Source organism: Brevibacillus centrosporus, from assembly GCF_003710815.1.
In the GTDB taxonomy this organism is placed as follows: Bacteria; Bacillota; Bacilli; order Brevibacillales; family Brevibacillaceae; genus Brevibacillus; species Brevibacillus centrosporus.
The window spans coordinates 57,672-145,608 of sequence record NZ_RHHP01000042.1; the positions used below are offsets into that span (position 1 = coordinate 57,672).

Here is an 87,937-nt window from a genome sequence, read left to right on the forward strand (position 1 = left end):
GAGTGTCATTGCCGTTCCGTCCCCTGCCTGGGCATCTGTCGTATTTCCAGACCTGCCAAAAGAAGAGCAGGAGCGCGCACTTTGGGAAGCCATTTTCCGTGCTACACGTGTCGATACGGAGGACCCTGTGAAAGCTTGGCACGACCATCATGCAAAGCTCAATGAAAAAGTCGACGAGCTCAACGCGAAGCAGTACCGCTTCTTGCATTACACAGCACCAGGGACGGACCTGACCATTGAGCTTCCCCCTCGCCACATCTGGATCGGCGGAGGCAGCGTCAATAAAGATGGCACCTCCTTCATGGCCAACATGCCAACCGAGGAAGTCTTTACAGCCCCTCTCAAACAAGGCGTAAACGGAACGGTCACCAGCACCAAACCATTGAGCTATCAAGGCAACCTGATCGAAAACTTCACGCTTACCTTTGAAAACGGACGGATCGTCTCCGCAAAGGCTGAAAAAGGGGAGGCTGCACTCACGAAGCTGATTGAAACGGACGAGGGCTCCCATTACCTGGGTGAAGTGGCTCTGGTCCCGCATTTCTCCCCCATTTCGGAGTCGAACATCATTTTTTATAACACGCTTTTCGATGAAAATGCTTCAAACCATTTGGCCATCGGGAATCCTTACCCCGTCAACATCGAAAATGGAGCCAATATGAGCAACGAAGAGCTGGAGGAATACGGTTTGAATAGCAGTATTACTCATGTCGACTTCATGATCGGTTCGGCCGAAATGAATATCGACGGGGAAACGGCGGATGGCAGCCGGGAACCTATTTTCCGAAACGGCAACTGGGCGTAATAAATAGGGGCAGGCGGAACGAGATGGGTGTTCTGCACTGCCTCTTTTCGTTTGGGGCACTCTCATGCAGCTAGTCCAATTCTCCCTAGCTTTTTCCGTTTTTCTATACCATCAGATCTACCTGCGAATAGTTCTTCCTAATCATTTATCAATCACAGGCCTAATTTACGAAAATTCCTCTTGCTCCGCTGTAAAAATTTTCATCTCCCTTACCGATATACCAATTAACCATACCTGAAATGAGTGGTTGATTTGGCCTATATCCTAGCTACTTCTTTATGGATTCTCTCCTTGGCATCACTGGAATTTATTTCCTATTTCTATCAAAGCGACCTTCTTGGAGTCGGTCCCCGCTTTGCCAATATGGCGTTGGCTGCTGTTTTTACCAGCGTGTATCTTTTTTTCATTTTTCTCGTTTGGCTGTTCCAGAGAAGGCTCAACTCCGCGGGATCTTGAATACGAAAAAGGCGTCGTCGTAGGTTCCCCCTTAGACGGCGCCTTTTTCTATTTCTTTGGATTAATGCGTGATAATCGGATACATGTGACCCTGCATGGCAAAGGATGCTTTTCCCGTTTCTTCGGAGACGACGATGATCAACGCATCGCATTGTTCGCTGAGTCCCAATGCCGCCCGATGTCTTGTACCCAGTTTTTGTTCTCCGACGGACACATGCGATAAGGGCAAGACATTTGCCGCTGAGAGGATGTGATTTTCCCGGATAACAACTGCCCCGTCATGCAAGGGACTGCCCGGAAAAAAGATCGATTCCAGCAGGGAATGGGTCATCCAGGCTCCAATCGGAATTCCGGCTTGCAGGTACGATTGGAGTGAATCTTCTCGCTCGACGACAATCAATGCCCCTTGTTTGCGCGAGGATAAATTTTGCACAGCCATGGAAAGATCGGTGTATTTGTCTGTATACGGACCCAGATAGCATTGCAAGTAAAAGGAAGCCGCCGTGGTCTCCAGCTGGCTAAACCGGCTGCGAATCTGATCGAAAGTTCCGAGCAGACATCCATTTTCATTCTCGAGTGCAAGAATGCTTTGTTCGATTGCACCGGCAATTGCCGTCAGTTGCTCTTTCATCTCTCCCTTTAGCGGAGATACGTCGCAGTTCACTCGTTCCATGAAAACCCCTCAGTTTCAATTTATCCCTTGTATGGATGATTGTTCCCCTCCCCGCGTAGAAACATTCTTTTTCTCGAATGGGAACCCATTTTCTAACAAACCCTAGAAGCAATATCGATCGAAAGGCTGATGCGGCGAAGAGGATTCAAGGAATACTGGACGGATTTTCTCGGCTGGATGTGAATCCGTTATTTGTTTGTTTTCATAAAGTACGAAGACGTAATTCATAAAAATACTGAACAATCGGATGCTTTCCCTTCATTTTCTCGGCCATGTTTAAAATTCGCTTTTTCCCTACTCGTCTGTCCACCAAAGCTAGGATATTCAATAAGATATCATTGCTCTCCATGCTTTCCTCGATAGAAATGGATAAAAATTTAGTAGCTACACCGCTGAAATTTGATTTACTTAATGCTGCTTGGGCTAACAAAAGCTCCTTTGCATATTCTGAAATTTTTCTATTTCTTGCAATTACTCTTAGACGATCTTCCGGAACTATTCCCTTGGTTTCTTTTCTGACAGCTTCGATTTCTTCATCGCTGATAGGAATTCGGATATCCGGATCACTCTTAATTTCCTGCTCCGTCTGATACCATTTGATTGAGGTCGTTTTATCACTCATATGGAGTACATTCTTTTTATCTACTGCAATATAGCACAATCCTGCTTTGTCTGGTAAATAACGATAGCCGGTCGCACGGTATTCAACTTTTCCTTGTAAGGCAGGACAGAGAAAACTCTCCAGCTGTTGTTTCAATTTGCTCCAGGACATTCCATCCTCCTATGTTGTATATCATCATTACCAAATGAGGCAGTTATTCTATTACCTATAATAAACTCTAACACATAGATCGTATTAATACATTGATCCGAAAATATTTAGCTTTTCCGCTTTTTAAACTGATAAAAAGTCAATGAACCCTTTTGATGCGTATCAGGGATGTGTTTGGCAAAATAAAAGTACACACTTTGGCAACCGAAAAGTGCAGACCATTTCCGAAAATGAAAAAAGCCTTGCCAGCTAACTAACAACCCCCTACTCTTCTATTTGGCTAACAGATAGGAGAGGGATGAAAGGAATGCTGGCAATGGCTCAACAATACGGTCAAGTCCGGATTTATGTGTAAATTCTTATTGGACTGGAGTTTCTCTCTTGCTTGGCTTTGCCCAAGATGGAGTGAACCGCACAAGGAGAGGTTCGTCAAGGAGTGCACTTGACCAACGTCTCCTTGTGCGGTCCTTTGCATCTAAGGGCAAAGCCGCATTCTGCATGAAATCATGCCTCGGTTCCTTCGGGATGTGACTCGGTCTGTCGGTTGTTTATCCACTCGTGGTATTCGTCTAACTCCAGGTACTTTCTGCCTGTACTCCACTTTTCATCTTGACTGAGGAGCATGGCACCAATGAGTCGAATGGCAGACTCACGGTTCGGGAAGATGCGAATCACCCTTTCCCGCCGGCGGATTTCTTCGTTCAGCCGCTCAACAGAATTGGTTGTACGCAAGCGTTTTCTGTACCGTTCAGGTAGCTCTAAGATGACTACAGCATCGTCAAATCCTACCTCCAAGATACCCATGGCCTTGGCAGCCTTTTCTCCAAATGCAGCAAGGGTTTCATCGAGGAGCGTACGTGCGACAGGATACTGGGAGCATCCAGAATGGCACGGACATGTTTATGGACGTCCTCTTGAAGCGTTTTCGGCGTTGCGTCCATGATATTTCGCAAAAAATGGGTTTGGCAACGTTGCCACGTACAGCCTTGAAACTGTGTATGAATCGCTTTGACAAGGCCACCATGTTGGTCGGAGACGACAAAATCAACGCCATAAAGGCCCCGTTCTTTCAGGCTGGCAAAAAAAGTGGACCAACTGTCGTAGGACTCACTGTCGCCAACCGTAAAGCCAAGGATTTCACGGCATCCGTCTTGATTGATGCCGGTCGCGAGCAGAAAGCTTCGGGAACGGATACGACCTTCTTCCCGGATTTTGACGTAGAGGGCATCAACAACGACAAAAGGGTAAGCTTGCTCGTTTAAAGGGCGTTCCTTCCACTGTTGGATCTCTTCGTCCAACCCTTTACAAAGCTCGGTAATGGTAGACTTTGAGAAAGAGGTTCCACAGAGTTCTTCCGTAATCTCTGTCACTTTACGGGTAGAGACACCTTGTACCACCATTTCCATGAGAGCCAGGACAAGAGCTTTTTCATGACGCTGATATCGTTCAAAAAGCTCGGTAGAGAACAAACCATTACGGAGGCGCGGAACACGCAACGTAATGCGTCCCACACGCGTTGTGAGCTGTCTCTCGTAGCTGCCATTACGGTAGGTGGTACGTTCATGGGATCGCTCGTAGGGTTCGGCTTGGATCTGCTCGGCAGCTTGTTTTTGCAAGAGTTGATTCAAAAACGATTGCATGATGGATGGGGCTAGCTTGCCATTTGTTGTGAAAAGCTGGTGTAATTCATCTGCGGAAAGGGTAAGATGGAAGTGAGTCATTTCATAGTTCCTCCTTGGATAATGTTGTCGGCAAACTCCATTATTTCCAAAAAGAGGACTGAAATGACTCTTCCTATTTCAAATCCTTTTTACACATAATACCGGACACTACTTGTGATCAACGCTAGTTGCACCAAATGTGTTGCTTCCAACTGCATGCTGATTAATGCTAAAAATGATTGTAGCTTCCCGTAGTAGTTGTATTTGAACGAAGGTGGTACCTGCGGTTGACTCCCATCCCACAATTCCTGTTAGCCAAACAACGTCTCCAGCAGTCACCCCAGTTATTGTGATTGTCTTTAGCGGGGTAGCTACGGTTGTGAGAAGGATTGCTGAACTCCCCGTTGTATTGGGCGAATTCTCGGAAACCTGAGATTGTTGAAATGCCCCTCTTGGACCGGTGGCTCCTGTAGGGCCTGTTGCTCCTGTTGCTCCCGGCGGATCTGGAGGTGGAGGTCCCGGATAGATTATGGGGCAACCAGGTGGCGGCCTTATTCTGAATGAATGAAACCAGTTTGATTTTAACTTTGTCCCCACCTTCCTTAAAATCTTGTTTGGAGTGATTATAGGTTAAAAAACAGACACTTTTTGAAATAATTTTGGGGGGCTAATGCGCATTATTATTATTCATGTCATCATCACAAGTTGATATTATTGCGGTATTTTCCTAAGAATAAATTATTTTACTTAGACAAGTTCGGCGCAACCTGGTGTCGCATCCATTACTCCCATTTCTCAAATTCATAAGCTAGCTGCAATGGCACTGGCTCACTGAATGCAGTGCCTGGAAACGTAAGACTTATCGGGCATTTCCTTGTACTTTCCAGCAGGTATCAGCAGCAGCGGATCATCTGCCCTTGCCGCAATTTCTGCTCACCAGTATCCAAATTGTACAAAAGCGTCTAATCTGTTCTCTTGTAAAGTGTGATCAATATCGTTTTTCCGTGTCCCTACCCAATCCCTTGTTCAATTGACGATATAGTCTCCTCCATTGGATCATCGGCACCTAACTCCGCCCACCTTCATATGCCTTGTCCACAATTCAAAGCAGTTTCCTTGTAGAGTAATGCGACGATTAACTGGAAGGCGATTCGCTTGACACGGGCCCGAATGAACTGTGCAAGATGCTGGAAACCTCGGGGATATTTTGCGCTACTCGCTGATTTCAGTAATTGACAATGGCCAGGGACTGCGTCCAAAAAAGCTGCTGGAGACGCTGCAGAAGCTCGAGAGCAGTCGGGATCAGACGCGGCATATCGGACTGGCTAACACGCATAAGCAACTGAAGCTAACGTACGGTGAGCCATATGGGATCATTTTGCGGAGCAAATTTGGTTGGGGAACCTCTGTTCATTTGACGATTCCTAAAGATTAGCCTTACGTGAGAGGAACCACCTGGTATGATAAGGGAGATACATCCATAATCACGAAAGATAATCGGAGGGGTACACGAGCATGCATGTCAAACCGCACCAGAATCACTTTCCACCCCATTTTGGCGAGTACATCGATTCTGTACCCGAAGGTGATCTCATCCTCCTCCTTCTGGAGCAAGAGCAGGAAGTCCTTGAATGGTTCAGCCCGCTTCAAGAGCAGGACAGCTTGTTCCGGTACAGCGAGGGAAAATGGAGTCTGAAAGAAGTGCTCGGACATATCGTAGATACCGAACGAATCATGAGCTATCGAATGTTAGTCGCCGGTAGAGGCGACAAGACCCCATTGCCCCGCCACCATGACATCTACGTGAGTAAAACGAGCTTTGATCGCCGACCGATTGCTGACCTGATAGCTGAGTTTCGGACTGTCCGCGCCTCTACTCTTTCCCTCGTACGCGGCTTAACAGATGAAGAACTGAAACAAAGTGGTTTGCTGAATGAGGTGGAGACAACAGCTACGGCATTTGCCTATTTCATCCTCGGGCATGCCCACCATCACCTGCGGATTGTCCGAGAAAGATACTTCCCACATTTGCCCCTGTAAAAGAGAAAGGCGCTCGACCGGTTCGTACCCACCGGTTGGAGCGCCTTTTTTTTTGCAAAAGGGTGCAATCGTTACGAAAATGGATAATGACGTGGCTCACGCTGCACAGAAATCCATTTGATCGTCGTAAATTCCTCTATGGACCATTTTCCATTGAACCTTCCGAGACCCGAACCTTTCTCCCCGCCAAATGCGATATGTGGCTCGTCATTGACGCTCTGATCGTTCACATGAATCATCCCGGTATGGATCTGTTGGGCGACTGCCTCCCCCCGTTCCAGTGAGCCAGAAAAGACTGCTCCACTCAACCCGTAGTCGGAAGCGTTGGCTACCTGGATCGCTTCTTCCTCACTGTCTACAGGGATGATCGCGGCGACTGGCCCAAACAACTCGCTTTGTGCGATCGGCATGTCATTTTTTACATCTACGACAATGGTCGGGGCCATCAGGTTGTCTTCTACACTCCCCGCAAGAACGATCCGTGCACCAAGAGCGACACTCTCGCCGATGACTCGCAATATCTTGTCTACTTGATTCCGGTTGATCAACGGCCCGATCACGGTATTCGGATCTTCCGGATTGCCGACTGCCAGCTGGCTCGCCTTATCTGTCAATCGTTCTACAAATGCACCATACACCTTTCTGTCCACCACAAATCGGTTGACGGCCATGCAGATCTGACCCTGATGCATGAACTTTCCAAACATGGCCGCTGCCACTGCCTGATCCAAATCGGCGTCTTCCAATACGATAAATGCGTTGTTTCCTCCTAGCTCCAGAGCAGTCTTTTTCAAATGCTTGCCCGTCACCGATGCGATATGTCGTCCCGCTGCTGTCGAGCCCGTGAAGGAAATCATCCGGGGGATGGGATGCTCGATAAAGTAGTCGCCGACCTCTGCCAGATCAGAAACAACCAGATTCAGGACACCGCTGGGCAAGCCTGCCTCTTCAAATACTTTGGCAATGACGCAGCCTCCGCTGATATACGTCTGCAAATCGGGTTTTAGCACGACGGCGTTGCCGGTTGCAATCGCAGCAACGACAGAGCGCATGGCCAAATGCAGGGGAAAGTTCCATGGCGCGATGACTCCCACTACGCCAACAGGCAGACAGTACAAATGATTTTCTTTCCCTGCTGTGATGGAAGAAAGCTCTTCATCATGGATACGACCCGGATAGGTCGCTGCTTCGCGCATGAAGCCAGTGGCGATTCCGATTTCCACATTTGCCTTTAGAACCGTGCAGCCTTGTTCTCGCACCATAAGAGGAACGAGCTCTTCTCTTTTCCCTTCCAAAATGGCGATGGCTCGCTCGATTACCGCTGTTTTTTCGGTTGCAGACACTTTCGCCCAAGCTCGTTGTGCATCACGTGCCGAAGCATAAGCATCATCCATATCTTGTTTGTTAGCCAGCCGAATTTCAGCCAACACTTCTTTGGAATAAGGGTTTTGGTTGACGTATTTGTTACTACTCTTGCCTTCCTTCCACTCTCCACGGATAAACAATTGATTCCACTCAGCATATTTCATTTACCCTTCCCTCCCTCTTTCATCGCATTTATACACCCAGATATTGATGCTGGATCTCCTCATTGGCTAGTAGCTCTGTCGGAGATCCCTGCCATACGATTTGTCCTTTGCTCATCACCAGGACGTGATCAGCAGCACCACATGCCAAATAAAAATTTTGCTCAACTAGTAGAATCGAAAGTCCTGTATCTTTCAACCTAGTAATGATTTCTCCTACCTGTTCGATAATGACGGGGGCTAACCCTTCTGATGGCTCATCCATTAAAATGCATTGGGGATTCGTCATCAGGGCGCGTCCGATCGCCAGCATCTGCTGCTGCCCACCTGAGAGCTGTGTCCCCATATTCTGTTCCCGCTCTTTTAAAACCGGAAACAGCTCAAAGACAGCTTCCAAGTCCCATTTCTTTTGACCTGCCTCTGTCTGTCGACTGTCTTTTGCCGGTACTATCAGATTCTCTCGAATGGTCAGTGAAGGAAAAATGCGTCTGCCCTGGGGCACCAAGCCAATCCCGTGACGAGCGATTTTGTAGGGAGGTAATCCTGAAATCGGTTTGTCCAAATAGGAAATCCTCCCTGTACGTGGAGGGGTCAGACCCGCAATCGAATGGATCGTCGTCGTCTTCCCCGCTCCGTTTCGCCCGAGAAGCGCCACGCATTTGCCTTTTGGTACCGAGAAGGAGAGCCCCTGTAAAATATGACTGTAGCCGTAGTACGTATGAACGTCTTCCAGTTTAAGCATGCTTGAGCGTCCCTCCCCCGAAGTAGATCTCTTTGACTCTCGCGTCGCCACTGATCTCGTCGGGTGAACCACTCAAAAAGACTTCTCCATGATGCAACACGGTAATGCGATCCGCGATCGAAAACACCACTTCCATGTCGTGCTCAATCACTAACAGGGTAATAGAGCGAGGCATGCTTTGGATGAGCATGGTTGTTTGGACCGTTTCTGCCGGAGACATCCCGGAGGTTGGCTCATCTAAAAGCAATATATTGGGCTTTGACGCGAGTGCGAGGATGACTTCCAGCAGTCGTTGCTCTCCGTAAGACAGCTCGCTGACGATCCGACTACGTCGTTCCCAAAGACCCCATTGTGCTAGTAGCTCCTGCGTTTCTGCAAGCATTTCTGCGTATTTGGACGCTGGCTTCAAGAAATGAAAGCGATAAGGCTTGCAGGCTGTTACGGCGAGGTGTATGTTCTCCTCTACACTCAATTCCCCGAACAAATTATTTTTTTGAAAGGTTCGAGACATTCCCATCCGCACTGCGGTGTAGGCAGGCAATCCACTGATTTGCTGACCATTTACGACGACCTTACCCTCGTTGATCGGCAAAGTACCCGTCATACAATTAAATAAAGTGGTTTTCCCAGCCCCGTTTGGTCCGATGATGACATGCCGTTCACCCTCGCGTACCTCGAGAGAAACATCCCTTAGTACTTGCAAGCCCTTGAATGATTTAGACAAATGTTCAACCTTTAACAGACTCAAAACCGTTTCCCTCCTTTGGCAGAATGGGTGTCTCCTCTTCCTTGTGTCGCTTTGGTCTGAGCTTGTTCCACAGCAGCATGGCGATCTGGAGGATTCCTCCACGTCCATACAGCACAATCGCGACGAATATCACGCCCATGATCATCGGCCATCTGTCTGTGTACGAGCTGATATAGCTTTGCAGGATGACGAAAAAGCCTGCGCCGATTGCGGGACCGACTAACGTACCCACTCCCCCTACAATGACCATGATCAACGCTTGCCCCGAGAACATCCAATGGAGAAGGTCAGGTGATACATACTGGTTGAAGTAAGCATAAAGAGCACCTGCAAAACCCGCGAGCATTCCAGACAGTGAGTACACGATCAGCTTGTAGTGACGGATATTGTAGCCCAATGCCGTCATCCTAGACTCGTTTTCCTTGATACCGCGCACACCTTTGCCCAGCGGGGATGAGATAAAGACGCGGAGCAAGTAATAGCTCACGAGAAACGCTATCGTGACCAAATAATAAAAGCCGACCCTGCTCTCTATAGCACCAAACCCGAGATTCAAGCTGGCCGATACAGCCATACCATCTGCTCCGCCTGTCACCGATTCCATTTTGTAAAAGATGGCGAAAAGCATTTGTCCAAATGCCAGTGTGATCATGAGGAAATAGGCACCAGAGGAACGGATGAACAAGAGCCCAGATACAAAGGCTACGATGCCCGATATCACGGCGGCAGCGATGATCAGAACGTACGTATTATCCAAATGGGTACCTAGCAGAGCTACTACATACGCTCCAAGTCCAAAGAAAGCAGCGTGACCCAGTGAGACTAATCCTGCAAATCCAATAATCAAGCCGAGACTCATGACGAAGATAGCCATGATCAGGACTTCACTGGTCAGCTTGACTCCATAGTTGGTCAGGATCAGGGGCAAGAGCAGCAGAATTGCGATAAATAGGGTGGGGGTCCTCCAGATGTTGGCTCTCACGCATGTGCCCCCCTTCCAAATAATCCGTTTGGTTTAATCAGCAGGACAATAATCATGATGACAAACACCATCGCCATGGTCAGAGATGGGAACCAGACGCGTCCTAACGTATCAACCAATCCGACCAGGATCGCTCCGATAAAGGCACCCTTCCACGTACCAAGACCGCCAACCACAACGATCACCAGCGACGAAACCAAGATCTCCGAGTCGATACCCACGTACATTCCCATAATGGGACCGCCTAGCACTCCGCTCAACCCTGCAAGTGCTGCTCCGACAGCGAAAATACTGGTGAATACCACTTTGATGTTGATTCCGAGCGCAGAGAGCATTTGCCGATCATCCACGCCTGCCCTGATAATCGCACCGATTCTCGTTTTGTTTTCCATGTACCACAACAAGACAGCGAGTAGACAACCAACGAGGATCACAAACAATCGATAAGCTGGAAACATTGTCCCTCCCATATCCAAAGAAACGTCCAAGGAGCTAGGAACGGGCAAAGCCAACGGGCTTGTTCCCCAGATCCACTTGACGAGGTCCGCAAAGATAAACGACAAGCCAAAGGTAAGCAGCACTTGCTCTAGTTCTTTGCCGTACACACGTTCCAGCAAAAACCGTTCCATGAGGACTCCCAGCCCTGCGACCAGCACTATCGAAGCGATCATCGCCAGCCAAAACCCGAGATTTTGCTGCACGAGCGAGTAAGCGATATACACCCCGCCCAGGTAAAAAGCACCGTGGGCGAGATTGACGATATTCATCAAACCAAAGATGATAGAAAGACCCGCTGCGATCATAAACAAGAGCATGCCATAAGCTAAGCCATTCAGGATGTGCATAAACAGGATGGACGTTGCCATAATTTCCTCCTCGTCCTCATTACTTGGATTTGGCTGGAGGTGTCTCCGGAATCTTCAGTCCTTTCATCGCATCGCCCATAATTTCCTGGACGATCTTGCCGTCTTTCCATACGTTCTTGGCCAAGTACATATCCAGTGTCAGGTTGTGAGTCATGGGATCCATCGCCAGTTCACCGCGTGGACTGCTGAACGCGATGTCCTTCAACACCTTCGTCAGGTCCTCTGACTTGACGCTTCCTGCTTTTTCGACTGCCTTGGCGATCACCTGCGCTGAGTCATACCCTTGCACGTTGAAGTAGTTTGGAGTTTTGCCGTATTTTTTGGTGAATGCCTCTACAAAGGCTTTGTTGGTTGCATTGTCCAGAGCCGCTGTGTACATGGTTGCACCAATGATCCCTTCGGCGGCCTGACCTGCGGGATCGGTCACGAGCGGGTCCAAAAATTCCTGGGTACCTGTAAGCGGGATTTTCCCTTTTAACCCAAATTGCTCATATTGCTGAACGAAACGGATCGCATCGGTACCAGCCAGGAATGGGAATACCAAGTCCGGTTTGGTCTGCTGGATATCCGTCAAATACGTAGCGTAGTCATTATTGCCGAGCTTGGGCCAAGCTTCTTTGACGATCTCTCCACCAGCTGCCACGAACGCTGCCTTAAACGCTTCGATGGTTTCATGGCCGGCTGGGTAGTCAGGAGCGAGTACGTACGCTTTTTTTCCGATATTGTTGGCAATATAAGCAGCACCAGGTGTACCGTCCTGCCAGTTGGAAATAGACACGCGATAGATGTAGTCACTTTTCTTATCCCAGGAAATGTCGTTTGCGGCAGCATTCGCTACGATCAGAACGATTTTGTCTTTTTCAATCACGTCACGCAAGGCATATACGACGGACGAAGAAATCGGTCCCACGAGCAAATCTACCTTTTCGCTGTCTACCAGCTGGCGGTATTTACGTAGAGCGACTTGCGGATTCGCCTCATCGTCTTCGTATTTTACCGTTACAGGTCGATTGCCGATCTTGTTGCCATTCTGCTCGAAATACAGCTCCATCCCGGCTTTGATGCTCTCCGACAACGGAGCAAAATTTCCCGAGAAGGACAGAATGGCACCGATCTTGATCGGCTCACCTTCGCCACTTGATGCGGTCTGATTACTGCACGCACCAAGCACGAGCAAGACCAAGGTTAACAGGGTACTGATCCATATGCGGCTCTTGCCCAATCTTTTTTTGCCCACCATGTAAGACGCCCCCTTATCATTCAATTGTTTCTCTCCTTGCCTTACAAGAACATGCTGAGGTTCATTACAGATAAAACAGTCTGATCTGGATAGATCGTGCGGGATGCGATCTTCCATGTGCCACCTGATTTTTGCAGCACATCCAGACGTTCACCAAACAGTTCTTCGGTTCCCACATCTTGCGCTCGGCTGCGTTTGAACAAAAAGTGACTTCTCACTGTCAGCTTGTCGTCCTCCGAAACCGTTTCCAATAAAATGTTTGTGATAAAATGACGAGTCCGAGGTGCAGGATCTTCTGCCCACGCACTTGAAGTTCCAAGCCTTTTGACACGGGTCGTCAGGGAGGTTTTGGTTTCCTCAAAAAATGTCATGGCCTCGACGATATTCGATCCGTCCTTCTTTTCCCGAGTTGCCCGAAGTGGCATGCGATAGCGAATGTCATCTGTCAAGATCTCGAGCCACTCTTCAAATTTTCTAGCGTCTAACAAGTAAGCTTCCCGATAGTAAAACTGGGTAATTTCATAATACAAACCGGTGTTCATCGCCATCTCCTCCTTTGTGCTCCCATCCTTTCTCGTGGAGTCAATCTCGTGAGATCAGTTCCAGCCAATGCTCGTGGGTCGCGCGATGAATCGCATCCAAATAGCAGGTGGGATAGGCGATTCCTGGACCGGGGAAGTTCTCATCCGGCAATACTCGCTCAAAGCCCATCAAGTAATTTAGCAGGTTGTTATAACTGAGCACCTTGTTGCGTGCCATGTAGCCTTTGCTCGTTTGTGCTACCCTCGTCCATATCTCCGTATCGTCCTGCTCCAATGTACCCGATGGACCGAACGAACTGATGTAGCCTTTGTAAGCATCTTCCTTGTAATCATCCGGTGCTGCCTTGTCGATCATAAACCACGACCAGATCTCGATTTTATCGGGACCCAGTGGCCTCCATACGCGGAAATTCAAGTAGTTATGTAAATGGCCCTCACTTCCGTGTACGGGGCTGTTAAACGATAACGTAGGATAAATCGAGCCCACAAAAACAGTCGTTTTCGCAAATACCCGCAGCTGTTCTTTGCTCAGATTGCTCTCGAACAAGGGCCACATCTCTTCAGGCAATCCTTGATATGGCGGCCTTTCTGGTCTCCCTTGTCCTTGGGCGGTAATTACGTTGATGCCGTGACCATTTTCCAAGACCACCTGATGCCCATACCCTGCGTACAGAGGATCTTTTGGACTGATTCCCAATTCTACCGTAGAACGATGAGTAGATTGCACATGGTATGGATCACCTGAGAAATTTTCGAGCACGAGCTTCCAGTTGGTGTTCACTACCCAGCGTTGAGGGAGTCCTCTCACTTCCATCCCTCCACTGCGCCCAAGCAAAATGTCCAGGTACCACTTCATCCCCCCTAGATACTCTTCTAGTGAGCTAGCATCAGGGTCAAGAGTGGCGAAGATCATCCCTTGGTAGGCGGCGACTTGTGCGATTGGTCGAAGCCCCCAGTCGTCTTTTTTCATCTCTTCTCCGTATACCTTGTCTCCCGCTACCACTCCGATCAGGTCTCCATTCAGATTGAAGCTCCACCCATGATACGGACATAAAAAACTTTTCTTCTTACCAAAATCAGCTGTACACAGCATGGTCCCTCTATGTGGACAAGAGTTTAAGAAAGCTTTGATTTCTCCATCGTTCGTCCTGACTACGAGAATAGGGTCATCTACGATCCATCTCGTCACATAGCTTCCGGGCTCTGGCAGCTCAGAATCGTGGGCTAAAAACTGCCAGGTACGAGCGAATATTTTTTCTTGTTCCCTTTCATAGATGCTCGGATCCGTCAATATCCACTGCGGCAGCAATCCCTGCTCCATTTTCTCTTTGATTTCCTGAATGGTTTGTTTTTCAATGGTTTGTCGATACATTGCGATGGAGTCCCCCCTTTCTGTGAAGGCGCTTACAGTTCTAGTTCCTGTTTGGCGATCTTTTGCGCAATTTTAAGATATATCCATATCTTAGCTTCGAAAACGCAACAAAAAAACAGCTCCGTTCCGTCATGGTGAACAATTCAGATTTTTTAATCTTTTTTACTTGCTATAATATAGAAGAGATCAGGGAGGAGGTATGTTCATGTCCGAAATCAGTGATAAACGTATGTTGTCATCCTTGAGCAATGCGCTACGCATCCTTCGCTCCTATTCGATGGATAAGCCAAGCCAGGGAATCACGGAGATGTCTTCCAGTCTACAGCTAGGGAAAAGTACGGTTCACCGGCTCGTCTCGACGCTATCGAATGAAGGGTTTCTCGTGAAAGATTCAGAGACACAAAAGTATCGTTTAGGGTATTCCGTTTTGGCCTTAAGCGGTGTGATAACATCGAGCCTGGACATTTACACCGAGTCATTACCTATCGTTCGTCGGTTAGTAGATTCTGTGGGGGAAACGGCGCATATTGCTATCCTCGATGGCGAGGAAGTCATTTATGTCATGAAGATCGAATGCAATCATCTCGTCCGTTTTCTAACCCACGTGGGCCGGAGAAATCCTTTATACTGCACGAGCTCAGGTAAAGTCTTGCTGGCCTATAAAGAAGCAGCATTTATCGAAAGGATTATTGATCAAGGTCTTATCAAGCATTCCTCGACAACCTTGACTGACCCAGATGTATTACGGCAACATTTGCACAAAATCAAACAGGATGGCTACGCGACCAGCTACGAGGAATTGTCGGAAGGCGTACATTCCGTCGCTGCCCCTATCCGTGACTATACAGGACAAGTGACTGCTGCGATTACCATCGTAGGTCCTAAGCAGCGCATGGTTCGCTCCAAGATCCCTTTCTTCGTGAAAAAGGTACGCGATGCGAGTCAGGAAATCTCGGAAAAGCTCGGTTATTATCGCCGCTAGATTACGGCATTGTACACACAAAGACCCGCTCACATGATTGGATGAGACGGGTCTTTTTATATGCGCTTTCCTATTCAAATGCCATCGGCAAACCGATGTAATTCTCGGCGAGGCTGAGCGACGCCGCACGCGATGAAGTCAAGTAATCCAGCTCCGCCATTTGGATCCGATGCTCGAATGAGGAATGCTCATGATTCCGATGGAGCATTGTCGTCATGAACCAGGAAAACCGCTCCGCTTTCCATACACGACGCAGGCAAATTTCAGAATAACGATCGAGATAGTCAGACTTTCCCGTTCGGTAGTACGTTTCCATTCCCCTTGCGAGCACTTGTACATCCGCAGCTGCCAGGTTCAAACCTTTTGCCCCTGTCGGCGGCACGATATGGGCGGCATCTCCTGCCAAGAACAAGCGACCATATTGCATCGGATCACAGACAAAGCTGCGCATGGAGACCACCCCCTTTTGAAAAATCGGACCTTCGATTAATTGAAACCCATCTGTCGTCTCCAGTCGGGTGTGCAGCTCTGACCATATGCGGTCATCCGACCAATTGGCGATAGCGTCCTTGGGATCGACTTGCAGGTAAAGACGTTGAACATCAGGTGATCTCGTGCTTAAAAGGGCAAAACCCCGTTCGTGATTGGCATAAATAAGTTCTGGCGCAGAAGCAGGTGCTTCTACCAAAATGCCGAGCCAGCCAAAGGGATATACCTTTTGATATTCATTTCGCTCAGCCTGTGGAATATTCGGACGGCTAGGACCGTGAAAACCGTCGCAACCAGCTATAAAATCGCAGTTGAGCTCGTGCGGTTCCCCCTGATTGTCACGGAAGAGGATCTTCGGTTGATCCGTGCCAATCCCCTGCAATTTCACATCGCTGACTTGAAAGAAGATTCGTCCCTCCGCTTGAGTTCTTGCATCCAGCAAATCCTTTAGGACCTCATGCTGCGCATAGACAGTCACATACTTCCCTTCCGTCAGCTCATGCACATTAATCCGGTGTCCTTTTTTGTTGAAGCGCAGCTCGAATCCTTCGTGAAAATGCCCTTCCTTCATCATTCGCGTGCCGACTCCCAGCTGATTCATCAAATCGACGGTTCCTTGTTCCAGCACGCCAGCGCGGATTGTTCCCTCAATGTCTTCCCTTGACCGGTTCTCGAGAATCACCGATTCAATTCCCTGTGCATGAAGAAGCTGTGAAAGCAACAAGCCCGCCGGTCCTGCTCCGATAATGCCAACCTGGGTTCGCATAGATCCTACCCCCACTTTTTCTCTTTCTTTATTTATTGATAAGCCGTTGAAATGCCTCCGTACCATCAATAGCAGGTGGCCACTCGCACAGATCAAAGGGAAAGTCCGTTCCGGGCACGACTCTATCTTCTCCTACCATTTCTATGAGATACGCCAATGCGCCTGGGTTCCACAGGATAGAATCATACCAGAAGCGTTTTACGGCCTCACGAGGAACATCCTGCAAGTTTCCCGAGACTGCCTTCCATTTCTCATAGCCGGTCTGTAAACGTCCCACCTGATAAGGGAAAAATCCTCCCCCGTGCGCAAGTAAGACTTTCGCATCCGGATACCGGTCCATGATGCCTGACAGCAACAAATCTGTCGCACACACCGTCGTTTCCCATGGTACACCGATCAAATTAGGCATCATACGTCGGTTTAAGCGTGGGTCCTCACTGAGGAGGGGATGGACAAAGACAATGGCGTTTTTCGCATGGGCGACCTCCCAAAACGGAGTGAACTTTTCATCACCCAGAAGGTTTCCTTCCCAGGAGGTCGCGATGATTGCCCCCAGGAGTCCCAGATCCATAGCTCGTTCCAGCTCCCGTGCAGCCATTTCTGGATCATTCATCGGCAAGCACGCTAATGCAGACAGCCTGTTTCCATGTTCACGGGTCCACTCGGCCAAGCTATCATTGTAGATGGTAGCCAATTCATGTGTGACCGATGAAGCCAGTTCATACAGAAAGAGCTGGGGAATCGGGGATACGAGAGAGTGATGTATCCCCGCCCTTTCCTGCTCTGCCAGGTAAAGCTCTGGATTGACAAAACTTTCCTTCAATTCAAACTCCCATTTGCCATTGACGGATAAGAAATCGGCTTTCGTTGGATCTTTTTTGACCCATTTTGCTTGTATCGTATACTGATTCTCTCGCAACCACTCGATGACTTCGGGTGGGACAAAATGGGTATGAACATCGTACATGACGACACCTCCGAGTTGATACGAGAAGCAAATTTCCGCTAGCGATCCTGACGATCCGAGGCAGGAACCCCACCAATCCCCCAATGCGTTTTGGGCACTTCCGTTACAAGCACGCGAATGCGTTCTTTTGGTGAATCCAGTTCCTCCGCGACGGTCTCGGTCACCCGCTGAATCAATGATTTGACCTTTTCCGGGGATCTTCCTTCCATAATCTGAATCTGAATGATTGGCATTCCTCTATCACCCATTATTCCGTATTCCGTCATTCTGTTACGCGAAAGTCAACCGTACCCAGACCGTCAAACTTGGCAGATACCGCGTCGCCTACATGTAGCATAACGGCACCGGTGATCCCGCCCGTGAGGATGGTTTGACCCGCTTTGAGCTTCAGACCTTTTCTGGCCAGCATATTCGCCAGCATCGCAACTGAATGAGCTGGATGACCGACGACTGCTGCTCCTGCTCCCAGGTCTTTGATTTTTCCGTTGATACTGAGCGTCACACCTACCAAATCCAACTCAAAATCATTCGGGCGACCAAGCTTCGTACCAAAAACAACCTTCGAGGAAGAAGCATTATCCGCGATCACGTCAGGCAACGTGAATTGAAAGTTTTCATAGCGACTATCGATGATTTCCAGAGCAGGCAGCACGTATTCGGTCGCTGCTAGTACTTGTGCGCCTGTAACACCTGGCCCCTCGATATCTTTTCCCAAAACAAAAGCAATCTCTGCCTCGACCTTGGGGTGAATGAAATCCCGCATCGAAATTTCCTGTCCGGTCGCTACCATGTAATTGAACACGTATCCGTATATCGGTTCATTCACATTCATTTGCTTCATTTTTGCCTGGCTGGTGAGTCCCATTTTGGGCCCGACAATCTCATAGCCTGCTTCCAGCTTGATCAAAACGAGCTCTTCCTGAATCTGATAGCCGTCTTCTACGGACAGCTCGGGATGCTCCAGTGTGATTCTACTAACTTCCTGACGATCTTCTTCAGCAGATACGAGATAACGGGCAATCTGCTTGGCTACTGTTCTGTCCATAGCTCTCCTCCGTCGTTTAGATTCTTGCAGCCGCTTGTACTTGTGCAAGCTCTGCTGCTACGTCGACAATCATGTCCTCCTGACCGCCTACTACTTTGTGCTTTCCGAGCTCGATCAAAATGTCTCGCGAGTCAACTCCAAATCGTTTGGAAGCTCGCTGGGCATGTAGCAGGAAGCTGGAATATACGCCCGCATAACCGAGTACCAGATTGTCGCGAGTGATCTCCTGAGGAACTTTTAAAAGCGGAGCGATAATATCCTCTGCCGTATCCATCATTTTGTAAAGATCTATGCCTGTCACGATGCCCATGTGTTCGAGCACCGCGACGAGCACCTCCGTCTGGGTGTTGCCTGCTCCTGCTCCCAGGCACCGAATACTGCCATCAATCCGCTGAGCTCCTTCCTGAATCGCAGCCAGCGTATTCGCCATGGCGAGCGACATATTGTTATGGGCGTGAAAGCCTACATTCACGGAGAGGGAATGGCGCAGGGCACGTACTCTCTCTGCTACTTGATGGGGAAGTAACGCCCCTGCTGAATCTACGATATAGACAGTATCTGCTCCATAGCTCTCCATCAGGGACGCTTGGTTGACGAGCGTATCTACGGGAGCCATATGCGACATCATCAAGAATCCGACTGTCTCCAATCCCAAGTTTTTCGCCACTGCCAGATGCTGGGCGGAGACGTCTGCTTCCGTCACATGAGTAGCGACCCGAGCCATTTTCACTCCGAGATTCGCTGCCTCTTTTATTTCCTTAATCGTACCAATTCCCGGAATGACCAGCACGGCAATTTTTGAATTTCCACTGACCGATACGGCTGCTTCGATTAATTCCATTTCATGGGTGTGGGACAGGCCGTACTGTAAAGATGACCCACCCAGTCCATCGCCATGGGATACTTCGATGTAAGGAACATTCGCTTCTCCCAACGCTTTAGCGACACGTAACACCTGGTCCACCGTATATTGGTGAGCAATAGCGTGACTGCCATCTCGCAACGCTACCTCTGTGATGACTACATCGCGTTTGACATTCATGACCAATCCTCCTTACCCAGCGCCATCTGATTCAGTCGGTGGCGAGCCACCTCTTCGGCTACCTTGACAGCAGCTGCGGTCATGATATCCAGGTTCCCGGAGTAATTAGGCAAATAATCTCCAGCCCCTTCTACTTCCAAAAACACGGTTATTTTATTGCCGTCAAAGATCGGCTCTGTGCGCAGGCGATAGCCCGGAACATAGGATTGAATCGATGCGACCATATCGATTACAGATTGGCGGATTGCCTCTTCGTCCATCTGCCCTTCACCGACGAGTGCATACACGGTATCCCGCATGAGGATTGGTGGCTCGGCTGGGTTTAATAGAATGATGGCCTTCCCTTTTTTCGCCCCTCCGATATTTTCGATCCCTCGTGCAGTTGTTTCCGTGAACTCATCAATGTTAGCACGTGTACCAGGTCCCGCACTTTTACTAGAGATCGTCGCCACAATTTCCGCGTATTCAACTGGAGCGATTCGGTGAATGGCATTCACGATCGGAATCGTCGCTTGACCTCCGCAGGTAACTAAATTGAGATTCCCTTTGTCCAGGTGCTCCTGCATATTAACCGTTGGTACGACGAGGTCTCCCACCGCTGCCGGTGTAAGGTCAATCGCTAGCTTGCCTGCTTCCTGCAGAGCTTTCGCATGCCGCACGTGTGCCTTTGCCGAGGTAGCATCAAAGACGATATCCGCCTGCTCTGGCTGTTGCAAAAATCCATTCAAGCCTGAATCAATGGTGACATAGCCCTGTTCGCGTGCCCGGTGCAGTCCATCTGAGTCCGGATCAATCCCGATCATCGTGGTCAGCTCCAACACGTCAGAGCGCTGCAATTTATACATCAAGTCGGTTCCGATATTGCCTGAACCGAGAATGGCGACCTTTACTTTGGACATCCACGTATGCACTCCTTTCGTTACTCCGCCACAAAATGAACCTGTACTTCGCCGAGATGAGCGAGCCTTGCATGAAAATGGTCTCCAGGCTGGGCGTTCACAGCCGCAGAAAGTGCACCGGACAAGATGACTTCTCCCGCTTTTAATGGAATGCCGAATTCAAACAGTTGATTCGCCAGCCAAGCCACGCATGCTGCAGGATCGCCGAGGGTTGCTGCTCCGACTCCTGTATTCATGATTTCACCGTTTTTGTAGAGCACCATCCCCACCTGAGGCAGATCGATTGCGTCAGGCTTGACCGGTTTTCCACCCAAGACAAACAGACCAGAGGAAGCGTTGTCAGCGACGGTATCCTGGAGCTTGATCTTCCAATCCGCGATCCGACTGTCTACGATTTCCAAGGCGGGGAGTACGTAGTCGGTAGCCAATAAGACGTCCAATGCCGTTACTCGTGGACCAATCAGATCACGCTTGAGGACAAAGGCGATCTCTGCTTCTACCCTCGGCTGCAACACGCGGGAAAAGGGGATACTCCCCCCATTTTCCACGATCATATCATCCAGCAAGTGACCGTAATCTGGCTGATCGACCTTTAGTAGCTGTTGCATCGCTTCTGAAGTCAATCCAATCTTTTTCCCCACGATCCGATGTCCAGCTTTTACCTTTTTATCGACGGTCAGCAGTTGCACCTGGTAGGCTTCCGCAATGGTTATAGCAGGGTCAAGCTTCGTGATCGGCTCCACTCCCCTGCGATTCTCCAGCGCTTGCTTCAAATGCAACGCGTACTTGTTTGCTTTATCAGTCACTGCCTTCTCCTCCTGTTCCTGTGGGCACTGTCACAGTTTGATACAAACGTTGGTCAGCTCGGAGTAGAACTCAAAGCTGTGCACCCCGCCTTCGCGCCCAATGCCGCTTTGTTTCATTCCGCCAAAAGGCGTGCGTAAATCACGCAAAAACCACGTGTTTACCCAGACAATCCCCGCTTCGATCTGACCTGCCACGCGATGAGCCCTGCGTAGATCATTCGTCCAGACCGAAGCACTCAATCCGTAGTGCGTATCGTTGACTTGATCCAGCACTTCCTCCTCTGTATCAAATGGGATGACCGTAACGACTGGCCCAAAGATTTCTTCATTGACGACACGGCATTTGCGGTCCAGCCCCGTTATAATTGTCGGCTCCAAATAGTACCCGGTTTCCAATCCTTCAGGGCGTTTGCCACCGTGAACGATGGTACCTCCTTCTTCAAGTGCGAGATGAATATAGCTGGTGACGCGCTCAAAATGCTCCTCACTGATCAATGCACCCACTTTGGTCTTGGGCTCAAATGGGTCTCCGACGACCAGTTCTTTTGTTTTCGCAATGAATTTCTCGAGAAAGGGCTCGTATGCGGAGCGTTCCACGTAAATCCTCGAGCCGCACAGGCAAACTTCTCCTTGGTTAATAAAACTTGACTTCATCGTGGTTTCGATGACTTCATCGAGGTTGGAATCCGCGAAAATGATATTCGGGTTCTTGCCACCCAGCTCATACGACAGACGCTTTAACGTCTTGGCTGCGGTCGCCATGATCACTTTGCCTGTCGTCGTTTCCCCTGTGAAGCTGATGGCATTGATATCTGGATGTTCAGACAAGGCGGCTCCGGCAGAATTTGGTCCAAACCCATGCACCAGGTTTATGACTCCATCCGGTACACCGGCATCGCGACATATTTCTGTCAGCACGGTAGCGGTCATCGGAGTCAGCTCCGCGGGTTTCATGACGATGGTATTTCCTGCAGCCAGTGCCGGCGCCAGTTTCCATGTCAACAAGAGCAGCGGCAGATTCCACGGATTGATTAAACCAACGACGCCTACTGGTCGACGTATGGCGTAATTGAGTGCGATGTCATCCATCTGTGTCGCTTCTGTCGTCATCGTCCGGATGTAATCGGAGAAAAAGTGGAAATTATAGGCTGCTCGCGGAATATCGATGCTTTCCGAGAGCCAGATTGGCTTACCTGTATCCAAGGATTCCAAAGCTGCGAGCTCTTCCTTTCGCTCCAGGATCAGATCCCCAACCTTGCGCAAGACGGCAATCCGGTCGTTTGCCGGCATTTTCTTCCAAGGACCGTCCAAAGCTCGTTTCGCTGCCTTTACAGCCAGATCGATTTCGTCTACGCCACCCTCTGCTACCGTCCCCAAGCGTTCTTCTGTAGCCGGATTGATATTGTCAAATGTTTTCCCATCGAGGGACGGCACGAACTTTCCGTCGATAAAGTGGAGGCAATCGATGGGACGAATGTCGGTTTTTTGCATGATTCATTCTCCTTTTTCAAGTTCTACGCTAGTCCCTTAGGAAATAAATGAAAGGATGGCATTGGCACTGCCGGATGACTGACCGTAGCCCCAAAACTCTGCCTTTTGCTCTGGCTGTAGGACACCCAGCAACGCTGCCAGATGGCGGCCCCCCGACTCTACTCCAGCAATTCGCGAGTATTGATTCAGCATTTCTCTTGCATCCTGTAATTCCGATTTCATCAAATATTCTATGAATTGATTGTCCATGGCTTGCTCAGAGCGACTGGGCATATGGTGACGCCCACGGACAAGATTGTGTGAGAGCGCGCCGCTGCTGATAAAGATTGTTCGCTTCCCACTCTCTCGCAATACCTTTCCGATCGCTCTTCCCCATTGATAGGTTTCTTCCAAGCTCGCTGCCCAACAAACGGATAAACTGATCACAGGGATGTCTGCTTCCGGATTCAAATAGCGCAGAGGCACCACCGTGCCATAATCCCAAATATAGGTGGGATCATTGAATCCGACGACTGGGATCCCCGCATCCACTCCTGCCTTGACCAACTCATTCCCCAAAGCTTGGTCACCCGGGTATTCGTAGTAGACGCCCGAGATCAGATCCGGTGCTTCCACCGAAGTCATTACCCCACGATGTTGTGGAGTCACATCTACATAATGATGAAACGTGCCGGGAAAGTGACAAGACATCAAAACGATGACATCCGTCTCCATTTCTCGGATACGTTCCTTCATGAGTTTTAGTCCTTTGACTAAATCCTGTTGAAAGTCCGGCACATTTGCCTCGTGGCACATGCTGGGAACGTGTGCCGCCAGTAAAGCCATATTCAGCGCCATGCTGATCCTCCTCTCCGACTGGTAATGATCGTGTTTACACTCATCATAAGTTAGGTGCGTTACTCATACAACATTCGCGTTTCTCTATGTGGAACGCACCTAACATTTTTAAGAGGAAAGAAAAAAATCCTGCGGAAAAGATCCGCAGGTATTCGCAGTTAATCCCTCGTTATCAAACGTTCTGACCCTACCGATCATTCTTTTCTACGATTTCTTCAATGAGCTCCTCTGTCGCCATTACTCTCCCAAATACCTTGCTGATAATGTTCAGCGTCGCTTGATGGGATTCGGAGTCGAGACCACCGTTGGCATCACTCACGAAAACCACCTTGAAGTCGCGCATAAACGCACTCCGGGCCGTACTCTCGCAGCAAATATTGGTAACCGTACCAATAATGATGACGGTATCGACCACGTGGGGACCACGAACATTTCGCAGGAGTGTCTCCAACTGAGTATTGTAAAAGGCGTCGTAGCGATGTTTGTGTATCACATGTTCATCTGGTTGTGGTTCCAGCTCCGAGACAATCTGAATACCATCCGTAGAAGCTCTCATCCCTTTTTGTTGGAGGACAGGATTGTAAGCGGTCTCCAATGGGGAAACATCGTAGTGGTCATAGAGCACATGGGAAGTGAAAAGAACCGGAATTTCATGTTTCCTGCACGTTTCTACCAGGCGTTTCATTTGTGGAAGGAATTCACGCGCCATCGGTACCTCCATAACGGCTCCTTCCCGCACAAAATCATTTTGCATATCAACAACAATCAAGACAGCGCTTTTCTTACTAAATATCCACGGAACAGACGCGGTCTTCACACGTCATCCCTCCTTCTCTCGAATGCGCTTCCTATGCCGGAGTCTGCGTAGAAGATTGCAGTCGGATCGGAGCGGTTTCTTTTAGGGCCAATGCGGTAACACCACTGACTAGTGCACCGCCAAAAGCAATCCACAAGGGGGCTTCCAATCCCCACGCATCTGCTGCAAACCCTGCCAACGAAGGCATAATCGCCCCGCCAAAAATTTCGCCAGCAAACTGGGTGACCGAAATGGCACTTGCAACAAGATGTATCGGTAGCGACTCTCCGGGAATAATCGCCATGAACAACGGGAAGCATCCTTGGCCTACTGCCGTCAAAAAGCCCAGCAGCATCATGACAGGCAGACCGCCATGAACGATCGCGAGCATTAGTGGGGACAAGCAAGAGATGATGCAAAAAATGATGAGAGTAGGCTTTCTGCCGAGTTTGTCAGAGATCGCAGGTGCGACAAAGCCCCATATAAACGATCCGAAACCGATGGCAGCCATGATCAGTCCCATATCTTGCGTGCTGTATTTTGCGACGGTCGTCAAGTAAATCGGAGCAAACGTCGTAAATACGAACAACCATGTCATAAAAAAGCATGAGATCAAGGTGCACAGCAGTACGTTGCGGTTTTTATAGACCTGCAAGAAGTCTTGCTTGGTGATCTTGGTATGTGATTTTGGGGCATTCGCCGCTTTGGCTGAAGCACCCTTTTCTGTTAGTTTTCGAGGCTCTCTCATATATTTGGCAAGGACGAAGAACATGATCAACCCGGGAATCCCGACCAGGTAAAATGCCCCTTCCCACGAATACTTCGTCGCGAAAAACGTCACGATGATGGGGGTAAACGTCGCTCCGATCAAGCCGAGGGAGCTCTGCATGAAACCGGAGTTAAATCCCCGACGCTTGGGGGTCGATTCCGCCAATACAGTCGATTGGGCGATTGGTAATACTGGTCCTTCTGCCAATCCCATCAAGCCACGGACGACGACGAGTGTCCAAAATTGGCTGACCATCCCTGAAGCAAAGGATAGGAGGGAGAACAAAAGGGTTGCTGGCAACAAAATTTTTCGCTTCGAACCGATATAATCCGAATAAGAACTGAATAAGAGTCCGGATACCGCCCAGCAAACGGCCAGAACCGATACGATCAAACCAATTTGCCCATTGGAAAGCTGCAAATCGGGGGCGATGAAAGGAAACAAGAATACGATACTAAGCCGCTCCATAAAGACAAATCCAAACGTAAAAAACATCATGAGGACGATTCCATTTTCATACCGGAAAAATGAGCGTTTTTCCTTTAACATTTCACGTATGACCTCCTTTGATTTGGTTTCCTACTGATGGTTTGCTGCGAAATCCTACTCCTTTTGAAAGGACACAGACGATCCATCTTAGAGGCATCTTAATTGAAAGCGCATACAACAAACAACATAAGCGTTCCTTTATAGGGAACGCTCTGATACTATTTTCTTTAAAACGGTCTCTTCTTTGGAAAAGCTCACAAAAAAAGCCTAGGCTGATTGAAGTAGATGATCTCTGTATTGAGCAGGGGTCATCTTTTTTAAATTCCATTGATATCTGTAGTGGTTGTAGTAGGTCATATAGTCGTCAATCTCCCGTATTACCTCTTCCAAAGTTGCACAAGGTTTAATGGAGGCCTGGTCTTTAAAATGGCCAAAAAAGGATTCCTAGGGTGCGTTATCCCAGCAGTTTCACCGCCTGGACATCGATTGTTTCAATCGCATTTTTTAACCAGTTTTTGAAAATCGGGGTGTGTGTAATGGGTTCCCTGATCAGAATGGATGAAGGCACCATCTGCTTTTTTGAACCTTCGGTTTTTCTTCAGCTTTTGGAGGGTGTCCGTTGCAAGGTCCATGGTGATGCGGTCTGACACATGATAAGCCAGGATTTTATTGGTTGAACTGTCCTTAAGCGTTGACAAATAGGCTTTCTTGCGTGTGCCGTAATATAAATACGTGATGTTCGTCAATAATACCTTTCCGGGGATATTTTATAGGGATTGGCCTTCCTGAAAGGACACACAATGCCGTATTTCTTAATGATTCTCCTGATCCGTTTCAGATTGTAGACAACCCTAAACTGCCCCTCCAGTGTCATCTTGATGGAACGGGCCCCTTTCTGCAAAACGGATCTTTTTTAACAGTTCGTTCTCCGCTTTCAGTAAGCGGTTTTGAGCTTCGAGCCTGGCATTCTTCACTTCCAGCGTCAGCTCTCCTTTAAGAGGCCTTCCTGATGATTGGCTTCTCGTATCCTGCAGACTCAGGACACCATTTTCCCGGTAACTTGCCCGAAGATCTAATTCTTTGGAGCCCAATGATGTTCACATCGAACCCGCATTCTTCAAATATTTCCCTTGGCAGCCTACCCTTCTTGTTTTCTGTGATAAAAAGCTGCTTGAATGCATCGGTATAAGTGATTCCTTTCGATGTAACGGACTTCACATAAAGTGTCTACTCTATAGGGTACAGTTTATTATCGGATGGCTTTCATAGTTTGTCATGTGGGTGCTTCAAGTATAGAACAGGGGAGGGGCACTTTGGGTAAAATGACGGAAGTGTAAACTTGAAACTTGTGTTAACGATTGTACACCTGGATATCAAAGAAGTACTCAAGCTCTCCTAGGATTCACAGTATCAAACTCGATTATATACTCTGCTTATTGGTGATCTATCATCTATCGGACAAAAAAGCAGAGCAGAAAACAAAAGAAGCCCGAGCTATGCTTCTGGCTTCTTCTTCTCTCTGTATCAAACATAATAAAAATCAGCTCTTGGCTGCAAACGCACGCAGCTGGATTCCTGCTCGAGCAAACGCCTCATGAATATTTTGGGCAAATTCCAAGGCATGCGCCCCATCTCCATGGATACAAATGGTATCTGCCTGAATCGATACGTCGACCCCCTGTCGCGAAAGAACGCGCCCTTCTGTTACCATGCGCACCACCTGCTGCAGAGATTGTTCCTGGTCGGTGATCATGGCATCCAGCTGACTGCGCGGAGTGAGTGTTCCATCCTGCTGATAGGTTCTGTCTGCAAATACTTCGTTCGCTGTTCGCAAGCCGATGCGTTCTGCGGCCCGTGTCAATTCACTGCCTGCCAATCCAAATAAAAGGAGGGCCGGATTCACTTTGTAGACCGCTTCTGCAATCGCTTCGGCGAGCGGTGCTTTTGTCGCTGCCATATTGTAGAGCGCACCATGCGGCTTCACATGCTGCATCGTGCCTCCCTCTGCCTGAATAAACGCCTGCAGAGCCCCGACCTGATACACGACCATGTCGTACGCTTCTTGGGGTGAAATATCCATATTGCGTCGGCCAAAGCCGACGAGATCGGGTAGACCCGGATGAGCGCCAATCGCAACTGCTTTGTCCAAAGCCATGCGCACGGTTTTTCTCATCGTTGCCGGATCTCCTGCATGAAAGCCGCAGGCAATATTGGCAGAGCTGATGTAGTCTAAAATCTCTCTATCATTTCCCAAACGGTAGGCACCAAAGCTCTCGCCCATGTCGCAGTTGATATCAACGTATTTCATCTTTTACCTCCATCCAGCAGCGAGTTGCATCGCTACCCTCAGTTGTTTTAGCTCGAGCTCTCTTTCGTACAGCCATTTTTGTGCATCGCGAACAGAAACAGGCTGAAAACGAACGGTATCACCTGGTTTGAGCTGTGCAAAAACCGGTAAATCCACCGTAGCTACATATCCGATTTTCGGGTATCCGCCGATGGTTTGACGATCCGCCAACAAAATAATCGGTTGTCCGCTAGGGGGCACCTGGATCGTTCCTGCGGTTACGGCTTCAGAAGTCAGCTCCAGCGGGGAGGAAAGGGATAATATGGGTCCCGACAGCCGATAGCCCATGCGATCGGACTGTGGAGTCACTTGGAACGACTGCGCCCAAAAATCCTTCTGGCTTTGATCGGTAAAATCAGGGTACTGCTCTCCCTGCATAACCCGGATCACCGATTTTCCCATGTAGGCAAGCATGGTTTTCGGGACAAACCAGTCTGTTTGGATAAAGGGATTCGTGCCTGCCTGCTTGGCCAACTCGCTCGCGAGATATCGGCTGTAATCACCCGGAGCGCCTGATTTTACTACGTCTTTCCCCTGCAGCATTCTCCCTTCATAGCCGCCAAATCCTGCTCGGAAGTTGGTACTGCGACTTCTCATCACGACAGGAACCTCCCATCCTCCCGCCACTGCCAAATAAGCTCGACAGCCTTGTCTGACATGGGAAAACTGCAGGATACTTCCACGCCTCACCCAAACGGGGCGGTTAGCTGGCATCCGTCTCCCATCGATAGAAGGGACAAAATTCCCACCGCAAACCGCAATCAACAGATCCTCGTGAAAGAGCAGGCTCGGACCCTTTAAGGTCAGTTCGAGAACAGCGTCTGTTGGCTGGTTCCCTACGAGCATATTGGCTATTCGTGCGGCGAATGTATCCATCGCCCCTCCAACAATGACTCCATGCTGCTGATAGCCTATTCTCCCCAGGTCCTGCACCGTGGTCAAAACGCCTGGCTGAATCACCTCTACACTCATGGAGTCACCTCCTGTTGTTCCTGAAAGGCTTCCCAAGAAATGGGGCGAAAGCGCACCAAGTCACCTGCGCGAAGCAGACTTGGCTCCTGATCCTCCGGGCGAAACAAAGGGTGGGCCGTTCGACCGATAATATTCCATCCTCCTGGGCTCACGATTGGGTAGATCCCTGTCTGAGAGCCTCCAATCCCAACGCTTCCCCTCGGAATGGCCGTACGTGGAGTGGACCGGCGCGGAGTCGCAATCCGCTCATCCAGTCCACCCAAATAAGGAAACCCAGGCGCAAAGCCGATCATGTACACCAAGTATTGCTGCTCCGAATGAATGCGAATGACTTCTTCCGGAGCCAGTCCGCTGTGCTTTGCCACTTCTTCCAGATCGGGTCCGCATTCCCCTCCATAGCAAACAGGTATCTCCACGAGCCTCGGCTCTCTGGGAATCTCGCTTTCGGCATGCGTAATGATCTCGCGAAGGTACGCAGTGACTCTCTCATAAGGCGTTTGATCGCTTCTTGGATCATACAAAGCAACTGGATCGTAATACACAGTGACCGTCGTATACCCTGGAACGATTTCGACCATTCCCTTCGGCCGTTCGTCCTGCAAACGATCTGACAGCGTTTTTATTTTTTGATGTGTGCTCTGGTCAATGGTGTTTCCCAGCTTGACCACAACTCCTGAATCCCCTAAAGGGAAGAACTCGTGGCTAATCACCTTTCCGCCCCTCTCATTCCGATTATCGGGATTATCATTCCGAATTATGGATAAAGGAAAAGAGGAGATTCCCTCCTCTTGATTAACTAATTTGCCCACCCATCATCGTGATATCTTCTTCATGGGCCAGTGTCGCTTCCATAGCAATGCGCAGCCCTTTTACAATGGTTTCGACGGCCATGCTCGGTTGACCTGCCAGCCTCGCTGCCTGCTCTGGCAAATACGGAATGTGGATGAATCCTCCTCGAATGGAAGGATTCGTAGTGGCGATCCTATGCATCAATCCGTAGAACAGGTGATTGCATACAAAGGTGCCTGCCGTTTGGGAGATCGAGGCGGGAACCCCGTTTTCCCGCAGCCTCTTCACGATCGCTTTAATGGGGAGGCTCGACCAATACGCCACCGGCCCCCCCTCTACCACAGCTGTGTCAATCGGCTGATTGCCTTCATTGTCGGGGATGCGTGCATCATTGACATTGATTGCGACCCTCTCAACGGTGAGGTCTGTTCTTCCCCCAGCCTGCCCGATACAGAAAACGATATCGGGACGTGTTTCCTCGATTGCTGCATACAAATGCTCCAGCGATTTATCAAAAACAGTGGGAATTTGCCGTACTTCTACTTTGTAGTCCGAGGATTGATGCTCCGTTAGGCGCTTGACTGATTCCCAGGCGGGATTAATCGATTCGCCTCCAAACGGATCAAATCCGGTGACAAGTATTGTTTTCATGACTGGTCCCCTTCCCGGATGGTAGTCCTTATTTTGCGCCTCGCCATCCTAGTTCTCGTGAGATCTCTTCCGATGTTTTCAACAGATGCCCAATCAGGTCCGGAATCCGCTCCTTCTCAAACCTCACCTGTGGACCCGCAATGCTGATGCCAGCTACTAAACGGCCAGTATGATCAAAAATCGGAGCTGCAATCGATACCGTATCATTCTCAAGCTCCGAGTAACTGATGGTATATCCCTTTTCGCGAGCCTGCTCCAGCTCTTGCCGAAGCCGCTCTTTATCCGTAATGGTTCCATGGCCGAAGGGATTCAGCTCCGTTTCCTGCAAATACCGCTCACGTTCTTTCTCTTCTATATAAGAGAGGATAATTCTCGAGCATGCTCCTGCATACAAAGGAGATCTCCTGCCGATCTTGGTGTAGAGCCGAACAGGGTGATTCGTATCCAGCTTCTCGATGTAGATGGCTTCCTTCCCGTCTCGGATAATCAGATTCACAGCCTCTTCTACTTGATCTCGCAGCTTCGTCATGGCTGGCAAGGCGATTTGACGAATATCCAGCCGTTCTGCGACTAGCTGACCAAACTGCAGGAACAACAGTCCGAGCGAGTATTTGCCGTCCTCACCTTTTTGCAGGAAATCCATCCCCTCCAAGGAGCCTACCATCCGATGAATGGACGTTTTCGGAATCCCTGACAGCTCTACCATTTCGTTGAGGCTCAATCGGGAGTGCTCAATGAACAGGTTGAGCAGCTCCATCGATTTGACGACCGTCTTGTTTTTGTTCTGAATCATGGACTCTTCTTATCCCCCGTGTTCAGGTACTGTTTGTCCATATTTTATCATTTGTTTGAAGTTTAGAGAACGTAACTTTGACTGTTACAGCGAAATGAAATACAACAGCGCGATGTTAAAGCATAAGAGAATCAGGGCGGTAGGCACTTGTACACGAATGACATGGTTTTTGTCTTTTAAGTCAAGTAGAGCTGCTGGCACGATGTTGAAGTTCGCTGCCATCGGCGTCATCAGAGTCCCGCAATATCCCGCAAACATCCCAATCGCCGCCAAATGGTTGGCATCCACGCCGAATTGACCGATCAAGAGCGGGACAGCGATCCCTGCGGTCATCACCGGAAAGGCTGCAAACGCGTTGCCCATAATCATCGTAAACAAAGCCATCCCTACACAATAAGCGAAAACGACCCAGAACAAGGAATGTGTCGGAATAATGGTGCTGACCAAATCCGAGACGACCTTCCCCACACCAGCGCTGGTGAAGATGGTTCCCAGTGTTGCCAGCATCTGTGGGAGTACTGCTGCCCAACCGATGGCTTCCAGCAAACGACGGGATTCTTTAATCGGAGTCATCGGACGGCTTTTCGTCATCACCACTCCGACAATCAAGGAGATCAACGTAGCCAGTGCCAGTGACACCAACGTAATGTTCTTTTGATCCAGAATGAACAGCTCACCGATTTTCACATCTTTCATACCAGTGGTACCGAGAATCGTAATAACCGGAATCAGCAGGGCAGGCAGGAACAGCCAGTTGCCCAATCGCTTGCGGTTCTGCTGACGCTCTTCCCCACTCGCTTCGCCATAGCTCCCTACTTTCAAGCCTCCGGCGCCCACGATAATGACCATGACAATCACGAGAAGTCCCATGACAAACGGGGGAATGACGCTGCCAAGCAGCAAGCTGATCCCATATAGAAAATAGAAGAGTCCTGACGTCACGCGTCTCGGATTTTTCTGATCGCGGAAGGTATACAAGCTTCCGAGCAACGTGATGATACCTAGAAAAATGTAAACCGCTTCAATCGAAAGAAACAAAGCCTATTCCCCCTTCCCTGCGGATTTGTTCTGCTTATTCCCAAACCTGCGATCCAGCGAGCGGTCCAGCATATTCAAACGAATACTGTGAACGATGAGGGCCGCGATCGCGGTAGGAATCGCCCACATGGCCATCTGGAGTGGATCGGACGGAATGTTGTTCTGGTCGAAAAAGCCTTTCATGAGCAAGATGGCGCCAATCGCGATAAAGACATCTTCTCCGAAAAATACACCGATATTGTCTGCTGCTGCAGAGTGTGCACGGATATTTTGACGCACATCGTCGGGAAGATCTTTACCGTACTTGGCTTCTGCCGCCCCTTCCGCCATCGGCGCTACCAACGGCCGAACCATTTGCGCATGTCCACCTATAGACGTCAGTCCGAATACGGCTGCTACTTCGCGAATAAAGAAATACACGTTGATGATTCTGCCCGCTGTCGCCGCCTTGATCTTGGCCACAACCGACTCAGCTTGCTCACGAAGGCCATAGCGCTCCAGCAAACCGATGACTGGCAGCGTAGCGATAAAAATCGCCATGTACCGGTTGGTGGTAAAGGCTTTTCCAAACTGCTCAATGATGTCAAAAAGAGATTGCTGGGCCACAAGCCCTGTGACAAGACCTGCTACCGTAACTACCAAAAGTGGATTTAACCGTACAATGAAGCCAATGATAACAATCGCAACGCCAATCAGAACCATACTAAAACTCCCTTCAAACGATGGTGGATGTGGTTTTTCCTACAAGGGTCTGGTGCGTTGAAGACCGATCCGAGTCACGCCGTCTGCCCATTTTTCCTGGCAAACACGAACTTCGATGGGCCGATCTTTCATCCAGTCAGCGATCGCCTGGTGCACAACATGATGAGCATGTCGGCATGCGGCTAGCTCTTTCCCATAGACCGTTTCGTCATTTACCTCTGTCATCAAATCGGCGGTAACCCATTCCGGGAACCTTTCGATGAGATCATGCGAGCTGCGATTGATCGGGCTGTCCCGTGTATAGGCGATGCTTCCATTGGACAATTCAATCGGGAAATGCACTTTGTCAAAATCATTGCCCCATCGCCTGTAGGTCTGTAGCCAGCTCTTGTTGTCCGCGGCTATTTCCTGATCTTCATCGAGCCTTTTTGTCAGATACGAACGGAGGGATTCATAAGCGATTCGCTGTTCATGGGTAGCTTCCGTCAATTCCCGCCAGATCGTGTACATACGCGCACTCGGGATCCAATACGAGACCGGAAAACGCGGCGGACTGTTGTATCCGCTAAATGGCTGAATCCACTCATGAGATGGAATCCCGTGATCATCCAATACGATGTCCGGTGCCCATCGCTCCCACACTTTCGGGTAGACACGGCTTTCGCCAAAAGAGACGCCTTCCTGGAAGCGATACTTGGCAAATTCGAGCCCGCACGCGTTATAACGCGCGGCATGCAGCTTCCAGCATGGGCTTTCTTTCGCCATCTCTGCATGCAAAGCAGCTCCATCCACATTTTCCAATGGGACGATCACCAGATTGATCGATTCGAGCAGCGCGGGCTCAACCGAGAGCTTCTCGATCATTTGCAGAGCAGCATTTGTGCTCGACACTTCATTCGCATGATGTCTCGCATTGATAAAAAAGGTTGGCTTATACAGCCCGTGCTTCTCGAGGCGAGAGGATGACTTGGCAGCTTTCCCCTGAGCGAACAGTTCGACCAGCCAAATCCAGCTTCCGTTTAAAGAAAAGTCAATCGGAGTCACACTGCCGGGGATGTGTCCTACTCTCTCGTCTAGCCAGCCTTGCACATCTTCGTTGACGAAAACGTCCTCCCAGATAGATTTCTTCTCTTGCAGATTCGGAGCGTTCTGTAGGATAGGCTGCGCAGAACATGCTGCTGCAGCGAGCCATTCCCCACATTCCTTTTCCAAACGAGGCTCGCCTACTCCCTCAAACGAAAACGCCAAACGGCCATCAGCTGAAGTTTGCTCCGTGATTCGCGCCTCCGCAAAAAGCTCAGGAGCGGGGGGATGGATTACCTCTCGTTGCTGCTCATGATTGGTATACCAGACCCAGTGTTCGGAAGGAAACGCATAAAGCGCTACGCTTGCCCATGGCTTCGCTCCTGATTCTACGTGCATGAATGGGAGAATGCCTCCAGGTGCGTCCCATTCCGGATCCCCTACTCTTTTTCCATGATCGTGCATGGCATGCAGCGTATAGAAGTAAATGTCCTCGTGCAATGCTTCCAATACAGAGCTGTTCTCTTCTAAATGCGGCAATTTCTTCTCTACTGCATCCATCCCTACGTGGCATTCAAGCCTGGAAAACTTAGGAACACCCGGGTTGCTTCCTACCTGTTCCAAGACTTGCGGGAGGACAGAATCTTGATACCATTTCCAGAAACGATACGGGTTGGTAGGAAAAGACTTGCTAGCGATTTCGTTGCCTGTCGCTCCTTCGTAAATACGAATTCCTGCGAAAGGGATCATTACGTTCCCCTTCTTTGGTTGTCCAGGCATGTAAGGCAGGCTTTCCACCCAGCCTTCCCATCGCCACGCCTCTATCTCACGCCCACTCTGGTCAAAGGCAGCCACACTGAACATCGGGGCCGCTGCATCCTCCATCAGCTTCAACGAGATTTGCTCCAGGGAGAGATCCAATGCATTCGCCAAAATCGAATCAAGCGGATACAGCTCCTGCAAAAACCGATGGACCAAATCCAGATGTTTTTCGCCAGGCTGGAAAGCGCGCGCTCGAAGCTCGACACGATCGATCCCGGCAAGCTCTTGGATGTGCGGCAGAACTTCTTGCATCGCCCAGTTTAGCCCCGACTTGTTGGCATCTCTGTAAACAAAGCGCAAGAGCAGTCCCCATTGTTCGTGGATTTTGGACTGAAGCTGCTGTGACCACTCGTGAAAGGTCGGCTCACTGCAAGTGGTCGTGACTTCCAGCTCTAGCGACCCGACTGGATTTATACCCGCTTGCAGCTTTTCGATTTGCCCGAGCAAATACGCTTGAATCTCTTCCAGTTCACCAGCGTCTTTCCACTCCGCTGCCCATATTGGCTCTTCCTTTTCCATCTGGAGAGAAACTGATCTGTCCTTCTCTCTATCCCCCACATAGGTTTGCCACAATTCAACAGGCGAAAAGAGGTGCTCTGGGACGTGCAAGGTCTGTATTTCGTCAGCCTGATGAAGCGTAAACGCTTGCATTCCTAGCTGCGCACGTATCGCTACATCAGGACTGCTGCTTTTCAGCTGTGAAAATCGATGCCGCCATGTATCCTTCTTCCAGGAATCAAGAGGCTCCAATCCCTCGTCGAGAATATCCCGCGTAAAAGCGACGAGATGATCTGAGTGACTGATCAGTTTGAGTGAACGCTTTTGATTGCTCAGCTGAAGCTTCTGCTGGTTTTCCTTTTCTTCTACGGCAGTATCGATCTCCACGACAAAGCGCTCTGAAGCCGCTGTCTCTCCAAGAGTATGAGTCAAGGGGAAGCATACCGCTCCGGCTGCCTGAGCGAGTCTTGCTCCCAGCTCAATAAACGCAACGGTTTCTTCCTGAGCGGCTCGGTTCACAGACAAGCTGACATCGAGTGTCGGGAGGAGCTCTCCCTCTTTTCTTTGATAGATTCCTTCTGTCGTAAAGAGGTTATGCAAGGAGTAAAAGGACGGCTGCCGTCTATTCTCTGGTCTAGCTTCTCTCGGGCCGCTCCCCTGCTTTGCTGCTAGCAGCACATGACCGTTTTGCAGGAGACTTTTGTAATCGAATGATTCGGCAACCAAAGCGCGCGCTGCATGAAGCGTCATCAGGGGTGACGTTCCCGTTACAACCAAAATCGTACCCTCTTCTTCTGGAATCACCTGTAGAATTCCATTTTCCTGCTGCTCGTTCTGGCGATAGGGCTCTAGCGCATGGATTCTGTCTCCCAGGATATCGGTCAGCCAGTTCCATTCATGGCCGAGAACGAGGTGGAAATGGCGCTGGTCCGCTGGCATCTCACCCGCCGAATGAGAGTCGAGTCGATCCTCTGCAAACAGATTCTCGTAAACAGGAAGCGGCAAATCGGGCAAATGAAGACCGATTCTCCCCGCCAGCTCGACCATGGCAGCTGATTCCCAGCATGATCGCTGAGAAGGAACGGTCATCCGATTTCGGATTCCCTTTGGTGATGCATTGTCGTTCAGCGAAAAAAAGATGCCGTCATTGCTCCATATCGTGCTTGTACGCATATTTCACCATCCCACTTGACTCTGTTTTTCCGCAGTTCCGAATTTCGGAATGTTCATTTCATTTTTAATAGATTTATCATAAATACATATAGCTTAAAAATCAACAGTGGATTTACAAGGTTCTGAAAAAATAATCATTTTTCGCTACCCTTGCTTTCAGAGCATTGCATCTGCAGCAAGGGGAATGCCCGTTCCATGCACTTAATGAATGTTTTTCTTCTTAAATCTTCCACCCGACACATCGTGAATATGACCAATAGCCAAAAAGGCGGTCGGGTCGATTTCCTCCACAATCGATTTTAATTTAGCTTCCTCCAATCGGGTAATCACACAAAAGATGACTTTTTTATCCTCGCCGGAATACCCGCCTTCTCCGCTCAAGTAGGTAATCCCCCGCCCTAACCGCGCACCAAGAGCGTCGCCTATCTCGTCGGGGCTGTCACTGATGATATAGACCGATCGGGACTGCTCAAGACCGACCATCGTCAGATCAATCATTTTGTAGGCAATATAATAGGCAATCAGGGAGTACATCGCCCGATCCCATCCGAAAATAAAGCCAGCACTGCCCAGTATGAAAATGTTAAAAAACATGACGACTTCGCCCACGGAAAACGGGCTTTTCTTGGTTAAAAGAATCGCGACGATCTCGGTGCCATCTAGTGAGCCTCCTGCCCGAATCACCAACCCTACCCCAACCCCCACGATAATGCCGCCAAAAACGGCCGAAAGAAGCAGGTCATGTGTCAAGCTCGGTACCGGCAGCAAAAGAAAGGTACCCACAGACATCACCGCGACCCCGAATAAGGTCGAGATGGCAAACGTTTTTCCGATTTGCTTATAGCCGATAATTAAAAATGGGAGATTTAAGAGAAATAAAAAGAGCCCCAGCTTCAGGCCTGTCAAATGAGACAGCATAATGGAGAGACCGGTCACCCCGCCATCGATAATGTTGTTGGGGACAAGGAAAATTTCCAGCCCGACTGATACGAGCAAAGCACCTACGAATATAATGAACGCTCTGGTGAGGATTCTTCTCTTTTTCGTTTTTTTATGCGTCGTACCGATTACAGTCCCTACCATTTGCACCATCCTTCCCCTTTCTCTATAACTTCATCATTCCCACCACGAGCAAAAAAAATAGCCAGCCCCTGCCAAGGGAGGCTGACTTCGAAAAATGACTTTACCTAGAAGATAGCTTTATGTGGCCTTCCTTCTACTCGCTTAACGCTCTATGAGAGTAATTTGAGGTAGAAAGGCATCGATATTCTCACGTGTGCAAAATCCTTCTGAAATCGCAGTCGAACAGCCTGCCGCAACAGCATAACGAAAGGCGTCCCTGATTTCCCACTGGTGTGAAACTCCATACAGGAACCCTGCAACTACCGAGTCCCCAGCACCTATGGAATTGACAGCCTGTTGTTTCGGGAACTGTGCGACCAGCTCCGTCTCCGGACTCACCAACACCGCTCCGTTCCCTCCCAGAGTCACAATCACATTGCTTGCCCCTATTTCCATCGCCTTTTTTGCATAATACACGGCTTCCTCGAAAGTCGTTACCTGCACTCCAAAAAGTTCTCCAAGCTCGTGCTGGTTGGGCTTGATTAAAAAAGGTCCCTCTGGCAGAGCCTGGGCAAGCGCCTTTCCTTTCGCATCGAGAATCACGTTTACACCTCGCGGACGCAGGCGTTGCATGATCGAGCCGTAGAAATCTGCGGGCATGCTTGCAGGGACACTCCCTGCGAGCACAAGCACATCATTACCCGTCAAAAGATCGAGCTGGCCTAGGAGCTGGCCTTGGGCTTCGCTTGGGATCGAGGGCGACACGCCACTTATGTCTGTTTCTGTCCCCGCCTTGATTTTGATATTGATTCGCGAATCTTCTGCAATAGAAATGAGCTGGTGAACAATGCCTTCCCGCTCTAGCTCCTGTCGAATAAATGCCCCCGAAAAGCCGCCTGCAAAACCAAGAGCTACGCTCGGCAGCCCAAGATTTCGCAGCACTTTCGAGACGTTGATCCCTTTTCCACCTGCTGATTTCCACTCTTTTTGCGCTTCGTGAATGCTGCTTTGAGTCAATGTTTGAAGCCATACATGGTAGTCGATGGAAGCATTCAAGGTAACGGTATAAATCATGCGCTCACCACTTTTACGATTATCTTTTCTTTCTATTTCTACATAGCGCAGCGGATCTCTTTCTTTTTGGGGGCAGCTGCACGATTCCCACAAAACCATGCATAGGACACCCTACCAGTTGGGATAGCTCCACCCGCTTCTTCATATACATAAACCGTGATTTCTAGAACCGATCCTTTTTGGAAAGCGGTGGTGACTCTTGTCTCCCTATCCCTCTCTGGAAGAAGGGCTCATCGATCAGTTGTTCCTCACCTATGCGGGCTACAGTATTGGTACAGATGGAACGCCCCATTACCAATTTTGGGAGACGACTGATTTTCTCCCGCTCTTAACCTACGTGGATGCGCATACGGGCTGTGTGGACGGTACGATGTTTACCGACTTCCTGTTCCTTGCCCTTGGAATACTCAATGAGTCAGGCGAAGGGCGCTTTTTGACCCGGAATGAAAAGTCTCCTGCCAATTGGACGGAGTGGGTCCGTTACCTAGATGAGCTGTTCTTGTGCGATCGGAATCTGGACGCACTTTGCCAGGCTGTCCATCGATCCGCCCTCTCTAAGACAAATGTCTGGATTGCGCTCCCCTACCCGAATCCACAGGTTTTTACCAATGACCTTTTGCGCGTACAAGCCGTCGTCGAATGGATCTGCCTGTTTCTCTCGAAGTGGGAGAGCAGCCTCCTGAAATGCTGCTTGCACCTGAAAGGTTTCTATTGGCTGCAGGAGAGCCTGTATGAACACGGAGGAGCTTTCGACGATCGCTTCGTCATTAAAGAGGTAAACCAACAGATTCACTCCCTCCAGGTGGACGGTTGTCAACTGAAGTCGATTTGGATTCCTTACCAGCTGGCACACGGTTGGAACGAATGGAGCTCTTTAGGTTTTGACCTCGCTTTTCTCCAGCCCAATGCTTATTTCAATCCACAACGGAGTATTTCAAAGGCTGCTGCCTCTGCTTACGAAAATGGCATGGGCTTCGAGATCGAGTTTGATCTGGCCGTCACGTACGATCAGGCGAAAAGAGAAAAGCTGCAGGAGTACTTACGGCTTGGAGCTACAGGTGGCACGGATGAGAATGGGAGATACTTCGGCCCCTATCAGTTTGAATCTCCACTTGCCTGGTATACGGGTGGCTGGTTTTTTGGAAAAAATGGAAGAAAGCAAGCCATGGTCAGCCTCTATCATTCGAACGATCCTCTTTATAACCAGATTTTTGCCTTTTTGAACGGATTTACGGATTGCTAGAGGTTCTTCCTTTTTCCATTCCCCGCTGTTTGGGTTATAATGGAGGGATGACACTTCGTGCGGAGGATCAAACCAGATGTTGCAAAGAGAACTGACACGGGAACAAGCAGTGCGGGCAGGTGAGCAGCTCCTCGTTTTTGCGGAAGGGCCGATCATGGAGCGTGGATACTCCTACTTTTCGGATGGCGTGGTATTCAACACCCGCGTCGAAAAGGAAACGCTATTGACCAGCGATGTACAAGGCACGCAGGTATACCATGTCGTACTGGATCTCGAGGATGTCCAGAACAGTACCTGTACCTGCCCGTACAGTCGGCTGTGCAAGCATATTGCAGCGACGTTCTTTCAGATGTATAGCGTTTTCGAAAATCCACGCCAATACCTGTCCCGTGCCCAACAGCCGCGACGAGCGAGATTTTCCCCTGCTATGCTCGTTCCTACCTTTCGAAATAGTAACCAGGTGACCGCTCAGGAAGGTACAGCAGCTGTGCAGTCCCCGCTAACGCCTGGCAGTCCTGTACGTGATTGGTGGACGTTTTTGGAAAGCTGGACACGCAACCTCCCCTCTGCGATGGAAACGTATCGGGCTTCCTCGGAGCTTATGTCCAGCTATCAAAATGTCCTGAGTGTCGCTGCTGGCTGGTCAACTGCTCGTGCGCAGCTATTTACGGTGCACGCCATCGTCTTTCACCTCCTGAAGCTGCAGGAGTTCGTCAAAACGAATCGGCAGTCGTACTGGTTCCAAGACTTATCCCAGACCGCTGAACGCTTGGTTGAGCAGCTGGAAGGCACTTTGTTTTACCTGGATGTGGAGGAGCTTCACGCAAAGCATCGGGATTTACTGGAAGAGACCATGCAGATCGTCAAAAAAATGAAGGAAACGGAATCGACGGCTCTTTACTGGACCTTTGCCTACCAGCTTCTTTGGTGGCATCTGCTGCAGGTACCGGAATGGATTCAAACGGAGGTCGAGGATCTAGAACGGCTGCTTCACCATTCTTCGGCCACCCCGTCCGAGCAGGAAATTTACAAGCTGCTGCGTGCTCATTTTTATGTCATGGCAGGCAAGGATGAAGCTGCCAAAGAGACATGGATTGCCAACAGTAGACTCACGCTTTCCTTTTATCTGCCCTATTTGAAAATGTTCGCTCGAAATGAGGAATGGCAGCGCTTTTTGACGTGGACGGATTGGTTGCAGTCCCTCATCGGCCAAGCGGATCCCCAGAACTACCAGCTCGTGATGGCCATCTGGCAGGAAGCGATGGAGCGCGTCTGCAGGGCGAGTGAGTGTGGAGAGAGTCTGAAGCTCTTTTTGCCAAGCAGCTTCCACGAGTATTCGTCCTATCTATTTGATCAACAGCAGTTTCGGCAGTGGATCGATTTGCAGATGTCCTATCACGTGCCATTGACAGAGGTTTTGGCAACTCCATTTAAAGAAGTGGAAGACAGGCAGCCTTCTCTGCTCTTCCCTCTGTATGTACGAGAAATCAATCGGCTGATCGGCGAACGAAACCGACCAGCCTATAAAGAGGCTATCAAGCTGTTAAAGAAGGCCAGAGCTGCCTTTAGCAAAGCGGATCAGGAAGCACGCTGGGTGCAATTTGTCGAGCAACTGTCTACGAAGCACAATCGTTTGCGCGCCTTCCAGGAGGAGCTAAGGAGAGGAAATCTGAACTTATGACCACCGTCACTACGCTGGTGCTCGCCGCAGAGATTATGGCAGACGGGCGTTTTTTGATCACTGGATCTGGACCACACGGAGAACGAATCGACCCAGAAGCACTCGGCAGTACCTTGTTTGCATGGGATGAGAAATCGTTCTACGGAACCTTTCTGGAAAAGACCGAGTACGGCTTGCTCCTGAGTCCGTCCGAAGCCCTGTCCTTTTTTGCCTCTCCTGCCTGGCTGCAGCACATGACTTATGAACTCAATCATGCGTTTACGTCTTATCAGGAAATGGCGCGTGTCATTCAGCAAGCACTTGCTGCCGGTACCATCTCTCCTGACTTTGAGCAATGGAAGATGGGCCGCTACGGGTGGAAAATGACCGATGCTCCAGAAGACGTTTCGGGACTCTGCCGGAATTGGCTAACACTTGCCCTGGAAGAAGCACTTCTATCACGCGGTGAGGTCGGACTCGCCTGGGATCAATTATTGACCCAATTTCCGGCGCTTATGGTCATGGGCAGTGATCTTTCGCCACATTTGGAAGAGAAGGAATGGCTGCAATCCATCGGCTGGCTCCCGGATCTGACTCCTTTTCGTACATGTCTGCGCTTGGTGGAGGCCGAGGACAGCTTTTCGGATTGGCAGCTCTCCGTCTATCTGCAGGACCGCGAAGAACCGGATCGCCTCTTCTTGATCGAACGGGATCTTGATTCTCCACATGGCTATTCTCGCGCTGATATCCCTGAGGAATGGGTTGAGCACTGGGAGCGGTTCCTGCACGATCTTCACAAATGCCAGGAGATATTGCCTTGGGAGACTCCCTCCAGTGCGGAGCCCCTCTTGCTTTCTCGACTTTCCAATGAGCAAGCATGGACTTTTTTGACGGCCAGCAGCTTGCTGCTTGTGCAAGCAGGCATTCATGTCTTCTTGCCTGCATGGTGGGAACAGGCGCGCAGAGTTAGACCGAAGCTGAAAGCCAAGGTCACCTCCTCAGTCGGGGCGAGCAGACAATCGTTTTTAGGAATTTCGCAAGTGATGGAATTCGAGTGGAAGCTCGCCTTAGGTCCAATCGAGCTGAGTGAAGAAGAGTTTGAGCAGCTGATCAAGCAGAAGCAGCGGCTGCTAAAAATACGCGGACATTGGGTGCAGCTCACCCCTGATCTCTTTTTGCAGCTACAAGAGACCTTAAAGAAATCAAAAGGCAAGAATGCCCTGACGTTTCGCGATGTCATGAAGATGCATCTGACTACCCCCGAAGAGCAGGAAGACGATTTGCTCGATGACGACGAGCTAGACGCCTATTCTCTAACGATGGAAGTCGAGTTGAATCAGCACTTGCTGCAGCTCATGCACCAGCTGCAAGAGACGAAGCAAATTCCGATCCTCGACCAACCGTCCACCTTCCGCGGCACACTGCGAAAATACCAGCTGGAAGGCAGCTCCTGGCTGCTTTTCCTGCGCCGCTTCGGACTAGGCGCTTGTCTGGCGGACGACATGGGGTTGGGGAAAACCGTGCAGTTTATTACCTATTTGCTGCATCTAAAGCAAAATGGCGTATCGGACACCCCTTCCCTCTTGATCTGTCCGACTTCGGTCATCGGCAACTGGCAAAAAGAGCTGGAGCGTTTTGCCCCTTCCCTGAAGGTCTTTGTCCATTACGGCAACAACCGTCTGAAAAAGGAAGACTTCTTGCCTGCTATTGAGGGGGCAGATCTGGTCATCACCTCCTATGCCTTGTCCCATCTGGATGAAAAAGAGCTCTCCTCCATCACCTGGAATGCCATTTGTCTGGATGAGGCCCAAAACATCAAAAATGCATATACCAAGCAAGCATCGGCTGTACGTGATTTACAGGCTTGGCATCGGATTGCTTTGACAGGCACCCCTATCGAAAATCGTTTGAGCGAGCTGTGGTCTATCTTTGACTTCCTAAACCCCGGGTATTTGGGGAGCTTGGGTGACTTCGCACGGCGATATGTACACCCAATCGAGAGGGACCAGGATCAGAGCCTGATACAGCAAGTTCAACGACTGATTCAGCCCTTTTTGCTCCGCCGGGTGAAAACCGACCCTAGCATTCAGCTGGATCTGCCAGAAAAGAACGAGGGGAAAGAGTACGTCCCCCTCACTGCAGAACAAGGGGCGCTTTATGAAACAGCCATCCAGGAGATGTTTGCCCGGATGGAAAATACGAGTCCGATGGAGCGGCGCGGGCTCATCCTCACGACCCTCTCCCGGCTGAAGCAGCTTTGTGATCACCCTGCTCTCATCCTCAATGAAATCGCGACGAGTGAGGAAGCGAGCCGGTCCCATAAGCTAGAGCGGCTCCTGGAGCTAGTCGGGGATATCCGGCAAAAGGGCGAGCGCTGCCTGATCTTTACGCAATATATCGAGATGGGCAACATGCTGCAGCGTGTACTGACTCGAGAGGGCTATGGTCCTGTCTTCTTTTTGAATGGATCAACCAAAAAGGAAATGCGGGACGACATGATCGCCCGCTTCCAAAATGAAGCGTTGCCTGATCAAGAGCGCGGCGCCATCTTTATCCTCTCTTTGCGTGCAGGAGGAACCGGTCTGAACTTGACCGAAGCCAACCACGTCATTCACTACGACCGGTGGTGGAATCCTGCCGTCGAGAACCAGGCAACCGACCGTGCCCATCGAATCGGCCAACGACGAAATGTGCAAGTGTATAAATTCATTTCGCTCGGAACCATCGAGGAGCGCATCGATGAGATGATGGAAAGAAAGCTCTCCCTTAGTCAACAAATCGTCGGTACAGGTGAATCCTGGATCACGGAGCTGTCGACCTCAGAGCTTCGCGAGCTGTTTGCACTGCGCCATGAATGGCTCGATATGAAAGGATAGAGACGCGTATGGAAGACCAAAAAGACAAAAAAGGGGTGCCTCCTTCCAAAGTGGACTCCCCCAAGCAGCCACCCAAACTACCGGACGCTTGGCAACGTCTGCTCGATGCCATCCGAAAGCACTACGAATCTCCCCCTCATTCATAAGTTAGAAAACGGGCTCCGCCAAGCTTTATGGCGGAGCCTTACTGTACAGAAAAGGTCCGATCAAGTGACTGATCGGACCTTCTCTATGGGAAAAACGACCTCTACTGTCGTTCCTTTTTGCGGATCGCTGGAAAAATGGACATAGCCTTGGTGATACTCAATAATTTTATAACTCACCATAAGTCCGAGGCCAATGCCCTTTTCCTTTGTGCTGTAGAATGGCTCCCCTAACCTGTTCAGACGATCTTGACTCATCCCGCAGCCTTCATCGACAATACGGATTTTCACTTTGTCACTGCCCTCGTTGAACATGCCGACCTGAATGGTTCCTCCACCCGGCATCGCATCCATGGCATTGGTCAGCAGATTGAGAAAGAGCTGCCGAATTTGACCGGGATTACAGCGTATTTTTGACGACTCCCCATCCAAGTCGAGTTTCAAATCATAAAGAATTGTTGCCTCCTGAAGCTGCCCTACGACACTCACGAGTATCGTGCTGAGTTCCACTTGCTCCTCTAACAGGCAACGCTGCCCCGATAAAAACACAAATTCACGCAAAGTGTTTTCCAGCTGTTGAAACTCCGCAAGAATAATATCAAAATACTCCTTTTTTCCGCGATCTTGCTTGAGAAGCTGGACAAACCCCTTGATGGAAGTAACAGGATTCCAAATCTCATGGGCGACCCCAGCTGCCAGCTGGCCTACTGCAGCGAGCTTGTCAATCTTGCGCAAAAACTCCTCTGCATGTACTTGAGCGGTAATATTGCGAATCAGAAAGATCATTTGCTGAACCTCCCCCTGACAATCGAAAACAGGAGAACCTTTGGCTTCGAGAATCAGCTTACTGCCATTTCGATGCTTGCCTGAGAAAACAAGCTGCTGCGGCAATTTCCATTTAATCATTTCCTCTACATGCTTCAGGACCCGCTCTTTTTCGTCCGGTAAAATAAAGGTGAGCATGTGCTTGTCATGCACTTCCTCCGGGGATATACCCAATATCGAGGAAACGGAAGGAGAGGTATAGGTAACCATGCCTCTTTGATCGAGTACCACGATTATATCCGAAACGTTTTCCGCGATCACACGATATTTGGCTTCACTCTCTCGCATTTTTGCTTCCGCTCTTTTTAAATTCGTAATATCGACACAGGAGGCAATGACTTCTTTGACTGCACCATTTTGAAAGGTGGGACGCAGCGCCGCCAAATAATAAACTCCATTCGTCAGACCCTCGTAGTTGATATTCTCTTCGCCACTCCATGCTCGCTCATAGTAACGCGTTTTTCTCTCGGCCTCGAGAGCCGGCAAAAACTCCTTCAACTCTTTGCCCACGACTTGTTCGGACATAAGTCCAGCACGATGCATCAGCTCGCCTTCACAGAGCGTGTGGATGAACTTATCGCCTATTTTCCGAAATGTAAAAATCATGCCCTGCTGATTTTTCAAAAGATTGCCTAGTTCGCAGCGCGTGTGGATGGCTCTCCATGGCTCATGCGCGGCTTCATTTGACCGTAAGCCGTTTCCATGCTTATCCACAATCTCTTGAGCAAGCGCCATATTCATTAAGAGCTCTTGGGCAGCGACTGGCCTCGCGATGAAAAACCCTTGTGCTGCGTCACACATGTGCTTTTGCAAAAAATGCAGCTGCTCTTTTGACTCTACACCCTCTGCGACAACTTGAAGGCGTAAACTTTTCGCCATGCCAATAATGGCTGTGACCACCATTTCTTCTGCCTGATCCTGCACAAAGGATTGATCGATTTTGAGCTTGTCGACCGGAAACCGTTTGAGCTGGGAGAGCGAACTATAGCCACGTCCAAAGTCATCGATGCTGATCGTCACACCTATACGCTTCAGCTGAAGCAGTATTTCCAGAGCTTGCTCGGCATCGAACGCCATATCCTCTGTCAGTTCCAGCTCCAGCCATCTCGGTTCTAGTCCGCTAGCTTCTAGCACACGCTCTACGACCGTTACCAGATCATCGTGAACGAGGGAGAGCAGTGACAGATTGACAGAAACAGGGAACGGGGAAAACCCGGACTCCTGCCATTTCTTATTTTGCATACAAACTCGCTGTATGACCCACTCTTGAATAGAGAAAAGAGTACTTGCCTGTTGGACACCTGAAAGAAACTCTCTCGCTACCAGTAAACCCCTTCTGGGATGATTCCAGCGCAGAAAAGCCTCTGCCCCGACGATTTTTCCTGTTCTCAAGTCGATGACAGGCTGATAATGAAGCAGGAATTCCTGCCTTTCCAGAGCAAGGATGAGTTCGCTATCGTAGTCATCTGCGATACACCTTTCGTCCCTTTGCTGCCAAATCTGCAAATTGGAACACTCCCTTCCTCTGATACATGCCCTACAGCACGTATGCTCCCGGAATTTTGTTTGCTGGTATTCATTTTTTAGAATTTTTATAATCTTCCCTTACTTTACTGGAAGAATATATCTTCTGTCTAGTTCCATGGTCGCAGTGGTGAGAAATCTTGTGTGGGGCAAGCCTCTCCCCAAGGGGGACATGTCTCGCATTCGCTGTCTTTATGCGAATAGGATCATTTCTGCATAAAAAAACGGCTCGATTCGACGTCGAGCCTTTGCTTTGATCCTTCTATCCTGTTTAGCTGGTGAATGCGGTGCGAGATTGTTCGAGATAGGTTCCAAACTGGGCTTGATACAGCCTGCTGTATACCCCTTCCTGATCTAGCAGCTGTTCGTGGCTGCCCTGCTCCGTAATCCCTTCTTCTGTCACAACCATGATGCGATCCGCGGTTTTGATAGTGGCCAAACGGTGCGCGATCACCAATGTCGTTCTTCCTTTTGACAATTCCGCCAGCGATTGCTGGATTGCCGCTTCCGTCTCGGTATCCAGAGCAGATGTCGCTTCATCCAGAATTAAGATCGTCGGGTTTTTCAAAAACATGCGTGCAATCGCCAGCCTTTGTTTTTGACCGCCAGACAGCTTGACTCCGCGCTCTCCGATAATCGTCTCCATCCCATCCTGCTGCGCGCGGATAAACTCATCGAGCTTGGCACGTCTGGCTGCTTCCCAAATTTCTTCCTCTGTTGCCGTTTGGTTCCCATAGATGATATTTTCCCGAATCGATCCAGAGAACAGGAATACATCCTGTTGAACGATCCCGATCTGACTGCGCAGCGACGACAGTTTGATCTTGCGAATATCAATACCATCGATGGTGATGCTACCGCCGTCAATTTCATAGAAACGCGGGAGCAAGCTGCACAATGTGGTTTTCCCCGCTCCAGAAGGTCCTACAAAAGCAATCGTTTCCCCTGCCCGAATGTTCAAGTCGATGTTACGTAAGATACTTGACTCCTGATCATAGCTGAAGGATACGCCTTTGTATTGGATGTCCCCTCTTAGCTTCTCGACCGCAATTGCATCCGGTGCATCTGTAATATCCGGCTCCGTTTCCATAATCTCGATGTACCGTCGAAACCCTGCAATTCCTTTTGGATAGCTTTCAATGATAGCATTAATTTTTTCCATCGGACGGAAAAACACGTTGGTCAGCAGCAGGAAAGCGACGAATTCCCCGTAGGTCAGCTGATTTTGCAGGACAAACCAGCTTCCGCAGATTAAGACGAATAGGGTGACCAGCCTCATCATCATATAGCTGACGGAGGAATTTTGCGCCATAATTTTGTAAGAGAGCAGCTTCGTCAAACGGAAGCGAAGATTGTTCTCGGCAAAGCGCCCATTTTCAAAAGCCTCGTTGGCAAATGCTTGGACAACGCGCATACCGCCTACGTTGTCTTCTACGCGTGCATTAAAGTCTGCCATGTCTCCATACATGCGGTGAAAAGCAGTCGTCATTTTCCGGTTAAAGTGGATAACGAGCCAAATCATGATCGGAATCACCAAGAACGTCATGATCGCCATTTCTTCGTTGATGCTAAACATCAGGAAGAATGCCCCCACCAACGTCATGATGGCAATAAACAAGTCTTCCGGCCCATGGTGCGCCACTTCTCCGATCTCCATTAAGTCGTTGGTCAATCGGGAAAGCAGATGCCCTGTTTTGGTATTATCAAAGAAACGGAACGAGAGCTTTTGAATATGATCGTACAATTTTTTTCGCATGTCCGTTTCGATGTTGATCCCCAGCATGTGTCCCCAATAGGTAACTACATAGTTCATGGCTGCATTGAGTATGTACATGATCAGCAGTCCGAAGCAAGCCCACAGGATCAGCGGCCAGTCTTTGCTGGGCAGCAGCTTGTCAACGACCATATTTACCGCAACGGGAAAGCCCAATTCGAGCATCGCAGCTAAGATGGCGCATGAAAAATCGAGTAGGAACAATCCCTTATAGGGTTGATAATAAGAAAAAAAACGGCGAAGCATGCACGCAACTCCTCTCTCTTTCAGGCATTTCTCCAATCGAAACACATTTGATAATCATTTTCATTATATAGGCAAGCTCGCGCCAAATCGACCCTTTTCTTGGAATTCCTTTCCTAATTCTCCCTTCAGAGACACTCGTCGGAAGAAGACGGGAGTGCGCACAAAAAAGGCAAAGACCACAAGGAAGTTTTTGCCCCCAAATTTATCTACCTTTTTTACGTTTTTATAAGCTCTCGCTAGTCTTCGGATATTGTGGAAATGCGATTTGTCCTTTAATTTCAAGAACAGGACATGGGATGGCACCTCGTGATTGACCTCAATCAAATAGATCCGACCAGTTTTGTCTACCGCAAAATCAATTCCCAGCTCGGAGCGCCTTTTGAAGCGATCGAAATATCGGCTGATTTGATAGCCTAGCTGCACGAGCCTTCGTTTGACCTCTGCTGTCTTCGCTTCGGATAGTACAGCCCCTCCACGGAACTGCTCTCCCTTTTCTTGCCTTTCACTTTTACGAAAGAGTACCTGCCATTCTTTTTCCAGGCACGGATGTTTCCCGTCCCCGTATGTTCTGCGTCCGGTTTGATGTATACCGAGGAATAGCGCCGTAAAAATGCGGACAACGTCTTTCGTGACAGGACTGCCGTGGGTGGAAGGTACCTGCTTAAACCGGAAGAACGAGAATAAAACTTGTGAAGCGCCCACCACCCTCAACCCGATGCCAGGGCACATGCCTGCGCCGTATTTTGCATTGCGATTATTACGAAAAGAAAAGACCCCTAGGCACAGGCAGAAGTCAATCCCGACGGCCGTAAGGGTCCTTTTTCTTTCTGCTAGTCTTATTTCTTCCCGTGCAAATCCTGATAGGCTGGAACGCCGCCTGCTCCTTTAGCGGACAAGATTGCATTCACGACTGCTTCTGCCAGCACTTCCACGCTGAGTGCTCCGACCAGACTGACCGAGGCATCCACACCGCCTGTAGCGACAGCAAACACCGTATCCCCATCACTCATCGTATGTACCGGATTGATAGTTTTCGCCAGTCCATTATGTGCCATTTGCGCGATTTTGTTCGCTTGGACTTTATTTAAATTCGCGTCGTTGACCTCCTGCACCGAATTGATCGGATTGAGCAGATCTGTCTCTCGGGTTCCCGGCGCTGAACCACGTACATCGACTCCACACGCGGACCCTTTTTCCAGGACGACGACTGTACAACCTGTCAATGCCTGCTCGTCCGATACTTGGCCGACCCTCACGCCTGGTACATCGACAATGCTGCCCTCAGACGCCTTTACTCCCTCTGCAGGCTTTTTTTCCTCAGCCATCGCGGACATCGTCAGTAAAGATCCGGGAACAGCCGCTGCCAAACCTAGCATCGCCGTCCTTTGCAAAAACTTGCGTCGTGAAACACTTTCCTTGATCTGCTCCTTTTGTCTCTCTTCCCTTTTTGAAACCGAATCATCCCAATCATTCGCCATGTCGTACCCACCTTTTCCTAGATTTGGAGGACCGCCCATAGTTGTTTGAAAATTCTGTCTGTTTCTTTATCGTAGCGCGCATTAAGCACGGTCACAATCACCATGGAGCTTTTGAGCGGAAAGATGCAGTGCTTTTTGCCTGTTATGCTTGTTCTCCTACGCGAAAGATGATCTTGCCGATGTTCTCATTTGCCTCCATACGTCGATGCGCCAGCTGAATCTCCTCCAGCGGGAATACCGTATCGATGATCGGCTTGATCACACCGCTCTCGAACAGTGGAAGTATCTTTTGTGCGAGCTCCTGGCTTAGCTCAGCTTTGTACGCATCACTGCGCGGCGTGAGCAAAGTTCCCGTAACCTGCAATCTTTTCCCCATCAATTCAGACAGGTCGACGTCTGTCTCTTTTCCCCCTAGCGTGCCGATCAAGACCAGCCTTCCGTCCATGCTCGCGCTCTGGATGTTCTTTTTCCAGTAGGCGGCTCCGATGAAATCGAGAATCAGATTGGCCCCTTTACCGTCGGTGATTCTCTCGACTTCCTGCTCAAAGGCTGCCCGTTTGTAATCGATGACATGATCGGCACCCAGCTCTTTGCAATAAGCCAGCTTTTCCGCAGAGCCAGCTGTCACGATCACGTTTGCCTTCGATACCTGCTTGGCCAGTTGAATGGCAGCTGTTCCCACCCCGCTCGCTCCTGCATGGATCAGGACGGTCTCGCCTTCCTGCAGCTTTCCGATCCAATACAGCGTCTGATAGGCTGTCAGGAATACCTCCGGGATCGCTGCAGCTTCGATATAGCTCAGATTATCAGGAATGCGCATCGCTCGATCGGCTGGAATCACGACGTACTCCGCATAGCTTCCGCTGACCAGTCCCATGACCTTGTCGCCTGCTTGCCATGCCCCTGCCTGTTTTCCCACTTCCTCAACCACACCGGCCATTTCCACCCCGAGTCGGTTCGTCGCTTTTTTATAAGCAGACCCTCCTCCTTTTCTCGCCAAAATATCCGTACGGTTGATCGCCCCTGCTTTGACGCGGACTAGCAGTTCTCCCTCCCCTGGCGTAGGAATCGGAACCTCCCTGATTTTCAACTCTTCTGGACCACCTGGTTTTTCAACGACGACTGCCTTCATCTTTTTCCCCTCCCAATCAGGAAACGCTTTCCTTTTTCATGATCTACATTCAGTTTCCGACACGAAATACAGGCCGTCAAGTTTTTCACCCAGTTTTTGCTTATTTCACTTTGGCATAAGAATGATCGCATTTCTTTATTAGTCAGGGGGTATAAGCAGTGCTAGAATAATCAATGCGAGCATCCTGCTTTTTTACTGCAAAGGTTGTGACAGAAAGATGGATTTTTCTTGGAAACGAAACTTAGTTGTACTATGGGTTGGGGTGTTCTTTTGCAGCACAGCCTATTCCATCGCAATACCGTTCTTACCCATCTTCCTTCACAGTTCTCTCGGAGTTAATGAACACTTGGAAGCTTGGTCTGGTATTTCATTCGGCATCACTTTTCTCGCGAGTGCCTTGATCTCTCCCTATTGGGGATCTCTCGCAGACAAGTACGGCCGAAAACCGATGCTGATCCGATCTGGATATAGCCTAGCTGTGCTGTACTTTCTCACCTACTTTATCAACGACCCGTACCTGTTTGTCGTCTTGCGCATTTTCCAGGGGCTTCTGGCCGGATTTGTTCCTGCCTCTATCGCGCTGGTTGCGACAAACACACCTGAAAAACACGTTGGATATGCACTTGGAGTCATGGCGACATCAGGTGCTACTGGAGGCATCATTGGTCCCCTCGTCGGCGGCGTAGTCAGCCACATGTGGGGGAACCGGGAGGCATTTTTATTTTCCGGAGCTGTCGTGCTGATCGCGGCCCTCATCGCCACGTTTTTGGTGAAGGAGACCAATCTGAACCGCTCTGGTACACGATCGAATGTACGTGAGGATTTGCGCTCGGCTATCGCCAACAAATCGCTTATGTCGATCCTGGGCCTTAGCCTGATTGTCACGATGTCCGTCATGCTGCTAGAGCCCCTCCTCACCGTCTATGTTCTGCAGTTGGGTGCTTCCCAGAAGGATGCTTCACTCAGCGCCGGTATCATTTTCGCTGCGGTCGGGATTGCAACCGTGATTGCGGCACCGCAATGGGGCAAGCTCGGAACCAAGGTGGGCTACTCCAAAATCCTGTTTATCGGTCTGATCGGCGGCGCAGTCGGCAATCTGCTGCAGTTCTTCTTCACCAACCTGTATGGGTTTGGGGTGTTGCGCTTCGGTTATGGCTTGTTCTTCGCCGCCGTTTATCCGTCCATCAACGCGATGATCGTCAAAGTGACAGACCCCGAGTTTCGCGGGAGAGCATTCAGCCTCAACCAGTCCTCTACACAGATTGCGACGATGCTGGGTCCCGTGATCGGTGGTTTTCTCGGTGGAGTCATCCCGATTCGTGTCATTTTCATCATCAACGGTATCGCTCTTTTGGCGACCGCGATCATGATTCGATCAAAAAGACCGGATGAAGCCTATCAGAAACAAAAACAGCAAGCTACAGAAGCGAAGCTTGCGACGAAGTAAACAGGCATGAAGAAACGGGGCCCATTTGGAGGGTCCCGTTTTGTCTTTTCATATCGATTGTTCCTTACAACGCCCGAATATCCTCGATCAACGTCTCTACATTTTCCCTTTTCGTAGCCCAGCTGGTGCAGAATCTCACAACACTATGCGTCTCATCTGCTTTTTCCCAATGAGAAAACGAGTATTTTTTGCCCAATTCCTTGCAGATCTCGTCGGGCAAAATCGGGAACTGCTGATTCGTTGTCGAGTCGTAACGGAATGAAAAGCCTTTTTCCGAAAATGCAGCTCGAATCATCATCGCCAATTGGACCGCATGACGGGAAATGTCAAAATACAGGCCATCTTCAAACAAAGTTTCAAACTGGATCCCCAGCAGTCTTCCCTTCGCTAGCATCCCGCCTCTTTGCTTGATCATATACCGAAAATCCTTTTTCAGGGCATCGTTCATAATAACGACTGCTTCCCCAAACAGCGCCCCTACTTTTGTTCCCCCGATATAAAAGACATCGCAGAGTCTTGCCACATCAGCCAGCGTCAAATCACACTCCTCAGAAACGAGACCGTATCCGAGCCTAGCTCCATCCAGAAACAATGGCAACCCGTTTTCCCGGCAAACCTTACTGATCGCTTCCAATTCCGCTTTTGTGTAGGTCGTTCCATTTTCGGTCGGATGGGATATGTACACCATGCCAGGCTGTACCATGTGCTCATGAGTGACGTCGTTCCAGTGGGCATCGTATATTTCTTTGACTTGATGTGCCTGAATTTTTCCATCCTCACTCGGCACGGTGAGAACTTTGTGACCAGTCGCTTCAATGGCCCCTGTCTCGTGCACGGCGATATGGCCCGTGGCGGCACTCACGACACCTTGATGCGGGCGCAGGATGGAGGCGATCACTGTCGTATTGGTCTGCGTTCCTCCCACTAAAAAGTGGACATCAGCATTAGGCGCGTCACATGCTGTTCGAATGTACGCTCTCGCCTTTTCACAATGCTCATCCGTCCCGTACCCGGATGTCTGCTCTTCATTCGTTTCCCATAGCTGCTCCAAAATCCGCTTGTGTGCACCCTCTGTATAATCATTTTCAAATCGAATCATTCTGCGCCCTCTCCAATCGGTTCATTTTACTTTGAATAAACAACATCGAAGAACGTACTTCTGTGATTTCTGTTGGCGATAGCCCATCTAGCAGCCGCTCGATCTGTTCATCCGATCTTTCGTTCAGCTGTTGAAACAACTCCGCCCCTTTTGGAGTCAGTCGAATCAGGCTCGTCCGATTGTCCAACGGTGAGCTTTCCTTCTCGAGAAGCCCATCCTTTTGGAGCTTGGAGATGATTCGGCTCATGTAGCTGCGATCCATGTCCAGTTTTTCGACCAGCTGATTCGCAATACACGGCTCCATGAAGCCAATCTCCAGGACAACCCGCGCCTCTGTCAACGTATATCCGGTATCCAATACATGCTTATTTAACACACCAAGAATATTGGTATAGAAGCGATTGAATTGCCGAATATCTGCGATGATGCCTTCATCCAGGCTCATGGTTGGCCTCCTTTAGTGGACATAGTCAACAATTAATCTAGTTGATTTAGTAGACATTGTCAACGTATCGTTCATTCGGATGGCATAGAAGGAAAAAGCGAAAAAACTACTGGGATGAACCAGTAGCTTTCCGATCACTATGATCTTTTTAGAGGCATTGGCTTTGTTCCAGCAGGGATGAGTGATTGATAGACCTCTCCCTCTAGCTGTTCCAAATGCTCTGCCTTTGCTGTTTCGATCCACTGGGGATTTTTCATGACTTCGATCGCAGAGGCTGCCATTACCTTTCCTGCCAAGAGCATCCCTTTGTGCGCGATCGATGATTTTCCCTGACTTACGAGCTGCCAGCTATGAAACGGCGTTCCAAATGCGCACGTTGACACGTATATTTGCCCTGTAGGGACCACCCAGCTCACATCCCCTACATCCGTTGAGGCGGGGATGAAACCAGGCTCTTCCGAATAATCGTTCACTTTCTCGGACAAGACTTTTCCATTCTGCTTTTTCACTACCTTTTTTTCTTCCTCGGAAAAGGTATCCTGAATCGCTTTGGCAAACGCTACTTCCTCTTCGGTGTAGGTCTCGGCGCCATACTCCTGAAAGTTCTTGTGCAAAAGCTTACCCAGAGTAATATTCGGGATCAGGTCCGCAGAGGCTGCATCAAATTGCATTTCCAGATTCGTTCCGGTCATCAGTGCTGCCCCGCGTGCGATGTCACACACACGATCTAGTAGCTCACTCACCTGCTGGGATTTTGGAGCACGAAGCTTGTACAGAACTTCGGCTTCTTCCTGAACGACGTTGGGTGCCAATCCGCCCGCATTCGTGATCGCATAGTGCAGCCGCGCATCTGGAATCATGTGTTCCCTGAGGAAATTCGCTCCCACGTTCATCAGCTCAACCGCATCCAGCGCACTGCGTCCCATATGGGGGCTAAAGGAAGCATGACTGCTCACACCGGTGAATTTGAAATACATTTGGCAAGTCGCCAGCATACGGCAGTTATACGCAAGATTTTCATCCCATGGATGCCACGTAAAGGCAATGTCGACATCATCGAACAACCCGGCGCGAACCATGTGCGCTTTCCCACCTCCCCCTTCTTCGGCAGGGCAGCCATAATAACGAACTGTTCCCTTCAAGCCAGTTTGCTGCATGTAGTGTCGAACAGCGACTGCCGCTGCCAGCGAGCCCACCCCAAGCAGGTTGTGCCCACACCCATGACCATTGCCCCCATCGTTAATTGGGCTTTTCACAGCTATTCCTGCCTCTTGACTGAGTCCAGACAAGGCATCGTATTCTCCCAAAAAGGCGATGACAGGCTTCCCTTCACCAAAACTCCCCACCAATGCTGTCTCGATTCCACCTGCATTCCATTCCACCTGAAAGCCTTCTGCTTCCAACATACGGCCCAAAATCTCGGCAGAACGCACTTCTTCATATTTGATCTCGCTATACCCCCAGATGCTGTCGCTGATGTCGGTAAACTGTTGTTGCTTTTGTTCAATCAGATCAGATACGATTTTGTGATCATTCATTTATCTTTTCTCCTTTTCGTTTGCGAGAAATGAGTCTCTTACTCGATTACAGCCGAACTCGACTCCTTCTTTCCGGACTGGATCGTCATCCCGACCACCATAACAACGAGGCTCGACGCAACCAGGAACATGAAAGCCGCATTGTAATTTTGGTGAAAGACCGTAATGAGATAACCGACAATGGTTGGCGTCAAAACGGAGCCAATCTGTCCACCGGTGTTGATTATCCCTGTTGCGGTCCCGACCGATTCCTCCGCTATTTTTTTCAAAGGCAGTACAAATACGGTGATATTCATGGCATTCAAAAACACGTTAGACAACGATAAGTACGTAAACGCGATTGCAATCGACTCTGTATTGAACATCAGGTAGATAAATAGGGCAGAGAAAAATGCTCCTCCAATGAACATGTACTTTTCATACCCGGCGAGAAACTTGTCCAACACCCAGCCGCTTACCAAAAAGGAGAGGAATCCAAGAACATAAGGCACAGAGGAGTAAAGTCCCATCGATACCATATCCATGTTTTTGACCTTTACCCAATACGATGGCAGCCAGCTTTGCAGCCCCCAAAACACGATATTGGTAAACATCGCAGCCAGCATGAGCTTCCAAATCAATGGATTTTTCAATAGCTTTTTGATCGCTGTTTTATCAATGGACTTGCTCGCAGCTGCCGAACGATCTACCTTCTTCTCCTCTCGCTTGAGCAAAAACCAAAGGACAATAGCTAGCGCAACCCCGAGTACCCCCAAAATGATAAACATCAAACGCCAGTCGAAGGTAGCGATCAGTAGCGTCACCACAATGGAACCAAACATAAATCCGACTGATGCCCCTGCTGATATGACCGACTTCGCACGCGCTCGTACTTCCTTCTGAAAATTGTCCACGATGGCTACCTGCGTGCTTGCAGGAAAAGCCCCTTCCCCAACTCCAACGAAAAAACGTGACGAGACCAAGGAGATGTAAGAACGGGCCGTACCTGTCAGAATGGTTGCTGCCGACCACAAAAAGACGGCTCCGCTCAAGACCTTTTTCATTCCGAATCTGTCTGCCAAATACCCTCCTACCAGCTGCATGATCGCGTAGCTGAGAAAGAAGCTGCTTAGCACCAAGCCCACTTGCTCCGTAGGGAGATTCAATTCTTTCGAAATCGGGATAATGGCAAAATTGATTGCAGTCTTATCAATAAAATTCAAGATCTGCGCCAAAAACAACAGCATAAGGATGAGGTACTTCTTTTGAACGATTCCACCAAGCTTCAACCATTTCACTTCCCATCTGAGGTATTTTTCAAATGATGACTGTATTCGGAATATTCATCATTTGTTTTACACAATCTCCATACTAAATTAAAATAGAAAAAACGCTATGTATGTAATTAACAAGCGATAGCTATTCACTTGTAGGTTTTTACACATGAAAGGGAGGAACGCATGCAAAACCTGATTGTGCTTCAATCGTTTCTGGCTGAAAAACTACCCGGTATCCCTTATCAGATCTGGATGGGGCATCCTGATTCCATGACGTTGTCTTACTCAACCCCACAAATAGAAACAGAGCGTCCTCTCTTGCCCGGACGCTCTTCAGAAAAACCTTATTTCTTTTTTCAAAATCCAGATAAAGCTTATTTTTCCACGGAGCTGGACAAGGACTTTCAGATCACAATCTGTTTGTACGATAGAGACGTGAGTGCATTGCCAGCTACCGACTGGGAGGTTCTCTCATACATTTGCAGCGGCATGTACTTTCAGGAAATTCATCAGCCACTCAAAAATGATTTAGAAAAAATGGTGGACAGCCTCCAAATCCTTACCGCCACTCTCGATGTAAATGAGCTGCTAAGTAAGATCATCCAGATCGCCCTCACTGTCATACCCGCTGGCGATGCTGGCGTATTTCGGCAATTTGACGCGGAAAATCAGCAGCTAACACCGCTTACCGTTGTAGGGCTTCCTGATGGATATTTACGATATAAAACAAGATTAGGCGAGAATGTCTCCGGTAAAGTCTTCATCGACAAACGTCCGCGTCTATATAACTCTACGGCCGATATTTTATCCGAACAGACGAATCTATCCCCAGAAAACGTCGCATTCGTGAAAAAAGGGCCGTACGCCAACAGAATGATTATCGTGCCCGTTTGGTTAGATGACGAATGCATTGGAACACTGGCTATTCTGCAATTCACGAAAAAGAGGAGCTTTATTGATCGGGACGTAAAGCTCCTGCAGGGATTTTCTTCTCAAGTGGCCATCGCTTTTCATAATGCCAAGCTGTATAAGGAATCCCGGCTACATCTGGAAGAATCCAGGCAGTTAAGCAGAGAGCTGGATGAAAAAAATCAGCTTTTCCAGAAGAGAATTAACGTCCACGAAACATTAACACAGCTTTCCCTGACAAACAAAGGCATTCAGAAGATGATCTCGGAGATTAACCGCATCCTGGGACGCCATGTCGACTACGTGGATTTTCTCAACAATGACAACTCACCTGGGCGGCGCCCTTCCCCTTCTTTTCCTTTTGAGACAATCGCTCACTATTTTTCCGGCTCGCAAAAGTCGGCGGTTTCGACTACCCTGTCGAATCAGGATTACTATCTATACCCGATCTTCATTGGGTCGGTGCTATTAGGATGCATGATTGTCTCCCTTTCTCACCCTTTAAGCCAAATGGATATCGTCACGATTGAGCAAAGCGGCTCTGTCCTTGCGTTAGAAATGGTGAAAAATATTTCGATGACCGAGCTCTATCATAAAAAAGCTCTTACGTTTTTCACCCAGCTCTTAGAGAAGCAAGATTACGAAGCTTTGCTGGCCAGTGGATTGCCTTTTAATTTTAAAATCAATACCTATACGTTTGTTTGCTTATGCGAAATCCCTGGATCTTTTGAACCTTATGAAGTTGAGGCTCGGCTGCAACGGCTGCTATCGAAAATCAATCAACGGCTATCCGCCATCAATAAACTGACTTTTGGATTTCACAACAAAATCACGCTGCTTTTTTCCGTTAATGAGAATGCTGAAGTGAAGCATATCATCTCACAGCTGGAAACGATTGTTCGGGAATGGCTGAACACCGATCAACATTTTCTTTACGGTGGTATTGGAGGTGCTTACCTCAATGTAGAAGAGATTGCAAAAAGCTATGAGGAAGCCCAAAAGACCATCTCTTTTTTAATCAACCGTAATCAATCCGGTCTCATTAGCTACGAAGAGATTGGGATTAATCGCTTCTTTCTGAATCAGTCCTCGCAGGACATCGAGAAGTTTACCGAAGAAATATTCCTTCCCCTGCGCTCGGACCACATTCAAAGCAGTGATTTGGAGACAACGCTCATGCAGTATGTGGCATGTAACTTATCCGCGATCGATACGGCAAAGAAACTTCATATTCATATCAATACCCTGTATCAACGCTTAAAACGCATCGAGGAACGACTAGGTCTTCGGTTTGACAGACAGGAAGACATGCTAAAAATTCAACTGGCTTGCCATCTGAAGAATCATTTGTCTTCTTTCAAGAGCTAAGAGCAAGTTGATCGGCTTGTTGGTGCCGATCTAGTCAGTCGTTTCTTGCAAGGAAGACGTGCGGTCTCGACCTGCGTCCGTATATAACACATTAATCCTCCCAAAATTTATGCCTTTCATTCACAGGTGAATCTCTGTTATTCTGGGTCATGCCAAACAAAACAGCCGAAACTTCCTCTCGAATGGAAGTGCGGGGGATCTTCTTTTGCAGATGAGAGATCTGCATGGGGTGAATCGCCATAGTGCGTAGGGTTGTTTCCTCAATCCGAATCCGTCAGCTAACCTCGTAGGCCAAAAAAAGGAGACGATGTGAATATGAAACGCCTTGGTACAATTACGATCGCGACTTTGGGATTGGGATTTGTTCTTTCCGGCTTTTCTAACACAGCTTCTGCCGCGGCCCTTGAACAACAAACTCAATCGTTCCCATATACAGCACAATACGGATATCAACCTGTGATGCAACAACCTGTTCAACCACAATACGCGACACCCATTCAGCAGCCTGTACAACAACCGGTTCAGCAGCAGCCAGTAGCTGCTCCACAACCCGCGAAGCAAGCTAAAAAGCAAGTTGACGCTTCTGCTGTCATGAAGCAGGTAGCTGATCTGGTTAACCAGGAACGGGCTAAAGCAGGTCTGAAGCCAGTGGAGCTGGACGCTTCCCTGAACAAGGTCGCACAAGCAAAAGCCGCTGACATGTCCAGCAACAACTACTTTGACCATACAAGCCCAACGTACGGCTCTCCATTCGATATGATGAAACAATTTGGTGTGTCTTACACGACAGCTGGTGAAAACATCGCGATGGGTCAACAAGCCGCCGATGAAGTCATGAACCAATGGATGAACAGTGAAGGACACCGTCAAAACATCATGAATCCTGCTTTCACTAAAATCGGTGTAGGTTTTGTGAACGGGTACTGGGTTCAAGAATTTATCGGATAATGAAAAGGGATAGAAACGCCGAGTCCTGTAACTAGGGCCCGGCGTTTTTTTGGTTTTGTTTTTTACCTGGGCGGACGGCGGCTGCATATTCGGCGCAACATTCTGTGTTCGGCGGAGCTTTCCACGATATTAGTATCCACCCAGCCGCAGCATTCATTCGTTGAAATGCTTTCACCCTTATGTAAACCTGCTTTTCACTTCACAGTAAATTGGTTATAGCTGACAAACTCTCCTACTGGCTTGCGATAGCCTCGGATTCTTTGGCTCGAAATATCTTCCTTGCCAATCGTAATCATCAAAGCCGGTACGTACTGATCTGGGATGCTGAGCAGCTCGCGAATCGCTTCGGGATCAAAGCCAATCATCGGGCATGCAGCAAGTTGAAGGCAGATGGAGCAAACTTCACGAGCGAAAAGATCTCATCGAGCTCGCCTGCCGATATATCTAGATCGGGTATAAATTTTGTTGCAGACCGTCTTTGTTTCACCAAATTTGTAAAATCGCTCATCGGAAAAACTCCTCTCGAAATCATATATCTTAAATTAAAGGTTTATGGGGAGAAAAAGTCGTATCTCGCCAACTTTATTGAGGTAATATCTCAAATTCAAGATAATTGTATAGTGAAATTTACCAAATGTCAACAAGCATAAAGAAGACCATCCCTTCCGTATCAGAGAAATGGTCTTCTTTCCCTAATTAGTTCGGTGATACTTGCTTCGTACCTTGTGGTTGCTTCGGCCCTCCTGCACGCTTCAGAAAAAAGGAAGCAAGCAAAGCTACGACAACCAAAGCAAATGCCAGCAGGAAAGCACTTTTCATTCCTGCAATCATCGATAGCATACGCAGGGTAGATTCCTCCTGCCCAGGTGCGGAGTTTTGCAAATATTGTTCGGTCCCATTCATCATGACAGTTACCAAAAGGGCAGTCCCGACAGCTCCTGCCACCTGCTGAAGCGTCCCAATGATCGCAGTGCCATGTGGATACATTGGCGGCGGCAGCTCATTGAGTGCATTTGTCATCACTGGCATCATCAGCATGGAAATCCCCAGCATGAGCAGTGTATTGAACAGCATGATCGTGAGGTAAGAGATCGTAACGGTAATAAATGCGAATTGCAGCAAGGTGTGTGCAATCAAAATCAAGCCTACAATCGCAAGCCACTTCGCTCCGAATTTATCGAACAGCCTGCCCGTGATGGGTGACATGATTCCCATGATGATTCCACCTGGGAGCATCACTAACCCAGCCTCAAACGGACTGTAACCCAAGGCGTTCTGGAGAAAAATCGGCAATAGCATCATCGCAGCGAACATCGCCATCATCACGATAATCATGATTAAGGTAGAGATTCGAAAAATGCGGTACTGAAATGTCCGCAGGTCAAGCAAAGGCTCCGCCATTTTTAACTGCCGAATGGTGAATAGCACCAGCGATAAGAGACCGACCACAATCGGCAGTAAGACGGAGTAGCCTGCCCATCCTCCATGTCCTTCACTTGCACTGCTAAATCCGTACACAATTCCCCCAAATCCAACAGTTGAGAGCAGAAGCGATAGCAAATCTATCTTGGGTTTCGTCGGCTCTGTGACGTTTTTCAATCGGATAAAGGCAAAGATCATCACGAAAACAGCGATGGGCAGTACTCCGTAAAAAAGGTATCGCCAGCTGAAATGCTCCACAATGATTCCAGACAATGTCGGACCGATTGCCGGAGCAAACGTGATGACGATCCCGATCATTCCCATTGCGGAGCCCCTCTTTTCCAGCGGGACAATGGCAAACACCACGTTGGTCAAGAGCGGAAACAAGAGGCCGGTGCCAGCCGCCTGGAGAATCCTTCCTAAGACTAACAGGGAAAAACCAGAAGAAACCGCCGCAATGAACGTTCCCAAAGTAAATAGTCCCATCGCTGATAAAAACAACGTTCGAGTGGTAAAACGCTGTAGCAAAAAAGCGGTGACCGGAATGAGTACGCCGATGATCAGCAAATATCCTGTAGTCAGCCACTGAGCGGTACTAGGCAAAATCCCGAGGTCCGCCATGATTTTGGATAACGCCACATTGAGCAGCGTTTCATTGAGAATCGCCACGAATACACCCAAAATCATCACGATGACCACCGTAAAGTTCGCTTTGCTCCCGAATGTTCCTTGCGCTCGGTTTACGTCCTGCTGTGTGTCCACAATCGTACTCCTTTCCGTGTCGCATGGATCGCTTATAACGGATCCATGGCAGATGCACGTGAGAAAATTTCAGCTCCCCCATTCTATCGTGAAAATGAGCGGGACATTTCTTCTAAATTGCGGTATTTTCCCCCGTATCCTCTTTCGACTTCCTGTTTCGGATCGCAGCCCTTGCCAATTCATCTGCTGCTTTATTTTCAGAGCTTGGCACCCATTTCATAAAAAACAAATCAAATGGACGAATAAGCGTCAATGCTTCTCCAAGCAAGGGAACGAACCTTTTGTTTTTGACAAATTCCTTCTCAACTGCTTGGCTCACAAGCTGTGAGTCGGTCCGGAATGAGACCTGGCTATATCCCTTTTCTTTGCATATTTGCAGCGCGATTAAGAAAGCTCGGAATTCCGCTTCGTGATTGTCCATATTCCCCAATAGGATGGAATATCGCTCCACTTCCACATCCTTTTTAATAAATATTCCTGCACCGCTGGGACCAGGATTTCCGGTGCTTGCTCCATCCATATACACTTCATACATCTGCACCGCCTCCAGCTCTATCGTCATTTTCAAGGATTTATACAATCTGCCTCAACCAACAGTCATCATAGCCCATTTTAAAAGGAATGCCAATGATCAAGACTTTCCGCTTATTCCGATCATCTACAAAATTCCAAATGGTGTGGTCATCCCTTTCCAACTAAAAAGGAAAGACAGATGGATCCGTCCTTCCTTTAAGCAACAAAGTGGTAGACAATCGCTCCCAAACCTACGATGGCTGCAACTCCAAGACCGACTATGATCCAAATAAGTATGATTGCTCCATTAACCCCTGCAGCGTACATAAAATACCTCCCTGTTCTCTTCCTTTTCTCCCGTATGCTTTAGCCGCCAGCCCGCTTAAGGGTGAAGTCCCTTCCCCCTTCTGCACACCACCTGCTGTCAAAAGCGTGATTCCTCGCTTTTTTTGTTAACCGAATCGCTGCCTCAAGTATATTCGAAATGGTTGTCCGATTTGTTCAATGCCGGGAGTGTAAACTTGTGTAAACCTTTGTAAGATGCATGGCTGCGCTATAGCTCGGCAGCTGCTTACTGTATTCCGATAAAAAAACAGCCAGGCTCACATGATACGCGTCCTGGCTGTTCACTGATTATGTGCCTTGCTTAGTAAACCTTCTTCCATTCACCGATGTTGCTGGAGTCAAATTTGAATGGATCGCCCAGCATGATCTGTGTGCCATCGCCATCCTGGATCACTTCTTTGTCACCCAAGCGACCTGCCTTGAACTTATCTCCTACTTTACCGGTAATCGTCCCTTTGACGAGTGCGTCAGCAGCATAGCCTGCCAGGTAGCCTACATCCACTGGGTTCCACAGGTACATCCATGGAGTCACGCCGCTTTCGATATATTCTGCCATTTCACTCGGCAAACCAAGACCCGTCAGCTGTACTTTTCCTTTCAAGCCTTTGTCCGTGAGAACCTTACCTGCTGCTGCAATCCCTACAGTAGTCGGAGCAATGATTCCTTTAAGATCCGGATAGGACTTCAAAAGTGCTTCGGTTTCCGCTACGCTCTTGTCGCGAAGGTCATCCCCATACGCTACTTTCACCAGCTTGATATCTTTGTATTTTGGATCTTCCAGCTCTTTTTTCATCCATTCAATCCATGTATTTTGGTTGGTTGCTTGTGACGTAGCACTGAGAACGGCGATTTCGCCTTTGCCGCCAATCATTTCGCTTACTGCTTGAATCTGGACGCGGCCGATCCGCTCTGGGTCAGCCTGATTGATATGAACCATCCGGCTCTGCGCATTTACTGCCGAGTCGAGGGACAATACTTTAATTCCGGCATCCATTGCCTTTTTCAAGGCTGGCTGCAATGCATCCGGATCATTCCCGACAATGGCGATCGCATCCACTTTTTGAGAGATGAGTTCCTCGATCATTTGAATTTGCGCTTCCGCTGTTGGCTGGTCTGGGGCCTTCAGGATGGCTTCGCCGCCGAGTTCCTCAATGGCGTTTTTAAAGCCTTCCATCTGCTTCTCCCCATATGGGTTCCCTGTGTTTTTAAAGATAATGGCAAATCTCTTTTTACCGCCGTCTGCACCGCCTGTGCTGCCAGCGTTGTCAGCAGACTTTGGTGCCTGCGTGCTGCAGCCGACCATAACCGTTACTGCGAGCAGTAAAGACAGACACGATGTGAAGAACTTCTTCATTTGGCTCCTCCCCTTATCTTCCATTATGTATACAAAACAGCCACGAGGACCGCTTAGTATCGGATAGAACAATCAACTGCGCCTAAAGTAAGCGCTCTCAAATCACGGATGCCTCTTCTTTTCTGTTTGTCCCATGCGTCTGTTTGTTTGTTTTGTTTATTTTTGAATGATTGGACAGAAGCAGTAGACATACAGTCCAAACTTGGAAATATTCCCCAAATACATCCTTGCTAAGATTTAAAACGGTGAAAATCCTGTTGAACAAGAGATAACAAAATTCTTCAGACAAACAAGAATGGACAATCTCGTTTTGTTTTATTTTTGTTTGTATTTTATTATTTATGTTCTGTATCTATGCATTCGTTGTATCTTTCTGATTTCCTTCTTACTTTCAAAAAATTTCTGCTGTTTTTTTCAACACACGCACTCTCTTTGCTTAAGAGATCTCGAAAATTCACGTCCCGCTTAGGAAACTCCTGGCTTTGCTGTGAAAAAAAGGCGTACTCGATTTCGTACACCTTTTCTTGCTTCTGCTTATGGAGCGACCGTTACGGCTACGTCTTTTTCCTGCAGCTGACGAACTTGCAATGCATCGATTTCATCATCGGTAATGATTTCATTGATTTGCTTTAATTCCGCAAAATAAGTAAAGGCCTGGACACCAAATTTGCTCGTGTCTGCAAGCAGATAGACTTTGTCAGAAATGCTAATCATTTTTTTCTTGACCAGCGCCTGCATTTCATTCGATTCACTGATCCCGCGCTCCAGATGGATTCCTTTACAGGAGAGAAACACTTTGTCCACATGGTATTGATCCAAAGAGCGTTCCGCGCTTGGACCCAGGAATGATAGCGATCGTGGTGCCAGCTTTCCTCCCGTTGAGATAACTTCGACCTTTTCCTTTGTACTCAGCTCCATCGCGACTTTGATGGAGTTTGTCAGGACAGTCAGCGGTATGTCGGGAATAATCGAAGCCATATACCAGGCAGTGGTGCTGGCATCCAGAATGATGCGGTCGTTTGGCTCGATGTTGGAAACGGCTTTTCTGGCGATTCGCTTTTTCTCCTCCATCATGGTAATTTCCCGCTCGATATACGGAATTTCCGGTTGGTGCTCAGTAATGCTGACAGCACCACCATGGCTCCGCAGCAGCCGCCCCGCTTCCTCCAGACGATCCAAATCTCTGCGAATCGTCTCTTCTGTCACCTGGCAAATATCGCTCAACTCGGAGACCCGGATACTCCCTCTATCGTTGACTAGACGGACAATCTTTTCGTGTCTTTCGGCTACAAGCATTGTCATCCTCTTTCCCGTGTATATTGATCGTCTTGTCGTAATTATTTGTATAGTTTTGATTATACCAGTTTTACATGCGTACGCAGGATTTTTTTTGGTTTTTCGTTTGTTTTTTTGGTTGCCTTGTCTTTATTCAACTTTTGCGTTTGGCTCTAAAAATGCAAAAGGCGCCTTCCAAATCGGTAGAGCGCCTTTTCGCTGCCTATTCAAGTTGCTTACAATGTCACTTGCAAAATGCCCATCAGCTCTGCCACTTTTTGAAACAGCTTCGCCTGATGCCCGATTGCCATCGCGCAGTGGTGTGTCGGTGATTCCTGGAACCACTTCTCCATATACTCATCCGGATGCTGGCGGAACTTGACCGGCGTCTGGGTATTCCCGATTTTCATGATCGGTCCGTTGGTCGACTCGCCTTCGCTGATGATCATTTTCAGCTTGCCTTCGCCCGTCTGCGTAACATTTAGCGTAGAAACAGGACCGGTCTTCACTTTTGCCTCTACGGACACGCCGGTTCCCTGCTTGCCATGGTACAGTCCCATCCCGCGCAAGACAGGCTTGCCCTCCGATATGGCAATATGGAAAGGCCCGTCATGACCGAGCAATATCGTCTCGTCCTCATAGTCCACAACGACGATCTCCGAGTAGCTTCCTCCTGTTCCGAGTATGTCGCAAATTTTCATGGCGACAGCAGTCTTGAGGTCCCCTTCTCCAGCGCACGGAATCCCGCGTGCCGTCAGCAGCGAATGCCCGACAATCAATCCTCCCTGCAGCTTCTCGTACTCACTTCCAGGAGCTCCATGATAATAGTAGGTCAATGCATCCAGATCGTACTCGCGGACCAGCTTTTCCTGTGCAGCCGCGACTCGGCAGGACCACTGCATCTGCTCCTCTGTCGGGCGGTTGGCGATCGGGTCTGCTGGAGAGTCCTCGCTGATCGTGAACATCTCCTGCACCTGGGCAAGCTTCTTTCGCACTTCGTTTTCCGTCACATCGCGCAGCATCCGATCGAGATCGCACATTTCCAAAATCTCTACATGCAGTCCTGCCTGTGCTTGAATCATGGTGAAGTCGCTGTACATATCGAGCATTCCGCTGTATGTATTTCCTAGAAACCCAAAGCGGCTATGACGCAGCGTACGGGGAACCGCAGCTGCACGAATCCATTCCTCGATGCTCTTCCATGCTCGAATGGCCGCTTGCTGCTCCTTTGTGTTTTCATTTGTCAGGGAAATTTGTGGTGTATAGTCCAGCCCTAGCAGTCCGTTGATGACACGAAACGGAATATTCGCCCTCGCAAACGCATTCGATATTTCCGGTACCGGGCAAGCTCCGCAATGCGCCAGCCATTCCCCTGTCGTCGTCTGCTCGTAGTTGATTCTTGCAGCTGGCTGCAAATTCAATACCACTACGGGAGCCTTGCAGATTTGGTGCACGGGTAAAACGGCCGAGCTGGTGCAATACGTACCAGAATGACAAAAAATCAAATCCACGTTCTTTTCATTGAACCATTCCCCTGCCGCTCTTCCTTCTGCTTCCGTATCGACCAGGCCATAAAAAAAGACCTCGCCGTATTCGGACATTTTCGTCTGCATGAAACGCCCGTACTCCAGCAGTCTCTCGCGAAGTCCAGGGAACTGTTTCCAATAGGCGGCCAGGCCAATCGTATACAGGCCAATCCGTGCCTTTTTTATCGGTTTAATCGGTTGAAGAATCGTCATCCTGCACCACTCCTTGAAAAAAATACGAGCTTTATGCGTCCATTGTATTCGCTTACAATAAAAGAAACATCCATGCATCTTGTTCATTTATAACAGAATCTTGCTCAAGGAGGGCTAAAATGGGAAGCTACATGGAAAAAGCCGCACATGACTGGACGGACGACTCCATCCGAATCATTGCGACTCCGAGCATGGCGGCAAAATCAACTTATTTTTATGTCCAGGAAGTGGGCCATTTCCGTACACTTCCTACCTATTTCACCGAGCGTCAAAGCTTGAATTCCTTTTTAATCGTGTATACTTTGGCCGGAACGGGCTACTTGCACTATCAAGGGGTGACACATGAGCTAAGCCGCAACCAAGTATTTTTTATTGACTGTCAGGAATATCAGCATTACAGGACAGACAAGCATGAGCTGTGGGAGCTCGTCTGGGTCCATTTTAATGGAAGCAACAGCCGTGGCTATTTCGAGCAATTCATGAAAAATGGTTCACCTGTACTCACCCTGGATGAGTCCAGCACTATACCGCAGATCCTCTCGCAGCTTCTCGAGGTGAACCTGCAAAAAGACATCCGAACCGAGCCTCTTTCCTCGAAGTATCTCGTAGATTTGCTCACAGAAATGATTATCATGACGAGTCCCCAGGAAGCGGACGGCTCCTTCCTGCCGGCTCATATCCAACGAATCGTTTCTGACCTGGACAAACGCTTTCAGGAGAAGATCTCTTTGGATGAACTGGCGAACCAGCACGCCATCAGCAAATACCATTTGCTGCGCGAGTACAAGAAATACACTGGGTATACACCCAACGAGTATGTGATTCATCGACGAATCACGTACGCAAAGGAGCTCCTTACCTACTCCGATCTGACCATTGGCGAGATTGCAAGCCTGTCAGGAATGGATAATGTCAGCCATTTTATTCATCTGTTCAAACAACGTGTGGAGATGACCCCGTTGGCGTACCGCAAAAAATGGCAGGGTATCCACTAATGCCGAGGGCGGATAGCAGGAAGCGTTACAGACACTGCCGTTCCGCGTCCGACTTCACTTTCGATATCGATCTGGCCTCCATGAGCATCCACAATCCCTTTGACCACAGTCAGACCGAGGCCCGATCCACCGCGCTCTCTCGTTCGTGAGCGATCCCCACGATAGAAACGGTCAAAGACAAAGGGCAGATCTTCTTTCGGAATTCCAGCACCGTTGTCTTCGATATGCAGCTGGACCCGATCTCCTGAAAGCTTTACCATGACCGCTATTTTCCCGTTTGCTTCCAGATGCTTGCTAGCATTGTTGAGCAGATTTGTCATCACCTGTGCCAGCCGCTCAGGATCGCCCATCACCCACGCATCTGCTGCGAGTTCCTTTTCTATCTGGATGTGGTCACGGATAAAGGCTGCACTCATCGCATCGAGGACTTGCCCGGCAAGCCCGCTCAGATCGATCTTTTCACGATTCATGCGCAAAGCCCCCGACTCGACTTGAATCACCTGATCCAGATCCCGTACGAGCCTACTCAAGCGCAAAACCTCACCACGTGTCGACTCCAAATGCTCAGGGCTTGCTTCCCAAATACCATCGATCATTCCTTCGACTTGTGCCAAAAGCGTATTTAACGGGGTTCGCAGCTCGTGCGCAATATCAGAAGTCAGGCGCTTGCGCAGTTCCTCCTGATGCTGTAGACTGTGCACCAGATTGTTGAAGGTATCGACGAGCGAAGCGATTTCGTCGTGACCACCGGGTTCGGCTACACGGACAGACAAATTGCCCTTTGCTACTTTCTTTGCAGCAGCACTGATTTGGACGAGTGGCTTTACCAATGTACGTGCCAGCAACACACTCATGAGAATCACGAGCAAAATCAGAGCAAACATCGTCCATTGCATGGCATTGGTATGCGCCAGCTGAAAGTGATTTTCCATGGACTGATACGAATTTTCATCATGGTAGGCGATGGAGAGATAGCCAATTTCTCGCCCATTAAACTCCAACGGGATGTCGTCTGCCATGCTTCTGTTTTCTGCATCCCCTCCCCATGACAGGACCTGCTTATACTGGGCATCAAACAAGGTGAATCGTATGCCTAGCACCGAGGAGACTGCTTTCATTTTATCCAGGCTGTTTTTGTCCCAGCTGCCGGTTTGCTCATAGGCCTGGATGGCCAATTGGGATATTTTCTGATCTTGTTGATTTCGGACTTCATCGAGGTACATCGTGAAGTGATAGTCCATCTCTTTCATTGACAAAAAGGTAGTGAGCATGATCGCCAAGGTTCCTACCGCCATGAGCACCAATGCGAGTTTCACCCAGATTTTTCGCATGGCGTCCTCAGTTCTTCCCCGGGTTTTCAAAGCGGTAGCCGAAGCCGTATACCGTTTTGATGTAAACCGGATTTTTCGGATCATCCTCTATTTTGTGCCGCAAATTTTTGACGTGAGTATCGATCGTTCGGTCAAAGCCGTCGTAGTCATACCCCAGCACCTGTGCCACAAGTTCTTCTCTGCTCCACGTCCTCCCTGGATATCGGCATAAGGTCGTAAGCAATCGGTACTCATTCGGTGTCAGCTCGAGCCAGCCGTCTTTTTTCCGAATTCGCTTGTCCCCGAATGAAAGGTACAAATCCCCAACCGTCACCTGATCCGTCAAGGCTTGATAATCACCTGCTCGTCGCAGGACAGCCCGAACACGAGCAACCAGTTCTCGAGGACTGAAGGGCTTGACCAAATAATCATCCGCCCCGATTTCCAAACCATGTACGCGATCTGTCTCCCCGCTTTTTGCTGTCAGCATCAGGATCGGTACCCGGGAATGCGAACGGATTTTCTGGCAGATTTCTTCTCCGCCCAAATCCGGAAGCATCAGATCCAGGATGATACAGTCGGGATGAAGAGAAGCAGCCAATTCCAAAGCCTCGTTGCCTGTTTCTGCTGTCACGACATGAAAGCCATCCTTTTGCAAATAGGAAGATAGGATCTCCACTATTTGCGGCTCGTCATCTACCAGCAAAATCGTCGACATAAAGCGTCCTCCTTTGACTCGTACTAGGACTTACGATGAACGGCTTTTCTCTCTTTTCCAGAACAACAGAAAGACGAGAGAGCCTGCAAGCAATGAAATAATCAACCGAGATTTGTTTTCAGACAGGTACACCAAATCATGACCGACAAAGGTTTCGAAAACCATCGATGGAATTTTCCCCACTAGCGTAGCGAGAAGAAAATCAGCAAAGGAAATGGTTGTGAGTGCTGCCCCCAGATTGATAACTCCGGATGGAATGAGCGGATTCATCCGCAGCAAGACGATAGCCAGACCTTTGCGAAAACGGGACGCCCCGTTGATATGCTGGATCCACGAGAACTTCTCCAGCTTTTTCAGACCCTTTGATTTTTGTAATCCGTATCGATACAAGAGAAAGGCTGCCGTCGCTCCCAGTACTTCCCCCGTTAATGAAACGAAGAAACCGCCCACCAGCCCATAGACAATCGCATTCGCCCCAGACAAAAAGATGGACGGGAGCACCCCTGCCACACTGATGATAATGTTGAGGACAATACTCCCTATGATACCGAGAATTCCCCACGAGCGAATCCATCCTGCCATTCCCTCTACGTTTGTTAACCACTCCATGAAACCGCAGGACTCCTCTCATCAACTATTCTCTCTACAGAGTAAACCAAACTTGTGAAGAAATCATGATGTTGCATAAAAGAATACGTCCAGACCATACTAACACTGGTTAAGAGATTGACACTTTTTGCTAAATCACTCATTAAAATAGAACCTCAAGGTGATGGATACTGATGTTTTCGAAAAAAAATAAAAAAAATAATGATCCCACAAAAACACTACCATCTACTACCGTTCAAACCCCTGTCACACTGGATAATCTGAAACGGGTATTGGCCAACATCGACGAGGCGGAAATCATCGAACGACAAACGAATAACGGCCAGCAGGTGATGCTGCTCTATATAAGATCGCTAGTTAATCTAGAGCGATTAAATGAGGCGATTGTCGAACCACTAAACACCAGCTCCCACCTGACGATCCACGAGTATATGATATCCTCCAAAGTTTCCCGAATGATCACGCTAGAAGAGGCGGAAACCCACCTCCTGCGCGGAAATGTGATCCTGTACGGTATGGATCATGAGGAATTTTGGGCGGTCCCCCTGCAAAATACATTGAGTCGTTCCATCCAGCAATCTGGTACGGAAACCATTATCTATGGCGCAAAAGACAGCTTTAGTGAACTGTTGGAACAAAATATCACGATGATTCGCAGACGAATCCCACTGATGAATCTGAAAACGGAGTCTTTTACGATTGGATCCATCAGTAAAACTGAGGTTGTCATCCTGTACATCGAAGGAATCACCAATCCGGACTATGTTTCCATCGCTCGAAAGAAAATAGCATCGATTGATTTTGATCAATTTTTGGACTCCTCACAAGTCGCTGCCTTTATGGAAGATCATAAGCATAGCGTCTTTCCTCAGTTTCAGGAAACGGATCGTCCGGATTCCTGTGCTTTTTCATTGGGGATCGGCAAACTCGTGATTTTGGTAGGCAACACGTCTTATGCCTTAATTGCCCCTATCACCTTTTTTCATCTCTTTCAATCACCCGAGGATTATTTTTTGCGTTGGATTATTTCTAGTTTTTTGCGTTGCATCCGGTATCTGAGCTTTATCATTTCCGTCACGTTGATTCCGTTTTATGTCGCCGTGACTACACATCATTACCAGATGATTCCCTTGCAGATCCTCTTCGTCTTGTTGGAATCGCGAAGCAAACTGCCATTCAGCCCCTTTTGGGAAGCGTTCCTCATGTTGATCACTTTGGAAATTATAAAGGAAGCCAGTCTGCGAATGCCAACGAAGTCAGGACAAACATTGGGAGTCATTGGTGGGATCGTCATCGGTCAAGCCACAGTTGCAGCTGGTTTTTCCAGTAATGTCTTGATCGTACTCGTGGGCATTTCCGCCATTGCTTCTTTTTTAGTACCCAATTACGAAGTCACGAAATCCAATTCGCTCTTGCAATTTATTTTACTGATCCTCGCTGCTTATCTCGGTTTGTTCGGCATTCTACTCGGTGCAATCGGTATTCTCACCCACTTGAATGCGTTAAGTTCATTGAAGCAACCTTACTTTGCACCGGTCGCTCCTTTCTATCTCAAAGAGTGGAAGGATCTGTTCATAAGAGCTCCCTTACCATGGATGAAAACGCGTCCTGAATACTTACATCCGGTGCAGAAATGGCGAATGAGCCGAAGGAGATGATCTGGTGACCGCACTTTCGTTATTTGAAAAATCTACCACGTATAACGGTGCCTACATCTTTATGATGGCAAACCGCTTTCAGATGCTTTACTTTGTGTTCATCATGCCTACTTATTTGATTCATCCCTATATGATTTGGGGAATCGTACTCGTAGGAATCCTGTCACACTTCAATCTGATGCTGTTGTCCAAATGGTTTCGTTCGAGGTTTGCCACAAAGGGGTACGATGGCTTCGTTGAGGTTTTTGGTGAGACCTTGGTACGTTTTTTCGCATGGATCGGCTTGTTTTTTCTGTTGTTGAAAGCATCCATCATTCTCATAGGATATGTCGAGATTGTACGTACGTTCATTTACCCCTCCATGAATCAAAAATGGCTGATTCTCTTTATGCTCATGATCAGCTGGTATGTCGCTTCCAAAGGAATGGAAACCACAATCCGCTTAATTGTGATTGCTTTTTTCATGATCATCTGGATCATCCTGCTTATTGTGCCGTTCTATCTGCCGCCGATTGCGGCTTTCCATGATCTCTTCCCCTTAATCCCCCTGGAATGGACAGAAGTTAATTGGGAAGGGCTGTTATTTATATGGTCTTCGTTGTCAGGACCGGAATACTTGATTTGTTTGGGTCCCTGGCTCCGTCCGAATGAAAACACCTTCAAAAGCCTAGCGTATGCAAATGCTCTCACTGTCCTCGAATATTTGCTTTTGTTTGTTGGATCTCTCTTCTTTTTTGGATCGAATTATGTAAGTACCACTATCTATCCCGTTGTGAATATGTACCGATATTTGCAATCACCTGTCATTGAACGCATTGATATGCTACTGATTTCCATCTATCTTTTCCAATTTGTATTTGCCATTTCCGTCTTACTGCTGTGTTTCTATGGCGTAGCCAGAATCGCTGGCAGAAAAACGACCAAGCCGACCTCTCGAATGGGATATTTCGCCAGTTGGCTTACCATACTCGCTTGCACGATGATCATCAACGAATGGGCTTGGAATGGTGGCACCGTAGTAAATAGGTTGTTGAACCTGCAGATCTGGTCAGGGGCAATCACCTATCTGTTGGTTCCTTCCTTCCTTCTCATTTCGATCTATCGAAAAGGACGGGTGTAGCCATGCGCTGGATACACGCAGCTTTTGCATTGACGATTTTAAGTGGGATCATAGCGACGACGGGATGCTCTCCTTTTGTGGAGAACAATACAATCGAGGAAATCGCCCCCGTCATTTTCTGGTCGCTCAACCAGTCCGATGATAGACATTTGGAAATCAGTACGTTGGTCCCTCCCCTCATCCATGAGAAGAAAAGAATGCTGACCTTAAAGGTCGATCTGCAAAAGCAAGGTGGAAAAGAATTTAATCTGATCTATTATCGAGAATTGAAACCTGGACAGCTACGTGTAATCGTCATCAATGAAGAACTCGCTAGAAAAGGGGTGTTACCGCTCATTAGTACCTATTTGATGGATACGGACATCTCTCAGCGTTTATATCTCATCATCTCTAGAGGAAATTTTGAAGAGTTCATGAGAGAACAGCTAAATGAACAGGCGAATCTGGATTATTTCCTCTATCGCATGCTCAAACACTATGAAGCGAGTAATCAAGGAGAGATGAGCATCCTCAATCTGCATCAATTTAAAAACAAGCTGTTCTCGCCCTATGCTGACCCGTATCTACCTTTGTTTGAAGTGAAGAAGATAAATTTAACGTACAAAGGGACAGCCATGTTCAGGCATGACAAGATGATCAATATGCTTCCCCTCATGGACGACCAAATTTTTCAGCTGATTAATAATGATCACTACCTAAAGCTTTTTGCTGTACCATCCTCCGATGTCATCTTAGGTCATGTCCGCTCCAAAGTCGACATCGATCTGGACCCTTCCTACAAAAATATGACGATAAAGATTGACCTCACTGGCCGTCTTGAGGAGTATCGAGGGAACAAAAATTTACACAAGCGAGAGGATCTGGCTAAACTCCATCAAGACATTGAGAAATACTTAGTCAGTCGTACCTCCGATTTGTTGAAGACCATGCAACAATGGAAGATCGACCCTCTGGAAATTGGTACACGAACCCTTCATCCTTTTTCTAAGCCAATCAGTGATAGCGAGTGGCTGAATCTTTGGGAGAAAATGAAGTTCAAAATCGAATACCGACTCACGATCCAGCCGTTAGTTAATGTAAATCAGTAAAAGCCGAGGTGATACTTTCCTCGGCTTTTTCCCCATCTTGTCAGACTAGTTGATATCTGCAGTCTGTTCAGTCCGCTTCACATGCAATATACAATTGGACTTGCGTATTGTTGTAGACGATAGGATGCACAGTCCCCGTCCCCGTTCTTACGCTTCCTGTCGTAGCCAAAGTTTTGATTTTTTCCAACAAGCGACCGACTTGACTGTCCGCGGAAGAAGACTGGACTCCCTTTAGCGCCGCAATCACCGTCACCAATTCTTCCAAGGAAAGATATTGTCGATCAATCGTAAAGCTCTCCATAATTTCGTATCCGCCGTTCGAGCTAGGGTAAGCTACGATCGGAATTCCAGCCGTATTAATCGCCTCAAAGTCACGATATATCGTGCGAAGAGAAACCTCAAAATGATGGGCTAGCTCTGATGCACTCATTCTCCGCTTGTTGAGAAGCATGATGACGATTGCCAGAAGTCGCTCTACTTTCAATTCACTCACCGCCTCCTTGTCATCATCCGAACAAAAGAGGGGACGTGCAGCATCGAAATCTGCACATCCCCTTTTTGTTCCGTATCATTCCGTCGTATTTTATACGCCTGTACGTCTACGTTGATTGTTTGGCTTTTTCGTTTGTTGGCTTTTCATCGCTTGATTTTTTGCTTTTTGGTTAATCGGATTGTTGGCTTGCGCTTGCTCAGCCTTTTTCTCCGCGAGTCTGCGTTTCATCGCCTCTTGCAAGCTGATTTTTCCTGGTTTTTGTTCAGACGTTTCTTTTTCGTTTTGATTCGGCTCCGTCATGCGTAGCAACTCCTCATCAATAATGATCTACTCATATTGTATTCTAGTGCATGAACGAATGGGACGCCAGTAGGAATCTACCTAATCTGCGAAAGGTCTGACAAGACAATTGCCACGGTGGGAAGCAGCTCTTCCTCCAAGACGGGCTTGACCAGACAAGCACGGATGCCCTTTGCTTTCGCTTTTGCTACGATCTCATTCTGGCTGTATGCCGTTAGCAGCAGGACGGCTGCCTGGCCGCTCTTTTGGATGAGTTCTGCCGCTGTTAAACCGTCCATCCCCGGCATTTTGACATCCATCATGACGAGATGGGGGTGCAACGTTTGCGTCAAACGGACAGCTTCCTCCCCGTTTTTCCCCTCTGCCACGACATCATATCCTGCATCCTGCAGCATTTCCACCAAATCCATGCGAGTGATCGGATCGTCATCGATTACAATGATACGATAGGTTTGACGCAAAACTCCACCTCCTGCTCTACAGAGAATGGAAAGACATGCGATGACACCCTAGTCGAACTGCCGATTGTGATCCTAAAAACCATTATAGCGAGCACAGGGGATTTTTTCCAGTCACGCTTATACAGCCAGCTTCCCTCATCAAACACAATGATCAAGGACGTCTCGCCAACCGAACGAGCCATTCTTCCGTATGCTCTCCAAGCGCTGGCGCTGGTGTTGCCTTATCAAGCGCGCTTTTCTGTTCCAAATAACACGTACCCACATAGCGATGTCCCCATTTTTCCTGAATAAGTCCTCTTGCCTGAATCTGGGGATGCTGATGAAGCTCCCCGACCTCGAGAATCGGTGTCAAACAGCAGTCAATCGTCAGGGAAAATGTCGTCCACTCGGCTAAGGTTCGATTCGCAAACAGCTGCTTCATTCTTGGAAGATCGGGTTGTCCTCACGCTGCAAGCTCATGCGCGCAGAGAGCCACTGCTTTCTTTCCACGGCCAAACAAAAATTGTCCCAAAACTTTGATTCCAATGCCCCCAATGAAACGTACCGGTTATCCTGCGTGCGATAGATCCCGTAATATACATACCCTCGGGACAGCTTGGCAAGTCCATGCTGCTCGCCGCTGCCAGACTCCACTGCCACATGTGTGGTCATCAGAGACAGGACGACATCCGCAATCGCTATGTCGAGGTAGGCTCCCTTTCCTGTTTTTCCTCTTTGGATGAGGGCAGTCCAGCCGCTTTTAATAGCGTACTTGGGAACAGAGAAAACTGTCCGGTGGATCGGACAGTCGGATCAAACTTTAGCTGTTTCTTCGGAAACTGCGTTACCTGATGCTCCGTCTGCCGAAAAGGAGCGAGAGGACAAAGAGAATCAAGAAGACGACGAACAGGAACTTCGCAATCCCCACCGCTGCCGAAACGATTCCCGTAAAACCGAAAACAGCGGCAATCAGAGCGATGATCAGAAACGTCATGGACCATCCTAACATAGGAACACCTGCTTTCTTGGATCATTTCTTTTTGATTTCTTCTTACTCTTTCTTAACCGTAACTTCGGCAACTGAAACAAAGGACCGCTGCTGCTCGATGGAAACCATCAACAACTGTAGCGGTCCTTCTCATTTATTTTTGCACTGCTTGTTTTCGATAAACTTTTTCTTGCGGGATAAAGTCTTCATAATACACTCGATCCGGGGCAAACAGAATCGATTCCTTGCTTCCCAGCCCTAGAAATCCACCGTCCGACAAGCTGTTGTGCATCAAGCGATGGACGTGCTGCTGCAGGTCCTGATCGAAATAGATCAGGACATTTCGGCACAAGATCACATGAAATTCATTAAACGAACCGTCCGTCACCAAATTATGCTGAGCAAACATCATGTTCTCGCCCAAGTCGGGGTGAAAATACGCATATTGATGATCAGTCGTATAGTACTCGGAAAAGGCTTTTGATCCCCCTGCCTCCAAGTAATTTTTCGTATACTGCTGCATTTGCTTTAACGCGAAAGCTCCTTTTTTCGCAGCTGCTATGGCTTTCTCGTTCATGTCCGTCCCGTAGATTCTGGTCTTCTCATCAAGTCCTTCCTCGTGCATCAGGATCGCCATGGAGTAGACCTCCTCCCCTGTCGCACAACCAGCATGCCAAATGCGAATCTCGGGCAATCCCCTCAACAACGGAACCACCTGCTTTCGAAACGCTGCAAAAAAACTGGGATCTCGAAACATTTCTGTCATGCGAATTGACAAATCGTTCAAGAGGCGTTCGAGAACCCCTTCTTCATGCAAAACCTTCTCGAGTAGAGCCGTGATGGTCGGCAGCCTCTCCGCTTTCATTCGGTTCAAGATTCGTCTGCGAAGAGATGACCGCACGTACCCCCGAAAATCGTATCCGTACATTTGATAGATTCCTTCCAGAAGCAGATTGATCTCGATTTGCTGGCGTTCATCGTCTGCAAAGCTCTCCCGATCTGCATACACTTCCTCCGAAGCTTCGATGATAGAGATGTCCATGATCGTTTCGTTCACCTACTTTGTCAGCCACACCCGCATAAGCGAAAACAGCTGGTCGATATTAAGCGGCTTCATGATATAATCCGAAGCTCCCGCCTCCATACATTTTTCTCTTTCATTTTTCATCGCTTTGGCTGTCAGGGCAATGATCGGCATATCCGTCATGCCAAGGTCCTCGCGTATGGCTTTCATCGCCTGATAACCATCCATGATCGGCATCATGATATCCATCAGCACCAAGTCGTAGCTGCGATCTTCTAGCAGCAGATCCACAGCCTGCTTCCCGTTTTCAGCGACTTCGACCCTGACCCCTTTTCGCTCCAAAGCAGTCACGAGCGCATATACATTTCGTGCATCATCATCCACTAGCAGTACATGCTTGCCTTGGAAAAGCTGCTCATGTAAAGGAACGCTGTCTGCGATATGCACGACCAAATCCTTCTCGCTCTCGATCTCCTCCAGCAGCTGACTGCCACCAGCCGCGACTTCTTCTGCTGCCGTTTGCTCTGCGGCCTGCTGCTGGGCTTGCCGTTCTGTTCGGTTCGGAATATACAAGGTAAAGGTGCTGCCTTTCTCAGGCTCGCTCTCGACGGATAGAGCGCCTCCGAGCAACCGTGTGAACTCACGGCAGATAGACAAGCCGAGGCCGGTTCCCCCATACTGCCTGTTAGTCGTGCCGTCTACCTGCTGAAAGGCATCAAAGATGATCTCCTGCTTGTCACAAGGGATGCCGATCCCCGTATCGATCACGGAAAAGGACAATACCTGCTCTTCCTGTAACTGCGGCAGCAGCTCGCGTACACGATCTGGATGCGCTGGCTCAATCCGCAGGGTCACGCTTCCCTTTTCCGTGAATTTGCAGGCATTGGACAGCAGATTTTTCAAGATTTGATGCAGTCTTTGTCCGTCTGTCAAAAGGACGGAAGGCGTATCCGGATGCATCTCCACGCCAAAAGCAAGCTGCTTCTTCGCTGCGATCGGCTCAAACATACTCTGCATGGATTGCGGAATCTCGGAAACATTTACTTCATCCGTCAAGATTTCAATCTTGCCTGCCTCAATCTTCGACAAATCCAAAATGTCATCAATGAGACGCAGCAAATCTTGTCCTGCACGGAAGATGACGCGCGAGTATTCCTCCACTTCCTTTTCCTCGCCTTCCCCCTGATGATTCTCCATGAGCATCTGGGAGAGAATCAAAATACTATTGAGCGGGGTTCGCAGCTCATGAGACATATTAGCCAAGAAATCCGTCTTGTACTGGGAACTCGCCTGCAGCTTTCGGGCATAATCGGCAAGCTCATCACGTGTCTTTTTCAGCTCGGTCGCTCTCTGCTCGGCAAACAGGTTTTGCTCCTCCAAAAATTCATTCGTGATACGCAGCTGCTCTTGCTGCATCTGAAGCTCTTCTGACTGGGTCTGCAGCTCCTCCGATTGGGTCTGCAGCTCCTCGGTCATCACCTGGGATTCGCTGAGCAGCCTTTCCACTTCCATTCGACCCAGTACGTTGAGAATCGCCTGTCCAAACTTATCCTGTAGCAGGTCGAGCAGTGTCAGATGGGAAGCTTCGAACGGTTGAAAGGAAGCAAACTCGATGACTGCCTCCACTCTTCCTTCCACGGTAATCGGAGCGACTACCAGATTACGGGGAACCGCCTCTCCTAAACCTGACGTCACCTTGAGATAGTCCTCAGGCAAATTGTCAAAGAGAAAGATCCGTCTATCCAAGGCGCATTGCCCGACGAGCCCCTCTCCTACGCGAAAGGTGTCTGTGGTATTCTGATGCGCTAGAGCATAGTCAGCCACCCGGACAAAAACGGTCTCATTGCCGGCATTTTTCCGCAGATACACGATGCCATATGCTGCTTGAAGCTTCGGTGCGAGCACGGTAATGACCGCTTTGGACAAATCGCCAATATCTGTGATTCCCTGATAAAGGGTGGAAATCTCCGTCAAGCTTCTTTGAATCCAGCTCTGTTTTTCTAAGCTGCTCAGCAGGTCGTTGGTGGCTTCCGCTAGATCTCGGAGCTCGTCCTTTGACTGTACGTGGATTCGCGCACTCAGATCCACTCCCGTATCCGATTTCGAAATATCTTTGATTGTCCTCACGACCTGTCTAATCGTCCTGACAATGGACGAGGACAAGAAAAGGGACATCGCAAAGCTAATCAGCGTCACGCCCCCGGCAATGACATACCAGATGTAAAGCACGTTCTCGTTGCTCTGGTTCAGCTTCGCCACACGGTCTGCCGTCAGGTTCTTTTCTTTGGCTACCAGCGAAGACATTTGCGAGCGAATGTCGTCCATCGCGTTCTTTCCTGTGTTTTGTGCAAAGTACTGCTGCAATGCCGTTTCGTTGTTTTCCCTCTTGTTTTGGATGACAAACTCGCCGGTATTGGCGATCCAGCTTAAGATGAGCGGACGCATTTGCTCTAGGGCCTGCTGCTGATCCGGATTGTCCTTCAGAAGCGCGTACAGCCTGTTATAGTTATCCTGCCAGCTGCGGCTGCTGATCTGATAGGGCTCGAGGTACTGTTCATCCCCTGTAATCATGAATCCTCGCATCCCTGTCTCCATGTCCAGCATATTCTTTTGGATCTGATTCGCTAATTCATGTACGGCCATGTCATGGTTGGATATCACATCGATCTCTGCCTGCAGATTTTTCATTTGACCGTTCACGATAAAAAGGGAGATTCCCAAACAAATCACGATCGCTAGGTAGCTGATAAAAATCTTAGCTTGAATAGGAAAATTTACGCCCTTCATGTTTCCGCTTCCTCTCTCCCTATGGCTCGTGCAGAATATATTTCCCAATTATTCTATCATATTCCCTGATACATAACCGAAAAGGGAAAGAGAGCGCATGGTTTTTGCGCTCTTCGCGTTCCAAAAAGCCTCTGCTCTTCATTCTGACAAGGCACTCTTCAGCTTATCAATCGCCCGCTTTTGAATCCGCGATACACTCATCTGCGATACGCCGAGCCGTTCGGCAATCTGCCGTTGAGAATGGCCTTCGTCATAAATGAGCGAAATGACCGTTTTTTCCTCTTTCTTCAAGCAGCTCATCGCCTCATCCACCAGCAGCCGTTTCTCCAGCTGCTGGTAATCATCGGCGGGCTCTGCGATCATATCGGCGATCGTTGCTGTGCTCTCCCCCTCCGGAGAAAGCGGCGTATCTAACGAAGTATAGTTGTAGTAGTCGCGGCCCACGAGTATCTCGATCGTCTCTTCTACAGTCAGTCCTACCTGTTCGGAAATCTCTTCCATTTTTGGTGATCGCTCGAGCTTGATCGTAAGCTCGTCAATGATGCGTTGAACGAGAGAGCTCTTCTCTTTAATTTTTCGCGGTACTTGTATGTACCAGGACTTGTCCCGCAAGTAATTTTTCATATGACCGATCAAGCTTTTCATGGCATAGCCTTCAAATGGAATGTTTAAAGTACGATCGTACTGCTCGAACAAGCGAAGGATTTTGATGCGTCCCACCTGATACAAGTCCTCTGCCAGGTCAGGACGGTTTCTCGACATCTTGGAGGCCGCTGTCTGAATGACCTGGTCATAGTGCACCAAGAGTTCAGTTGCGATCTGTGGACAGCCTGTCTCCCGATAAAGCTTCATTTTGGAGTACAGCTCGTACAAAGCCTCCTTGGGTTTATTTGAATTCATACGTATTCCCCATTTCTACTGAGGCGTTTCGACAGGACGATCTCCGTACCGCTGCCGTTTCCCGTGCTCACTCGGACGTCATCCATCAGGGCTTCCATCAGAAAAATGCCGAGACCCCCAACAGCGAGATCCTTGATATCCTCTTGCTGCTCCGGAATGCCAATCCCTTCTTGGGAAAATACGAAGCTTTGCCCATGGTCTTTTATAGTAATCCGCAAATGCTCCCCATCGTGTTCCAGGCGCAAATCGATCCTGCCATTTTCGTTATCTTCATACGCGTGCAGGATCGCGTTATTGCATGCCTCCGAGACTGCCACTTTCATGTCCTCGATTTCCTCAAAGGAAAAACCAGCCTTTGTCGCAAAGCTGTACAATGTCAAACGCACAATATCCAAATATTCCGCCTGGGCGGGTATCGAAAAACTAACGTATGGGTTCATGATTGCGCCTCTTTCCTTTCCTGATTCCTGCTATTCTTCTTAGTGTACAACAGTTTTTTGTGTACCGGGTCTACTCTTGATTACCGCGTGCCGGGGGCGTTTGAACGCGAGGACTTCACCTTCTGCCATAGATCAACAGCAGCTATGACTCCCTCGAAAACGGAATGCCATCTGCCAGGCGGCTGCGCTATCTTTTTGCTGTTTTTGAAGCTTGTCATCGAAGCGATTAGGGAGGTCGCAGACTCTTTAATCGACGATGTTAGTTCGTGGACGATTTGCCCGACATCATTTGCACTGCTAAACAAATGATCCAGCATGGTAAGCTTCGTTCGTAGATCCACGGCCATTTCGTTGGCTTTTTCCACCACCTCTTTCACTTCGTCTCCGATCTCTCTTACCTCTATTTTCATTTGAACCAAGGTATTGGTGACCTCATCCAGAGAGTTCTTCACTGCTTGCAGGGTTCGAATCAAATAAAAAGTGAGGATCACAAACGCGACCGCGATCAAAAGCGCGCTAATTTCTAGTAACATAGCCTCTCCTCCCTCTGGACTGTTTCGCCTTATTACCCACCTTCCTCTACATTTGAAACAGTCTTCTTTTCATTATTTTGTTCTGTTTCAAAGAGAGCTGTAACGGGGTAAGAGTTGCTGTCAACACCTATTCCATGAAACGGAGGGATTCCCTATGGCAACCCCGGCAGCCTACTCGATGTACTTGACTGATACGCTCAATCAACAAGTAGCCAACTTCTCTGTTCTCTATATGAAGCTGCATCATTACCACTGGTACGTGAAAGGCGAAAATTTCTTCACCCTGCACATCAAATTTGAGGAGCTGTATACAGAAGTCGGTGTGCATCTGGACGCCATTGCGGAAAGAATGCTGGCCCTGCAGACGATCCCCACCGCTACTCTCAAGGAGCATCTAGCCATGGCGACGATTAAGGAGGCCACAGGTGAAGAAGATGCGAAGCAAATGGTGGAAGCACTGTCCGAGGATTTGGAGAGCATCATGAAGGAAATCAAAATCGGGATTACCTTGGCAGAAGAGCATCGTGATCAATCAACGGCTGATCTGCTCATTGCAATCCATTCCTCGTTTGAAAAGCATCGGTGGATGCTCGATGCCTACCTCGGCAAGTAGCAAAAAACCACGGAGGGACAGCGAGTCTGCCCTTCCGTGGTTTTTTCCTATAAAAAGACGACGCTCTCCTAATGAGCGTCACCTTTTACACCTGCCAGCAAAAATTGAGAGATGCCCGTAATCTCCAGAAGCTTGCGTACACCCGCCGGAATGTTCTGAACCGTCAAAGCTGCCTTTCGCTCGTTGCGAATCTTCAGGACAGAGACAAGAATTCCGATCCCGGTGCTATCGATGTAGGACAAATCTGTTAAATCCAAGACCAGCTCTTTCTCTGTTCGGTAGACTACAGTCTCAAGCTTGTCGCGGAACAATGTCGCGGCCACTTCCAAATCAAGTTCACCATGAAAATGCAGAACAATCGCCTTATCCGTTTCCCTCTGATCAATGGATAATTTTTCTGCTGCCATTTCGCATACTCCCTTTCTCTCTTTTGATTGCCTCGCATTCATTTATGTGGTGTCAGTTCGTCGAAATCATCACCAGGCACATATCGTCTTTTGGTTCTTCTGCTGTTTTCAGCTTTAATCGCTGCAGCAAAGCGCTTGGATCGTGTTCATCCTGCTCTCGCAAGATGTTTATCAGCACAGCAGCATCGTCCGTCTGTTCCTCCAGGCTTTCCACCAAACCGTCCGTAAAGAGAAGGATGCGTGTTTCCCCACGATAGGAAATCTCTCCCTGCCCAATATCGATCTGCGGAAAAAAACCCAGTGCACAGCACCCTTCTGTCAACTGCACCGTCTCTCCATCTACTATCGCGATTCCCGCCGGATGGCCAGCATTCACATACTGGATTGTCCGTTTTTCGGTATCAACGACCAAGTAAATAGCCGTGAAGTAATATTGGATGAGTCGATCTGACATCTGCAGCTGGTTCATGCGGCGATTCAGCTCTTCCATGACCGCTTTTGGCTCGCTCAAGCCCATGATCGTGTCCTTGAGGGCAGCATACATATACATGCACACCAGCGAGGACGAGATCCCATGCCCCATCATATCCAGTAAGATGACGCCATAGCGCCCTGCACCAAGAGCATGCCAGGCATAAAAGTCTCCCGCAAGCTCTGAGGAGGGTTTATAGACAGCTGATATCTCGATTGCTTGATCCCGTATCGGGCTTGAGAGCATGCTGCGCTGGACTTGTCTTGCAAGCTCCAGCTCATTTTGAATTCGCTTGTCTCTCTTCTTGCGCAAATCTTTTTCGTGCTTGAGCCGTAGAGTAGACCGGATACGCGCCAGAAGCTCCACTTTGTTAATCGGCTTCATTACGTAGTCGAGGGCACCTGCATCCAGCGCTTCCGCCATTTTATAGGAATCGCCCATGGCCGTAACAAAAATGATGGGCAGATCGCGATACCTCTCCTGACTCAAGACGGTTCTGCATGCTTCCACTCCGTCAATTTCCGGCATCATCAAGTCCATCAGCACCAAATCGACTGGAACCTCAGCCGCATTGGGAGAATCCATTTCCAGAAAATGATAGAGCTCTTTCGCCGATGAGAGCAGCACCAGATGATGATAGCCTGCTTTTCGCAAGATTTTTTCGATGATGACTAGGTTCGTTTCGTTATCGTCTACAATGACTATATCCATGGCAACCCCCTATCACGAGAAAATCAGGGGAAGCTCCCCTACTCTTTCCCTATCATAGCATGATCCTGCTGAGAGCTTCTTCCTTTTACTACCCATCTGCAAGAGATGTGAATCAGCTAATTTTCGAAATAGACTGTTCTGTGTTTCACTTTCGAAAAAAACGTTTATTGACTAGTAGGAACCAAACAAACTGCCACATAAAAGGAGAGATGGACGATGAATCAAACAGCTGAAAACAATAAAAGTCTTTTGAAAGGAATGTTGATCGGAGGAGCGATCGGTGCAGCGGCTTCGTTGCTGATGGCGCCAAAATCCGGTTCGGCACTGCGAGAGGATTTGTCCAACGCTCTGGGCTCTCTCAGCGAAAAGAGCATGGGGCTCGCTTCTACTCTGAAGGAAAGAGCGCAAAACGCTGCAGATACAATCAGCATCCAGGCTTCCGAGCTGTCGGACAAAGCAATGGAAGGAAAACAAATTGTGGCGGATACCCTTCAGTCCGTCAAAGAAGATATGCAAGGAAGAAGCTAACGGAACTTGTTCTCGTGTATCCAAACTTTTCGGTAAGGAAGTGAAAATATGGAATATCCTGCTGTCCACCAAAAATTTATCGAGATGGGATTCGAGCGGATCGAACATACGGTTACCTCGACCTATCGCCTACCTATCCTCTGTGAAAAGACAGGGCAAGTTTATCCGCTGTTTGTCACGGCTGTCACCTTTGAGCATGGCCAAACAATGATCAACTATGAAGAGGCATCCTTCGAAGAGAGCAGGAGCGTTCCTCTCTCTGTCCGAAAAGCCGCCTATGAGAAGCTGATCGAGCTGGAGCAGCGTTTTCTAGAGTCGCCGTCCGCCTCAGTCAAGCAAGCGAAGAACGGCTCCATGGCACGAAATATGGAAGAAATCAAAAAGCTTGGCGAGGAAATGAAGGATCTCAAAACAGGCAGTGAAATTATCGATGAAAACAAGATCCCCGATCCGATTCAATAGCCGTGAACGAAGCAGCTCTTAAACGTCTGAAAGCAGCCTTAGTCCGATCCTACTGGACAAGGGCTGTTTTTCTGTTGAAAAGATTCGACCACTTCGGTAAAAAGGAAACTACGTTGTTCGGCATGGAAGTTAGCATGGCTGCTTCCTAAATACGGTAAAGTGGATAAGCTTAGGGGCAAGGCAATTGAATCTGCAACAGACGAATGTATCAGATGCAACATGGCAGGACGTTCGAGCAGAAAGACTGATCAAGGAGACAGCAAATACAATCCCCATGGGCAATTACGAAATTGAACGGACTGTCACTTTACCGGTTTGAAAAGAAACGGGATCCTGTTATCGGATCTCATCAAAGACAAATAACGCGCACGTCAAAAGCCGGACATCCATTTGTAAAAGGATCCCCGGCTTTTTTTAACTCTTTTTTACAAGCATCATGGCGCTCTGCGATTTCTCTCTGACTTCCCCTCGCCTATCTTTACGCTTTTCAAATAGCGGTAGATAAGGTTGTCCAGCTTCTGTGATTTTTTTAGAACAAAGGCTCCAGAAAAGCTTGGACTGCCCGTCGCATATGCGGCTTGGTACAGTTCATTTCTCGCTTTCTCGATTTGCTTTATGATCAAGTCCCGCATGGCTTCACATCCCCTTTCGATTTGCTGGCGTTCCCGGGGCAGGAGCTTTCCCCAAGCCACGGAGAGAGCTCCTGCCTTCTTCTCGATCTAAAACATCGGCGGATAGTAGTAGATAGACGAATCGTAGTCATTTCCCTCGTAGTAGGTACCGCCCCATGCAATCACGACGATCTTGTCATTTTCCATTTCGCTCTCCAGACGCTCTGCTTCCGCCTGAATGAAGCCCATGGATCTGAGTTTTGCACGCAGCGCTTCATCGCGGGAGCGGAAGACGTTCGCAATCGCAGTACCGAAGCCTTCCTCCAGCACGCCTATTTGTTCTGCGTTGGTTCTTTCTGCTACTCGCTCGGTACGGTCCTTGTCATAGGCAAGTACAAAGATATAGTCATCCCGGTACCCCTCTAATTTGAATTTTCTGACTTGCTCTCCAGCTTCGGTGACGTTTCGCACTGTTTTCACTTTCGTATCCATGGCATACATCAAAATCCCTCCTAAATGGAATGTTGTGCTGGATGGAGACGATGCTCTCAATCCTCAAAGTGCTGCTGCGCTTGCTTGATCTGTATTACCCTTGAAAAACGTGGATGAAACAAGGCGTTACACAAAAAAAGCCACCCCTTTCTGAAGTGACCCCAAAAAGT

Annotated in this window: 80 protein-coding genes, 4 pseudogenes and 1 riboswitch (1 of these 85 running past the window's edge); of the genes and pseudogenes, 17 read left to right on the forward strand and 67 right to left on the reverse strand. The window is 48.8% G+C overall.

Going from position 1 to position 87,937, the window contains the following annotated elements; all coding sequences use genetic code 11:
• Window positions 1-805: the 3' portion of an aminopeptidase gene (locus tag EDM55_RS26670; RefSeq protein WP_092270174.1), read on the forward strand. 422 nt of this gene lie to the left of the window's left edge; only the last 805 of its 1,227 coding nucleotides appear in the window; its start codon lies off the left edge, out of view; its stop codon occupies window positions 803-805.
• Window positions 806-1,322: 517 nt separating this feature from the next.
• On the opposite strand, the gene cdaS is transcribed toward EDM55_RS26670, so the two are convergent.
• From cdaS to EDM55_RS26685, 3 genes and pseudogenes are all read right to left on the reverse strand, one after another.
• Window positions 1,323-1,934 carry a sporulation-specific diadenylate cyclase CdaS gene (gene cdaS / locus EDM55_RS26675; RefSeq protein ID WP_092270180.1) on the reverse strand — a complete coding sequence of 204 codons (612 nt, stop codon included), beginning with the start codon at window positions 1,932-1,934 and terminating at the stop codon, window positions 1,323-1,325.
• 202 nt (window positions 1,935-2,136) lie between these two features.
• Window positions 2,137-2,706, reverse strand: coding sequence for an SF0329 family protein (locus EDM55_RS26680; protein WP_122961782.1), 570 nt, complete (start codon window positions 2,704-2,706; stop codon window positions 2,137-2,139).
• A 504-nt stretch (window positions 2,707-3,210) separates the two neighbouring features.
• Window positions 3,211-4,427: pseudogene (locus EDM55_RS26685) on the reverse strand (IS256 family transposase).
• A 1,117-nt stretch (window positions 4,428-5,544) separates the two neighbouring features.
• Between EDM55_RS26685 and EDM55_RS26695 the strand changes: the two are divergent.
• Window positions 5,545-5,802: a sensor histidine kinase gene (locus tag EDM55_RS26695; protein WP_092270189.1), complete on the forward strand. Its 258-nt coding sequence runs from the start codon at window positions 5,545-5,547 to the stop codon at window positions 5,800-5,802.
• Between the two features lie 80 nt (window positions 5,803-5,882).
• Window positions 5,883-6,407, forward strand: a complete 525-nt coding sequence (locus tag EDM55_RS26700; RefSeq protein WP_122961783.1) for a DinB family protein — start codon at window positions 5,883-5,885, stop codon at window positions 6,405-6,407.
• Window positions 6,408-6,478: 71 nt separating this feature from the next.
• On the opposite strand, the gene EDM55_RS26705 is transcribed toward EDM55_RS26700, so the two are convergent.
• From EDM55_RS26705 to EDM55_RS26740, 8 genes are read right to left on the reverse strand one after another with little or no spacing between them, the layout of a single operon-like run.
• Window positions 6,479-7,936, reverse strand: a complete 1,458-nt coding sequence (locus EDM55_RS26705) for an aldehyde dehydrogenase family protein (RefSeq protein ID WP_122961784.1) — start codon at window positions 7,934-7,936, stop codon at window positions 6,479-6,481.
• Between the two features lie 28 nt (window positions 7,937-7,964).
• Window positions 7,965-8,675, reverse strand: coding sequence for an ABC transporter ATP-binding protein (locus EDM55_RS26710; protein WP_122961785.1), 711 nt, complete (start codon window positions 8,673-8,675; stop codon window positions 7,965-7,967).
• Window positions 8,668-9,423: an ABC transporter ATP-binding protein gene (locus tag EDM55_RS26715; protein WP_092270202.1), complete on the reverse strand. Its 756-nt coding sequence runs from the start codon at window positions 9,421-9,423 to the stop codon at window positions 8,668-8,670. The genes EDM55_RS26710 and EDM55_RS26715 overlap by 8 nt, the downstream gene beginning before the upstream one ends.
• The gene (locus EDM55_RS26720) at window positions 9,404-10,405 is read right to left on the reverse strand and encodes a branched-chain amino acid ABC transporter permease (RefSeq protein ID WP_092270205.1); all 1,002 of its coding nucleotides are present in this window, start codon (window positions 10,403-10,405) and stop codon (window positions 9,404-9,406) included. Before EDM55_RS26720 ends, EDM55_RS26715 begins: the two co-directional genes overlap by 20 nt.
• The gene (locus EDM55_RS26725; RefSeq protein WP_092270208.1) at window positions 10,402-11,271 is read right to left on the reverse strand and encodes a branched-chain amino acid ABC transporter permease; all 870 of its coding nucleotides are present in this window, start codon (window positions 11,269-11,271) and stop codon (window positions 10,402-10,404) included. The genes EDM55_RS26720 and EDM55_RS26725 overlap by 4 nt, the downstream gene beginning before the upstream one ends.
• A gap of 19 nt (window positions 11,272-11,290) precedes the next feature.
• Entirely contained in the window at window positions 11,291-12,511 is a 1,221-nt protein-coding gene (locus tag EDM55_RS26730; protein ID WP_122961786.1) for an ABC transporter substrate-binding protein, read from the reverse strand.
• Between the two features lie 41 nt (window positions 12,512-12,552).
• A complete protein-coding gene (locus EDM55_RS26735) occupies window positions 12,553-13,053 on the reverse strand; it encodes a 3-phenylpropionate/cinnamic acid dioxygenase subunit beta (protein WP_246070904.1) in 501 nt (166 codons plus the stop codon).
• 40 nt (window positions 13,054-13,093) lie between these two features.
• Window positions 13,094-14,425, reverse strand: coding sequence for an aromatic ring-hydroxylating oxygenase subunit alpha (locus EDM55_RS26740; RefSeq protein WP_092270217.1), 1,332 nt, complete (start codon window positions 14,423-14,425; stop codon window positions 13,094-13,096).
• A 205-nt stretch (window positions 14,426-14,630) separates the two neighbouring features.
• On the opposite strand from EDM55_RS26740, the gene EDM55_RS26745 reads away from it, so the two are divergent.
• Complete coding sequence (locus EDM55_RS26745; protein WP_092270220.1) at window positions 14,631-15,407, forward strand: IclR family transcriptional regulator; 777 nt, start codon at window positions 14,631-14,633, stop codon at window positions 15,405-15,407.
• A 70-nt stretch (window positions 15,408-15,477) separates the two neighbouring features.
• On the opposite strand, the gene pobA is transcribed toward EDM55_RS26745, so the two are convergent.
• From pobA to pfkB, 22 genes and pseudogenes are all read right to left on the reverse strand, one after another.
• Complete coding sequence (pobA, locus tag EDM55_RS26750) at window positions 15,478-16,662, reverse strand: 4-hydroxybenzoate 3-monooxygenase (protein ID WP_122961787.1); 1,185 nt, start codon at window positions 16,660-16,662, stop codon at window positions 15,478-15,480.
• Between the two features lie 28 nt (window positions 16,663-16,690).
• Window positions 16,691-17,629, reverse strand: a complete 939-nt coding sequence (locus tag EDM55_RS26755; protein ID WP_092270227.1) for an amidohydrolase family protein — start codon at window positions 17,627-17,629, stop codon at window positions 16,691-16,693.
• 38 nt (window positions 17,630-17,667) lie between these two features.
• On the reverse strand, window positions 17,668-17,877 hold the full coding sequence (locus EDM55_RS26760) for a 4-oxalocrotonate tautomerase (RefSeq protein ID WP_373863292.1): 210 nt from the start codon (window positions 17,875-17,877) through the stop codon (window positions 17,668-17,670).
• Between the two features lie 14 nt (window positions 17,878-17,891).
• Complete coding sequence (locus EDM55_RS26765; RefSeq protein WP_122961788.1) at window positions 17,892-18,674, reverse strand: 2-keto-4-pentenoate hydratase; 783 nt, start codon at window positions 18,672-18,674, stop codon at window positions 17,892-17,894.
• A gap of 16 nt (window positions 18,675-18,690) precedes the next feature.
• On the reverse strand, window positions 18,691-19,716 hold the full coding sequence (gene dmpG, locus EDM55_RS26770; RefSeq protein ID WP_122961789.1) for a 4-hydroxy-2-oxovalerate aldolase: 1,026 nt from the start codon (window positions 19,714-19,716) through the stop codon (window positions 18,691-18,693).
• Complete coding sequence (locus EDM55_RS26775; RefSeq protein ID WP_092270239.1) at window positions 19,713-20,615, reverse strand: acetaldehyde dehydrogenase (acetylating); 903 nt, start codon at window positions 20,613-20,615, stop codon at window positions 19,713-19,715. The genes dmpG and EDM55_RS26775 overlap by 4 nt, the downstream gene beginning before the upstream one ends.
• A gap of 20 nt (window positions 20,616-20,635) precedes the next feature.
• A complete protein-coding gene (locus tag EDM55_RS26780) occupies window positions 20,636-21,394 on the reverse strand; it encodes a 2-keto-4-pentenoate hydratase (RefSeq protein WP_373863296.1) in 759 nt (252 codons plus the stop codon).
• 57 nt (window positions 21,395-21,451) lie between these two features.
• A complete protein-coding gene (locus EDM55_RS26785) occupies window positions 21,452-22,912 on the reverse strand; it encodes an aldehyde dehydrogenase (RefSeq protein ID WP_092270246.1) in 1,461 nt (486 codons plus the stop codon).
• A 36-nt stretch (window positions 22,913-22,948) separates the two neighbouring features.
• A complete protein-coding gene (locus EDM55_RS26790; protein ID WP_122961791.1) occupies window positions 22,949-23,749 on the reverse strand; it encodes a DODA-type extradiol aromatic ring-opening family dioxygenase in 801 nt (266 codons plus the stop codon).
• 187 nt (window positions 23,750-23,936) lie between these two features.
• Window positions 23,937-24,566, reverse strand: a complete 630-nt coding sequence (locus EDM55_RS26795; protein ID WP_092270252.1) for an isochorismatase family protein — start codon at window positions 24,564-24,566, stop codon at window positions 23,937-23,939.
• A 31-nt stretch (window positions 24,567-24,597) separates the two neighbouring features.
• Window positions 24,598-25,863 (reverse strand): MFS transporter, encoded by a 1,266-nt coding sequence (locus EDM55_RS26800; protein ID WP_092270255.1) that lies wholly within the window; start codon window positions 25,861-25,863, stop codon window positions 24,598-24,600.
• A 207-nt stretch (window positions 25,864-26,070) separates the two neighbouring features.
• Window positions 26,071-27,021, reverse strand: a pseudogene (locus EDM55_RS26805) (IS3 family transposase).
• A gap of 322 nt (window positions 27,022-27,343) precedes the next feature.
• Entirely contained in the window at window positions 27,344-28,111 is a 768-nt protein-coding gene (locus tag EDM55_RS26810) for a LamB/YcsF family protein (protein WP_092270257.1), read from the reverse strand.
• A gap of 3 nt (window positions 28,112-28,114) precedes the next feature.
• Window positions 28,115-29,122, reverse strand: a complete 1,008-nt coding sequence (locus EDM55_RS26815) for a 5-oxoprolinase subunit C family protein (RefSeq protein WP_122961792.1) — start codon at window positions 29,120-29,122, stop codon at window positions 28,115-28,117.
• Window positions 29,119-29,829 (reverse strand): 5-oxoprolinase subunit PxpB, encoded by a 711-nt coding sequence (pxpB, locus tag EDM55_RS26820; protein WP_373863295.1) that lies wholly within the window; start codon window positions 29,827-29,829, stop codon window positions 29,119-29,121. The genes EDM55_RS26815 and pxpB overlap by 4 nt, the downstream gene beginning before the upstream one ends.
• A gap of 85 nt (window positions 29,830-29,914) precedes the next feature.
• Entirely contained in the window at window positions 29,915-30,562 is a 648-nt protein-coding gene (pcp, locus tag EDM55_RS26825; RefSeq protein WP_122961794.1) for a pyroglutamyl-peptidase I, read from the reverse strand.
• A 28-nt stretch (window positions 30,563-30,590) separates the two neighbouring features.
• Window positions 30,591-31,355: an IclR family transcriptional regulator gene (locus EDM55_RS26830; protein WP_092270269.1), complete on the reverse strand. Its 765-nt coding sequence runs from the start codon at window positions 31,353-31,355 to the stop codon at window positions 30,591-30,593.
• A gap of 84 nt (window positions 31,356-31,439) precedes the next feature.
• Complete coding sequence (locus EDM55_RS26835; protein WP_092270272.1) at window positions 31,440-32,393, reverse strand: DUF979 domain-containing protein; 954 nt, start codon at window positions 32,391-32,393, stop codon at window positions 31,440-31,442.
• 3 nt (window positions 32,394-32,396) lie between these two features.
• Complete coding sequence (locus EDM55_RS26840) at window positions 32,397-33,095, reverse strand: DUF969 domain-containing protein (protein ID WP_092270275.1); 699 nt, start codon at window positions 33,093-33,095, stop codon at window positions 32,397-32,399.
• Between the two features lie 39 nt (window positions 33,096-33,134).
• Window positions 33,135-36,611, reverse strand: a complete 3,477-nt coding sequence (locus EDM55_RS26845) for a M14 family metallopeptidase (RefSeq protein ID WP_122961795.1) — start codon at window positions 36,609-36,611, stop codon at window positions 33,135-33,137.
• 201 nt (window positions 36,612-36,812) lie between these two features.
• Window positions 36,813-37,694 carry a YitT family protein gene (locus EDM55_RS26850; RefSeq protein WP_122961796.1) on the reverse strand — a complete coding sequence of 294 codons (882 nt, stop codon included), beginning with the start codon at window positions 37,692-37,694 and terminating at the stop codon, window positions 36,813-36,815.
• A 141-nt stretch (window positions 37,695-37,835) separates the two neighbouring features.
• Window positions 37,836-38,747 (reverse strand): 1-phosphofructokinase, encoded by a 912-nt coding sequence (gene pfkB, locus EDM55_RS26855; RefSeq protein WP_122961829.1) that lies wholly within the window; start codon window positions 38,745-38,747, stop codon window positions 37,836-37,838.
• 199 nt (window positions 38,748-38,946) lie between these two features.
• Between pfkB and EDM55_RS26860 the strand changes: the two genes are divergently transcribed.
• The 3 genes from EDM55_RS26860 to EDM55_RS26870 all read left to right on the forward strand — a co-directional run bounded on the left by EDM55_RS26860 (window position 38,947) and on the right by EDM55_RS26870 (window position 44,526).
• Window positions 38,947-39,990 (forward strand): DUF4855 domain-containing protein, encoded by a 1,044-nt coding sequence (locus EDM55_RS26860; RefSeq protein ID WP_122961797.1) that lies wholly within the window; start codon window positions 38,947-38,949, stop codon window positions 39,988-39,990.
• Window positions 39,991-40,066: 76 nt separating this feature from the next.
• Window positions 40,067-41,671, forward strand: a complete 1,605-nt coding sequence (locus EDM55_RS26865) for an SWIM zinc finger family protein (RefSeq protein ID WP_122961798.1) — start codon at window positions 40,067-40,069, stop codon at window positions 41,669-41,671.
• Complete coding sequence (locus EDM55_RS26870) at window positions 41,668-44,526, forward strand: DEAD/DEAH box helicase (protein WP_122961799.1); 2,859 nt, start codon at window positions 41,668-41,670, stop codon at window positions 44,524-44,526. The genes EDM55_RS26865 and EDM55_RS26870 overlap by 4 nt, the downstream gene beginning before the upstream one ends.
• Before the next feature lie 206 nt (window positions 44,527-44,732).
• Here EDM55_RS26870 and EDM55_RS26875 read toward each other — a convergent pair whose 3' ends face one another.
• The 6 genes and pseudogenes from EDM55_RS26875 to EDM55_RS26895 all read right to left on the reverse strand — a co-directional run bounded on the left by EDM55_RS26875 (window position 44,733) and on the right by EDM55_RS26895 (window position 51,648).
• Window positions 44,733-47,000: an EAL domain-containing protein gene (locus EDM55_RS26875; RefSeq protein WP_246070902.1), complete on the reverse strand. Its 2,268-nt coding sequence runs from the start codon at window positions 46,998-47,000 to the stop codon at window positions 44,733-44,735.
• A gap of 289 nt (window positions 47,001-47,289) precedes the next feature.
• Window positions 47,290-49,038 carry an ABC transporter ATP-binding protein gene (locus EDM55_RS26880; protein WP_092270297.1) on the reverse strand — a complete coding sequence of 583 codons (1,749 nt, stop codon included), beginning with the start codon at window positions 49,036-49,038 and terminating at the stop codon, window positions 47,290-47,292.
• Window positions 49,039-49,101: 63 nt separating this feature from the next.
• On the reverse strand, window positions 49,102-49,578 hold the full coding sequence (locus EDM55_RS26885) for a YheC/YheD family protein (RefSeq protein WP_326245115.1): 477 nt from the start codon (window positions 49,576-49,578) through the stop codon (window positions 49,102-49,104).
• A pseudogene (locus tag EDM55_RS31535) lies at window positions 49,575-49,679 on the reverse strand (hypothetical protein); the annotation flags it as partial. The gene EDM55_RS26885 and the pseudogene EDM55_RS31535, both read right to left, overlap by 4 nt.
• A 195-nt stretch (window positions 49,680-49,874) precedes the next feature.
• Window positions 49,875-50,516 (reverse strand): P1 family peptidase, encoded by a 642-nt coding sequence (locus EDM55_RS26890; protein WP_122961800.1) that lies wholly within the window; start codon window positions 50,514-50,516, stop codon window positions 49,875-49,877.
• Between the two features lie 142 nt (window positions 50,517-50,658).
• Window positions 50,659-51,648 (reverse strand): NAD(P)H-quinone oxidoreductase, encoded by a 990-nt coding sequence (locus EDM55_RS26895; RefSeq protein ID WP_122961801.1) that lies wholly within the window; start codon window positions 51,646-51,648, stop codon window positions 50,659-50,661.
• Window positions 51,649-51,865: 217 nt separating this feature from the next.
• On the opposite strand from EDM55_RS26895, the gene EDM55_RS26900 reads away from it, so the two are divergent.
• Window positions 51,866-53,095, forward strand: coding sequence for an MFS transporter (locus EDM55_RS26900; RefSeq protein ID WP_122961802.1), 1,230 nt, complete (start codon window positions 51,866-51,868; stop codon window positions 53,093-53,095).
• A gap of 64 nt (window positions 53,096-53,159) precedes the next feature.
• On the opposite strand, the gene EDM55_RS26905 is transcribed toward EDM55_RS26900, so the two are convergent.
• The 4 genes from EDM55_RS26905 to EDM55_RS26920 form a co-directional block, all read right to left on the reverse strand.
• On the reverse strand, window positions 53,160-54,194 hold the full coding sequence (locus tag EDM55_RS26905) for a threonine aldolase family protein (protein ID WP_092270309.1): 1,035 nt from the start codon (window positions 54,192-54,194) through the stop codon (window positions 53,160-53,162).
• Window positions 54,181-54,639: a MarR family winged helix-turn-helix transcriptional regulator gene (locus tag EDM55_RS26910; RefSeq protein ID WP_092270312.1), complete on the reverse strand. Its 459-nt coding sequence runs from the start codon at window positions 54,637-54,639 to the stop codon at window positions 54,181-54,183. The genes EDM55_RS26905 and EDM55_RS26910 overlap by 14 nt, the downstream gene beginning before the upstream one ends.
• 137 nt (window positions 54,640-54,776) lie before the next feature.
• Window positions 54,777-56,177: a M20 family metallopeptidase gene (locus tag EDM55_RS26915; RefSeq protein WP_122961803.1), complete on the reverse strand. Its 1,401-nt coding sequence runs from the start codon at window positions 56,175-56,177 to the stop codon at window positions 54,777-54,779.
• A gap of 38 nt (window positions 56,178-56,215) precedes the next feature.
• Window positions 56,216-57,445, reverse strand: coding sequence for an MFS transporter (locus EDM55_RS26920; protein ID WP_218033691.1), 1,230 nt, complete (start codon window positions 57,443-57,445; stop codon window positions 56,216-56,218).
• Between the two features lie 171 nt (window positions 57,446-57,616).
• On the opposite strand from EDM55_RS26920, the gene EDM55_RS26925 reads away from it, so the two are divergent.
• Together EDM55_RS26925 and EDM55_RS26930 are read left to right on the forward strand one after the other, a co-directional pair.
• Entirely contained in the window at window positions 57,617-59,710 is a 2,094-nt protein-coding gene (locus EDM55_RS26925; RefSeq protein ID WP_122961804.1) for a helix-turn-helix domain-containing protein, read from the forward strand.
• Window positions 59,711-59,863: 153 nt separating this feature from the next.
• Window positions 59,864-60,018: riboswitch (cyclic di-AMP (ydaO/yuaA leader) on the forward strand.
• 7 nt (window positions 60,019-60,025) lie between these two features.
• Window positions 60,026-60,658, forward strand: a complete 633-nt coding sequence (locus EDM55_RS26930) for a CAP domain-containing protein (RefSeq protein WP_122961805.1) — start codon at window positions 60,026-60,028, stop codon at window positions 60,656-60,658.
• 194 nt (window positions 60,659-60,852) lie between these two features.
• On the opposite strand, the pseudogene EDM55_RS26935 reads toward EDM55_RS26930, so the two are convergent.
• From EDM55_RS26935 to EDM55_RS31200, 6 genes and pseudogenes are all read right to left on the reverse strand, one after another.
• Window positions 60,853-61,166 (reverse strand): annotated as a pseudogene (locus EDM55_RS26935) (nitroreductase family protein).
• Between the two features lie 188 nt (window positions 61,167-61,354).
• On the reverse strand, window positions 61,355-62,767 hold the full coding sequence (locus EDM55_RS26940; protein ID WP_122961832.1) for a DHA2 family efflux MFS transporter permease subunit: 1,413 nt from the start codon (window positions 62,765-62,767) through the stop codon (window positions 61,355-61,357).
• A 187-nt stretch (window positions 62,768-62,954) separates the two neighbouring features.
• Window positions 62,955-63,377 carry a reverse transcriptase-like protein gene (locus tag EDM55_RS26945; protein WP_122961806.1) on the reverse strand — a complete coding sequence of 141 codons (423 nt, stop codon included), beginning with the start codon at window positions 63,375-63,377 and terminating at the stop codon, window positions 62,955-62,957.
• 624 nt (window positions 63,378-64,001) lie between these two features.
• Window positions 64,002-65,054, reverse strand: a complete 1,053-nt coding sequence (gene rhaS, locus EDM55_RS26950) for a rhamnose ABC transporter substrate-binding protein (protein WP_092270327.1) — start codon at window positions 65,052-65,054, stop codon at window positions 64,002-64,004.
• A gap of 534 nt (window positions 65,055-65,588) precedes the next feature.
• On the reverse strand, window positions 65,589-66,350 hold the full coding sequence (locus tag EDM55_RS26955; RefSeq protein WP_122961807.1) for a DeoR/GlpR family DNA-binding transcription regulator: 762 nt from the start codon (window positions 66,348-66,350) through the stop codon (window positions 65,589-65,591).
• A gap of 215 nt (window positions 66,351-66,565) precedes the next feature.
• Window positions 66,566-68,068 carry an L-fucose/L-arabinose isomerase family protein gene (locus EDM55_RS31200; RefSeq protein WP_122961808.1) on the reverse strand — a complete coding sequence of 501 codons (1,503 nt, stop codon included), beginning with the start codon at window positions 68,066-68,068 and terminating at the stop codon, window positions 66,566-66,568.
• A gap of 119 nt (window positions 68,069-68,187) precedes the next feature.
• Here EDM55_RS31200 and EDM55_RS26965 point away from each other — a divergent pair, with 119 nt between their 5' ends.
• A complete protein-coding gene (locus EDM55_RS26965) occupies window positions 68,188-69,063 on the forward strand; it encodes a helix-turn-helix transcriptional regulator (RefSeq protein ID WP_092270336.1) in 876 nt (291 codons plus the stop codon).
• On the opposite strand, the gene EDM55_RS26970 is transcribed toward EDM55_RS26965, so the two are convergent.
• The 3 genes from EDM55_RS26970 to EDM55_RS26980 are packed head-to-tail and all read right to left on the reverse strand — an operon-like array spanning window position 69,060 to window position 71,700.
• Complete coding sequence (locus tag EDM55_RS26970) at window positions 69,060-70,394, reverse strand: HAMP domain-containing sensor histidine kinase (protein ID WP_092270340.1); 1,335 nt, start codon at window positions 70,392-70,394, stop codon at window positions 69,060-69,062. The two genes, EDM55_RS26965 and EDM55_RS26970, sit on opposite strands and share 4 nt — an antisense overlap.
• Before the next feature lie 7 nt (window positions 70,395-70,401).
• Complete coding sequence (locus EDM55_RS26975) at window positions 70,402-71,091, reverse strand: response regulator transcription factor (RefSeq protein WP_092270343.1); 690 nt, start codon at window positions 71,089-71,091, stop codon at window positions 70,402-70,404.
• 30 nt (window positions 71,092-71,121) lie between these two features.
• Window positions 71,122-71,700 carry a TVP38/TMEM64 family protein gene (locus tag EDM55_RS26980; RefSeq protein WP_092270346.1) on the reverse strand — a complete coding sequence of 193 codons (579 nt, stop codon included), beginning with the start codon at window positions 71,698-71,700 and terminating at the stop codon, window positions 71,122-71,124.
• Window positions 71,701-71,873: 173 nt separating this feature from the next.
• Between EDM55_RS26980 and EDM55_RS26985 the strand changes: the two genes are divergently transcribed.
• From EDM55_RS26985 to EDM55_RS26995, 3 genes are all read left to right on the forward strand, one after another.
• Window positions 71,874-73,358, forward strand: a complete 1,485-nt coding sequence (locus EDM55_RS26985; RefSeq protein ID WP_122961809.1) for a spore germination protein — start codon at window positions 71,874-71,876, stop codon at window positions 73,356-73,358.
• 4 nt (window positions 73,359-73,362) lie between these two features.
• The gene (locus EDM55_RS26990) at window positions 73,363-74,478 is read left to right on the forward strand and encodes a GerAB/ArcD/ProY family transporter (RefSeq protein WP_122961810.1); all 1,116 of its coding nucleotides are present in this window, start codon (window positions 73,363-73,365) and stop codon (window positions 74,476-74,478) included.
• 77 nt (window positions 74,479-74,555) lie between these two features.
• On the forward strand, window positions 74,556-75,566 hold the full coding sequence (locus EDM55_RS26995; protein WP_258957766.1) for a Ger(x)C family spore germination protein: 1,011 nt from the start codon (window positions 74,556-74,558) through the stop codon (window positions 75,564-75,566).
• 67 nt (window positions 75,567-75,633) lie between these two features.
• On the opposite strand, the gene EDM55_RS27000 is transcribed toward EDM55_RS26995, so the two are convergent.
• The 11 genes from EDM55_RS27000 to EDM55_RS27050 all read right to left on the reverse strand — a co-directional run bounded on the left by EDM55_RS27000 (window position 75,634) and on the right by EDM55_RS27050 (window position 83,471).
• The gene (locus EDM55_RS27000; protein ID WP_246071133.1) at window positions 75,634-76,059 is read right to left on the reverse strand and encodes a helix-turn-helix transcriptional regulator; all 426 of its coding nucleotides are present in this window, start codon (window positions 76,057-76,059) and stop codon (window positions 75,634-75,636) included.
• Window positions 76,060-76,149: 90 nt separating this feature from the next.
• Window positions 76,150-76,359, reverse strand: a complete 210-nt coding sequence (locus tag EDM55_RS27005) for a hypothetical protein (protein ID WP_122922930.1) — start codon at window positions 76,357-76,359, stop codon at window positions 76,150-76,152.
• A 77-nt stretch (window positions 76,360-76,436) separates the two neighbouring features.
• Complete coding sequence (locus EDM55_RS27010; RefSeq protein WP_122961813.1) at window positions 76,437-76,820, reverse strand: response regulator; 384 nt, start codon at window positions 76,818-76,820, stop codon at window positions 76,437-76,439.
• 151 nt (window positions 76,821-76,971) lie between these two features.
• Complete coding sequence (locus EDM55_RS27015; protein WP_122961814.1) at window positions 76,972-77,241, reverse strand: CoA transferase; 270 nt, start codon at window positions 77,239-77,241, stop codon at window positions 76,972-76,974.
• Window positions 77,238-77,600: a CoA transferase gene (locus EDM55_RS27020; RefSeq protein ID WP_122961815.1), complete on the reverse strand. Its 363-nt coding sequence runs from the start codon at window positions 77,598-77,600 to the stop codon at window positions 77,238-77,240. Before EDM55_RS27020 ends, EDM55_RS27015 begins: the two co-directional genes overlap by 4 nt.
• Before the next feature lie 43 nt (window positions 77,601-77,643).
• Window positions 77,644-77,808: a DUF1328 domain-containing protein gene (locus EDM55_RS27025; protein WP_092270371.1), complete on the reverse strand. Its 165-nt coding sequence runs from the start codon at window positions 77,806-77,808 to the stop codon at window positions 77,644-77,646.
• 133 nt (window positions 77,809-77,941) lie between these two features.
• A complete protein-coding gene (locus EDM55_RS27030; protein ID WP_122961816.1) occupies window positions 77,942-78,829 on the reverse strand; it encodes a CheR family methyltransferase in 888 nt (295 codons plus the stop codon).
• A gap of 15 nt (window positions 78,830-78,844) precedes the next feature.
• On the reverse strand, window positions 78,845-81,598 hold the full coding sequence (locus tag EDM55_RS27035; RefSeq protein ID WP_122961817.1) for a CHASE3 domain-containing protein: 2,754 nt from the start codon (window positions 81,596-81,598) through the stop codon (window positions 78,845-78,847).
• A 138-nt stretch (window positions 81,599-81,736) separates the two neighbouring features.
• Entirely contained in the window at window positions 81,737-82,498 is a 762-nt protein-coding gene (locus EDM55_RS27040; RefSeq protein ID WP_122961818.1) for a sigma-70 family RNA polymerase sigma factor, read from the reverse strand.
• Window positions 82,495-82,938: an anti-sigma B factor RsbW gene (gene rsbW, locus EDM55_RS27045; protein ID WP_092270386.1), complete on the reverse strand. Its 444-nt coding sequence runs from the start codon at window positions 82,936-82,938 to the stop codon at window positions 82,495-82,497. The genes EDM55_RS27040 and rsbW overlap by 4 nt, the downstream gene beginning before the upstream one ends.
• A gap of 80 nt (window positions 82,939-83,018) precedes the next feature.
• On the reverse strand, window positions 83,019-83,471 hold the full coding sequence (locus EDM55_RS27050) for a DUF948 domain-containing protein (protein WP_092270389.1): 453 nt from the start codon (window positions 83,469-83,471) through the stop codon (window positions 83,019-83,021).
• A gap of 154 nt (window positions 83,472-83,625) precedes the next feature.
• Here EDM55_RS27050 and EDM55_RS27055 point away from each other — a divergent pair, with 154 nt between their 5' ends.
• Complete coding sequence (locus EDM55_RS27055; protein WP_246071134.1) at window positions 83,626-84,084, forward strand: Dps family protein; 459 nt, start codon at window positions 83,626-83,628, stop codon at window positions 84,082-84,084.
• 68 nt (window positions 84,085-84,152) lie between these two features.
• Here EDM55_RS27055 and EDM55_RS27060 read toward each other — a convergent pair whose 3' ends face one another.
• Together EDM55_RS27060 and EDM55_RS27065 are read right to left on the reverse strand one after the other, a co-directional pair.
• Complete coding sequence (locus EDM55_RS27060; protein WP_122961819.1) at window positions 84,153-84,491, reverse strand: STAS domain-containing protein; 339 nt, start codon at window positions 84,489-84,491, stop codon at window positions 84,153-84,155.
• 52 nt (window positions 84,492-84,543) lie between these two features.
• The gene (locus tag EDM55_RS27065) at window positions 84,544-85,674 is read right to left on the reverse strand and encodes a PP2C family protein-serine/threonine phosphatase (RefSeq protein WP_122961820.1); all 1,131 of its coding nucleotides are present in this window, start codon (window positions 85,672-85,674) and stop codon (window positions 84,544-84,546) included.
• Between the two features lie 216 nt (window positions 85,675-85,890).
• Here EDM55_RS27065 and EDM55_RS27070 point away from each other — a divergent pair, with 216 nt between their 5' ends.
• Together EDM55_RS27070 and EDM55_RS27075 are read left to right on the forward strand one after the other, a co-directional pair.
• Window positions 85,891-86,202, forward strand: a complete 312-nt coding sequence (locus EDM55_RS27070) for a YtxH domain-containing protein (protein WP_122961821.1) — start codon at window positions 85,891-85,893, stop codon at window positions 86,200-86,202.
• Between the two features lie 48 nt (window positions 86,203-86,250).
• A complete protein-coding gene (locus EDM55_RS27075; protein WP_122961822.1) occupies window positions 86,251-86,664 on the forward strand; it encodes a hypothetical protein in 414 nt (137 codons plus the stop codon).
• Between the two features lie 434 nt (window positions 86,665-87,098).
• Here EDM55_RS27075 and EDM55_RS27080 read toward each other — a convergent pair whose 3' ends face one another.
• Complete coding sequence (locus EDM55_RS27080; protein WP_122961823.1) at window positions 87,099-87,356, reverse strand: aspartyl-phosphate phosphatase Spo0E family protein; 258 nt, start codon at window positions 87,354-87,356, stop codon at window positions 87,099-87,101.
• A 27-nt stretch (window positions 87,357-87,383) separates the two neighbouring features.
• The gene (locus tag EDM55_RS27085; RefSeq protein WP_122961824.1) at window positions 87,384-87,776 is read right to left on the reverse strand and encodes a YflT domain-containing protein; all 393 of its coding nucleotides are present in this window, start codon (window positions 87,774-87,776) and stop codon (window positions 87,384-87,386) included.
• Between the last annotated feature and the right edge of the window lie 161 nt (window positions 87,777-87,937).

Excerpts from the sequence above, each read along its gene's own strand:
- EDM55_RS26680 (WP_122961782.1), bottom strand. The coding sequence starts at position 2,706 with ATGTCCTGGAGCAAATTGAAACAACAGCTGGAGAGTTTTCTCTGTCCT.
- EDM55_RS26830 (WP_092270269.1), bottom strand. The coding sequence starts at position 31,355 with ATGATTCAGAACAAAAACAAGACGGTCGTCAAATCGATGGAGCTGCTC.
- EDM55_RS26755 (WP_092270227.1), bottom strand. The coding sequence starts at position 17,629 with ATGTACGATGTTCATACCCATTTTGTCCCACCCGAAGTCATCGAGTGG.
- EDM55_RS27040 (WP_122961818.1), bottom strand. The coding sequence starts at position 82,498 with ATGAATTCAAATAAACCCAAGGAGGCTTTGTACGAGCTGTACTCCAAA.
- EDM55_RS26785 (WP_092270246.1), bottom strand. The coding sequence starts at position 22,912 with ATGCAAAAAACCGACATTCGTCCCATCGATTGCCTCCACTTTATCGAC.
- EDM55_RS26980 (WP_092270346.1), bottom strand. The coding sequence starts at position 71,700 with ATGGAGTGGTTAACAAACGTAGAGGGAATGGCAGGATGGATTCGCTCG.
- EDM55_RS26890 (WP_122961800.1), bottom strand. The coding sequence starts at position 50,516 with ATGGCGAATGATTGGGATGATTCGGTTTCAAAAAGGGAAGAGAGACAA.
- EDM55_RS26745 (WP_092270220.1), top strand. The coding sequence starts at position 14,631 with ATGTCCGAAATCAGTGATAAACGTATGTTGTCATCCTTGAGCAATGCG.
- EDM55_RS26730 (WP_122961786.1), bottom strand. The coding sequence starts at position 12,511 with ATGGTGGGCAAAAAAAGATTGGGCAAGAGCCGCATATGGATCAGTACC.
- EDM55_RS26765 (WP_122961788.1), bottom strand. The coding sequence starts at position 18,674 with ATGGACAGAACAGTAGCCAAGCAGATTGCCCGTTATCTCGTATCTGCT.
- dmpG (WP_122961789.1), bottom strand. The coding sequence starts at position 19,716 with ATGAATGTCAAACGCGATGTAGTCATCACAGAGGTAGCGTTGCGAGAT.
- EDM55_RS26925 (WP_122961804.1), top strand. The coding sequence starts at position 57,617 with ATGCAAAACCTGATTGTGCTTCAATCGTTTCTGGCTGAAAAACTACCC.
- EDM55_RS27075 (WP_122961822.1), top strand. The coding sequence starts at position 86,251 with ATGGAATATCCTGCTGTCCACCAAAAATTTATCGAGATGGGATTCGAG.
- cdaS (WP_092270180.1), bottom strand. The coding sequence starts at position 1,934 with ATGGAACGAGTGAACTGCGACGTATCTCCGCTAAAGGGAGAGATGAAA.
- EDM55_RS26725 (WP_092270208.1), bottom strand. The coding sequence starts at position 11,271 with ATGGCAACGTCCATCCTGTTTATGCACATCCTGAATGGCTTAGCTTAT.
- EDM55_RS26845 (WP_122961795.1), bottom strand. The coding sequence starts at position 36,611 with ATGCGTACAAGCACGATATGGAGCAATGACGGCATCTTTTTTTCGCTG.
- EDM55_RS26965 (WP_092270336.1), top strand. The coding sequence starts at position 68,188 with ATGGGAAGCTACATGGAAAAAGCCGCACATGACTGGACGGACGACTCC.
- EDM55_RS26840 (WP_092270275.1), bottom strand. The coding sequence starts at position 33,095 with ATGGTTCTGATTGGCGTTGCGATTGTTATCATTGGCTTCATTGTACGG.
- EDM55_RS26930 (WP_122961805.1), top strand. The coding sequence starts at position 60,026 with ATGAAACGCCTTGGTACAATTACGATCGCGACTTTGGGATTGGGATTT.
- EDM55_RS26710 (WP_122961785.1), bottom strand. The coding sequence starts at position 8,675 with ATGCTTAAACTGGAAGACGTTCATACGTACTACGGCTACAGTCATATT.
- EDM55_RS26700 (WP_122961783.1), top strand. The coding sequence starts at position 5,883 with ATGCATGTCAAACCGCACCAGAATCACTTTCCACCCCATTTTGGCGAG.
- EDM55_RS26895 (WP_122961801.1), bottom strand. The coding sequence starts at position 51,648 with ATGAAGGCAGTCGTCGTTGAAAAACCAGGTGGTCCAGAAGAGTTGAAA.
- EDM55_RS26705 (WP_122961784.1), bottom strand. The coding sequence starts at position 7,936 with ATGAAATATGCTGAGTGGAATCAATTGTTTATCCGTGGAGAGTGGAAG.
- EDM55_RS27005 (WP_122922930.1), bottom strand. The coding sequence starts at position 76,359 with ATGACGGAGCCGAATCAAAACGAAAAAGAAACGTCTGAACAAAAACCA.
- EDM55_RS27070 (WP_122961821.1), top strand. The coding sequence starts at position 85,891 with ATGAATCAAACAGCTGAAAACAATAAAAGTCTTTTGAAAGGAATGTTG.
- EDM55_RS26940 (WP_122961832.1), bottom strand. The coding sequence starts at position 62,767 with ATGATTTTGGGTGTATTCGTGGCGATTCTCAATGAAACGCTGCTCAAT.
- EDM55_RS26775 (WP_092270239.1), bottom strand. The coding sequence starts at position 20,615 with ATGTCCAAAGTAAAGGTCGCCATTCTCGGTTCAGGCAATATCGGAACC.
- EDM55_RS27060 (WP_122961819.1), bottom strand. The coding sequence starts at position 84,491 with ATGGCAGCAGAAAAATTATCCATTGATCAGAGGGAAACGGATAAGGCG.
- EDM55_RS26850 (WP_122961796.1), bottom strand. The coding sequence starts at position 37,694 with ATGGTAGGGACTGTAATCGGTACGACGCATAAAAAAACGAAAAAGAGA.
- EDM55_RS27050 (WP_092270389.1), bottom strand. The coding sequence starts at position 83,471 with ATGTTACTAGAAATTAGCGCGCTTTTGATCGCGGTCGCGTTTGTGATC.
- EDM55_RS26970 (WP_092270340.1), bottom strand. The coding sequence starts at position 70,394 with ATGCGAAAAATCTGGGTGAAACTCGCATTGGTGCTCATGGCGGTAGGA.
- rsbW (WP_092270386.1), bottom strand. The coding sequence starts at position 82,938 with ATGAACCCATACGTTAGTTTTTCGATACCCGCCCAGGCGGAATATTTG.
- EDM55_RS27015 (WP_122961814.1), bottom strand. The coding sequence starts at position 77,241 with ATGAAGCAGCTGTTTGCGAATCGAACCTTAGCCGAGTGGACGACATTT.
- EDM55_RS26975 (WP_092270343.1), bottom strand. The coding sequence starts at position 71,091 with ATGTCGACGATTTTGCTGGTAGATGACGAGCCGCAAATAGTGGAGATC.
- EDM55_RS26880 (WP_092270297.1), bottom strand. The coding sequence starts at position 49,038 with ATGCTTCGCCGTTTTTTTTCTTATTATCAACCCTATAAGGGATTGTTC.
- EDM55_RS26760 (WP_373863292.1), bottom strand. The coding sequence starts at position 17,877 with ATGGGTGATAGAGGAATGCCAATCATTCAGATTCAGATTATGGAAGGA.
- EDM55_RS26945 (WP_122961806.1), bottom strand. The coding sequence starts at position 63,377 with ATGTATGAAGTGTATATGGATGGAGCAAGCACCGGAAATCCTGGTCCC.
- EDM55_RS26985 (WP_122961809.1), top strand. The coding sequence starts at position 71,874 with ATGTTTTCGAAAAAAAATAAAAAAAATAATGATCCCACAAAAACACTA.
- EDM55_RS27025 (WP_092270371.1), bottom strand. The coding sequence starts at position 77,808 with ATGTTAGGATGGTCCATGACGTTTCTGATCATCGCTCTGATTGCCGCT.
- rhaS (WP_092270327.1), bottom strand. The coding sequence starts at position 65,054 with ATGAAGAAGTTCTTCACATCGTGTCTGTCTTTACTGCTCGCAGTAACG.
- EDM55_RS26870 (WP_122961799.1), top strand. The coding sequence starts at position 41,668 with ATGACCACCGTCACTACGCTGGTGCTCGCCGCAGAGATTATGGCAGAC.
- EDM55_RS26810 (WP_092270257.1), bottom strand. The coding sequence starts at position 28,111 with ATGAAATACGTTGATATCAACTGCGACATGGGCGAGAGCTTTGGTGCC.
- EDM55_RS26815 (WP_122961792.1), bottom strand. The coding sequence starts at position 29,122 with ATGAGTGTAGAGGTGATTCAGCCAGGCGTTTTGACCACGGTGCAGGAC.
- pfkB (WP_122961829.1), bottom strand. The coding sequence starts at position 38,747 with ATGATTTATACCGTTACCTTGAATGCTTCCATCGACTACCATGTATGG.
- EDM55_RS26900 (WP_122961802.1), top strand. The coding sequence starts at position 51,866 with ATGGATTTTTCTTGGAAACGAAACTTAGTTGTACTATGGGTTGGGGTG.
- EDM55_RS26910 (WP_092270312.1), bottom strand. The coding sequence starts at position 54,639 with ATGAGCCTGGATGAAGGCATCATCGCAGATATTCGGCAATTCAATCGC.
- pcp (WP_122961794.1), bottom strand. The coding sequence starts at position 30,562 with ATGAAAACAATACTTGTCACCGGATTTGATCCGTTTGGAGGCGAATCG.
- EDM55_RS31200 (WP_122961808.1), bottom strand. The coding sequence starts at position 68,068 with ATGACGATTCTTCAACCGATTAAACCGATAAAAAAGGCACGGATTGGC.
- EDM55_RS27035 (WP_122961817.1), bottom strand. The coding sequence starts at position 81,598 with ATGAAGGGCGTAAATTTTCCTATTCAAGCTAAGATTTTTATCAGCTAC.
- EDM55_RS26735 (WP_246070904.1), bottom strand. The coding sequence starts at position 13,053 with ATGAACACCGGTTTGTATTATGAAATTACCCAGTTTTACTATCGGGAA.
- EDM55_RS26865 (WP_122961798.1), top strand. The coding sequence starts at position 40,067 with ATGTTGCAAAGAGAACTGACACGGGAACAAGCAGTGCGGGCAGGTGAG.
- EDM55_RS26790 (WP_122961791.1), bottom strand. The coding sequence starts at position 23,749 with ATGGCGCTGAATATGGCTTTACTGGCGGCACACGTTCCCAGCATGTGC.
- EDM55_RS26800 (WP_092270255.1), bottom strand. The coding sequence starts at position 25,863 with ATGTTAAAGGAAAAACGCTCATTTTTCCGGTATGAAAATGGAATCGTC.
- EDM55_RS26905 (WP_092270309.1), bottom strand. The coding sequence starts at position 54,194 with ATGATTCGATTTGAAAATGATTATACAGAGGGTGCACACAAGCGGATT.
- EDM55_RS26955 (WP_122961807.1), bottom strand. The coding sequence starts at position 66,350 with ATGCTTGTAGCCGAAAGACACGAAAAGATTGTCCGTCTAGTCAACGAT.
- EDM55_RS27030 (WP_122961816.1), bottom strand. The coding sequence starts at position 78,829 with ATGGACATCTCTATCATCGAAGCTTCGGAGGAAGTGTATGCAGATCGG.
- EDM55_RS27055 (WP_246071134.1), top strand. The coding sequence starts at position 83,626 with ATGGCAACCCCGGCAGCCTACTCGATGTACTTGACTGATACGCTCAAT.
- EDM55_RS26915 (WP_122961803.1), bottom strand. The coding sequence starts at position 56,177 with ATGAATGATCACAAAATCGTATCTGATCTGATTGAACAAAAGCAACAA.
- EDM55_RS27085 (WP_122961824.1), bottom strand. The coding sequence starts at position 87,776 with ATGTATGCCATGGATACGAAAGTGAAAACAGTGCGAAACGTCACCGAA.
- EDM55_RS26740 (WP_092270217.1), bottom strand. The coding sequence starts at position 14,425 with ATGTATCGACAAACCATTGAAAAACAAACCATTCAGGAAATCAAAGAG.
- EDM55_RS27065 (WP_122961820.1), bottom strand. The coding sequence starts at position 85,674 with ATGGATATAGTCATTGTAGACGATAACGAAACGAACCTAGTCATCATC.
- pobA (WP_122961787.1), bottom strand. The coding sequence starts at position 16,662 with ATGCGAACCCAGGTTGGCATTATCGGAGCAGGACCGGCGGGCTTGTTG.